Source organism: Caballeronia catudaia, assembly GCF_001544755.2.
In the GTDB taxonomy this organism is placed as follows: Bacteria; Pseudomonadota; Gammaproteobacteria; order Burkholderiales; family Burkholderiaceae; genus Caballeronia; species Caballeronia catudaia.
In genome coordinates this window covers 1-113,260 of record NZ_FCOF02000011.1, presented here as the reverse complement: position 1 = coordinate 113,260, position 113,260 = coordinate 1, and the positions used below count along the sequence as shown (strand labels likewise).

The 113,260-nt window shown below is 62.5% G+C and carries 105 protein-coding genes and 3 pseudogenes (1 of these 108 cut by a window edge); 32 read left to right on the top strand and 76 right to left on the bottom strand.

The window, feature by feature from the left end; all coding sequences use genetic code 11:
* The 4 genes from lhpH to AWB75_RS14770 form a co-directional block, all read right to left on the bottom strand.
* Window positions 1-180, bottom strand: the 5' end (the start) of a protein-coding gene (gene lhpH, locus AWB75_RS14785) for a trans-3-hydroxy-L-proline dehydratase (protein WP_061124824.1). It extends 828 nt beyond the left edge of the window; the window shows 180 of its 1,008 coding nt (coding positions 1-180); its start codon is at window positions 178-180; its stop codon lies beyond the left edge, outside the window.
* 59 nt (window positions 181-239) lie between these two features.
* A complete protein-coding gene (locus tag AWB75_RS14780; protein ID WP_061124823.1) occupies window positions 240-1,499 on the bottom strand; it encodes a metal-dependent hydrolase family protein in 1,260 nt (419 codons plus the stop codon).
* 10 nt (window positions 1,500-1,509) lie between these two features.
* Entirely contained in the window at window positions 1,510-2,805 is a 1,296-nt protein-coding gene (locus AWB75_RS14775; RefSeq protein ID WP_235012107.1) for an MFS transporter, read from the bottom strand.
* A 148-nt stretch (window positions 2,806-2,953) separates the two neighbouring features.
* Window positions 2,954-3,853, bottom strand: coding sequence for a LysR substrate-binding domain-containing protein (locus AWB75_RS14770; RefSeq protein ID WP_061124822.1), 900 nt, complete (start codon window positions 3,851-3,853; stop codon window positions 2,954-2,956).
* 144 nt (window positions 3,854-3,997) lie between these two features.
* On the opposite strand from AWB75_RS14770, the gene AWB75_RS14765 reads away from it, so the two are divergent.
* Window positions 3,998-4,462, top strand: a complete 465-nt coding sequence (locus AWB75_RS14765) for a GNAT family N-acetyltransferase (protein WP_061124821.1) — start codon at window positions 3,998-4,000, stop codon at window positions 4,460-4,462.
* Entirely contained in the window at window positions 4,459-5,076 is a 618-nt protein-coding gene (locus AWB75_RS14760; RefSeq protein ID WP_061124820.1) for an FMN-dependent NADH-azoreductase, read from the top strand. The genes AWB75_RS14765 and AWB75_RS14760 overlap by 4 nt, the downstream gene beginning before the upstream one ends.
* Here the strand turns inward: AWB75_RS14760 and pdxR are convergent.
* The gene (gene pdxR / locus AWB75_RS14755) at window positions 5,037-6,542 is read right to left on the bottom strand and encodes a MocR-like pyridoxine biosynthesis transcription factor PdxR (RefSeq protein WP_061124819.1); all 1,506 of its coding nucleotides are present in this window, start codon (window positions 6,540-6,542) and stop codon (window positions 5,037-5,039) included. The two genes, AWB75_RS14760 and pdxR, sit on opposite strands and share 40 nt — an antisense overlap.
* A 103-nt stretch (window positions 6,543-6,645) precedes the next feature.
* Here pdxR and AWB75_RS14750 point away from each other — a divergent pair, with 103 nt between their 5' ends.
* Entirely contained in the window at window positions 6,646-7,395 is a 750-nt protein-coding gene (locus AWB75_RS14750) for an SDR family oxidoreductase (protein ID WP_061124818.1), read from the top strand.
* Between the two features lie 274 nt (window positions 7,396-7,669).
* On the opposite strand, the gene AWB75_RS14745 is transcribed toward AWB75_RS14750, so the two are convergent.
* The 5 genes from AWB75_RS14745 to AWB75_RS14725 form a co-directional block, all read right to left on the bottom strand.
* Complete coding sequence (locus tag AWB75_RS14745; RefSeq protein ID WP_061124898.1) at window positions 7,670-8,461, bottom strand: hypothetical protein; 792 nt, start codon at window positions 8,459-8,461, stop codon at window positions 7,670-7,672.
* Window positions 8,462-8,665: 204 nt separating this feature from the next.
* The gene (locus tag AWB75_RS14740) at window positions 8,666-9,913 is read right to left on the bottom strand and encodes an enolase C-terminal domain-like protein (protein WP_061124817.1); all 1,248 of its coding nucleotides are present in this window, start codon (window positions 9,911-9,913) and stop codon (window positions 8,666-8,668) included.
* A gap of 3 nt (window positions 9,914-9,916) precedes the next feature.
* Window positions 9,917-11,236 (bottom strand): MFS transporter, encoded by a 1,320-nt coding sequence (locus AWB75_RS14735; protein WP_061124816.1) that lies wholly within the window; start codon window positions 11,234-11,236, stop codon window positions 9,917-9,919.
* A gap of 13 nt (window positions 11,237-11,249) precedes the next feature.
* On the bottom strand, window positions 11,250-12,017 hold the full coding sequence (locus AWB75_RS14730; protein WP_061124815.1) for an SDR family oxidoreductase: 768 nt from the start codon (window positions 12,015-12,017) through the stop codon (window positions 11,250-11,252).
* 93 nt (window positions 12,018-12,110) lie between these two features.
* On the bottom strand, window positions 12,111-12,830 hold the full coding sequence (locus tag AWB75_RS14725; protein ID WP_061124814.1) for a FadR/GntR family transcriptional regulator: 720 nt from the start codon (window positions 12,828-12,830) through the stop codon (window positions 12,111-12,113).
* A 170-nt stretch (window positions 12,831-13,000) separates the two neighbouring features.
* Here AWB75_RS14725 and AWB75_RS14720 point away from each other — a divergent pair, with 170 nt between their 5' ends.
* The gene (locus AWB75_RS14720; RefSeq protein ID WP_061124813.1) at window positions 13,001-13,423 is read left to right on the top strand and encodes an ACT domain-containing protein; all 423 of its coding nucleotides are present in this window, start codon (window positions 13,001-13,003) and stop codon (window positions 13,421-13,423) included.
* 60 nt (window positions 13,424-13,483) lie between these two features.
* On the opposite strand, the gene AWB75_RS14715 is transcribed toward AWB75_RS14720, so the two are convergent.
* Window positions 13,484-13,975, bottom strand: a complete 492-nt coding sequence (locus tag AWB75_RS14715; protein ID WP_061124812.1) for a flavodoxin family protein — start codon at window positions 13,973-13,975, stop codon at window positions 13,484-13,486.
* A gap of 75 nt (window positions 13,976-14,050) precedes the next feature.
* Window positions 14,051-15,601 carry an alpha/beta fold hydrolase gene (locus AWB75_RS14710; RefSeq protein ID WP_061124811.1) on the bottom strand — a complete coding sequence of 517 codons (1,551 nt, stop codon included), beginning with the start codon at window positions 15,599-15,601 and terminating at the stop codon, window positions 14,051-14,053.
* A 118-nt stretch (window positions 15,602-15,719) separates the two neighbouring features.
* Here AWB75_RS14710 and AWB75_RS14705 point away from each other — a divergent pair, with 118 nt between their 5' ends.
* Both AWB75_RS14705 and AWB75_RS14700 read left to right on the top strand, forming a co-directional pair.
* The gene (locus tag AWB75_RS14705; protein ID WP_061124810.1) at window positions 15,720-17,087 is read left to right on the top strand and encodes an NAD(P)/FAD-dependent oxidoreductase; all 1,368 of its coding nucleotides are present in this window, start codon (window positions 15,720-15,722) and stop codon (window positions 17,085-17,087) included.
* A 227-nt stretch (window positions 17,088-17,314) separates the two neighbouring features.
* On the top strand, window positions 17,315-17,509 hold the full coding sequence (locus AWB75_RS14700; protein WP_061124809.1) for a hypothetical protein: 195 nt from the start codon (window positions 17,315-17,317) through the stop codon (window positions 17,507-17,509).
* 29 nt (window positions 17,510-17,538) lie between these two features.
* On the opposite strand, the gene ald is transcribed toward AWB75_RS14700, so the two are convergent.
* Window positions 17,539-18,657 (bottom strand): alanine dehydrogenase, encoded by a 1,119-nt coding sequence (ald, locus tag AWB75_RS14695; protein WP_061124897.1) that lies wholly within the window; start codon window positions 18,655-18,657, stop codon window positions 17,539-17,541.
* A 312-nt stretch (window positions 18,658-18,969) separates the two neighbouring features.
* On the opposite strand from ald, the gene AWB75_RS38490 reads away from it, so the two are divergent.
* Complete coding sequence (locus tag AWB75_RS38490) at window positions 18,970-19,302, top strand: hypothetical protein (RefSeq protein ID WP_235012105.1); 333 nt, start codon at window positions 18,970-18,972, stop codon at window positions 19,300-19,302.
* On the opposite strand, the gene AWB75_RS39155 is transcribed toward AWB75_RS38490, so the two are convergent.
* Window positions 19,299-19,421 carry a hypothetical protein gene (locus tag AWB75_RS39155; protein WP_268807831.1) on the bottom strand — a complete coding sequence of 41 codons (123 nt, stop codon included), beginning with the start codon at window positions 19,419-19,421 and terminating at the stop codon, window positions 19,299-19,301. The two genes, AWB75_RS38490 and AWB75_RS39155, sit on opposite strands and share 4 nt — an antisense overlap.
* A gap of 4 nt (window positions 19,422-19,425) precedes the next feature.
* Here AWB75_RS39155 and AWB75_RS14690 point away from each other — a divergent pair, with 4 nt between their 5' ends.
* Window positions 19,426-20,877 carry a glycoside hydrolase family 28 protein gene (locus tag AWB75_RS14690; protein WP_235012104.1) on the top strand — a complete coding sequence of 484 codons (1,452 nt, stop codon included), beginning with the start codon at window positions 19,426-19,428 and terminating at the stop codon, window positions 20,875-20,877.
* Window positions 20,841-21,287, top strand: coding sequence for a hypothetical protein (locus AWB75_RS38485; protein WP_235012103.1), 447 nt, complete (start codon window positions 20,841-20,843; stop codon window positions 21,285-21,287). The genes AWB75_RS14690 and AWB75_RS38485 overlap by 37 nt, the downstream gene beginning before the upstream one ends.
* 119 nt (window positions 21,288-21,406) lie before the next feature.
* Here AWB75_RS38485 and AWB75_RS14680 read toward each other — a convergent pair whose 3' ends face one another.
* The 3 genes and pseudogenes from AWB75_RS14680 to AWB75_RS14670 all read right to left on the bottom strand — a co-directional run.
* Window positions 21,407-23,380: a PhoX family protein gene (locus AWB75_RS14680; RefSeq protein ID WP_061124807.1), complete on the bottom strand. Its 1,974-nt coding sequence runs from the start codon at window positions 23,378-23,380 to the stop codon at window positions 21,407-21,409.
* Between the two features lie 253 nt (window positions 23,381-23,633).
* On the bottom strand, window positions 23,634-23,960 hold the full coding sequence (locus AWB75_RS14675) for a double zinc ribbon domain-containing protein (RefSeq protein WP_087086626.1): 327 nt from the start codon (window positions 23,958-23,960) through the stop codon (window positions 23,634-23,636).
* A gap of 26 nt (window positions 23,961-23,986) precedes the next feature.
* Window positions 23,987-25,840 (bottom strand): annotated as a pseudogene (locus AWB75_RS14670) (heavy metal translocating P-type ATPase); the annotation flags it as partial.
* A 209-nt stretch (window positions 25,841-26,049) separates the two neighbouring features.
* Here AWB75_RS14670 and AWB75_RS14665 point away from each other — a divergent pair.
* Window positions 26,050-26,481, top strand: a complete 432-nt coding sequence (locus tag AWB75_RS14665) for a Cd(II)/Pb(II)-responsive transcriptional regulator (protein ID WP_061124805.1) — start codon at window positions 26,050-26,052, stop codon at window positions 26,479-26,481.
* Between the two features lie 12 nt (window positions 26,482-26,493).
* On the opposite strand, the gene tssF is transcribed toward AWB75_RS14665, so the two are convergent.
* From tssF to AWB75_RS14610, 12 genes are all read right to left on the bottom strand, one after another.
* On the bottom strand, window positions 26,494-28,353 hold the full coding sequence (gene tssF, locus AWB75_RS14660) for a type VI secretion system baseplate subunit TssF (protein WP_061124804.1): 1,860 nt from the start codon (window positions 28,351-28,353) through the stop codon (window positions 26,494-26,496).
* A 280-nt stretch (window positions 28,354-28,633) separates the two neighbouring features.
* Window positions 28,634-32,188 carry an ImcF-related family protein gene (locus tag AWB75_RS14655; protein ID WP_061124803.1) on the bottom strand — a complete coding sequence of 1,185 codons (3,555 nt, stop codon included), beginning with the start codon at window positions 32,186-32,188 and terminating at the stop codon, window positions 28,634-28,636.
* Window positions 32,154-33,455: a hypothetical protein gene (locus AWB75_RS14650; RefSeq protein WP_061124802.1), complete on the bottom strand. Its 1,302-nt coding sequence runs from the start codon at window positions 33,453-33,455 to the stop codon at window positions 32,154-32,156. The genes AWB75_RS14655 and AWB75_RS14650 overlap by 35 nt, the downstream gene beginning before the upstream one ends.
* A gap of 3 nt (window positions 33,456-33,458) precedes the next feature.
* Window positions 33,459-33,719 (bottom strand): PAAR domain-containing protein, encoded by a 261-nt coding sequence (locus tag AWB75_RS14645; protein WP_061124801.1) that lies wholly within the window; start codon window positions 33,717-33,719, stop codon window positions 33,459-33,461.
* A gap of 32 nt (window positions 33,720-33,751) precedes the next feature.
* The gene (locus AWB75_RS37035) at window positions 33,752-34,333 is read right to left on the bottom strand and encodes a hypothetical protein (RefSeq protein WP_143746437.1); all 582 of its coding nucleotides are present in this window, start codon (window positions 34,331-34,333) and stop codon (window positions 33,752-33,754) included.
* A gap of 62 nt (window positions 34,334-34,395) precedes the next feature.
* Window positions 34,396-36,717: a hypothetical protein gene (locus tag AWB75_RS14640; RefSeq protein WP_061124800.1), complete on the bottom strand. Its 2,322-nt coding sequence runs from the start codon at window positions 36,715-36,717 to the stop codon at window positions 34,396-34,398.
* A 3-nt stretch (window positions 36,718-36,720) separates the two neighbouring features.
* Window positions 36,721-37,239, bottom strand: coding sequence for a DUF2345 domain-containing protein (locus tag AWB75_RS14635; RefSeq protein WP_061124799.1), 519 nt, complete (start codon window positions 37,237-37,239; stop codon window positions 36,721-36,723).
* A 976-nt stretch (window positions 37,240-38,215) separates the two neighbouring features.
* Window positions 38,216-40,648, bottom strand: coding sequence for a M23 family metallopeptidase (locus AWB75_RS14630; RefSeq protein ID WP_061124798.1), 2,433 nt, complete (start codon window positions 40,646-40,648; stop codon window positions 38,216-38,218).
* A gap of 3 nt (window positions 40,649-40,651) precedes the next feature.
* A complete protein-coding gene (locus AWB75_RS14625; RefSeq protein WP_061124797.1) occupies window positions 40,652-43,003 on the bottom strand; it encodes a type VI secretion system Vgr family protein in 2,352 nt (783 codons plus the stop codon).
* A 921-nt stretch (window positions 43,004-43,924) separates the two neighbouring features.
* The gene (locus tag AWB75_RS14620) at window positions 43,925-44,965 is read right to left on the bottom strand and encodes an alpha/beta fold hydrolase (protein ID WP_061124795.1); all 1,041 of its coding nucleotides are present in this window, start codon (window positions 44,963-44,965) and stop codon (window positions 43,925-43,927) included.
* A 66-nt stretch (window positions 44,966-45,031) separates the two neighbouring features.
* On the bottom strand, window positions 45,032-46,537 hold the full coding sequence (locus AWB75_RS14615; RefSeq protein ID WP_061124896.1) for a M81 family metallopeptidase: 1,506 nt from the start codon (window positions 46,535-46,537) through the stop codon (window positions 45,032-45,034).
* A gap of 34 nt (window positions 46,538-46,571) precedes the next feature.
* Complete coding sequence (locus AWB75_RS14610) at window positions 46,572-47,885, bottom strand: MFS transporter (protein ID WP_061124794.1); 1,314 nt, start codon at window positions 47,883-47,885, stop codon at window positions 46,572-46,574.
* Between the two features lie 129 nt (window positions 47,886-48,014).
* Here AWB75_RS14610 and AWB75_RS14605 point away from each other — a divergent pair, with 129 nt between their 5' ends.
* A complete protein-coding gene (locus AWB75_RS14605) occupies window positions 48,015-48,998 on the top strand; it encodes a LysR family transcriptional regulator (RefSeq protein ID WP_061124793.1) in 984 nt (327 codons plus the stop codon).
* On the opposite strand, the gene AWB75_RS14600 is transcribed toward AWB75_RS14605, so the two are convergent.
* Window positions 48,940-50,157 (bottom strand): MFS transporter, encoded by a 1,218-nt coding sequence (locus AWB75_RS14600; RefSeq protein ID WP_061124792.1) that lies wholly within the window; start codon window positions 50,155-50,157, stop codon window positions 48,940-48,942. The genes AWB75_RS14605 and AWB75_RS14600 overlap by 59 nt on opposite strands.
* 140 nt (window positions 50,158-50,297) lie before the next feature.
* Here AWB75_RS14600 and AWB75_RS14595 point away from each other — a divergent pair, with 140 nt between their 5' ends.
* A complete protein-coding gene (locus AWB75_RS14595) occupies window positions 50,298-50,555 on the top strand; it encodes a hypothetical protein (protein WP_061124895.1) in 258 nt (85 codons plus the stop codon).
* A 13-nt stretch (window positions 50,556-50,568) separates the two neighbouring features.
* Here AWB75_RS14595 and AWB75_RS14590 read toward each other — a convergent pair whose 3' ends face one another.
* From AWB75_RS14590 to AWB75_RS14570, 5 genes are all read right to left on the bottom strand, one after another.
* Complete coding sequence (locus tag AWB75_RS14590) at window positions 50,569-51,210, bottom strand: hypothetical protein (RefSeq protein WP_061124791.1); 642 nt, start codon at window positions 51,208-51,210, stop codon at window positions 50,569-50,571.
* A gap of 109 nt (window positions 51,211-51,319) precedes the next feature.
* Window positions 51,320-53,599, bottom strand: coding sequence for an EAL domain-containing protein (locus AWB75_RS14585; RefSeq protein ID WP_061124790.1), 2,280 nt, complete (start codon window positions 53,597-53,599; stop codon window positions 51,320-51,322).
* Between the two features lie 71 nt (window positions 53,600-53,670).
* Window positions 53,671-54,309, bottom strand: coding sequence for a Vgb family protein (locus AWB75_RS14580; RefSeq protein ID WP_061124789.1), 639 nt, complete (start codon window positions 54,307-54,309; stop codon window positions 53,671-53,673).
* A 33-nt stretch (window positions 54,310-54,342) separates the two neighbouring features.
* A complete protein-coding gene (locus AWB75_RS14575) occupies window positions 54,343-55,566 on the bottom strand; it encodes a hypothetical protein (protein WP_061124788.1) in 1,224 nt (407 codons plus the stop codon).
* Window positions 55,567-55,879: 313 nt separating this feature from the next.
* The gene (locus tag AWB75_RS14570; protein ID WP_061124787.1) at window positions 55,880-56,881 is read right to left on the bottom strand and encodes an FUSC family protein; all 1,002 of its coding nucleotides are present in this window, start codon (window positions 56,879-56,881) and stop codon (window positions 55,880-55,882) included.
* Window positions 56,882-57,120: 239 nt separating this feature from the next.
* Between AWB75_RS14570 and AWB75_RS14565 the strand changes: the two genes are divergently transcribed.
* The 5 genes from AWB75_RS14565 to AWB75_RS37030 all read left to right on the top strand — a co-directional run bounded on the left by AWB75_RS14565 (window position 57,121) and on the right by AWB75_RS37030 (window position 60,918).
* Window positions 57,121-58,656 (top strand): methyl-accepting chemotaxis protein, encoded by a 1,536-nt coding sequence (locus AWB75_RS14565; RefSeq protein ID WP_061124786.1) that lies wholly within the window; start codon window positions 57,121-57,123, stop codon window positions 58,654-58,656.
* Window positions 58,657-58,946: 290 nt separating this feature from the next.
* On the top strand, window positions 58,947-59,312 hold the full coding sequence (locus AWB75_RS14555) for a PAAR domain-containing protein (RefSeq protein ID WP_061124784.1): 366 nt from the start codon (window positions 58,947-58,949) through the stop codon (window positions 59,310-59,312).
* The gene (locus AWB75_RS14550) at window positions 59,305-59,835 is read left to right on the top strand and encodes a PAAR domain-containing protein (RefSeq protein WP_061124783.1); all 531 of its coding nucleotides are present in this window, start codon (window positions 59,305-59,307) and stop codon (window positions 59,833-59,835) included. The genes AWB75_RS14555 and AWB75_RS14550 overlap by 8 nt, the downstream gene beginning before the upstream one ends.
* Window positions 59,835-60,497: a M35 family metallo-endopeptidase gene (locus AWB75_RS14545; RefSeq protein ID WP_061124782.1), complete on the top strand. Its 663-nt coding sequence runs from the start codon at window positions 59,835-59,837 to the stop codon at window positions 60,495-60,497. The genes AWB75_RS14550 and AWB75_RS14545 overlap by 1 nt, the downstream gene beginning before the upstream one ends.
* Window positions 60,478-60,918, top strand: coding sequence for a hypothetical protein (locus tag AWB75_RS37030; protein ID WP_143746436.1), 441 nt, complete (start codon window positions 60,478-60,480; stop codon window positions 60,916-60,918). The genes AWB75_RS14545 and AWB75_RS37030 overlap by 20 nt, the downstream gene beginning before the upstream one ends.
* 427 nt (window positions 60,919-61,345) lie before the next feature.
* Here the strand turns inward: AWB75_RS37030 and AWB75_RS14540 are convergent, their stop codons facing one another.
* Window positions 61,346-62,224, bottom strand: a complete 879-nt coding sequence (locus AWB75_RS14540) for a LysR family transcriptional regulator (RefSeq protein WP_061124781.1) — start codon at window positions 62,222-62,224, stop codon at window positions 61,346-61,348.
* A 95-nt stretch (window positions 62,225-62,319) separates the two neighbouring features.
* Here AWB75_RS14540 and AWB75_RS14535 point away from each other — a divergent pair, with 95 nt between their 5' ends.
* Window positions 62,320-63,420 (top strand): NADH:flavin oxidoreductase/NADH oxidase, encoded by a 1,101-nt coding sequence (locus AWB75_RS14535; RefSeq protein WP_061124780.1) that lies wholly within the window; start codon window positions 62,320-62,322, stop codon window positions 63,418-63,420.
* Between the two features lie 36 nt (window positions 63,421-63,456).
* Here AWB75_RS14535 and AWB75_RS14530 read toward each other — a convergent pair whose 3' ends face one another.
* The 6 genes from AWB75_RS14530 to AWB75_RS14505 form a co-directional block, all read right to left on the bottom strand.
* Window positions 63,457-64,143 carry a substrate-binding domain-containing protein gene (locus AWB75_RS14530; RefSeq protein ID WP_235012101.1) on the bottom strand — a complete coding sequence of 229 codons (687 nt, stop codon included), beginning with the start codon at window positions 64,141-64,143 and terminating at the stop codon, window positions 63,457-63,459.
* 11 nt (window positions 64,144-64,154) lie between these two features.
* Window positions 64,155-64,838 (bottom strand): 4-carboxy-4-hydroxy-2-oxoadipate aldolase/oxaloacetate decarboxylase, encoded by a 684-nt coding sequence (ligK, locus tag AWB75_RS14525; protein WP_061124778.1) that lies wholly within the window; start codon window positions 64,836-64,838, stop codon window positions 64,155-64,157.
* Between the two features lies 1 nt (window position 64,839).
* Complete coding sequence (locus AWB75_RS14520; protein WP_061124777.1) at window positions 64,840-65,865, bottom strand: amidohydrolase family protein; 1,026 nt, start codon at window positions 65,863-65,865, stop codon at window positions 64,840-64,842.
* Window positions 65,866-66,020: 155 nt separating this feature from the next.
* Complete coding sequence (locus AWB75_RS14515) at window positions 66,021-67,370, bottom strand: MFS transporter (protein WP_061124776.1); 1,350 nt, start codon at window positions 67,368-67,370, stop codon at window positions 66,021-66,023.
* A gap of 82 nt (window positions 67,371-67,452) precedes the next feature.
* On the bottom strand, window positions 67,453-68,754 hold the full coding sequence (locus tag AWB75_RS14510) for a gallate dioxygenase (RefSeq protein WP_061124775.1): 1,302 nt from the start codon (window positions 68,752-68,754) through the stop codon (window positions 67,453-67,455).
* A gap of 225 nt (window positions 68,755-68,979) precedes the next feature.
* Window positions 68,980-69,765 carry an IclR family transcriptional regulator gene (locus AWB75_RS14505; protein ID WP_061124894.1) on the bottom strand — a complete coding sequence of 262 codons (786 nt, stop codon included), beginning with the start codon at window positions 69,763-69,765 and terminating at the stop codon, window positions 68,980-68,982.
* A 185-nt stretch (window positions 69,766-69,950) separates the two neighbouring features.
* Between AWB75_RS14505 and AWB75_RS14500 the strand changes: the two genes are divergently transcribed.
* Both AWB75_RS14500 and AWB75_RS14495 read left to right on the top strand, forming a co-directional pair.
* Window positions 69,951-71,234 (top strand): MFS transporter, encoded by a 1,284-nt coding sequence (locus AWB75_RS14500; RefSeq protein WP_061124774.1) that lies wholly within the window; start codon window positions 69,951-69,953, stop codon window positions 71,232-71,234.
* Window positions 71,235-71,238: 4 nt separating this feature from the next.
* On the top strand, window positions 71,239-71,685 hold the full coding sequence (locus tag AWB75_RS14495) for a type II 3-dehydroquinate dehydratase (RefSeq protein WP_061124773.1): 447 nt from the start codon (window positions 71,239-71,241) through the stop codon (window positions 71,683-71,685).
* 155 nt (window positions 71,686-71,840) lie between these two features.
* On the opposite strand, the gene AWB75_RS14490 is transcribed toward AWB75_RS14495, so the two are convergent.
* From AWB75_RS14490 to AWB75_RS14435, 14 genes and pseudogenes are all read right to left on the bottom strand, one after another.
* Complete coding sequence (locus AWB75_RS14490) at window positions 71,841-72,746, bottom strand: LysR family transcriptional regulator (protein WP_061124772.1); 906 nt, start codon at window positions 72,744-72,746, stop codon at window positions 71,841-71,843.
* A 75-nt stretch (window positions 72,747-72,821) separates the two neighbouring features.
* Window positions 72,822-73,259, bottom strand: coding sequence for a type II 3-dehydroquinate dehydratase (aroQ, locus tag AWB75_RS14485; RefSeq protein ID WP_061124893.1), 438 nt, complete (start codon window positions 73,257-73,259; stop codon window positions 72,822-72,824).
* Window positions 73,259-73,384 carry a hypothetical protein gene (locus tag AWB75_RS39150; protein WP_268807830.1) on the bottom strand — a complete coding sequence of 42 codons (126 nt, stop codon included), beginning with the start codon at window positions 73,382-73,384 and terminating at the stop codon, window positions 73,259-73,261. The genes aroQ and AWB75_RS39150 overlap by 1 nt, the downstream gene beginning before the upstream one ends.
* A gap of 20 nt (window positions 73,385-73,404) precedes the next feature.
* Window positions 73,405-74,238 carry a shikimate dehydrogenase gene (aroE, locus tag AWB75_RS14480; RefSeq protein ID WP_061124771.1) on the bottom strand — a complete coding sequence of 278 codons (834 nt, stop codon included), beginning with the start codon at window positions 74,236-74,238 and terminating at the stop codon, window positions 73,405-73,407.
* Window positions 74,238-75,458, bottom strand: coding sequence for a CaiB/BaiF CoA transferase family protein (locus AWB75_RS14475; protein ID WP_061124770.1), 1,221 nt, complete (start codon window positions 75,456-75,458; stop codon window positions 74,238-74,240). The genes aroE and AWB75_RS14475 overlap by 1 nt, the downstream gene beginning before the upstream one ends.
* Window positions 75,458-75,919 carry a MaoC family dehydratase gene (locus AWB75_RS14470; RefSeq protein ID WP_061124769.1) on the bottom strand — a complete coding sequence of 154 codons (462 nt, stop codon included), beginning with the start codon at window positions 75,917-75,919 and terminating at the stop codon, window positions 75,458-75,460. The genes AWB75_RS14475 and AWB75_RS14470 overlap by 1 nt, the downstream gene beginning before the upstream one ends.
* A 2-nt stretch (window positions 75,920-75,921) precedes the next feature.
* Window positions 75,922-76,314: a VOC family protein gene (locus AWB75_RS14465; protein ID WP_061124768.1), complete on the bottom strand. Its 393-nt coding sequence runs from the start codon at window positions 76,312-76,314 to the stop codon at window positions 75,922-75,924.
* A complete protein-coding gene (locus AWB75_RS14460) occupies window positions 76,311-77,261 on the bottom strand; it encodes a ketopantoate reductase family protein (RefSeq protein ID WP_061124767.1) in 951 nt (316 codons plus the stop codon). The genes AWB75_RS14465 and AWB75_RS14460 overlap by 4 nt, the downstream gene beginning before the upstream one ends.
* Window positions 77,262-77,396: 135 nt before the next feature.
* Window positions 77,397-79,454, bottom strand: a complete 2,058-nt coding sequence (locus AWB75_RS14455; RefSeq protein WP_061124766.1) for a response regulator — start codon at window positions 79,452-79,454, stop codon at window positions 77,397-77,399.
* A gap of 6 nt (window positions 79,455-79,460) precedes the next feature.
* Entirely contained in the window at window positions 79,461-80,960 is a 1,500-nt protein-coding gene (locus tag AWB75_RS14450; protein ID WP_061124765.1) for an ATPase domain-containing protein, read from the bottom strand.
* A complete protein-coding gene (locus AWB75_RS14445) occupies window positions 80,950-81,312 on the bottom strand; it encodes a HigA family addiction module antitoxin (RefSeq protein ID WP_061124892.1) in 363 nt (120 codons plus the stop codon). Before AWB75_RS14445 ends, AWB75_RS14450 begins: the two co-directional genes overlap by 11 nt.
* 99 nt (window positions 81,313-81,411) lie before the next feature.
* A complete protein-coding gene (locus tag AWB75_RS14440; RefSeq protein ID WP_061124764.1) occupies window positions 81,412-82,185 on the bottom strand; it encodes a Fic family protein in 774 nt (257 codons plus the stop codon).
* A gap of 192 nt (window positions 82,186-82,377) precedes the next feature.
* Window positions 82,378-82,458, bottom strand: a pseudogene (locus AWB75_RS39435) (response regulator); the annotation flags it as partial.
* The gene (locus AWB75_RS14435; protein WP_061124891.1) at window positions 82,446-83,141 is read right to left on the bottom strand and encodes a CBS domain-containing protein; all 696 of its coding nucleotides are present in this window, start codon (window positions 83,139-83,141) and stop codon (window positions 82,446-82,448) included. The gene AWB75_RS14435 and the pseudogene AWB75_RS39435, both read right to left, overlap by 13 nt.
* Before the next feature lie 517 nt (window positions 83,142-83,658).
* Between AWB75_RS14435 and AWB75_RS14430 the strand changes: the two are divergent.
* Window positions 83,659-83,859, top strand: a pseudogene (locus tag AWB75_RS14430) (helix-turn-helix domain-containing protein); the annotation flags it as partial.
* Window position 83,860: 1 nt separating this feature from the next.
* Here the strand turns inward: AWB75_RS14430 and AWB75_RS14425 are convergent.
* Window positions 83,861-84,313 carry a universal stress protein gene (locus AWB75_RS14425; protein ID WP_061124762.1) on the bottom strand — a complete coding sequence of 151 codons (453 nt, stop codon included), beginning with the start codon at window positions 84,311-84,313 and terminating at the stop codon, window positions 83,861-83,863.
* A gap of 189 nt (window positions 84,314-84,502) precedes the next feature.
* Here AWB75_RS14425 and AWB75_RS37705 point away from each other — a divergent pair, with 189 nt between their 5' ends.
* Both AWB75_RS37705 and AWB75_RS14415 read left to right on the top strand, forming a co-directional pair.
* Window positions 84,503-84,640 carry a hypothetical protein gene (locus AWB75_RS37705; protein ID WP_159462782.1) on the top strand — a complete coding sequence of 46 codons (138 nt, stop codon included), beginning with the start codon at window positions 84,503-84,505 and terminating at the stop codon, window positions 84,638-84,640.
* 292 nt (window positions 84,641-84,932) lie between these two features.
* Window positions 84,933-85,109 (top strand): universal stress protein, encoded by a 177-nt coding sequence (locus AWB75_RS14415; protein ID WP_235012100.1) that lies wholly within the window; start codon window positions 84,933-84,935, stop codon window positions 85,107-85,109.
* A gap of 29 nt (window positions 85,110-85,138) precedes the next feature.
* Here the strand turns inward: AWB75_RS14415 and AWB75_RS14410 are convergent, their stop codons facing one another.
* The 3 genes from AWB75_RS14410 to AWB75_RS14400 all read right to left on the bottom strand — a co-directional run bounded on the left by AWB75_RS14410 (window position 85,139) and on the right by AWB75_RS14400 (window position 88,881).
* Window positions 85,139-86,230, bottom strand: coding sequence for an NAD(P)H-dependent flavin oxidoreductase (locus AWB75_RS14410; RefSeq protein ID WP_061124759.1), 1,092 nt, complete (start codon window positions 86,228-86,230; stop codon window positions 85,139-85,141).
* Between the two features lie 40 nt (window positions 86,231-86,270).
* Complete coding sequence (locus AWB75_RS14405) at window positions 86,271-87,185, bottom strand: LysR family transcriptional regulator (RefSeq protein ID WP_061124758.1); 915 nt, start codon at window positions 87,183-87,185, stop codon at window positions 86,271-86,273.
* A 181-nt stretch (window positions 87,186-87,366) separates the two neighbouring features.
* A complete protein-coding gene (locus tag AWB75_RS14400) occupies window positions 87,367-88,881 on the bottom strand; it encodes a CoA-acylating methylmalonate-semialdehyde dehydrogenase (RefSeq protein ID WP_061124757.1) in 1,515 nt (504 codons plus the stop codon).
* Window positions 88,882-88,991: 110 nt separating this feature from the next.
* Between AWB75_RS14400 and AWB75_RS14395 the strand changes: the two genes are divergently transcribed.
* Window positions 88,992-89,933, top strand: a complete 942-nt coding sequence (locus AWB75_RS14395; RefSeq protein WP_061124890.1) for a LysR family transcriptional regulator — start codon at window positions 88,992-88,994, stop codon at window positions 89,931-89,933.
* A gap of 78 nt (window positions 89,934-90,011) precedes the next feature.
* On the opposite strand, the gene AWB75_RS14390 is transcribed toward AWB75_RS14395, so the two are convergent.
* Window positions 90,012-90,323, bottom strand: a complete 312-nt coding sequence (locus AWB75_RS14390) for a DUF4148 domain-containing protein (RefSeq protein WP_061124889.1) — start codon at window positions 90,321-90,323, stop codon at window positions 90,012-90,014.
* 254 nt (window positions 90,324-90,577) lie between these two features.
* On the opposite strand from AWB75_RS14390, the gene AWB75_RS14385 reads away from it, so the two are divergent.
* Window positions 90,578-91,810, top strand: a complete 1,233-nt coding sequence (locus AWB75_RS14385) for an NAD(P)/FAD-dependent oxidoreductase (protein WP_061124756.1) — start codon at window positions 90,578-90,580, stop codon at window positions 91,808-91,810.
* Window positions 91,811-91,830: 20 nt separating this feature from the next.
* Here AWB75_RS14385 and AWB75_RS14380 read toward each other — a convergent pair whose 3' ends face one another.
* Together AWB75_RS14380 and AWB75_RS14375 are read right to left on the bottom strand one after the other, a co-directional pair.
* On the bottom strand, window positions 91,831-92,727 hold the full coding sequence (locus AWB75_RS14380) for a fructose bisphosphate aldolase (RefSeq protein ID WP_061124888.1): 897 nt from the start codon (window positions 92,725-92,727) through the stop codon (window positions 91,831-91,833).
* Window positions 92,728-92,893: 166 nt separating this feature from the next.
* Entirely contained in the window at window positions 92,894-93,304 is a 411-nt protein-coding gene (locus AWB75_RS14375) for a hypothetical protein (RefSeq protein WP_061124755.1), read from the bottom strand.
* A gap of 313 nt (window positions 93,305-93,617) precedes the next feature.
* On the opposite strand from AWB75_RS14375, the gene AWB75_RS14370 reads away from it, so the two are divergent.
* A complete protein-coding gene (locus AWB75_RS14370; protein WP_061124754.1) occupies window positions 93,618-95,267 on the top strand; it encodes a D-alanyl-D-alanine carboxypeptidase/D-alanyl-D-alanine-endopeptidase in 1,650 nt (549 codons plus the stop codon).
* Window positions 95,268-95,271: 4 nt separating this feature from the next.
* On the opposite strand, the gene AWB75_RS14365 is transcribed toward AWB75_RS14370, so the two are convergent.
* Window positions 95,272-96,189 (bottom strand): alpha/beta fold hydrolase, encoded by a 918-nt coding sequence (locus tag AWB75_RS14365; protein ID WP_061124753.1) that lies wholly within the window; start codon window positions 96,187-96,189, stop codon window positions 95,272-95,274.
* 115 nt (window positions 96,190-96,304) lie between these two features.
* On the opposite strand from AWB75_RS14365, the gene AWB75_RS14360 reads away from it, so the two are divergent.
* On the top strand, window positions 96,305-97,153 hold the full coding sequence (locus AWB75_RS14360) for a LysR substrate-binding domain-containing protein (protein WP_200822980.1): 849 nt from the start codon (window positions 96,305-96,307) through the stop codon (window positions 97,151-97,153).
* On the opposite strand, the gene AWB75_RS14355 is transcribed toward AWB75_RS14360, so the two are convergent.
* From AWB75_RS14355 to AWB75_RS14345, 3 genes are all read right to left on the bottom strand, one after another.
* On the bottom strand, window positions 97,131-98,204 hold the full coding sequence (locus tag AWB75_RS14355) for a phytoene/squalene synthase family protein (protein ID WP_061124751.1): 1,074 nt from the start codon (window positions 98,202-98,204) through the stop codon (window positions 97,131-97,133). The genes AWB75_RS14360 and AWB75_RS14355 overlap by 23 nt on opposite strands.
* A 79-nt stretch (window positions 98,205-98,283) precedes the next feature.
* A complete protein-coding gene (locus AWB75_RS14350) occupies window positions 98,284-98,988 on the bottom strand; it encodes a DUF899 family protein (protein ID WP_061124750.1) in 705 nt (234 codons plus the stop codon).
* A 27-nt stretch (window positions 98,989-99,015) separates the two neighbouring features.
* Window positions 99,016-99,675 carry a glutathione S-transferase family protein gene (locus tag AWB75_RS14345; RefSeq protein WP_061124749.1) on the bottom strand — a complete coding sequence of 220 codons (660 nt, stop codon included), beginning with the start codon at window positions 99,673-99,675 and terminating at the stop codon, window positions 99,016-99,018.
* A gap of 229 nt (window positions 99,676-99,904) precedes the next feature.
* Between AWB75_RS14345 and AWB75_RS14340 the strand changes: the two genes are divergently transcribed.
* Window positions 99,905-100,417 (top strand): response regulator, encoded by a 513-nt coding sequence (locus AWB75_RS14340; RefSeq protein ID WP_235012098.1) that lies wholly within the window; start codon window positions 99,905-99,907, stop codon window positions 100,415-100,417.
* On the opposite strand, the gene AWB75_RS14335 is transcribed toward AWB75_RS14340, so the two are convergent.
* Window positions 100,401-100,751: a hypothetical protein gene (locus AWB75_RS14335; RefSeq protein ID WP_143746435.1), complete on the bottom strand. Its 351-nt coding sequence runs from the start codon at window positions 100,749-100,751 to the stop codon at window positions 100,401-100,403. The genes AWB75_RS14340 and AWB75_RS14335 overlap by 17 nt on opposite strands.
* A gap of 372 nt (window positions 100,752-101,123) precedes the next feature.
* Between AWB75_RS14335 and AWB75_RS14330 the strand changes: the two genes are divergently transcribed.
* A complete protein-coding gene (locus AWB75_RS14330; protein WP_061124747.1) occupies window positions 101,124-102,593 on the top strand; it encodes an outer membrane protein assembly factor BamB family protein in 1,470 nt (489 codons plus the stop codon).
* A gap of 63 nt (window positions 102,594-102,656) precedes the next feature.
* Here the strand turns inward: AWB75_RS14330 and AWB75_RS14325 are convergent, their stop codons facing one another.
* Both AWB75_RS14325 and AWB75_RS14320 read right to left on the bottom strand, forming a co-directional pair.
* The gene (locus tag AWB75_RS14325; protein WP_087086622.1) at window positions 102,657-102,902 is read right to left on the bottom strand and encodes a hypothetical protein; all 246 of its coding nucleotides are present in this window, start codon (window positions 102,900-102,902) and stop codon (window positions 102,657-102,659) included.
* Window positions 102,903-103,092: 190 nt separating this feature from the next.
* Window positions 103,093-103,605 (bottom strand): flavin reductase family protein, encoded by a 513-nt coding sequence (locus tag AWB75_RS14320; RefSeq protein WP_061124746.1) that lies wholly within the window; start codon window positions 103,603-103,605, stop codon window positions 103,093-103,095.
* Between the two features lie 373 nt (window positions 103,606-103,978).
* On the opposite strand from AWB75_RS14320, the gene AWB75_RS14315 reads away from it, so the two are divergent.
* Window positions 103,979-104,503 carry a phasin family protein gene (locus AWB75_RS14315; protein WP_061124745.1) on the top strand — a complete coding sequence of 175 codons (525 nt, stop codon included), beginning with the start codon at window positions 103,979-103,981 and terminating at the stop codon, window positions 104,501-104,503.
* A 45-nt stretch (window positions 104,504-104,548) separates the two neighbouring features.
* Here AWB75_RS14315 and AWB75_RS14310 read toward each other — a convergent pair whose 3' ends face one another.
* From AWB75_RS14310 to AWB75_RS14290, 5 genes are all read right to left on the bottom strand, one after another.
* The gene (locus tag AWB75_RS14310) at window positions 104,549-105,541 is read right to left on the bottom strand and encodes an ABC transporter substrate-binding protein (RefSeq protein ID WP_061124744.1); all 993 of its coding nucleotides are present in this window, start codon (window positions 105,539-105,541) and stop codon (window positions 104,549-104,551) included.
* Between the two features lie 2 nt (window positions 105,542-105,543).
* Window positions 105,544-106,737, bottom strand: coding sequence for a Gfo/Idh/MocA family protein (locus AWB75_RS14305; RefSeq protein WP_061124743.1), 1,194 nt, complete (start codon window positions 106,735-106,737; stop codon window positions 105,544-105,546).
* On the bottom strand, window positions 106,737-108,062 hold the full coding sequence (locus AWB75_RS14300; RefSeq protein WP_061124742.1) for a Rieske 2Fe-2S domain-containing protein: 1,326 nt from the start codon (window positions 108,060-108,062) through the stop codon (window positions 106,737-106,739). The genes AWB75_RS14305 and AWB75_RS14300 overlap by 1 nt, the downstream gene beginning before the upstream one ends.
* Window positions 108,063-108,081: 19 nt before the next feature.
* A complete protein-coding gene (locus tag AWB75_RS14295; RefSeq protein ID WP_061124741.1) occupies window positions 108,082-109,044 on the bottom strand; it encodes a PDR/VanB family oxidoreductase in 963 nt (320 codons plus the stop codon).
* A 186-nt stretch (window positions 109,045-109,230) separates the two neighbouring features.
* Window positions 109,231-110,556 carry an MFS transporter gene (locus AWB75_RS14290; RefSeq protein ID WP_087086620.1) on the bottom strand — a complete coding sequence of 442 codons (1,326 nt, stop codon included), beginning with the start codon at window positions 110,554-110,556 and terminating at the stop codon, window positions 109,231-109,233.
* Window positions 110,557-110,819: 263 nt separating this feature from the next.
* On the opposite strand from AWB75_RS14290, the gene AWB75_RS14285 reads away from it, so the two are divergent.
* Window positions 110,820-111,407 carry a MarR family winged helix-turn-helix transcriptional regulator gene (locus tag AWB75_RS14285; RefSeq protein WP_061124740.1) on the top strand — a complete coding sequence of 196 codons (588 nt, stop codon included), beginning with the start codon at window positions 110,820-110,822 and terminating at the stop codon, window positions 111,405-111,407.
* 131 nt (window positions 111,408-111,538) lie between these two features.
* A complete protein-coding gene (locus tag AWB75_RS14280; protein ID WP_061124739.1) occupies window positions 111,539-113,029 on the top strand; it encodes a trypsin-like peptidase domain-containing protein in 1,491 nt (496 codons plus the stop codon).
* Between the two features lie 30 nt (window positions 113,030-113,059).
* Here the strand turns inward: AWB75_RS14280 and AWB75_RS14275 are convergent.
* Window positions 113,060-113,260, bottom strand: a 201-nt coding sequence (locus tag AWB75_RS14275) for a hypothetical protein (protein WP_143746434.1), incomplete at its 5' end; no start/stop codon positions are given.

Genomic DNA, 113,260 nt, shown 5'->3' with positions numbered 1-113,260 from the left:
GGCGTGGCCGCGCGGCTCGAACATCAGCGCACGGCGAATGTCGTCGGCGTTCTCCTTGAGCCAGGCGCGACGCTTCACGATCGTGTCGCCGGCCAAACGGGGCAGCCCGCTCGTCACGATGCGGAACGCCTCGCCTCCGGTATGCACTTCGACGGTCGAAATGGTGCGCGTAATCTTCATGCGGATCTCGTGGTTGCCCGATGGATGTCAATGACCGTAATCGACCCGGTGCTGCAAAGTCAATCGGCAATCGGTTCGAGCAGCCGCCCTTCTTCCTTCATCACGACGCCGTTCTTGATGACGACCGGAATGTGCTCACCCTGACCCAGCAGCAGCGCAATGTCTTCGACCGGGTCGCCATCGACGACGACGAGGTCCGCCACTGCGCCGACCGCCATCGTGCCGCGCACGCCGGTTTCCCGCGTGATCTCCGCGGCGATGCAGGTCGCCGAGCGGATCGCCTCGACATTGCCGAGGATTTCCGCGCGAACCGCGAATTCATCGGACTGACAGGCGTGCAATTCGCCGAGCATGTCCGAGCCGAAGCCCAGCTTCACGCCCGCGCGCGCCATGAGCGCGAGCGCTTGCCGGCCGCTCGAACGCGCGCCGTCGATCTTCGCGAGCGATTCGGCGGGGAAGCCGAGTGCGGGGCCGCGCTCGGAAAGCCGGTCGAGCGTCGATAACGTGGGAACCACGGCGACGCCGCGCTCGACGAGCAGGCGCGCCGTATCCTCGTCGATCAGATTGCCGTGCTCGATGCATTTCACGCCGCACTCGACGGCACGCCGGATCGCGCGCGCGGTGTAGGCATGCGCCATCACATAGGTGCCGGCCGCCTCCGCTTCCTGAACGGCCGCGCGAAGCTCTTCTTCCGAGTACTGCGTGTTCGTGATGGGATCGTTCGGCGACGCGACGCCTCCCGATGCCATCACCTTGATCTGCGACGCGCCCTTCAGCAATTCCTCGCGCACCGCGAGACGCATCGCTTCGACGCCATCCACCACGCGGGCGATGGACCCTTGCCGCCCGAGGCAGCCGCACGCATCGTCCAGTGTGTCGTTGCGCTGGCGGAAATCTCCGTGACCGCCCGTCTGAGAGAGCGCCTTGCCCGATGACAAAATGCGCGGGCCCCAGAGAACACCGTTATTGACGGCCTCGCACATGCCGAAGTCCGCGCCGCCCGCATCGCGCACTGTCGTGAAGCCGCGATTCAACATGCCTCGAAGCACGGGCAGCGTCTTGAGCGCGGCGAGGAAGTTGGGCATCGCGGCGCTTGCGCCCAGATTGGTGCTTCCCGCGACGACATGCACGTGCAGATCGATGAAACCGGGCAACACGGTGCGCCCCGGCAGATTCAGCCTGCGGGCATCGCTGAACGAAGGCGGAACATCGCCTATTGCTGCGATCCTGCCGTCTTCGATGCACACATTGACGGCGGTATGACGCTTCGCTGTTACCGGATCGAAGACCGCAACGCCTGCGAGTACGAGCTTGCTCATGAATTTTTCCTCAAGACTGGTGTGACTTCATCAACCGCGTGCCGATCAGGCTCACGATCGCTGCGAAGATGATGTAGTACGACGCGGACTCGGCATCGCCCGTGACTTGCGCCAGCCACGTGATGATGAAAGAGGCGAAGCCGCCGAAGATAGTCACGGCGCCGTTGTACGCCAGCGAGAGTCCCGTGGTCCGCACGCGGCTCGGGAACATCTCCGTGAAGAGCGCGAGAATCGGTCCGGTGTAGGCCGCAATGAGCACGCCGAAGATGACCTGAAACGTCAGCAATGTCCCGAAGGTCGGCGACTTGATGAGATGCGAGAACAGCGGATAGCTGGCGACCAGAATGACGAGCGCCGCGACGGAGATCACGCGTCGCTTGCCCACGCGGTCGGACAGCGCACCGAACACGGGCGCCATCGTCATGAGCACCGCACCGCTGACGATGCCGGACATGAAGCCCTCACGCTGAGACATGTGGAGATACTTCACGACGTACGTCGGGATATAGAACAGGATCACGTACGTACAGACCGTCCAGAGCACGACCATCAACAGGCTGGACAGAACGCCACGCGGATAGTCGCGAATGACATCGCGCAGCGGCGTGCTGGCGTGGCGCTTCTCCGACGTGAACTCGGGCGTTTCGTCGATCTTCAGCCGGATGTAGTAGCCCACCGGCGCGACGAGCATGCCGATCACGAAAGGAATGCGCCAGCCCCACGAGATCAGCGATTCGGCCGACATGCTCGACGTGATGACCGCACCCGTGATGCTGCCGATGACCACGGCGAAGCCCACGCTCGTCTGAATCCAGCTCGAATAGAAAGCACGACGGTTCTGCGGCGCATGCTCCGTCAGAAACGCGGTCGCGCCGCCCATCTCGCCGCCAGCGGAAAGACCTTGCAGCATCCGCGCAATGACGATGAGGCACGGCGCCGCGATGCCGATGCTTTGATAGGTCGGCGCGAAGGCGATGAGCGCCGAGCCGAGCGCCATCACCAGCATCGCGAGCGACAATGCGCGCTTGCGCCCGACCTTGTCCGCGTAGATGCCGAAGGCGATGCCCCCGAGCGGACGCATGACGAACCCGACGCCGAACGTCGCGAGCGCCAATAGCAGCGACGTGGTTTCGTTGCCCGCGGGAAAAAACAGCTTGCCGATGATCGCCGCGAAGAATGCGTAGCCCGAGAAATCGAACCACTCCAGACCGCTGCCGATGACCGTCGCGAGAATCGCCTTGCGACGCGTCACCATGCGCGCGGGCTGTTCGTGCGCAAACAGCCCGTTCGATGCACCTGTTGCCATCCAGACCTCCCAGATTCATGTTTGACGAAGTGAACGTTCGCGATTCGTCACGCCCTCAATGTAATTTTTGGCGTGGCGGCGACATAACGTTAATTTCGCAAACGCGGTTGCATAAATCGCAACCGCCATCGGAGAGACGGTCGACGCGTCAGGCGATATTCGTCTGAGCCAGCACCCAGTCGCGAAAGCGGCGTACAGCGGAGCTTTCCGCGCGTTCGGAGGGCCAGGTGAGGAAATAGGCGCTGCCCAGCGTCGCGTCATGGTCCGACGCCCTGACGAGCACCCCTTGCGCGAGGAGCAAGTCGATCACGCCGTTCCAGCCGAGCGCGATTCCCTTGCCGTACGCGGCGAGTTGCACGATGACGGGATAGCTGTTCACGATGATCGTCTGGTTCAACGTCGGCCGCTCCAGCCCGGCGCGTTCGAACCAGCTATGCCACGACATCCAGCTTCGTTCCGCGTCTTCGAGCACGAGCAGCGTGCATGAAAGCAGTTCGGTCGGCGTCACCTTGCGGCCTTGCAGATAATCCGGCGAACAGACCGGGAACACTTGCTCGTCGAAGAGCTTTATCGTGCGCGTGCCCGGCATGTCGGGTTTGCGAAGCAGAAAAATGCCGATGTCGTATTCCGCCGGCGACACCACGCCGAAGTGGTCCCGCACGATGATGCGAAGATCGACGTCCGGGTTCGCGTCGATGAACGAGCCGATTCTCGGCGTCAGCCAGAGCGCCGAGATTCCCTCGGTGCACGACACCGTCAGACGGGATTTGACGACGCGCGCCATGAGGCTCGATGTGGCGCTCGTGCAAAGTTCCAGCATGCGGCGCACGTCGACCGTGTACGTCTCGCCGGCCGGCGTCAGCCTCAGCGCGTTGTGCTCGCGCACGAACAGCCTGCGGCCCAGAAACGTTTCGAGCTGGGCAATCTGACGGCTGACCGCACTGGTCGACAAATGCAGTTCCTGCCCCGCTCGCGTGAAACTCAGAAGGCGGGCGCTGGCTTCGAAAGCCTGCAGACAGGCCAGCGGCGGCAACGGAGACAAAGCCATGATGCTGCGAGCCTGTAACGTAACGATCCCGCAGGATATCGCATCTTCGTTCGCAACTTGTCCCAGTCCGATGATCGTTTCTTGGCCCTTCAGGCTGTGTCATCGCGCCGCTATCGTAGGGGTCATGCAACGTGGAGAACACGCATGGACACCTCGATCACCTTTCGGCATCTCGACGCCGCCGACGACTGGACGCTCGCCTTCGACGTCATGAAGGAGTTGCGGCCGCATCTCACCGACGCGAACGCCTTCTGCGCGCAAATGCGCCGTCAGCGCGAAGAAAGTTATCGCCTGCTCGCCGCATGCGACGACGAAGGCACGTTTCTCGGCCTCGCCGGATATCGCACGCAAACGAATACGCTGTACGGACGCTTCGTCTACGTAGACGATCTCGTCGTCACGTCGCGGCTGCAACGCAGCGGCATCGGCGCATGTCTGCTCGACAAGGTTCGCGAGATCGCGCGTCATTCGCGCTGCGCGCATTTCGTGCTCGATACCGGCCTGCACATGGCGCTCGCGCAGCGTTTCTACTATCGCAACGGCCTGCTCGCGAAAGGCATGCATTTCGTCGAGCCGCTCGTTTCGCACGGCAAGGAGAACGCGCGATGAACGTGCTCTTCGTCAACGCGAGCCCGCACAGCGATGCGAGTCACGGCTATCGGCTCGCGCTGGACATGCTCGCCATGCTGCGCAAGAGCGCGAACGTGCGGACGGTCGAACGCGATCTCGCCGCGATGCCGCTGCCGCCCATCGCGCAGGACTATGCGCGAGCGGTCACATCGCGCGAGCCGGATATGAGCCGCTTCGACGTGTCCGAGGAATTGATCCGCGAAATCGAAACGACCGATGCGCTCATCATCAACACGCCGATGCATAACTTCACGGTGCCCGCCGCGCTCAAGCTATGGATCGACTACGTGCTGCGGATTCATCGCACGTTCGCGGCGACGCCCGAAGGCAAGGTCGGATTGATGCGCGACCGGCCCACGTTCGTAATCGTCGGCTCGGGCGGCTTTCATAGCGGCGAGCATGCGCGTCAGCCCGATTTCCTCACGCCGTATCTGCGTTACGCGCTCGGCTCCATCGGCTTGAAGAGCGTGCATTTTCTCTTGCTGCAAGGGCTCGTTCGCGGCGATGAAGCCGTGACCGAAGCGTTGCAGGCCGCGCGCGACGACATCGCGCGTCACGCGCTCTTCGCATCGGACGACGCCGTCATGCTCTGAGCGTCGTATGCGCGCCGAAGCGTGCGCGAAAGACCCGCGGCTTCGTCGGCATCGGCGACGTTCGCGAAGCCGGCGACGATCCCGCGCAACGCATGTTTCGCGCGCGCATTCAGATACCACGCCGATAGCGCGATCACCGCGAGCCCCGCTTCGCGCGCGCGCGCGGCCATCGCCATGTCGTCGATGGGGCCGTCGCGGCCCGCATGAAAAATCGCGACGAGGTGCATGCCGCCGGTCGGCAAGTCGATGCTCACTCTGTCGCCGAACGCCTTGCGGATCGCATTCGCGAGCAGCATGCGCCGCTCGGCATACAGCGCGCGCATGCGCTTCAGGTGCCGCGCGAAATGCCCTTGCGCGATGAAGTCCGCCACCGCCGCCTGATAGAGATGCGGCGACCCCGCGTTCATGTTCTTCGTAAGTTGCCCGAAGCGCGCGGCAGCCCGCTCGGGCGCGACGACGTACGACAGCCGCAAGCCCGGAAACAGCACTTTGCTGAAGGTGCCGCAATAGATCACGCGATCGTCGCGATCGAGGCTCTTCAGCGCCGGAAGCGGCCGGCCGACGTAGCGGAACTCGCTGTCGTAATCGTCCTCGACGATCCAGCTTCCCGCGCGGCTCGCCCAGTCGAGCAGCTTCATGCGCCGCGCGAGCGACAGCGTGACGCCGAGCGGACTCTGATGCGAAGGCGTGACGAACGCGAAGCGCGCGTCGTGACAGTGCGCGATGCCGGCATCGACGTCGAGCCCTTCGTGATCGACGGGCACCGGCACGAGCCGCATGTTCGCATCGGCGAGAAAGGCACGCGCAAGCAGATAGCCCGGCTCTTCGAACCACGCGCGGTCCTCCGGCTTTGCGAGACTGCGCAGAATGAGTTCGAGCGACGCGCGATAGCCATTCGTCACGAAGACCTGCTCCGGCACGCATTCGACGCCGCGCGACAAGCCGAGATACGTCGCGATGCGTTCCCGCAACGGGCGATATCCGGATGGCTCGGGATACGTGAGCGTCGCGAGATCGCCGCTCTTCGCGCGCGCCGAAACGAGCCGGCTCCATACTTTGCGCGGAAAGGCATCGAGCGCGGGCAGGCCGGGGCGCAAGGGCTTCACGTCGTTGCCGATATCGGCGGCGGGCTCGGGACGCTTCAGGCGCGGCGCATTCGCGCGCTCGCGGGTCTTGCGCGCGGCGGGCGTCGTGACCGCGCCCGGCAGCGACGACGACACGAACGTGCCCGCCGCGCCGCGCATCTGCAGATAACCCTCGTCGACGAGCATGTTGTAAGCCATTTCGACGGTGCCGCGCGCGGTATTCAGTTGCGTCGCGAGTCCGCGCAATGCGGGCACGCGATCGCCCGGCTTGAGATGGCCCGCCGCGATCGCCGCCTTGAAGCGCTCGCCTATCTGCAGATAAATGGGCGACGCCTCGTGCCGGTCGATTTCGATGGTCAGCGGGTTCTGGACTTTGGACATGGCGCGGCTCATGGACTAGTGCGATCGACGAATCTTGTCCCTTTCTGCTAAGCCATGATTGTCCCACAATGACTTCACTTTCGCTTATCCAGCGAGGTGCATCATGAAGGTTGTCGTGATTGGCGGTTCGGGGTTGATCGGCGCTAAAGTCGTCGCGATTCTGCGTGAGAAGGGTCACGAGGCTGTCGCCGCCTCGCCGCGCAACGGCGTGAATGCGGTGACGGGCGAGGGACTGGCAGAAGCGCTTCGCGGCGCGCAGGTCGTCGTCGACGTGGCGAACGCGCCTTCATGGGCGCCGGACGACGTGCTCGCGTTCTTCCGTTCATCGACCGCGAATCTGGTGAAAGCCGAAGCCGCGGCGGGCGTCGCGCATCATGTCGCGCTGTCGATCGTCGGCACGGACCGCATGCCGGACAACGGCTACTTCCGCGCGAAAGTCGCGCAGGAAGAACTGATCGAGGCATCGCGCGTGCCGTATTCGATCGTGCGCGCAACGCAGTTCATGGAGTTTATCGGCGGCATTGCCGATGCAGGCATGCAGGATGGCAAGGTGCATCTGTCGACGGGACAGTTCCAGCCGATCGCGGCCGATGACGTCGCGGCCATCGTCGCGGATGCCGCGCTCGCTGCGCCGTTGAACGGCATCGTCGATATCGCGGGGCCGGAGCGCGCGCCGCTGTATCAGATCGTCGGCCAGTATCTGAAGGCGCAGGGCGATGCGCGCGAGATCGTCGCCGATCCGAAAGCGACGTACTTCGGCGGCACCGTCGCTGAAGAGTCGCTCGTGCCGACGGGCGAAGCGCGCCGCGGCAAGATTGCGCTTGCCGACTGGCTCGGCCGCGCGCGTTCGTAAGCTACGCCGTGACGGGGGCGGTGAACATTACCGCGAAAACCGCCCTACATCCCGAGATACGCGCGCTGAACCCGCTCGTCGCCTGCGAGCGGGCGCGCGTCGCCATGCTGCACGACGCCGCTCGCCGACGTGAAGAAGAAAAGCGAAGGCGTGTCGATCTTCATCGCTCGCGATGAAATGGTGGGACTGGCCGCTCGAAGAGATCAGCAAGTCGATGACGCTGCGATGTCCGCCAATCCACTGTATGCGGCTTCAATTAGATGAACGTGAGCGGTCAAGGCAATCGGATAAACGGGCTGTTCAGAAACGGCGAATCCTGGAAGCGTTCGGGCGCACGTTCGCGAAGGAATTGCTGGATCTTGCTCGCGGTCGGCGAGACCTTGAGCTCGGTGATCATCGACAAGGTGGAACCGGGAGGAAGAGACACGTTCTGATTGAACAGCGGATTGAAGCCCGCAAAGGACACGACAGGAAGCACGGAAACCTGACCGAAGGGCGGCGGCGTCTCCGTGATCGGTCCATTGACGATGACCGCGACCGTCGTGCCGATGACATCGAGCCCGCTGTAATCCGGCACTTCGAGGCTCGGCTGGGTCGGCTTGAAACCGAGCCCGGCCAATGAAAGCGATACGGCCGTGGTGCCTTTGTTCAAAATATCGACTTTCTCGGTGAGCCGGGACACGAGCGTGCCGGAGGCGTCGCCTTCGACCCCGTAGACGACTCCGCCGACCACCGTGCCGGAACTCGCGCTCGTCGCGTAGCCAAGCATCGGACCCTGCGCGTGGATCTGATTCGCACTGACGTGCGCATCGGAATGCATGTGGCCGATATCGAGAAACGTGGACGGCCCCGACGGATAGACCAGAATGCGCCGCCCATCGACGGTCCATTCGAGCGTTCTCAACAACTGCACGGGATCGCTGGGTGTCGAGAGGTTGTAGATCGGATCGTCGCGCGTGACTTTCAGCGTGGAGTTGTTGCTCGACACGCTGACACTCTCCGCCAGCGCGACGAACGGCAGCGCCATCAGCGCCAACGAACTCAGCAGACACGATTTCGCTCGCATTTCAACCTCCGCCGTCATGCGAAATGTCGCGGAAAAGAACGCCGGGCGAGGGCGGATATGAACCGCTCGTTCGAGTCCTTCTTGAATGCTTGCGAATCGCCTTGGGAATCGGCGTTCTCTAACAGAGACGTTAGTTCACGCCGTTCAAATTACAAGGCACTGACATAACTTTCGGTCGTTTGATTGAAGCGCAGAATGAAGACGTCAAGGTGTCTGCAATCCGCCGTCCATCACGCGCGTTTGCGTCCATAACGTGATATCCCGCTCGCATGGATACTTCGCCGCTTCGCTCTCGTCGAGATCGACGCCCAGACCCGGCCTGTCGTTTGCATAGACGAAGCCGTGACGAAACTCCGGCAGCCCCGGAAACACATCGAGCAGCGCTTCGCGCGGCCCTTTCAGCGCCTGGATCACGAAGTTCGGCGGCTCCGTGCCCGACCATTCCTGAACGCCGAAATTGCGCGAAGCAAGGTCGATATGAATGTTCGCTGCATGCGCGAGCGGCGACATATCGCCCGGACCATGCCAGGCCGTGCGCACGCCGAACTGCTCCGCGAATATCTGCAGCTTGCGACCCGCCGTGATGCCGCCGATCTGACTCAGATGCACCCGAATGAAATCGATCAAACGCTCGGTGATCAGAAAGCGCCACTCATGCGGGTTGTTGAAGAGTTCGCCTTGCGCGAGCGGCGTCGTGGTTTTTTCACGCAACTGACGCATCCATTCGCCTTCTTCCAGCGCGATCGCGTCTTCGAGAAAGAACAATTCGTAAGGCTCGAGTTCGCGCGCGAAGCGAATCGCTTCGATGGGCTTCAGGCGCTCGTGCACGTCGTGACACAGCGCGACATCGAAACCGATCTTGCTGCGAATGCCATCGAACAGTTTGAGCGTGTCGCGCATGTACTTGCGGCTGTCGAGATAGATGCCGTCCGCTGCGCCTTCGGGCGCACTCGACGGTGCGCGGCCGAATGCACCGCCGCCATAACCCCCGCTCTGACAGCGGATATGGGTGATGCCCTGCTCGCGGTATCGCTGAATGTTCTCGCACAACTCGTTCAGGTCGCGGCCATCGGCATGACGATAGATCGGCACACCCTCGCGCACCTTGCCGCCGAACAACTGATACAGCGGCATGTTCGCCTGCTTGCCCTTGATGTCCCACAACGCCATATCGACACCGGAGATCGCGTTGTTTTCAATCGGACCATTGCGCCAGTAAGCGTTCTGATGCATCAACTGCCAAAGCTCTTCGATCGCTTCGGCATCGCGCCCGATCAGCAAAGGCCGCAAGTACTCTTCGATCAGACACTTGACCGCGAGATGCCGATAAGCGAACGTCGCGCATCCGAGCCCATACAAGCCAGGTTGATTCGTTTCAACCTTGACGACGATGAGATTGATGCCTTCCGGCGCAGTCAGAATGACCTTGACGTCGGTGATGAGTGTTGCCATGACTTATTCCACGAGAGCGGAAGACACGGCATCGGACTGGGTGCCCGCGCCTCCCTTGGGTGTCGAGCGCTGTCCCGTCTGCGCGGGCACCAGCATCATGAGGACGACCGACGCGAGCAACGCCGCGGCCATGAACACATACGATGCGGAAGGACTGCCCGTCGCGCCATTCAGATAACCGACGAGCCATGCGCCGAGGAACGCGCCGAGCGCGCCGCACGCATTGATCAGGCCGATCGCGCCGCCGAGCACGTTGCTCGGAATCAACTCCGGAATCAGCGCGAAGAACGGTCCATATGGCGCATACATCGTCGCGCCCGCGATCACGAGCAACGCGAACGACAGCCAGAAATTAGAGCTTCCGACGAGATATGAACCGACGAACGCAATCGTGCCGATCAACAGCAGCGGCCAGACGAAGAGCTTGCGATTGCGCGTCTTGTCCGACAGATACGACGCGGTCAGCATGAGTACGATGGCCGCGAGATACGGCACGGCGGAGAGCCAGCCGACCGACACGATATCGATGGTCTTCGATGCCGACTTAAGAATCGACGGCAGCCACATGATGAAGCCGTACACGCCGATGCTCCACAACGCGTGAATGGCGCAGCACTTGAGCACGATGGACGAGCGGAACGCCGCCTTGTAGTCGCGCACCGGCGCGATATGCGCCTGCTCGGACTTGAGGATCGCATCGAAGTCGGCCTTCTCCTTGTCGCTCATCCAGGGCGCGTCGGCCGGACGATCCTTCACCGTGAACCACCACACGATGGCCCACAGAATCGCAGGCACGCCTTCGATCACGAACATCTCGCGCCAGCCGAAGTTGCGCACGAGATAGCCGGACACGATCGACATCCACAGCACCGTCACCGGATTGCCGAGAATCAGGAACGTGTTGGCGCGCGAACGTTCGGTGCGCGTGAACCATCGGCTGATGTACATGAGCATCGACGGCATCACCGCGGCTTCGACGATGCCGAGCACGAAGCGCAACGCCATCAGCGTCGGAATGTTGCTGACCATGCCGGTCGCGGCGGCGCACAGGCCCCACAGAATCAGGCTCGCGAAGATGAGTTTTTTGACGCTGTTCTTCTGCGCGTAGATCGCGCCGGGCACCTGAAACAGGCAGTATCCGAGGAAGAACAGCGAGCCGATCAGCGACGACGTCGCCGACGTGATGCCCAGGTCTTTATCGATGCCCGCCGCCGCCGCGAAGCCGTAGTTTGCGCGATCCAGATAGGCGAGGCTGTACGTGATGAAGATGATCGGCATGAGATGCCACCATCTCTGCGGCGCTACGGTTTTGATGTTGTCCATGATGTCTCCAGTGTCAAAGCACGGCCAGCCAGCCGCCATCGACGTAAATGATTTGCCCGTTCACATAGCTCGATGCGGAAGACGCGAGATAGACCGCCGTGCCGACGAGTTCTTCGGGCCTGCCCCAGCGCTGCGAGGGATTGCTGCTCTTGACCCAGGCGTCGAAGCTCGCGTTGTCGACGAGCGCCTGATTCATGTCGGTAAGGATGTAGCCGGGGCCGATCGCGTTCGCCTGAATATCGAACGATGCCCATTCGGCGCTCATCGCGCGCGTCAGCATCTTGATGCCGCCCTTCGCGGCCGTGTAGGGCGCGACGGTGGCGCGCGCGCCTTCGCTCGTCAATGAACCGATGTTGATGATCTTGCCGCCGCGACGCCGCTCGATCATGCGCCGCGCAGCTTCCTTCGCGACGATGAACGCGCTCGTCAGATTGGTATCGATCACGCGTTGCCAGTCGGCGAGCGCGAGTTCGATCATCGGCTTGCGGAACTGGATGCCCGCGTTGTTCACGACGATGTCCACTTCGACGCCTTCTGCGTCCCATGCCGCAAAGGCGGCGGCGACGGACGCCTCATCCGTCACGTCGAACGCCTGGCCGCGTGCATCGTAGCCTTGCGCCTGCAAGCGGCTCGCCGCGACGTCGACGGTCTCGGCTTTCGTGCCGTTGACGATGACGCGCGCGCCGGCCGCCGCGAGCCCTTCCACGAGCGCGTAGCCGATGCCGCGCGCCGAGCCTGTAACAAGCGCCGTGCGGCCGCTCAGATCGAACAAGTTGGTCATGCTTTTCCTTGATGTGCGTTCAATTCGAAGGCGCGAGCGCGCCCACGCAGCCTCCTCCCGGAAGCTGCGGACCAAGATTGCGTAATGCTGGGTCTATAGCGGCTTGTCGTTCACGGTGCGTTGAAGCGCCGCGCGATCGTCGAAGTCCTTTTCCGCGCGTTCGATCAGCGTGAGCACGGCTTGCTCGGCGGCGTTCGCATCGCCTGTTTCGATCGCGACACACAGCGCTTCGTGCATTGGCAGCGAACGCGCCGGGCCGCCCTCGATCTCCGAACTCAGTTCGAAGCTCGTGCGCAGGATCGCGGAAAGCGCGTTCTGCATCTGTTGCACGAACTGGTTATGGCATGCCACGAGGATCGCGCCGTGAAACGCGAGGTCGGCGGGCACGTATTCGCCTTGCCCGGCGACTGCGCGCTCCATCGCCTTGAACGCGCGACGCACTGCGGCGCGGTCGTCGGGCGTCGCGCGCTTCGCCGCGAGCTTTGCCGCGTTCGGCTCGATGATCGTGCGCAGTTCCATCAGGTCGCGGATGAGATCGGCATCGACGGCGCCGGCGCGTGCGCGCCATGTAATCACGTCGGGATCGAACAATTGCCAGTGTGAGCGCGGCAGCACGATCGTGCCGTGGCGGCGGCGGACCTGAAGCATGCCCTTTGCGGATAGCGATTTCATCATCTCGCGAATCGTGATGCGGCTTACCTGCATCCGTTCAGCGAGTTCATCTTCGGCGGGCAGAATCTCGCCCGGCGCGAATTGGCCGGAGCAGATCTGCTCGCCCATTTGATTCAGTACTTGCCGGTGCAAGGTCGGCATGGCGGGCCACTCCCTCTAGGTCATACGTATGATCTAGAAGGTAACAGAGGGCGGCGAATCGGAACAATCAGGGTTGACCCGATGGCGCGCCACGTTTTGAGTCAAGCTTGTTCGCACGCCTCCCGTGAACTAGATTTTTATGTGCAACGAGAATGGCGGGAGGGATTGTCATGGAACTGCACGTCGAACGTGTCGATGTATGGGCGGCCACCATCGACGACAAACCGGGCGGGCTTGCGCAAGTGTTAAATGCTTTGCGGGATGCTGGCGTCGATCTTCAGTTCGTCGTCGCGCGGCGCACGCCTGAAGCGTCGGGCAAGGGTGTCGTGTTCGTCGCGCCGCTGCAGGGGGAAAGCGAGATCCGTGCCGCTACACAGGCGGGGTTCAGCGTCACGCCGAGCCTTCACTCCGTCCGTGTGATGGGCATGGATCAACTGGGGATCATCGGTCAAGTCACGCAAATGCTGGCCGATGGCGGCGTGAACCTGCGCGGCGTGTCAGCCGCGGTGCTTGGCACGCAGTTCATCGCCTATGTCGCGCTCGACTCGCTGCAGGACGCCGAAACGGCGATGGACATTTTGCAGAAGGCCTGAACCGCGCATCACGCACGTTCGGACGACCGGACGATCGGACGATCGGACGCCGGTGCGACGCTAGAACACGCCGAGCGAAAGTCCGGCGGCCAACCCCGCGCCGAGCTCCGCGCAGCGCGCGAGATCGGCGCTACCGATGACCTTGCGCGCCAGAATGCGCTCGGGCGTCTGCGCATGCGTGCAGACGATGATCCCCGGCGCCACCGCGTTGAGACGCCATCCCAGCGCGATACGTTCGATCTGGCGCAATGCGCCTTGTCCATCGCTGCCCGCGCAGATCATCGCCGCGTAGGGGCGGCCGTTCACGCGATCGAGCACCGGGTAATAGCAGCGATCGAAGAAGTCTTTCATCAAGCCCGACATCGTCGCGAGATTTTCCGGCGTCGCGAACAGATAACCATCGGCCAGGAGGACGTCGTCCGGGCCTGTTTCGACGGCTCGCTTCAATTCGACCGAGACATCGGACTGGTCCCGCGCAGCGGCCGCTGCCGCCTCGGCCATCTGTTGCGTGCCTCCGGTCATCGTGTGATAGACGATCAACAACGTTTTCATAGCTGCTCAGCGTGCCATTGCGCGAATTTTGCAGACTGTATCATCGCCCGCTCGTGGCGACCGCTCGCGCCGCACCTACGCAGGAAGACTCTCGACGAACCGCCTGACATTGTCCACGACGGGCTGTTGATCTCCGGCGAAAACCCAGTGATCCGCCCCGTCGAGCTCGACGAATCGCGCATGCGCGATATGGCTGGCGAGATGCCGACCAGCGCCGATGCGAACGGCGCGGTCATCGTGACGGTGCAGCACGAGCGTCGGGATGGAAACCCGGCCCAGAAGCTGCCGCACATCCAAGTCGCGCAACGCCTCGAGCACGCCCTTGAGGGCTCCCGGGCTCGACGCCGCCCGAAGCATGCCTGCCCACCACGCTCGCGCCTGAGGGTCTGCGGACAGGCTCGGCGCGAATGTCTCGATGCCCGCAGGCCCGCCCCAGACTGCGATGAGCTGCCGCAGCCACGCGTCATACTGGCTCGCGTGCAGCGCGTGGGGATAGTCCTGCGTTGCGGTCCCCTTCGCCAGGGAGCCGAACAGAATGAGGCCCGCGACACGATCCGGGTGATCGACGGCAAACCTGATGCATGCCGGTCCGCCCTCCGACGCGCCGAACAGCACGGCCCGGCGGCTGCCGGCGGCGTCGAGCACGGTGCCGATATCCTGGGCGGTCGCGTCGACGCCGGGATTGAATCCGACCCGGTCGGACAGCCCGATACCGCGACGATCGAGCAGAATGAGACGGCCCATCCTCGCGAGTGAGGACAGGAACGCCCGGCATCGCGGCTCTTCCCACACCCGTTCGACGTGAGAGACGAATCCGGGCAGCAACAGAATATCGATCGGGCCGTCGCCGTAGGTCTGGAATGCGAGATGAACGCCGCCGCCGCTGGCGTAGCGCGTCGACGGCGGGTCCTCTATCGCCACCGTTGCGCCGGCATTCAGCAGCGCGCGCGTCTCGGCTTCGGGCGCCACACGAAGCTCGTCGCGAAGGCGCTGCGTCAGGGCGTCGAGATGGCGCCTCGCCGCGGCCCGGTCTCCGGCGAGCAGGAGATTGCGGATGAGGTGACGGCCGTACACCTCGCTGAGCGGATCGAATCCGACGAGACGGCCGGCATGCGCCGCTGCCGCCGCATAATCGCCCGCCGCATTGCTGTCGCGCACCGCGCGTTCGAGCGCCTGGATCGCCCGGCCCCGCAAGGCCTCCCGGCGAAAGAAGGCCCACTCGTCGAACTGCGGACAGTCGCCGGGCGAAAAGCCCTCGAGAAAGTCGCCGAAATAGTCGCGGCACGCCCGCGCGTACTCGCCGCGATCGCAGGCCTGCTCGAATCGCTGGGAATCCACCTGCAAGCCGATCGACTCGGACCATCGAATCGTCGACCGGTCGATGGTCAGAACGTCGTCGCCGAGCGTGAGCTGGAGACGATGCAACAGACGGCGCAGCCGCGCCCGCACGACTTCTTCGCGGTCTTCCGGCCACAACATCGCGGCGAACGTATCGCGTCCGACCGACGTCTTCGCTTCGGCGAGGTACACCAGCAGTGCCAAGCCCTTGCGCAAGGCCAGCTGGCACAACTGGCCATCCCGACGAATCTCCGGAAATCCAAGCGTTCTCACACTGAACAAAGCCATGGCGAGGCCACCCTCGATGACGGCGTCCAAGGGACGCTCAGGGGACGAGGCAATCCTAGCATTGACCGCAGACGATGGCCGCCGGGCTCATCGCGACAGATCGAACTGGAGGATTGCCATGAAGAAACTGGGCGAGCATGCGATCGTGATCGGCGCAAGCGTGGGCGGGCTGCTGGCCGCCCGCGTACTGTCGGACTTCTACAGCATCGTCACGGTGCTCGAACGCGATGCGTTTCCGGCAACGGATTCGCCGCGCAAGGGCGTGCCACAGGGTCGTCATACCCACGGGCTCCTTGCGCGAGGCAGCGCGGTACTTGAAGGGTTCTTTCCGGGATTCAACGCCGAGGTCGTGGCGCAGAGCGGCGGACTGATCGGCGATGTCGCCAACGATGTGATCTGGATCGGTCACAACGTGAGGCTTGCCAACGGCCCAAGCGACCTGACCGGTCTGATTGCGAGCCGTCCGGTGCTCGAAGGTCATTTGCGCCGGAGGCTTTTGGGGTTGCCCAACGTGCGCGCCATGCAACATTGCGCCGTGCGGGGGCTTGCCGCCGATCCCGCCCGCAAGAGCGTGACGGGGGCGCGTGTATGTATCGAGGGCAGGCCCGAAGAGATCATCGTCGCGGACCTGATCGTCGACGCGACCGGTCGCGGCTCAGCCGGTGCCGCATGGCTCCAGGCGCTGGGCTACGCACCGCCCGCCGACGAAAAGGTCGAGATCGGCATCTGCTACATGACCCGTACCTATCGGCGCCGGCCGACCGATCTCGACGGCAGGCACGGCATCGTCGTCGCCGGCAGTGCGCCGAACTGGCGCAACGGCGTCATGCTCGCGCAGGAAAACGAAACGTGGATCGTCAGTGCCGGCGGCTATCTCGGCGACGACGCGCCGGACGACGACGAGGGCTTTCTCGCGTATCTGGCGACGTTGCCGACGATGGAGATTCATGACGTCGTCGCACGAGCGGAGCCGCTGACCGATTACAGGCGCTATCGCTACGTCTCCAGCCTGCGCCGGCGATACGAACGGCTCGCACGCTTCCCAAAAGGTTATCTGGCTTTCGGCGACGCCATCTGCAGCTTCAATCCCGTCTACGGGCAGGGCATGACGGTCGCGGCGGAGGAAGCACTGACGCTGCATCGATGCATGCGCACAGGCTCGACCGATCTCGCGCGCCGATTTTTCGGGGCGGCCGCCAGGATCGTCGATATTCCGTGGGACATCGCGGTTGGCAATGACCTTCGCAATCCGCGCGTCGAGGGCGCGCGCCCACCGATGTTGCGTTTCATTAACTGGTACATCGGCAAGCTTCATCTCGCCGCGACACGCGACAGCACGCTGGCCACGGCGTTTCTGAAGGTCGTCAACCTGATGATGCCGCCGTCGTCGCTGCTCCGGCCGTCGATCGTCAGGCGCGTCTGGCGGGGCAACCGGCGGCCGGGACGCGTCATACCGTCGCGCGCGATCAGAGAGCAGACGCCCTGATCGCCTCACCGACCGATCCGGCTCGGCCAAAAAAGCCCAATATGCGGGACGACCCGAATTGCCGCAGGGTGGCGCGTCGTCCTAAGATCAGGTCCCGCTGCTAACGCGGCCGAGGTACCCCCGGTGTTGCGTCGTGATCGAGAGCGCTGAAGAAGTCGGGCAACGACCCGATCGACAGTAGTCGACGCCGACATCAATACATTTATTCGAACGATCGGGAGACAGGTATGCTCAGCGCCCATGAATTTGCCACCCTCATGCTGGTCAAGGACGCCGCGGACCAGATCATCGACCGCCACGAGCTCGACACTTTGCTTGAGCGCCAGCTGATCGCCATGGAGCAACTGGTGAGCGGCGCCACACTGCCGCGAGTCACGGAACATGGCGATTCGCTGCTGCGTGCATTGCGTCGTACACACTGAGCTCTGGTCTGACCGCGTGACCCTCGCGGCTAGCCATCGAGAAGAGACTCCGCATCGACGTACGGGTATCCGAGATCGCGTGCGACTGCCTTATAAGTGACATTCCCGTCGCAGACGTTGAGCCCGCGGCGAAGATGCACGTCGTCCTTCATCGCACGCTTCCAGCCCTTGTCCGCCAACACGATGGCAAGGCCGATCGTTGCGTTGTTCAGCGCGAAGGTCGACGTGCGCGCCACGCCGCCCGGCATGTTCGCGACGCAATAGTGCACGACTCCATCGACGAGATAGACCGGATCGGCATGCGTGGTCGGATGAGACGTCTCGAAGCAGCCGCCCTGATCGATGGCGACATCGACCATGACCGCGCCCTTGCGCATGCCCGCGACGTGCTGCCGGGTGACGAGCTTGGGTGCGGACGCGCCGGGTATCAGCACGCCGCCGATCACGACATCCGCGTCGAGCACGGCATCCTCGATGCTCTGCGCGTCGGAATACGCGGTCGTGATCCGGTTGCCGAAAACCAGATCGAGCTGACGGAGACGATCGACGTTCTTGTCCAGCACAGTGACGCTCGCGCCGAGTCCGACCGCCATCTGCAACGCGTTGGTGCCGACCACGCCCGCGCCGATCACGGCGACATGGCCGGGTGTCACGCCAGGCACGCCCCCGAGCAGCACGCCGCGCCCGCCCTGAGCGATCTCGAGAAAGTGGGCGCCGGCCTGGACCGCCATGCGCCCGGCGACTTCGCTCATCGGCGCCAGTAGCGGCAGTCCGCCGCCCGGTCCGGTGATCGTCTCGTAGGCGATGCAGATCGCTCCGGACTCTACGAGCGCCTTGGTCTGAGCCGGGTCGGGTGCGAGATGCAGATACGTATAGAGGATCTGCCCGGGCCGCAGCATCTGGCATTCGGCGGGCTGCGGCTCCTTGACCTTTACGATCATGTCGGCAGAAGCGAAAACCTCCGCGGCCTCCGTCACGATCTCCGCACCCGCGAGCCGGTACTGTTCATCGGTCAGACCGATGGCGTCACCCGCCTGCGCTTGCACCACGACATGATGTCCACGAGCGGTGAGTTCCCGCACGCTGGCTGGCGTGAGCCCCACGCGATATTCATGGTTCTTCACTTCCTTCGGCACACCGATACGCATGGCAGTCTCCTGTGAGCGCGCCGCCGACGCGGTCACGCTTCGCCTCTCCAGCGACGATTTTCTTCTTGCTCGAAACCCTGTCGGCGACAGACGCGCGATCGTCTCGTCGTCGCGTGCGGCGGCGATCGTATTTCCCATCTTAGCGCGCGGCGTCGGATTGGACTGACGCGTCACGATTGCCGGGCTTTCGCGGCGTGTCTCGATGCGGCTTAAGGGCGAACACCAAGTATCGCGATACTCGTTCGGATGACTAATATTCGTGCGATGTCGTACGACAACCGCGATCCGATCGCTCCACACGAGGCTCGACAATTGAACAAGAATTCCGCCCCTTCCACACTGTCCCGCGCGGGCATCGCGTGGCTCGCCGCCACTTCGTTCGCGCTGACGCTCGCCGCATGCGGCGGCTCGGACGCGTCTACCTCGCCGACGGCTCAGAACATCAACGCATCCGCGACACCCGCGGCTTCGGATCAACCCGCTTCGAGCGCGACGCCCGCGACGCCGGATCAGCCGGCCTCTGCCCCGCAGCCCACCGGCTTCCAGGTCGGCACAACATCCTACGACCCCGCATTGCCGCCCGAGCCCACGCTGCCCTTCAGCGCGCAGATCTGCGCGACGCTGCCCGCCGCACTCACCGCCTAGGCGAACGGTCTTCTGCCCGACAGCGCCGACGCCACCGATACGGCTCCCGACACCGCGCGCATCCAGGCGGCGATCGACGCCTGCAAGAACCCGTCGAGCACGGGTCTCGCGACGAACAAGGCCGTGCGTCTCGTGCCCGGCCCGAACGGTGCGAACGCGTTCATCGCGGGTGCGCTCAATCTGCAAAGCGGCGTCACGCTGTGGATCGATGACGGCGTCACGCTCTTCGCGTCGCGCGATCCGCGTCAGTACGACAAGGTCAAAGGCACCGCGAGCTGCGGCATCATCACGGCGAGCGACAACGGCTGTCTCGCGCTCATCAACGCGAGCAAGATCGCGAACGCCGCCGTGGTGGGCGACGGCGTCATCGACGGACGCGGCGGCAGCCCGCTCATCAGCAGCGTGCCGAACGATCCCAATCTGCTCAAGCGCCCGAATGGCGGCGGCACGATGAGCTGGTGGGATATCGGCTGGATGGCCAACAAGGTGCTGAATCAGGCGCAGAACAATCCGCGGCTCGTCCAGATCAGCAATGGCCGCAATTTCACGCTGTATCGCGTGACGCTGCAGAACGCGCCCAAGTTCCATGTCGTGCCGGGCGGCGTCGAAGGCTTCACAGCGTGGGGCGTCAAGATCTACACGCCGACCGCCGCCTACGAGGCGATGACAAACTATCTCGGCATGCCGTACAGCCCGGATACGGCGAAGAACACGGACGGCATCGATCCCGGGAGTTCCGGACCGATCACGAGCAATCCTGGCAATCCGGGCAAGCTGAAGGGCGACGCGAGCAACATCCTGATCGCCTACACCTCCATCCGCACCGGCGACGACAACATCGCGATCAAAGGCGGCACCGGCAAGGTCAACGGCCGCACATACAACGTCACCGTTGCGCATAGCCATTTCTATTCGGGGCACGGCATGTCGATCGGCAGCGAAACGGCGGGCACGGACAACGACGCCCCCAATCCCGATGTCACCCCGGTCGACGGCATCCTGCCGAGCGTCAGCAACGTGAATGTCTACGATCTCGTCATCGACGGCGCGGACAACGGACTGCGCATCAAGTCGGACTGGAGCCGCAGCGGCCTCGTGTCGGACATCCGCTATTCGAACGCGTGCATTCGCACGCCGGAGTCATCGTCGGACGGCAAGCCGCAGGCGCTCATTTTCTCGCCCTACTACAGCCCGACGAAGAACAACGGCCTCTATCCGAGCTTCAGGAACATCGCGCTCGATGGCGTGCGCATCGTCAATGCATCGAGCTACACGTTCCAGGGCTTCAACTCGGCCAGCCCCCTGCTGCAAGGCTCGGGATGGTCGGCGGGGACGGTCGGCTGGCCGAATCCGCCGGTCGTGAATCCGCTGTCGATCTCGCTGAACAATGTCGTCGCGGATGCGGCGCCGCTGAATTTCACGGTCGCGGACGCGCTCGTGACCCTCGGCGAAAGCGGCACGTCGCTGCCGTTCGAAGCCCGCAGCGGCGTCGTCGTCACGAACGCCGCGGCAGGCGGGAAGAGCGTCGCGCCGGTCGATTGCAGCAAGGCATTCGTGCCATTCCCGGGCCGGTAGAACGGCAGGAAGCGCTGCGAGCCTCGTTGGAACGGCTTTTAAGCGCGTCGCATAAAGAAACATCTGCCGATGCCGATAACCCGGAAACAGAAAGGGTCGGACAATCGTTCGACCCTCATCGACATTCGGGACACTCGAGACAAGCGTTCCGCGCCCCGCCCGGCGCGGGCCGGCAACATTCGACAGAGAGAGCAATGGTCTTCAGCTACAGGGAAATGATGGTCACGCCGGCAGCGGTCCGGCACGGCGACAACTTCGCGGCGACGGCGCGCATTCAGGACTTGAACGGGAAGGAGCGGTCCGTGCGGCTGCCGGGCGAATTCCCCAGCGTCGAAGAAGCGATCCGCTTTGCGATCGCCGCGGGCACCGAATATATCGATTGCGCGCAAGGCTGCAAGTTTTTCGCCTGACGCGTCCTGAGCCTCCGATCGGGTAAATGCCGACCGACGCCGCGACATCGTTCGCGGCGTTTCTTTTTTCAGGGTTCGCGAGTTCGATTTCAAGGAAAAGGTGCGCTTGCGTCACATCGTCAGGCGAGCTTGATCGAGGTCGGATCGGCGGTCAGATAGCCCACCGCCGCGCCGAAGCGATCCTTGTAGTTCGCGCGGATCAGCGGATCGAGCGTGGCCTGCACCTTGCCGTGCAGCTTGCTGTCCCAGTCGCCCGCGTGCTGGAAGTTGCTCATGATGTAGGTCCAGCCGTTGATCTCGTCGACCGCGTGCAGGCCGGTCGATTCCGCGCCCGCCGGCGTCGACAGGATCCGCGACAGCGACTTCGTATCGACGTTGTACGCCCACAGGAAGTTGTTGACGTGGCCGCCACTGTCCTCGCCGATGAACAGCGTGCGCAGCTTCTCCGAGAACTTCAGGTTGTCCGGATTCGCGATGCGCTCCGGGTTCGAGAGATTGCCGAGCGCATCGGCGGAGATGTCTTCGCCGACGAGCGCGGCGGGCGCGGCCATGTCGACCGGCACCCATTCGCTGTCGATCGCGGCGCCCGTGATGTCTTTCTGGCCGCTCTTCAGGTTGAGCGCATACACGGCGCCTGAAGTGATCTTCTTGTCGAGCTTGATGTCCTGCGAAGCCGCGTCGCCCTTCACCATCGACGTGACGATCTGCGACATCGCCGTATAGACGATCTTGTCCTTCGCGTTGACCGTCGTGCCTTCGAGCTTGGTGAAGCTCAGCGTCGCGCCGCGCAATGCGGCGTAGCGGTGCGTCTCCAGGAACGCGGCCGCTTTCTCCATGCCGGGCTTGATGCGGATCCAGTTGATCTTGCCGCTGTAGTTGATGCGCGCGTAGCTCGTGTCGAGCGTCGCGCCGACCGCCGCGTCGGTGACGACGTCCATGATGTCGGTGATCGTCAGCGTATTGGCGAGGTTCTCGATTTCATCGCTCGTCGCGTGGCCAAGGTTCATCCACGTGAGCGTCGCCGAGCCCGCGCCCGCCGACGACGTCTGCGCCCACTTCGCGACGTAGAGCGCGCCCGCCGAGAGATCGGCTTCCTTGTCCGCGACGAACATGAAGAGGCCGCCGTTGGTGGCGTCGTCGCCCATCATCACAGTGCGCTTGTCGGGCATCACCTGGATCAGCTCGTGCGAGATGCGGCCGAGGCAATAGTGCTTTTTGATCGTGCCGGTGCCGTCCGGATGCACGGTCACTTCCGGCAGATGGCCGTAGTGGTACGCGCGCGCCTTCGTTTCGTCGCCGTAGAGGTTCTTGCTGTAGGCCTTGAACTGCGTGTTGGTCGCGAGCGCGGCCGCATCCGGCTCGTACTCTTCGCTCGACAAGTGCGTGTTCCACGGCGACAGGCTCGCGCCGCAGGTGATCCACAGACCGTTGGCCTTCGACGTATCGACATTCGCGTAGCTGACGAGCGAGAGCTTGCCCGTCGACGGGTCCTGGTCGAGCGTGAGCACGGCGATCGGCGACGGCAGCTTGCCGTACATGTCGGCCGCGCTCTGGTCGCGCGTGACGTACTCGAACTGCACGACCGCGAACACGGCGTTGCCCTTCACGCCCTTCACCGTCGGATTGTCGAGCTTGAGCAGCGACGTGCCGTCCGGGCAGTCCGAGAAGAACTGACGCTCCTTGCCCGACGCCGAGCTGTCGACGATCGGCTGATTGTCGATATCGAAGTAGCCGCCCGCGACGATCGTGCCGCCCGCCGTGTTCGGCACCCTATCGCCCGTCACGAAGAACGGATGATACGCGAGCTTGTAGGCGCGGTTGCTGCCGTCGCTGAAGCTGACGGTCATCGTCGAGGCGACCGTGGTCTTCGCCATCGCGCCGGGATCGGCGAGCGACGGCGCGGCCATGCCGCTGAACGTCGCCGTGGTGAATGCGGCGGCCGGCGCGGGCGCGGGCGTGGCCGCGTTGCTGTCGCTGCCGCCGCACGCGGTCGTGAGCAACGCTGCGGTGGCCCCGCCGCCGAGCGGCAGCACCGGTGCGCTGGCGAGAATCTTCAGGGCCTTGCGGCGGGAGAGGTCGAGTGGCTGCGCCATGTGTGGTTTCAATTCCTTGATTGTGGTGTGTGCACCGGCGATGAACTTCTTTTTCTCGGGCCGTTGCGGCCTGAGTTGCCGGTTGACGCGCTACTGTAGGAAATGAATGTGAAAATCGTTTGACAGGCCGATGTAATAGTTTTGTTTATGACCTGAAAGCGCGCGCCCGATAAAGCTGCCGATGCGCAATGATGCGACGCGTCCGCCCGTCGAAAAAGCCACGCGACGGTGGCCTTCTCGTCCTGCCGGGCGATCAATCCGCCCGCTGGCCGCAACGCACGCAGAAGGCCGCGCCGCGCAGGAGAGCCGCGCTGCAGCGCGCGCACTTCTGCAAATCGAGTGCTGTGCCGCATTGCTTGCACGCCCGCGTGCCGGGCGGATTGGACTTGCGGCATAACGGACAGATCGAATCCGGCGGCAGCGCCGGAATCGAACCGGCGTGACCGCCCCAGCGCTCGCGGGTATCGTCGTGATCTTCGGGACGATAGCGCCTGTGGTGCTTGTTTCGGCCCCACTGGTCGTATTCCTGGCCGTGCCCCCGGCCGTGGTCATTGCTGAATATCTTGCGTAGGAAACCCATCACATCCTCCTGGCGTATTCGCCGTTTCAATCGAACCGTTTGCGCAGCAGCCGCAATCCGTTACCCACCACGATCAGGCTCGCGCCGGCATCCGCGAAGACGGCCATCCACATCGATCCGAGTCCGGCCAGCGTCAGTCCGAGGAACACGCCCTTGACGACGAGCGCGATCGCGATGTTCTGCGTCAGAATCCCGTGCGTCGCGCGCGACAGGCGGATGAACGCCGGGATCTTGCGCAGGTCGTCGTCCATCAGCGCGACGTCCGCGGTTTCGATGGCCGCATCGGCGCCCATCGCGCCCATCGCGAAACCGACGTCCGCGCGCGCGAGCGCTGGTGCGTCGTTGATGCCGTCGCCCACCATGCCGACCTGCACGCCGCTCGCGGCGATCTCTTCGATCACGCGCAGCTTGTCCTCGGGCAACAGGCCGCCCTCGGCGCGATCGATGCCGACCTTTTTCGCGATCGCCTGCGCGGTGTGCGGGTTGTCGCCAGAGAGCATCGCGGTGCGCACGCCAAGCCGGTGCAGCCGTGCGATGGCTCCGCGGCTCGAGTCCTTGACCGTGTCCGCCACCGCGAAGAGGCCGAGCAGGCCTTCGTCGCCGGCGAGCATCACGACGGTCTTGCCGGCGCGTTCGAGCACGTCGACGCGGCGCTCCACATCGACAGAACAGCAGCCGATCTCCTCCATCATTCGATGATTGCCGAGCCAGTACGGGCGCGCGTCGATCACGCCGCGCACGCCGCGCCCCGGCACCGCCTCGAAGCGATCGACCGCGATGCGCGGCACGCTCGCTTTGTCCGCGGCCTCGGCGATCGCACGCGATACCGGATGGTCCGAGCGGCTTGCAAGGCTGGCCGCGAGTGCGCGCACGCGCGTCTCGTCGAGTTGCGGATCGAGCCGTTGGTATTCCGTCTGCACGGGCTTGCCGTGCGTGATGGTTCCGGTCTTGTCGAGCGCGATCCAGCGCAGGCGGCGGCCGCGCTCGAGAAACGCGCCGCCTTTCACCAGAATGCCGTGGCGCGCCGCCGCGGCGAGTCCGCTCACGATCGTCACCGGAGTCGAAATGACGAGCGCGCACGGGCACGCGATGACGAGCAGGACGAGCGCGCGATAGATCCACGTCAGCCACACGCCGCCGAAGGCCAGCGGCGGCACGAGCGCGACGGCGAGCGCCACGCAGAAGACGACCGGCGTATAGATGCGCGCGAAGCGGTCGACGAAGCGCTGGGTGGGCGCCTTCGCGCCCTGCGCGCCGTCGACTGCGCGAATGATGCGCGCGAGCGTGGTGTCGCCAGCAGCGGCCGTCACGCGAAACTCGAACGCGCCGGTCTCGTTGATGGTGCCCGCGAACACGGTATCGCCGGTGGTCTTCTCGACGGGCAGGCTCTCGCCGGTGATCGGCGCCTGGTTGACGGTGGACTGGCCGGACACGATGTTTCCGTCCAGCGCGATGCGCTCGCCCGGCTTCACGCGCACGATCGCGCCCAATTCGACATCGCGCGCATTGCGCTCGATCCACGCACCATCGGCTTGCTGCACGACCGCCGTGTCGGGCGACAGCGTCATCAGCTTCGCGATGGCGTCGCGGGCGCGCTGCAGGGATTTCGCCTCGATGAATTCCGCGAGCGTGAAAAGCACCATGACCATCGCCGCCTCGGGCCATTGCCCGATGATCATCGCACCTGTCACCGCGATGCTCATCAATGCGTTGATGTTAAGGTTGCCGTAACGAATCGCGACGAGCCCCTTTCGATACGTGCCGAAGCCCGACGCGGACACGGCCGCAACTGCGAGCCCGGCGACGAGCCAGGGCGGACCGCCGAGCCAGCTCGCGGCTTCGGAACTCACTGCGGCGACGCAGGCGAGGACGAGCAGCCACGCGCCGCCCATTCGTTTCGGTTCGCTTTCTTTCGTCGATCTTTCGTTATCCTTTTCATTGTTTTTGTCACGATTCGCGGATTGATGACTATCTCCGCAACACGACTTGCCGATCTCTTCGGGACGTAACATACTGGCTTCCTTTTCTTGACTCAGGCTTGAGTAAACACCTTGGAGCAACTCCAGGGTCAAGCAGAAAGGATGGCCAGATGAAAATTGGAGAACTGGCGAGGATTGCGAACTGCACGCCCGACACGATCCGCTTCTATGAAAAGGAAGGCCTGCTTCCGCAGGCCGAACGCACGGAGAAGAACTACCGGACCTATGACGCGACGCACATCGAGCGTTTGCGTCTCATCAGGAATTGTCGCGAACTGGACATGACGCATGACGAAGTGCGCGCCCTGCTCGATGCGTCCGAAGCACACATTACTCAATGCTGCGCGATCGACGCGCTCGTCGACGCGCACATCGAACATGTGGACGTACGCATCGGTGAGTTGATCCGGCTACGCGATCAACTTACGGCATTGCGCAAGAAGTGCCGGGGTGAGCAGGCGGTCGATGCGTGCGGCATCATGCGTGAGCTGACGTCGAGGAAGACGCCGAAGCCGAAGAAGAAGAAATCGCATCTGGGGTGAGGTGGGGCTGCGTCATAGCGGCGCTCGCCAGGCCTTGCTGCGCGGCCATTCGATGCGCGCCTGCGTCGGCAGACTCACGACTGCGAGCTTCGTGAAGAGATTGACCTCTGCATAGAGTTCGAAGAATCGGCGCAGCAGTTCGCCGAACAGCATCACGTCGCCATCGCCCGAGAACGCGTGCGAATCGAGCGTCACCTCGATCAGCGCGCCCCGCTCCACCGCGCCGCCCGTCACCTCTTCGAGCAGTGTTTCCGACACCCACAAAATGCCCGCTAGCCGTCTGCGATTCAGTTCGTCGTTGGTCCAGTCGTAGAGCGCCAGCGCACCGCGCAGCACTTCGGCGTTCATCATCGACAGGAAGTTCGGTGCGAGATGCGAGAGCACCCGCCATTGGAACCGATCGCCGGTCGGCGGGTACAGGGGCATCGTCGGCGCTGCGAGATTTCTCACGCCTGCGATTTCTGCGGCGCCGCCAGTCATCTCGTCGATGCGTGCTTCACGCAGACCCTTGCGTGGCAAAAGGCCGTTGGTGCCCGTCACCCGCAGCGACACGCTCTCTTCTGGCAGGCCTTCCATCGACTCCCACGCATGGCCGCCGAAGATGAGCCACGTCTCATGCAAGCCGTCCATGCCGGGCCGCACGCGCGTGTGGAAATAGCGCTCAGGCGACTCATGCCGCATCATCCCGCCACGATGGCGGAACGTCGAGAACGGTACATATTCGAAGCTTTGCGCGGTGACGTGATCGAAGCCGACCACTGCATCGACCGAATAGGTTTCGATATGCTCGCCTTGATGACTGGACGGAATCACGCGGTACTCCGTCTCATGATGGTCGATGACGACCGGCTCCGCATCGAGCTCGAACAGATTGATGACGGGCGTGCAGAAAAGCCGCACGTTGTCTTTCGTGAAACGCTGATCGCTGGGATACGCCTCGTTTAACACGATTTCCAGCTCGAAGCGCGTCACGCGCTCGGGTAGCTTATGGACATCGAGTCCGCACACATCGACGAACAGGAATTTCTCAGGAAACGTGAAGTATTCGAGCAGCAACTGGTAGCCCGAAAACGCGGCGTCCGACTTGGGCCACAATCGATCTTCGGGTGCAAAGCCAGCCGGTTCGATCGTGACGCCATCGAGCGGCAGCGCTTCGCCACCCCGTACCTCGGGGATACGCCATTCGATCGCGTGGACGTGGCGTGTGAGCGCGAGGTGCATGGCGAACGCGACCGGCTGGTCTGCGCTCAAGTGCAGACGCAAGCGCGAAAGGTCCGTCTCGTTGCGTTTCGCTGCGGCGTCAAGTTCGAAGGCGAGCCGGATGACCGAGCGACCATCGTGGCGCACGCTTGGTCCGGCTTGCATCAGACGCACAGGATGCAGGTCCACGGGCTGAGTGGTGCGATACAGGCACTGGACGGTCTTGTGCGTCGTTCCACCGCCCGAGTCTGTCTGCACGGAAATCGGCTTGGATCGCACGGTTACGCCTGCGGGCACCTGCTCGGTTCGCTCACGCTTGTCAGCCAGCGGGATCAACTCCACGATGGAGAGCGACGGGATCATCCGCAAATAGTGAGGCCACAGCAGGCTCACCAGTCCTTCTGTCAGTTCTGGAAGTTCGTCGTCGAGCTTTTGCTGCAAACGGCCAGTCAAGAACGCGAAGCCTTCATACAGACGCTCTACATACGGATCACGGTCGCCTATGCGGTCGAGATTGAGCATGCGCGCGCGGTCCGGATGCGCGCGCGCGAATTCACGGCCCGACTCGCGCAGATAGCGCATCTCGGCTTCGTAGTAGCGCAGGATGGGGTCTTCCTCTTCTCGCGCTGGAAGGAAGTCGGGTTCGATGGGGCCCGTTGTATTGCTCTTCATTCGATTTCTCTTGATGCGGCTTCTCGGCGCGCAGGTGCGGTGCGGATATTCAACGGCTAACGGTGCCCGAGTCGTTGAGGCGGTCTGCGCGAATCAGCGTCGGGGCGAGCATGATCCGAGGCTGAGGCAGTCCATAGCAATTGCAGGGATGGGCTAATTCCGCAATTTGCAGCCACGTCGCCAATGCAGAACAAACGCCGCCCACTGCGGTGAGGACGTTGTGGTCGTGATACGACGGTCTTACATAAGCTCGGTTCAAGACATTCCCCTGAAGGCCCTTCTACTGCAACTCGGGCGGCAACGGTGGCAGCACCGGAATCGCACCGCCTTTACCGATGATGAAAACGCGTTGCGGCATCTTGAAACCGCGTAGCCTGAGCAAATCGAGCGGCCCCGCGCCGACCTGCGCCTTCAAGTCGTAGTGCAGCGGATAGGCGCTGTCTTCATTGAAGGTCAACGCGTAGCTGGTGCTGTCGAGTGCCTTGACTTTGGCGGTGCCGAGCAAACGCACGAATGACCAGTCGCCATTCGCCTGGAACGCGATGCGCGTGCCTGCCGTGTCCGATTCCCACGTCAGCGTCGTGCGTCCGTTCTGCCCATTGCCGGGCCAGACAATCGGTGTGAACATTTCAAGCTGATTGAAGTACTCGATCTTCGTGCCATCAAGCGTGAGGATGCTGCGCGTCACATCGGGTGTCGGATGCGGCATGATCTGCAAGCGATAGCTTGCGTCTCCCTGCGCGTAGAGCTGGGCACCGAGCATCGACAACTGGCGCAGCGCTGACAGAAACTCGGGATCGAATTGCAAGGCCTGTGGTGCGAGATCATTCGGTGCCCATGTGCTGCCCTGCGATTGCAGGATTCCCGCGAGCTGCGTCGTCACGAAGCGCGCAATCAGTCCCGTGTCGGGTTTGATGTAGCGGCCGAGCTCGACGAACGAGGCATCGGCATTGGTGTCGGCGAACGGGTAATGCCCGTCGAAAGAGCTGGCGAAGGGCGCCGCCACCGCCAAACGCCACGCTTCGTTCAGGCTCGCCGCCGCCGGTTGCAGGATGGTTTGCCACGCCACGTCGAGCGGGCGCGCGAACAGTGCATCGCCCAAGCCCGCCCATTGCGAACCCAGACTCGCAGCGGTCAGCGCGGCATCGTCACGCGCCTGCGTGAGTTCCGAGAGCTTTCCCTGAAACACGGCCTGCGCCATCTGACGCGCCATCGCTTGCGCATCCGCGCTGGTGGCGATCTGTTGCAGCTTCAGGCGCATGGTGGTGGCCACCGTCAGGAAGTGCGCGAGACTCACGCCGCTGAAGTCCGCCGCGTTCTTGCCGGACTTGCCGTTGGCCTTTCCACCCGTGCCGGTCACCACGTCATCGCCCATCAGCGCGAGCAGCGGGCCGAACGGTTTGTCGAGCGGATTGACCACCGGTTCGCCCGGGCCGCCAGTCTTTGTACCGATGATGTCCTGCGCCTTGCGCACCAGTGTGTCGGTCAGCGCCTGCGACGGTCGGCCAGCCTCGGCCTGATACTGGACCGATTTCATCAACGCGATCAGCGGCGAAGTCTGGGCGTCCGTCAGTCGCGTGAGTTGGGTGATCGCGCTGCTCAGGTTCGTCGCCGCTTGCCATTGGAAGCTGTTGAGCATGGCCTGCCATGCGGCCGTGTATTCGGTGAAATAGCGGGCGCGCAGGCGTTGTTTCACCTCTTCGACATCCTCATGCGCCTCGAGCTCAGCGCCGGGGATGCGTGAGGCTTTTTCATCCGTCAGCACCCAATCGGCGCCCACGCGGCCTTCCTTTGCGGCCTTGTCGATTGCCTCACTGATCATGCCGTCCCATGCGGCGCGCGTGTAGACGCCGGGCACTGTTTGTGTCGACGTGAAGAGTCCGCGTGCATCCGCGCCGTTGAGCAAGGTCGGCAGCGTCATATCGGCATATTTGCCCTTCGCTTGTTCGAGCACGGACTGATAGAGCGTGTCGTCCGAGTTCTGCAAGCCAATCTGATTGACCAGTGTGTTGCGCGCGAGGTTGACCAGATCGTTTGATCCCGTAAGCCGCCACTCGGGATGCGCGCGAAGATGGTTCGCGTAGAACGACGCGAGCCGCTGCGAAGTGTCGAGCCATTCGCCGGTTCGCATGGTTTCGATTGCGGGCCAAGCAGCAGGCAATTGCTTCGTGAGGAAGGCTGCGTCCGCGTGTTGTGGCTGCGTGAGCATCAGATACGCCTTGAGCGCATCGTATCCGTGCCGTTGATCGTCGGTGCTCACCCGTGCATCGGCGCGGGCTTGCGAGAATTGCGCAAGCGATGCTTCCAGTTGATGCGCGATGGGATCGCGCAGATTTCGCGCAGCAACGGTCGCATAAGGCTGCCACAGCGCCGCGAGCAGTTCATCGTTGCGATTCAGGCCCGCGCGCAGATACCACGGCGCGCCGTGCTGTCGACGGTATTCGAGCGTGTCGATCTGCTGCTGGAGTTCGAGTTGTGTGCGTAGTCCGACGGGCGTGCCTGGTTGGGCGGCGAGCGCCGCATCAACAGTAGCTCGCGCGTCTTGAACCATGCTCCGGTTGCCAATGAAGGAGATCGTCATTGCTACGATCCAGGTGAATACACCGATCGTCAGCAAGGTCGCGAGCACGTTCGGCCAATGAAAGCCTACGCGCCGTCCCTTTCGCGGATCGACGCGTGTACCGATTTCACGCCAGACCGGTTGTAGCGAAAGGGGCTGCTCACGCGGCGCGATGGTCCGGCTCGCAAGCCGTTCGGCCGCTTCGTGCGCAACGTCTGCTTGTTCCGCCGGGACGGGAGTGGGCACGGCGGGCGTCGCAAAGACCGGCGCAAACATCACCCCTGCCAGCGGCACGCGACGCCATTTCGATGCACACAACGTCTGCCATGACGTCACGATGCGCTCACGCCATACGTCGATGTACTGCGACACTTCAGCCAGATAGAAAATGGGCTTCGAGCCATCCAATAAGACGACGCCTGTGTCTGCCGACGCCTTTTCGATTACGCTCAGTTCGTCAGTCAATGACTCGGCTGACGCTCGTGCATCCACATTCAATGGCGTCGCGATGAACGCGCCCACTGCATGAAATTCGTCGGGACGATTTCCCTTGACGCTCACCGCGTGCAGGAACGTCACCGGCGCCGCCCAGCCGAGATCGCGCGCGAGTGTCGAAAGCGCGCGGGGCCGTTCTTCATCGACAGGGCCGGTTTCGCCTGCTCGCATCACGGCAATGATGGCATCGACGGGACGTGCACGACGCAAGCGGCGAAGCTGTTTGCGCCATGTTTCCGGATCGATGCCATCGGGTGCGTCATGCACGAGGATGGTATCGCCCACACGCAGAACGGCAAATTGCTTGAGATCCGGCGCGACGTGGTCGATGAGTGTGCTATCGCCCGTGAGCATGAGCCACGGCATCGCGTAACGCCAACGCCAACCCACCGAAGTGCGCAATTCTTCGCGCAGATACGCCAGACGCGGATCGCGCTTGTTCGCTTTGGTGGCTCGCGTTGCCGCGTCCTTGTCATTGGGGTTTTCGATCCAGCGACCCAATTTCCGATAAAGACCGAGCAGCAACGCCATCCCATGCGCGGCCAGTACAACGACCATGCCGACAAAGAGCTTTACCAGCGCCGAGATTCGCATCTCCATCGAAACGAGGCCCGTGACATTGGGACTGCCCCACCACGCCAGAGCCGCCAGCATCGCGGCGAGCACGAACACGGCGAGCGGCACGCCCCATATGCTGAGAAAGCCCGGTGTTGTGCTGGTTGAAGTGCTTGTTGAAGCGTGCGATTCAAGCGCTTTCAGATTGTTGCTCGGCGTGGTCATGCAAGGAATTCTGATGAACGTAAAGGATGGCGGCCTGCTGCTGATCGAGGATCAGGTGCGGCCCTGCTTTGGCGGATTCGATGGCCGCTGCGATGGAAAGCCAGGTGATCGCCGCGCCCGCATTGCCCAATAGGCGATCCAGCCGACCATGAGACTCGCGCGTAACGATGCCAGCAAACGACGCATGTTTGAGCGTGTCGAGCAGGGTGCGGTCATGATCGGCGGTGAGTCGTGTGATCCAGGCGTGCGTGATGGCTTGTGGTTCGGCTTGGCCCCACAGCGCGGCATTGCGGATGAGTTCGCGGAGTGTGGCGGCGTCTGCCTGATGTTCCACTGGCCGATGCAGAGTTGCGCGCAGTGGCACGGATTCCGGCAATTGATAAAAGCCTGCATTCAACAGGACTGCGATGGCGGCTTCGCTGCTGTTCGCGGGCGGATTCGCGTCGTGCCAGGTGAAGGCCAGTATCAACACGGCACGTCGTTCGCGGGAGTCGAGCCACGCGTCGGCCAGCATCAGGTTGTGCGATTCCGGTACGACCTCGCATTCGAGCGCGGAGAGACCAGCGATACGCAACGCATCGAGTGCCTGCTGTTGGCGCTGATCGGCTTCGTCCGGGTGGGCCAGCACGCGCACGAGCGGAGCATAGGCGGGCCCATATTGCGACAGGGCTTGTATCGCAGGCGCAAGCGGCTCCAACGCTTTGACCAGTTTGAGCACGACCGTCGCAATTCGGCGCGGCGGTTCGGTTGAATGATTGTCGGGGTTACTGTCAGGTTCGGTGGTGGACTGAGGATCGTCGGACCAAGACTCTTCCTCGAAGCGGTTATGGACAATAAAACCCACCCCGCTACGTGCGGCTTGCGACTTGAACACCGGCGTGGTCGTCATGGCGAGTGTGGCCAGATCGGTCGTCACTGAAGGCACGCAATAACCGACGCCCAGTATTTGCAGAGGCTTTTGCGCGATGCGCAGACGCTCGCCAAGCCGCTCGGCCCGGGCAGTGTTGCGGTTGTGCGCGTGATACCAGAGCGCTTCATAGCCGATTCGCCCGATGCAAAGCAAAGCGAGGAATACGAGATTCGGCACGCCGATCACGGCGAACCAGAATTTGACGCCACTGGCCGGTTCGCTCGCAGGCCAGGCGAGCAGCATCAGCGGCACGCCGAGTGCGCCGCACGCGAGCCAGATACCGAGCCACGGCAGCAAGCGCGGGCCATGCGCCGGGTAGGGATACGGCTCGCCGGCTTCGGACAGATCAATCGGCATGCGCTACGCGAAATTCACGTTTTGCAGGGACGACACCAGGCGGCAACCGCACGCGCAGCGATGATCGTGCATGGCGTAGGGCTGACCGTCACGATCGGGAAAGCGCTCGTTGCCTTCTGCAATCGTCGTTTGGCCGTGGATATCGCATTGGGCGCTGTCGCCTTTACGGGCGAGTGCACGGCCCATGAAGGTTGTATACGGCGAGCCGCTCGTGACTTCGCCGCCGTGTTCGAGTTGGTCGCCGTAGCGGACGGGGGATTTCATAATTATAAAAGCGTTAAAGCAGAATTAAAAGGCTACCAACAATTGATATCCCCATTTTGACACTGTTGCGCCCTTTCTTCCGTCAAGACAGTCTTCCTCTCGGTTATAAAGTCTTGCCCATTTCTTACCGACATAGAAGTTACGTTGACAGATGACGAATCAGTCGAATTAAATCCCATGGCTCGTTTCACAACCAACCTGCCATGATCAACTTGATAAAAATATCGAAACGACTGATATTCCCCGCCACTAGAAACTAAGCCAGAAAGATACCCCTTCATGAATTTGTCGTTTCGCAAACGAGGCGCATCGCCAAGGTCTTGAATTAAGCGCCCATTTTTCGAAATTTTCCAGTAATGCATACCATCTCCATCTCGCCCCGCACCGGTGCTGACGCCAAGTCCTTGACTTTTACCGCCATCGAAGTCTATTGAATTATCGATTGATAGGCTATAGGCGGAATCGGCATAGGGCGCGTTCACTGATGCCCGCTTACTTTTCGAAACAAATACATCAACATGAATGTTTCCACCTCTCTCATCTGCGGTGGCACATGAGGTGACGATCGCGAACCCGTTCGCGATCCTTGGCAAGACCGCCTTGCCATTTTGCATATCTATGCAAGCTCCTTCTGCCTCGGCCGCTATAAAAATATTACAGAGAATTAAGTAATGTATCAGTTGGCGTCGCATAGAATCACCGTGGCTTGCTCAGACCGCTGCTTGCGCGCAGTAAATGTTGGTTGATCGTATCGATTTATTATCATGGAGATATTGGTCGAAGCTATAGCAAAACTTACGTCCCTATCGCAACTGTTATTTATATTTTTCGTAACCCAGTACCATCCACCAACATCGATAGCATTAAAATCATTTCCAATAGCACGACTGGAGATTTTTTGCGGATCATTGATTACTGCGGGACGGATCGCACTATTTCGGGGAACATCCCACCATCCAGCCTTACCCCACCAATTTTTGTCAAAATCCGATGTGCGAATCCAACCTCTAAAGACCCAGTACTGCGAATACAAATCACGCCCCGTTATTTGAAGCGAGCCTCTTCCACGAAATTTAATCCCATCTCCAGAGTTAAACTCGTTTCCAAGCGTATTTTTTGTTTTTTCATAACCGGCACCCTTTTTGAAGTATGAGTAGCTATCCGGTCCTTTAAAATAATCCAGACCGGTCTCATAATCTTTACTTTCCGCGCTATTTCCGCCTTCTACCATTGCACCACCCAACGCGTCAGTTTCATGCGCCATCTGACCTATGAAATGGCTCATACGTACCAAGTCAGGTCCCAAATACTTGCGTGTCAGAATATTTATTGATGGACAGAATCGTTGAGCATCGGGAGCTTTCGCTGCTGGGATTGTGCGATTCAACTCGGTTGGCGTTAACCACCCACACCGCCTAAACAGCCGCACAAACGCAAGCGGATGAAAGAACCAAAGCTTCTCGCCAGAGGCAAACCCCGTCTTATCCCAGAACTGAAATGACTTCAGCAGCTTAATAAATGCCTTATAGCCATCCTCATCGCCGTGATAGAACTCGCCCTCATCCTTCAGCTTGCGGTAACGCTCCTCATTGTGCGAGCTGTCCCACTCGCTCGGTGCTTCGCACACGAATCCCCGCAATTGCTCGCGAACGGCTTTATTCGACTTGACGTAGTTCGCAAGCACATCCTCCTTCTTGTGCTCCTCCTTTAGCGCAATTTGCTGCGGCGTCTGATGCTCCTTCGTGTCCTTGACGATTTTCTTGAGCGCATCGATATCACACAGTCCGTCCGCGCTGAATGGCGTGTTGCCCTCGCTGATCTTTTCCCAGCCTGCGAGCCCCGAGAAGTCGGCGTCGGATAGCTTCAAGATCGTGTCTGGGCTCACGTCGATATAACCTTCCCGCCCAGCGGCGAACGTCACCCGCGTCCAGGTCGCGCGAGGATTCTGCGCGTCTCTGGGGCGAGGGTTTCCTTGGACGCTGGCATCGACCGGCGGTGGCGTGGCTCCCGTCGCCAAGCCCAACGTGGGCGATGGCGAGAGAATGCGTCCGAACCGGAGCAACTCATAGCCGTCGCTTGGACAAGCGGGGTACAGCGCCGTAGCCCGCTTGTACATGTCGTATTCGTAGCCCGCCTCTTTCACCGGCGTGGGCGTGAGCAAGGTTCGGCTTTCCCCCGATACAGCCCATACGTTGGTGAACTTACTGCCCTTGTGAAAGAACATCTCCACAAACAACTGCTCTGCGTTTCGACCCGCTTGCAGAGCATCGAAGGCAATGCCATTAAGTTTGTTATGCGAATCGACGCCAGGCGGTAACGCGCGAAACGACGAGCCCGCGGGAATCACATAGTAGATGTGCCCCCAGCAATCGTTGCCTGTCGCCATACTCGCCACCCGCTTTCCAAGCTGTGTACGACCGAAGTAGGCATCGTGGTCCGCCTTGGTCATGAATATCTCGAAGTGCAGATGCTGCTGAGCGTGGCATGCGCCCACCCAGCCGAGCACATCCTTTCTTCGTACCTTGAGATTGACGCCTTTCTGCGCCGGAGATGGCTCGGTGTCGCCACCCGGCGTGGGCATTTGCAAAAATTCCGGCAGCAGCCTTCCGTCCGCTCCGTTGTAGCTACTCAGATCCAGCAGGTGCATGTACAACGAATAGAACGTCAGTGTCCGGCCTTCGCCCGTCTCTGTCGTGTGTTTGAGCAAGACGAAGCCCGCATTGCTGTCACGCGTTCCACCGCCGCCATCGTAGGCCTTCTGACACACGCGATACGCTACAACGTCACCATCGGCAATGGCGCGTACCTTTTCGTTTTGCATCGAAGGCATGAGATGTGCGCCGCAATGCCAGCGTCTGTCGAATGCGATCGGATAGTTGCCGTGTGCGAGCTCGTACTTGTCCACCTCGTCCATCATCAAATCAAGTATGGGCGGATTGGCTGTAGCGTCGGAATTCCTCAGGCCCGCAGCCGGAAGAAATGGGGGGCTAATAATCATGGGTTAAAGCGTCAGCGGATAGTAGTTGGTCGGCTTGAATTCACTCTCGGGCAATTTCGGTAGCAGAGAATCGGCATGCTGCGGCCCTTCAAACGTGAAAGACCCCGCCTTGATCCTGAAATCCCCCGGACAGACCAGTTCGATGCTCCCATTCTCGATCTTGATCGCCGCACCGCCGCATGCAAGCACCGCTTTGGTCTTGCCGTTGACGAGCACATCCGCATTGGCGCTGGCGACGTGCAATTGCTGGTCGGCATAAAGGTTCAGCGTGCTGTCGTGTGCCTGGATATCAACGTGCCCTTTCGCGAACAGCTTCATGCCCAGCTTCTGCGCGCACAGCGAGATCAGATCGCCCGCCGCGACGGTGAATCGCCTCACCGCGCTGATATCGACGTGCTTGCCCGCGTTGAGCATCACGTTCTCACCCGCCGCCTGCTGCACCGAACGCGGCGTCACGAAGGCCATACCGCCCGGCGCGCTGGCCAGCAGTCCCGCGCTTTTAAGCTGATCGAGCGTGTCCATCAAAGTGGCCTGCATGCGTGGTTACTACATAAATCACAAAGAATGCAACAACGCCAAAGACACAAGAAAAAAACGGACAATCTCTTCACGTTAGCTTCCTACATGTTCATCAGACGAACGAACACTGGTTATTGCTGGTTACCGATCGGTACCGCTTCCCAGTCACTCAACGCCATTAACGCGCTGGTATAGCCCTGGAAGCGCGCTTGCAAGCCGTAGATACCAGAGAACGAGCTCGATGGATGCCCTACGTTGACGGTTGTTGCGGCATGTCCAAACGATTCACAGCTCTCGCGAATGCACCCGACCAGTTATCAGCCGGATCGGTGAGAATATGCAGTTCTAACTTTCTCGCCCCGCCCGAACCTGAATCAAAACGATGTACTTCTTCGAGAATTTCACAACGCACGGATGCCGAAAGCAAAGCAAAAAAGACTACGAAATGATTAAGTAAGGAGCCCTTGCCAAATCACCTGCTTTCCGATTGACGCTTTAAGGTAAGCATTTTATTTCATAATAGTCAATCTCGTAGTGCAACTTTTAGGAACATTCTCTTCGAAGTAAGTACTGATTAACCTGCGATTATTTTTATCCAATTTTAGATTAATAAATTCATCACCGCACCGCGGTAATCGCTCCACAAAACGATTAGTCGACGGCGCGAATGTGAACACTCTGTGAATCGTGTATGTCCCCATCCCGTCATCAACATGCCAAACTGAAAATCCTAGTCGTCCGCTGAAATCATAACTACCCACTTCGACATGAACAGCCTTTTCCGTGTCAAGACTTACATTCTGCTCCCGAACGATACCATTTCGATTTACCGACCATACTACTTCGCCCCCCTTCGTCCTAATCAGCGCTTGAATCCCAGGGGCGGGGTTAAATTTAACCGAATAGTCTGCTGCGTGCGTCGAAAGCATCGCAGTTAGCCCTAACACAACTATTAAAAGCCTCAAGTATTTCATGACTTTTATTCTGGCCTAAGCATATTAGCGAGAATAGAACTTTTCGGTGAAGGTGGGGTTATTGTTACCGCCTCACTCACATCCGCCTTGTCATTCAGGAGGCTTAGAATATAAACGGAATATGCTTGCCTTTCATAGTACCCATTGCCACCGCCATTGACCAGCCGGTTGATAAATCCAATGTTAGAGGGCGAGAACGGCTCATCCGCCACTCTGCTTATGTTAATCCCTCGGGAGAAACGTTTGGAGACCCAGTAGAAACCTCCCGAATCGCACGCATAACTCACATTCTCAGCAATAAGATCCGGGTCATAGCGTGGGTACCACAACATCAACTCCCCCCCGTCGGCGGGATTCGCAGAATAATGACGCGATGTCTTCGTAATACGAGCAGCTGCACCAGGCAATCGTTCGACGTAGGTATCACTGCTGTTAACGGGAATGCCTCTATATTGCCCATAGGCAGCGAAATTTCCAGCCCATGTAAGCTGCATGATTCCATGTCCATAGAACGGTCCATAATACTGAGTGGCTGGGTTGGCGGCGGAATATCTTCCGAATCCCCATTCATGCATAAGCCGTTTTGTACCACCTGGATTTCGCCATTGAGCCGTCTCCAGAAACACCTGAGCTAGAAACAACGCCAACCTTTGGGAATTACTTCCAATGTATTTCCTCGTGCATTCGTTCAACGCTACAGCGTGGTTCTCAAGGCGTTGACGTGCGATGTTCATCGTCACTCTGTACACATCATTATTAGTCGTGATGGCACTTCGCTGATCGCCAGTCTCCGTGTAAAAAGGATAACGGGGAAACGTGGCTGCCAACTCATCTTTGCTCAACCACCCACACTTCCTGAAATGCCGCACAAACGCAAGCGGATGAAAGAACCAAAGCTTCTCACCAGAGGCAAACCCCGTCTTATCCCAGAACTGAAATGACTTCAGCAGCTTAATAAATGCCTTATAGCCATCCTCATCGCCGTGATAGAACTCGCCCTCATCCTTCAGCTTGCGGTAACGCTCCTCATTGTGCGAGCTGTCCCACTCGCTCGGTGCTTCGCACACGAATCCCCGCAATTGCTCGCGAACGGCTTTATTCGACTTGACGTAGTTCGCAAGCACATCCTCCTTCGTGTGCTCCTCCTTCAGCGCAATTTGCTGCGGCGTCTGATGCTCCTTCGTGTCCTTGACGATTTTCTTGAGCGCATCGATATCACACAGTCCGTCCGCGCTGAACGGCGTGTTGCCCTCGCTGATCTTTTCCCAGCCTGCGAGCCCCGAGAAGTCGGCGTCGGATAGCTTCAAGATCGTGTCTGGGCTCACGTCGATATAACCTTCCCGCCCAGCGGCGAACGTCACCCGCGTCCAGGTCGCGCGAGGATTCTGCGCGTCTCTGGGGCGAGGGTTTCCTTGGACGCTGGCATCGACCGGCGGTGGCGTGGCTCCCGTCGCCAAGCCCAACGTGGGCGATGGCGAGAGAATGCGTCCGAACCGGAGCAACTCATAGCCGTCGCTTGGACAAGCGGGGTACAGCGCCGTAGCCCGCTTGTACATGTCGTATTCGTAGCCCGCCTCTTTCACCGGCGTGGGCGTGAGCAAGGTTCGGCTTTCCCCCGATACAGCCCATACGTTGGTGAACTTACTGCCCTTGTGAAAGAACATCTCCACAAACAACTGCTCTGCGTTTCGACCCGCTTGCAGAGCATCGAAGGCAATGCCATTAAGTTTGTTATGCGAATCGACGCCAGGCGGTAACGCGCGAAACGACGAGCCCGCGGGAATCACATAGTAGATGTGCCCCCAGCAATCGTTGCCTGTCGCCATACTCGCCACCCGCTTTCCAAGCTGTGTACGACCGAAGTAGGCATCGTGGTCCGCCTTGGTCATGAATATCTCGAAGTGCAGATGCTGCTGAGCGTGGCATGCGCCCACCCAGCCGAGCACATCCTTTCTTCGTACCTTGAGATTGACGCCTTTCTGCGCCGGAGATGGCTCGGTGTCGCCACCCGGCGTGGGCATTTGCAAAAATTCCGGCAGCAGCCTTCCGTCCGCTCCGTTGTAGCTACTCAGATCCAGCAGGTGCATGTACAACGAATAGAACGTCAGTGTCCGGCCTTCGCCCGTCTCTGTCGTGTGTTTGAGCAAGACGAAGCCCGCATTGCTGTCACGCGTTCCACCGCCGCCATCGTAGGCCTTCTGACACACGCGATACGCGACAACCTCGCCATCGGCAATGGCGCGTACTTTTTCGTTTTGCATCGAAGGCATCAGATGTGCGCCGCAATGCCAGCGTCTGTCGAATGCGATCGGATAGTTGCCGTGTGCGAGCTCGTACTTGTCCACCTCGTCCATCATCAAATCAAGTATGGGCGGATTGGCTGTAGCGTCGGAATTCCTCAGGCCCGCAGCCGGAAGAAATGGGGGGCTAATAATCATGGGTTAAAGCGTCAGCGGATAGTAGTTGGTCGGCTTGAATTCACTCTCGGGCAATTTCGGTAGCAGAGAATCGGCATGCTGCGGCCCTTCAAACGTGAAAGACCCCGCCTTGATCCTGAAATCCCCCGGACAAACCAGTTCGATGCTGCCGTTCTCGATCTTGATCGCCGCACCGCCGCATGCAAGCACCGCTTTGGTCTTGCCGTTGACGAGCACATCCGCATTGGCGCTGGCGACGTGCAATTGCTGGTCGGCATAAAGGTTCAGCGTGCTGTCGTGTGCCTGGATATCAACGGGCCCTTTCGCGAACAGCTTCATGCCCAGCTTCTGCGCGCACAGCGAGATCAGATCGCCCGCCGCGACGGTGAATCGCCTCACCGCGCTGATATCGACGTGCTTGCCCGCGTTGAGCATCACGTTCTCACCCGCCGCCTGCTGCACCGAACGCGGCGTCACGAAGGCCATACCGCCCGGAGCACTCGCGAGCAGCCCGGCGCTTTTAAGCTGGTCGAGCGTGTCCATCAGGCTTGCCTGAGTGTCGCGATCGGCGGGCTCCGCCTTCGCCTGCGTCGTCGCCTGGACCAGCGACGTCACGCGGTTCAAAGCCGATTGCAACTCCCGCAACGCTGCGTTCATCTCCAACTGCGGCGCATTCGGACTCGACAACGCATCGGCCGATAGGAACACGCCTTTCGATGCGTGCAGCGTCGCGTGACCCTGAGAATGAATTTCCAGCCCTTCGCCTCGGCGTTGCTTCTGGTTATCCACCAGATAGCCCATGCTCACCGAGGACTGCTGATAGATCGTCGCGAACTTCGCGCCTTCCTTGCCCTTGAAGTCCTCGAAGCGCATCTTGCCGGTGAGAAGCGGCGAGCGCCACACCGCACGCGAGTTCCATCCCTCATAACCGTGAACGTGATTGGCGCGCGAATAGTCGTGCGCGGCAAACCCGATATATGGCCTGTCGATATCGCCGTTTGTGAAAAATATTCTGACTTCAGTTCCAGGAAGCAAGGGCGCGTGAAACCCGCCGTCCTTGGATGCAGACGGCACCATCAGCCGCAGCCGCATGCTGTTGGAGCCTGCTTTGCCCGCACCGCGATGGAAGTGGAACTTGACGAGGTACAAGCCGTGCTCGTCGAGATCCGCATAGGGGCTACCCTCGATGCTTGATTCAATCGTCGCGACAATCGAACCCTGCATCCAGCGCCAATCCCGCTCCGGGACGTATTCAGGCCGCCATATCTTGTCGGCCGGAGTTCCTTCGAACTCGTTCGTAGCAGGCTTCGAGCGAGATCCCTTCGTCGTCATCTTGGTGATGACCAGACCATAGGGCGCTTTCGGAAACTTGTGGTTCGTGGCGGTCAGCACCCAACCTGGATACAGGCCAACGATATTCGAGGTGCCGATATGAACGACCTGCTTCGAAGCGATCGCCTGCGTGCGAACCTTCGTCAGCGCCTGTGCTTCTTCCTTGGTATGGAAATGCTCGTTGCTGCGGTCGATCGTCCCGTACAGCGTCTTGTCGCCCCGGTCGACGTACGCAATGGCCGATACCGGAGCGTTGGGCGTCCGGAAATTGTGGTCCCGCAGCTCAACGCTCTGAGGCAGCAGCGTCTGCTTGCGCTTCATGCTCAGGATCGCTTCGTGGAAGCCACCGTCCTGTCCATTGGGCGGCACGAATGGCATGTCGATCGAGCGCATGTAGCCATTCGGACGATTGTCGATCACGAGCGTATCGCGATGGGTCTTGCTGCCGACCTCTGCGTGCCTGATGTACGAATAAAGGCCGTGTCGCAAGCACTGACGCCTGATGAATCCGATTGCAGTCTCATCGACCATCAGGAGCTGATCGTATCGCTGATCCACCCCTTCAAAATTCAGCTCGATGTCATGCGGAAAGATGCGCTCGCGATCGACGAGAAGCCCGTAAAAAATCTCTTTTAGTGTTTTTTTCAAAAACACATCGGAGACTCTTGCCAGGTCCAGCAAGGAGACTCGTGGCTGGATAAGTAGACGATACTGCGCGCCGTCCTTGCTTGAACTCTCGTGCGTCCACTCTCTGACCACGCCGTGAACGGTGCGGGCGTGGCGTGAAGCCGTGCCCATGTACTTCAACTCAGCGCGTTCCTCAATCACGAGGGTTACGTTCTTGCCCAGAAAGTCCGCACCGTCGAGCGTCTGATCGTCGGAGTACACGAGGACGTCGAGTTGAAACAACTCATTCATTTCCTCTTTGAGGGTGTACTCCAGCGGGTCCACTGCGGGCTTCAGTCCCGCGACGGTCAGAGACAGATGTTGGGAGACCCACGCGTTGGGGTCTTTGAGCGCCGTCAGAAAATCAGGTGAAGCCATATCTTGCGTTGCCTCGTACTCGGAGAGTCGGCCCGAATCGGAGTTCGGACTAGCGCAAGATTGTGCGCAGATTAACCGAGCAACGAAAGGAAGCAATCGAAAGTAAGCGACCCGAGCGGAGAAGAAAACACTCTTTGTTGACATCCGACAAGAACAATTCGCTGCCAACAGGCAATTCATGCTGGGCAAGTCTGAGTTAGCCTGCGACTTTGCAGCAGTCCGAATGCTTGCCCACATCGGAGATCAGGCGATACACCGACGCCCTTTCCGGATCTCGGCGGAGCGCCAGTACTCCGCCTTCGTTGGTAAGTTCGCACGCCGAATCGCACGCCAGATTCAAAGCCCACAAATTCCTGACGAGCAACTGTTGGATTGCTTACTTCTGAGAATCTAAAAGGTAATTTTCCGAGATGCTCGTGCGCTCTATTTACTTACAGCGTTATGCAAGAGAGGAATCCGAGAAGATCCTTCAGAACTTCGCAGCCTTAACGTTGACGCTCAGCAGCGCTTTATTGCTTTCCGCTTGCGGTGGTGGCGGCGGTTCGGGTAGTACAGACGACACGAGTCAATCTGCCAGTGCCCTCAGTGCCGCATCGAGCGCAGCCGCACCGGAGAGCGCTTCGACTGCATTGCCGACTAGCGCAAGCGCGCCTTCGGCAGCATCGTCGCCGGCGATGGTCGGAGAAGCATTGCCTAGTCTCTCGGGTCCGCAAACAGGATCGACGGCATTGACAGGCACGAATGCAGAAGGAATCTGGACGACGTCGTCGATCGCCAGTCATAGCGTGGCGCTGATCGATTCAATCGGCAACATCTCGTCGTTGAATGCGATGGCGTCTATCGTTGGAATCCGGACAGCTTGCGATTGCCTATGGTCAGCTGAGTAAGCAATAGGCCAGCGAGCCAGGTCGAAGCGTAGACCTACATCCGGTCCGCTTCGATCACCGCATCGGCAAACGCTTTCGGCGCTTCCTGCGGCAGGTTATGTCCGACTCCCCCCGCGACGTTCCGATGCTTGTACTTGCCCGTGAACTTCTTCGCATACACAGCGGGATCGGGATGCGGCGCGCCGTTGGCATCGCCTTCCATCGTGATCGTGGGCACGCCGATCGTCGGCGCTGTCGCGAGACGCTGCTCCAGCGCGTCATATTTGGCCTCGCCCTGCGCGAGCCCAAGCCGCCAGCGATAGTTATGGATCACCACGGCAACGTGATCCGGATTCTCGAACGACTTCGCCGAGCGGTCATACGTGGCGTCATCGAAGTTCCATTTCGGCGACGCGAGTTGCCAGATGAGCTTGTTGAAATCGTGGCGATTCGCCTCGTAACCCGCCTGGCCGCGCTCCGTCGCGAAGTAGAACTGATACCACCACGCGAACTCGGCCTTCGGCGGCAAGGGCGCGCGATTCGCCTGCTGGCTGCCGATCAGATAGCCGCTCACGGACACCATCGCCTTGACGCGCTCGGGCCACAGCGCCGCCATGATGTTCGCGGTGCGCGCGCCCCAGTCGAACGCGCCGAGCGTGGCCTTCTGAATCTTCAGCGCATCCATGAGCGCGATGATATCCACGGCGACCACCGCCTGTTGCCCGTTGCGCGGCGTGTCGGCGGAAAGAAAGCGCGTCGAACCGTAGCCTCGCAGATACGGCACGATCACGCGATAACCCTGCGCCACGAGTATCGGCGTGACTTCGGCGAAGCTGTAGATGTCGTATGGCCAGCCGTGCAGAAGAATCACCGCGGGACCGTTCGCCGGCCCCGCTTCCGCATAGCCGACATCGAGCGTGCCCGCCTCGATCTGGCGAATGTCGGCGAAACCCGCCATCGACGAAGCGCGTGCAGGCGTCGCGCCTTGCGTCGTCTGGGCATGCACGAGGTCGCTGAAACCGAGCTGCATCGCGCCGACACTCGCGATCGTCGTGCCGATGAAGCGGCGGCGCCACGCGTTGATCTGATCCGTCATGTTGCGATTCTCCTTTTCTTCGATGTCGTCAGTTAGCGGGAAAAGATGCGGAAGAAGCTCGAACCATCACGCCGCCGATGCGCGCAGCGCCGCAAGCGTCGGCCCCAGCGGGCGCACGCGCATGCGCGCATCGAGATTGCGCCACGGCAAATCGGCCGGATCGGCGGCCATCGGACCGGGCGCCTTCGCGACGAGTATGCGCTCGGCGATCGGCTCGAAGTCCGCCCGAAAATGCACCGAGCTCTTGTTCACCAGAATCTTCATGCGCTCGGGCTCGATGCCCGCCGCGCGAAAGAGATTGCGGTCGAATACCTGCATCTTGATGCTGCTCACCGCGATGCGCACGCCGTCGATCCGCAGACACGCCGTCGGCCCCAGCTCGCCCGACATGCCGTTGAGCATCGGGCCATCGAAACGGAAGCGGCCATCGGAAAGATGCTCGACTTCGAACACGCCTTCGAGCGGCGCATCGCCCGGCACGTTCGAGCCGCCGCCGAGCGCAAGCGTGATACGCGCCCCGACGCCCGCGCGATGCGCCGCGCGCGCCGCGTGCTCGTCCCAGATCACGCCCACAGCCGCATCGCGCGCGCCGTTGCGCAGGAGCGCGCGGACCATGCCCATCGTGTTCGAATCGCCGCCGACGCCGGGATTGTCCTGCGTATCCGCGATGATCACGGGCTTCGCCGCGTCGCGGCTCGCGTCGATGGCTTCGCGCGCGGCTTCGTCGGGCGAAAGGAACGGCACGTCCCAGCGCGCTTCGTCATCCACGAGCTGCGACCAGAGCGTATCGACGGCCTTGTCCGCCGATTGCTGACCGAGCGCGTAGCCCCAGAACACCGGGCCGCATTCATCGAAGTCCGATGCCGGAAAACCCGGCGCGAACGACAGCGACACCACGTCTTTTTCGAGCGCTTCGAGCATGCCGTACATGCCGCGCGCCGGCTCGACGAGCGTGCACATGCCGTTCACCGGAATCAGGAATGGGATGCGGCGCATCGCGCGTTCGAACGGCCTGCCATGTTCGATCCGCTTTGCGAGCAGATGCGCCGCGCGCAGGCCCGTCTCGGCCATATCGACATGCGGATACGTGCGATACGCGACGAGCGCATCGGCGAGTTCCACCATGCGCGCGGTGACGTTCGCGTGAAGATCGAGCGAGACGACGAGCGGCATGTCATCGCCGACGATGCCGCGCACACGCGCCAGCAGTTCGCCTTCGCCGTCGTCGAGATGCTCGGTGACCATCGCGCCGTGCAGATCGAGATAGATCGCATCGAAGCCGCCCGCCCGAACGCGCTCGACGATCGCGCCCGCGATGCGCTCATACGCATCTTCCGTCACATGCGCCGATGCGCTCGCGCCCGCCCAGATCACCGGAATCACCGCGTGCCCTTGCGCTTCGGCCCATTGAATGAAACCGCCGATCGGCACGTTCACGTCGCGCAGTTTCAATACATCGTCGCCGTGCGCCATCGGCGGGAAGCCTTCGCCCTGAATGAAGCTTTGATAACTTGCCTTGGTCGGCGCGAAGGTGTTGGTTTCGTGCTGGAATCCTGCGATCAGGATCTTCATGGTCATGGTCCTTTGGCGAGTCGATTGAATGATGTCAGGCCGTGCGCGTTTTCGCAGCAACCCCTCTGCGCTTGTTCGCGAGTATCAGCACGCACGAGAGCGCCGCCATGCATGCCATCGCGAGCAAGCCGCCATGCGTGCTGCCGGTCGCGGACTTGACCCAGCCGAACACCGCCGGACCCCAGAAGCCGCCCGACAAGCCGATCGTGTTGATGAGCGCGATGCCGCCCGCCGCAGCCGGGCCGGAGATGGTTTCCGCCGGAATCGCCCAGAAGACCGTGTAGGCCATCCACATGCAGGCGGTGGCGAGCGTGAGCAGCACGAGCGTGGCGACGAGATTGCCCGATGCATACGGCGTCATCACCAGCAGCACGGCGGCGCCAAGCGCCGGCAGCGCGCTGTGATAGCGGCGCTCGCCGACCTTGTCGGAGCGGCGGCCCGCGGCGTACATCGCGATGGCTGCGGCGACATACGGAATCGCGACATACCAGCCGAGGCGGATCGTGTCGTTCACGCCTTGCTCCTTGACGAGCGTCGGCAGCCAGAAACTGATCGCGTAGATCGGGAAGATGATGCAGAAGTACGCGAGCGCCAGCACGTAGACACGCGGATTCTTCGCGACTTCCCGGAACGAATCGATGCGATGCGAGCCTTCGCCATGACCGCCGGTTTCGGCTTCGACGAGACGTTGCTCGTCCTGCGTGAGCCAGCGCGCATCGGCGGGACGGTTCGCCAGCGTGAACCACACGAGTGCGCCGAGCGCGATGCACGGCAGCCCTTCGACGAGGAACATCCACTGCCATCCGGCCAGTCCGCCGACACCGCCGAGCGAAGCAATCAGCCACGCCGAAAGCGGCCCGCCGACGACGCCGCCGAGCGGCCCCGCGACGAACACGAGCGCAATTGCCCGCGCCATGCGCTTCGGCCCGTACCAGCGCGAAAGGTAGTAGATCATGCCCGGCGCGAAGCCCGCTTCGAAGATGCCGAGGAGAAAGCGCATCGCGTAGAACATCGGCACGTTGCGCACGAACAGCATGCACGCCGACGTGATGCCCCACAGCACGAGAATGCGGCTGAACGTGAGGCGCGCGCCGATCTTCGGCAGCATCAGGTTGCTCGGAATCTCGAACAGCACATAGCCGATGAAGAAGATGCCCGCGCCGACGCCATACGCCGCGTCGGAAAGGCCGAGGTCGCTTTGCATCTGAAGTTTCGCGAAGCCGACGTTCACGCGGTCCAGATACGCGAACATGTAACACGCGATCAGAAGCGGCAGGAGCCGCCAGTTGATTCTGCTGTAGAGCGCCGAAACGGCATCGCCGCCTCGCAGGGTCTGAATCGTCGACATCTGCGTCTCCTTGGTTGTCTCCCCCGTTTTTCGGGTTGAGGCCATGTTGAGCGCGTGCAACCGGGCGAGCAAGAGCAACTAAGTTCACGTATCGTTGCTCTGTGAGCAACACACGGGATTCAAACGACCATGCGCGAAATCAATCAGCAACGCCTGCGTTATTTCCACGAAGTCCTGACGCACGGGACGATTCGCGGTGCGGCGGATCATCTGAACACGTCGCCTTCGGTGATCGCGCGTCAGATCAAATTGCTCGAAGACGAACTCGGCACGACGCTCTTCGAGCGCGAGGCGCGCGGCGTGCGGCCGACCGAAGCGGCGTTTCATCTGCTGGAGTTCTGGCGGGGTTATCGCTCGCAGCAGGAGAAGCTGGAAGACCAGTTGCATGCGCTCAAAGGACTGCAGCAAGGGCAGATCCGGCTCGCGGTGAGCGAGGGTTATGTCGATACGCTCGTCGACGACGTGCTCGCGCCGTTCTGCGCGCGTTATCCGCGCCTCGACATCGACGTGCAGATGCTCGCCGTCGACGATCTGCTCGACGAAGTCGCGCAAAGCCGCGCGCATATCGGGCTTGCGTACAATCCGCCGCCGCACGAGCGCATCGAGATTCGCGCGAGCTCGCCGCAGCCCGTCGTGCTGCTCGCGCGGCGCGATCATCCCCTCGCGCGGCGCGGCGGCGTCGCGCAGATTCGCGATCTGCTCGACTATCCGCTCGCGCTGATGCCGCCGACGTTCGGCATCGGCCATGTCGTGAAGATGCTGGAGACGACCGACGACCTCATCATCCGCCCGACGCTCACGACGAATTCGCTCGGCGCGCTGAAACGCTTCGTCGCCGCGGAAAATTTCATGACGCTGATCGGCGAATTCGCGGCGTATCGGGAACTGGCGAGCGGCGAACTGACGACGGTGCCGATCGCGCATCCGCTTTTCGAAAGCGCGCAGGCGAAGCTGCTCGTGAAGGCCGGACGGCCGCTCGCGGCGGGGCCGCAGGAGTTGCTCGACTGGATTCTGAGCCGAATGCCGATGTTCTCGCGCGCGGCCGCTGCGCCCGTCAAGCCGCCGCGCACTCGGGCACATCGGCGAGCCGCGCCGCCGGGGACATCCAAATGATCCATGCCTGCACGACGAAAGCGAGCGCCGCCACGACAAGGCACGGCCCCATGCCGAAGCGCGCGCTGATCGCCGCGCCGAGCAGCGCGCCCAGCGGACGCGCGCCGTAGGTCGCCGTGCTGTTGAGCGCCGACACGCGGCCCATCATGTTCGCGGGCGTGATGGCCTGGCGCAGCGTCGTCGAGCCGACGGTCCACAGGATCGGCCCCGCGCCGAGCAGAAAGAAGCTCGATGCCGCGAGCCAGAACGACGGCGCGGCGAGCGTCGCGACCATCACGAGCGATGCGGCCAGCCCGCAAAACGGCCCGACGAGCAGCATCCGGCCGAACGCCATGCGCCGCGCGACCGCCGGCGCCGCGAGCGCGCCGCACACCATGCCGACGCCGTATGCGCCGAGCGTCACGCCGACCGCCGACGCGCTCAGGCCCAGGCGCTGCACCGCATACGGCACGTACATCGACTGCAGCGTGAAGAAGCCGATGTTGAAGAACACGGCGGTGGCGAGCATCGGGCGCAGCAGCGCGTCGCGGACGACGAAGCGCGCGCCTTCGCGCAGTTCCGTCAGGAAATGGCGCGCGACGGCGGGCTGGCGTGACGGTTCGCGCAAGCCCGCGAGCAGCATCGCCGCCGATGCCGACAAGGCCGCCGCGCAACCATAGGCCCATCCCGCGCCGATCCATCCGACGATCAGCCCGCCGAGCGCCGGCCCCGCCGAATACGCGACGCTGCGCGCCAGCTCGATGCGCCCGTTCGCGGCGGGCAGCGCGGCGCGCTCGACGAGCGCCGGCACGAGCGCGGGCGCGGCGACGTTGTAGGCGACCGTGCCGGTCGCGCCGAGAAAGCCCAGCAGCGCGAGCAGCGGCAGCGTCAATGCATGCGAAAGCACGAGCAGCAGCACGCAGGCCATCGCGAGCGCGCGGGCGCATTCGGCGACGGTCATCAGCGCGCGGCGCGAGCGGCGGTCGGCGAGCACGCCGAGCGGCATCGACAGCAACAGGAACGGCAGCGTCTGCGCGCTTTGCAGAAGGCCGATATCCGCGGCGGACGCGCCGAGCGCGAACACGGCGGCGAGCGGCGCGGCGGCGAGGCCGATCTGCTCCGCCGATTGCGCGAGCAGGTTCGACCAGGCGAGACGTTGGAAGGCAGCGGGAAAGCGCATCGGACGTGCTCCGTGGCGGGATCGAATGGCTTCATCGTCACGGATGCGGCGTGCCCGCGCACTCCAGTTCTTGCGCTGTGATTCCCCCACGCGCGGAACGGCGCTTGCTGCCTTCGCTGAACCAGATCAAGGAGGATGCGATGAACCGCGAACCGTCAGACCCCGTGGAGCGCGCGGACGAACGGCGCAAGGCGCTCGGCCCCGGCGACGTGAAAGAGAAAAGCGACGGCACGATCGAGCAGCGCGAGCACGGCAACATGGACCCGGCGCTGGTGCCGAAGGGGAAGGATCATCCCGAAGAAGGGCCGTATGTGCCCGAGCACGATCACATCGATCCGGATACCGAACCGGATGCCGGCCCCGATCATCCGAAGGGCAAACGGGATTCGGAAGCTTGATTGAAGCGACGCGTCACTGCGCGCCGCTTTCCATCTTTGCTTTTTCCGCCGCGATTTGATCGGCGACCTTGCTTGCGAGGTCATCGAGCGAGGAGATCGCTTCGGTCTTGTTGATGACGAAGCGCGCTGCCGCGCCGTAGGGCTTCGGCGCCGCCGCTGACTTTTGTCCCTTGAGCTGGCTGCTGGTGTCGATCTGCGAGAGCGACGCGTCCGGGCTTGCGCCGAGATTCGCGAGCTGCACGGTGACGTGCGTGTTGGGTTTCTTGTCCGACGAACCCATCGACGGCAATGCGGAGCCGAATCCCGATGACAGTGTTTCGTCGAACTCGCCGGTCACGAGCCAGCCGGACGCGGGCGGCGCGGCTTGTTCGGCTTGTGCCGTCAAGTGGCACGCGGCGATGCCCTTCGCGTTGAGCGCGCTGACGATGCCATCGGCCAGCGCCGACGCGTTCTGTTCGACCTGCATCGCGTTGCGCGCGGCGCGCAGCCGCGAGCCGGGGAAATGCGATGAAGCACCCGATTTGACCGCGGTGAAGTCGCGGACCTGAACGAGCTTGCTCGCGGCCCCACACGGCGGCGCGGATTGAGCGAGCGCGAACGCGCTGAGAAGTAAGCCCGGGAATCCCAGCACAACGCGCAACGATTCCGTTTTCATCGCTTCTCTCCGAGAGTCACGAATGCCGCGAATGCCGCGAATGCCGCGAATGCCGCGAATGCCGCGATGATAACGCCGGCCGACTGGCGCGGCAGCGGAGAAGCGCGCCTCAGCGCACGATCTCGGCCTCCTGCGCCTCCGCCCGCTCCATCAGCCGTTCCAGCGGCACCGGACGGCTCAGCAAAAAACCCTGCACCTTGTCGCAACGCACCGCGCGCAGCGTGTCGAGCTGCTCGCGCGTCTCGACGCCTTCCGCGACCACCATCACGCCGAGCTTGTGCGCGAGATCGATCACGCCTTCGACCACGGTGCGCGCCATCACATCGGTCGCGATGTTGTCGACGAAGGATTTGTCGAGCTTCAGCACATCCGGCCGAAAGCGCGCGAGATAACTGAGACTCGAATAGCCCGTGCCGAAATCGTCGATGGCGATGCGCACGCCCATCGCGCGAACGTTCGACAGCACTTCCTGCGCATCGTCGACATTTTCGATGAGCGCCGACTCCGTGATTTCCAGCGTGATCCGGTGCGAATCGATGCAGCCGCGCCTGATCGCGTTCCTGAGCACGGACACGAGACGCGGATCGCGAAACTGCTTCGGCGACACGTTGACCGCGACCGAATGCACCGCGGGCAGCGCGAGCGTGAGTCGCGACGCCGCCAGCACGGCCTCGCGAATCACCCAATGGCCCGCCTCGACGATCAGCGCGCTCTCTTCCAGCACCGGCACGAAGGCACCGGGCGCCAGCAGCCCGAGTTGCGGATGATCCCAGCGCAGCAACGCCTCGACGCCGACGAGCGCGCCCGAATCGACCGCATATTGCGGCTGATAGTGCAGCACGAACTGATTCTCGCGGATCGCGCCATGCAGCTCCGCCTCGAGATGCGCGCGTGCGAGATCGTCCTTCTCGCGGTCGCCGAACACGCGGAACGTGTTGCGGCCAGCGCGTTTCGCGGCGTACATCGCCATGTCCGCGCTGATGAACAGCGCTTCGGGCGTGCGCCCGTGTTCCGGATAGAGCGCGACGCCGATCGAGCATGTCATCGTCAGGCTTTTGCAGTCGATCTGCATCGGACGATGGCACGCGAGCGAAAGCCTGCGGCACGCGCGCGCGATGTTCTCCTGATCGAAGGTGCCGGGCAGAATGACCGTGAATTCATCGCCGCCCGGACGCGCGGCCACGGCGCCTTCCGGCAGCGTCTCCTGAATGCGCCTCGCGATCGTGCGCAGCACGGCATCGCCCGCGATATGGCCGGCCGTGTCGTTGATCGACTTGAAGCGATCGATATCGACGAACAGATACGCGAACGGCACGCCCGATTCGCAGCGCTTCACGAGCGCGTCCATCATCGCGTTGCGGTTGGACAGGCCCGTGAGGCTGTCGGTGTTCGCGAGCCGATGCAGTTCCTGAAGGCGCTGGCGCTCGTCGGTGGCGTCGACGCACACGCTCACGACGCGCGACACCGCGCCATCCTCGGTCACCGGATAGATGTCCGCGCGCACCCAGCGCGTGCGGTCATGCGGCAGGCACAGGCGGAAATAGCTCTGCCTCGCCGCGCCCGTGTTCACGGCCGCGCGCATTTCGTCGCGCAAGGAGGGCAGATCGTCGGGATGCACGCGCTGCGACCACGCGGTCTGATCGGCCTGAAGCGTGGACACCGGCATTTCCCACATGCGTTCGAAAGCCGAGCTCACATGCAGCAACTCGCGGAAATCGTGCGTCGCGGTCCAGAAGACGGCGTCGACATGATCTTCCATGTCCTTCTGCACGCGCGCGTTGCCGCGCAGTTCGTCGATGAGTTTCACTTCCGCCGTGATGTCGCGCGACTTGCACAGCACCGCCGTGACCTTGCCGGGCTCGCCGTAGACGGGCGCGAAGGTGGACGTCCACGATTTCAGCTTGCCGTTCACCGTGCGGCAGGTGCCGGAGAACGACGTCGATTCGCCCGCCTTCGCACGCTCGAACGCCTGCCGCGCGTCGGGCCCGTCCCAGAGCGCGAGCCAGTCGACGCCGACGAGATCGTCCGCGCTTTCCGCTTCCAGCAAGCGCACGCCGACTTCCGAAATGCACATGACGCGGCCGTCGAGCGAAAGCAGCTTGAGGCAATCCTCGGCGATGGCAAGCAGGCCGTCCGCGACCTGACGCGCGACAAAGATCTTGCGGTTCGCCGCCTGCATGCGATGCACGGCGAACGTCATGCCGACGACCGACGCGGCGAGCGGCACGTTCCACGGCAGCGGCGCGAAAAAGGTGCCGGCTACGGCGCAGAGAATGGCGAGCGGCGCCACGCCAAGCCCATCGAAACGGCGCGCGTGTCCGATGGCTGGCAGGTTCCCGGCGACCTTCCCGCCGATGGTCCCGAGAAAATCGGTCGCTCTCGTCTGCACCGCTTTGGCCCTGTTCCGCTATTGGTTCAATGCGTGTTTATCGGCGGAAACGGGAAAGTCTTGAGGCCGGATCAGCCGCGCTTGGGCTTGCGCACGGCGCGCACTTTGCCGGTGCGCCCGCCGCCGCAGAAGAACCGCTCACGCCCGTCCGACTCGAGCCCCGACACGCCGACGCCTTCCGGCATCTCCAGCCGCTCGATGACTTCGCCCGATTGCGGATCGATGTGCCGCAGCTCGCTCTCGTCGCCTTCCCAGGTGGCGTGCCACAGTTCGCCGTCGATCCACGTGACGCCCGTGACGAAGCGATTCGATTCGATGGTGCGCAGAATCGCGCCGTCGCGCGGATCGATCTGATGAATCTTGCGTTCGTTGTATTGCCCGACCCAAAGCGTGCCCTCGGCCCACGCGAGGCCCGAATCCGCGCCGCCGCCCGGCGCGGGAATAGTGGACAGCACGCGGCCCGTTTTCGGATCGATTTTCTGGATGCGGTCCTCGGCGATCTGGTAGAGATGCTCGCCGTCGAAGGCCGTCCCCGCATGCGCGGCGACCTTCAGCGAGCGCTCTTTCTCACCGCTTTCGGGATCGAACGCATTGAGCGTGTCGCCGGCGGCGAACCACACGCGTTCGCCATCGAACGTGACGCCGTGCACGCCTTCGATATCCGCAAAAGGCCCGTATTCACGGATGATTTCCGCTTTCGCGCGTTTCATGTCGCCGTCCTCCTTCGTTGATGTGCCTTCATGCTAGCCGCCCGCGAGCTCGACGGGGAGTAACAAGGCCGTCGTGAATCCGGGCATCGGCGGCATGGTCCAGCGGCGCGCGCGGCCGCGCCCGAACGATTGCGCCTTGCCGCTCGCGGCGAGTGCATCGAGTGAGCGCTGCACGGTGCGTTGACTTGCTCCGAGCGCGATCGCGAGCGCCGAGCTGGACCACGATTCGCCATCGGCGAGACATGCGAGCAGCGGCGCGTATTCGTCCTCCACAGGCAGCGCGAGCACGGCCACGTCGCGCGCCTGATGCGGCTTCAGGGCGAAGCCGCGCGGCGTCGCATCGATGCTCGCGCGAGCGCTCAGCATCGTCCGCAATCGGCCCATTTCGACGCGCAGCCGCGCGCGATGCGTCTCGTCCGCGTCCCTGATGCGAAACGCGCGCAGGATCAGCGTGTCGCGCGACACATCGCCGGGCCATGCCTGCGCGAGCATGCGCGCGAGCGAGAAAAGCACGGGGCGCGTCGCGAGCGGGATCGCCGCGCCGTTCTCGCGCACGCACAGTCGGCATGCGTCGACGATCAATGCGTTCTTCGATGCGAGCAGCGCTTCTACCTCTTCGAGCAGCAGCGGCCGCTCTGAACCCTTCGCGACGACACGCGCCGCGGGCGCGCGCAGGATGCGCCACGCGCTCTCCACTTCGGCGGCCAATGCGGGAATGCGCGCCTCGCGCGCGGCGTTCGTCGCGCGTTCGAGCGCGGCGCGCGCTGCTTTCGTCTTGAGTCGCCGCATCGCTATGCCCGCGGCCATGAGCTCGTGCGCCGCGCGCAAGGCGGCGGGCAGCGCAGCGGGATCGAGGTCGGCGAGCAGGCGATCGGCGGCGTCGATCCGTCCGATGAGAAGAGCGCGGCGCACTTCGAGATAGCGTGCGTGCGCGGCGTTTATGCGATCGCCATGCGCTTCGAGGATCGCGCGCGCGTGATCCAGCGCCTTCGCAGGCCAGGCGAGATCGCGCGACGCCAAAGCGATCTCCGCCTCCGCGACGATGCAGCGCGAGCGCGACAGGGCTTCTTTTGCGCCGAATGCGCGGGTGGCGCTTTTTATCAGCGCGCGTGCGCGGGTGAAATCGCCGAGTTGCGCCATCGCGATGCCGCGCAAGGCGAGCGCGCTCGCGTCCTCGCGCAGGGCGATGCGGTTCAGTGCGCCGAGAGGGTCACCCGCGGCGAGCGCGCGGGCCGCCGCTGTGATCAGCGAATCCATGCGGATTTCGACACATTTCTTTGCTCGTCGATTGCTTGCGCTTTCATGGAAGCCTGTTTTCGTGGCGGTTTATTGGCGTTGCCCCTATGCGGGGCAGCAGTCACTTTCTTTGTTCGGGACCAGAGTAAGCGCTTCACGCCGGCCGCGGCACAGAACTACTCTCGTGGTCCGGCAGTAGCGAGTGCCCTCACAAGGCTCACCGGGCTTGGATCGCGCACGGTCTGTCACAACGCGCCGTTCAGCGAATTGGCGCAGCCCTTGCGCGCTCCGGCCCGCTTCGCGGCCGACCGGTCGAGCGGGTTTTTCCCCGCCTTTATCGCGACAGACGGCTCGCTGCCGCATGCATGCCGAACACGCACACAATGCCGATCACGCCGCCCGCAAGCACATGCGTAAGCCGCTCGAACGCTTCGGCCGCAGACTGGTTCGCCAGCATGATCGCCAAAGCCACGAACAGACAACGGAAAAAATATCCCACGATGTAGCGCTGGAACGCGACTAGCGTGAGAAAACCCGCGAGCGTCGCGAGCGTGACGGCCATGCCCGAATGCGGCACGATATAACGCCCGAGCACGATGCCGATCGGCACGCCCGCAATCACGCCGATCGCGCGGTTCCGCAACTTCGCTCGCGCCGTATCCACCGCGCCAGTCACGATGCTGGCCGCGCCCCAGATCACCCATTGCGCATGCTCCATCCGCCAATAAACGACCATCACCGCCGCAATGCCGACGCTCGCGAGCATCGCGGCCAGATCTTCGCCCAAAGGCGCGCGCGCGCCGAAATCGTCGAGATTGGACCAGCGCGCCACAGGCCTGCCGCGCGAGCGTATATAAGCCAATGTCACCGCTGGCATGAGCGCCACGAGCAGATAAGGCAGGTAAGCAGGCGCCGCGCGCATCAATGCATCGACGGTGCGCCCGCCATGCAGTTCGTTCGCCAATATGAGGACCGGGACGAAGGTCCAGTTGCCCAGCGTGCGCAATCTCTCGCCGCGCGACGCAAGCAATATCACGCCCGCCGCGAGCAGCATGCACGCAATAATGAAGAACGCCGGCACCAGCTCGGCAAGCAGCAGCAGATACGTTCCCGCGATGATCGCGAGCCCGTGCGCCACGACGGCCACCGGCCTGAGCGCGAGCCGGTCTTCCGCGATGACGGCAGAGATCGCGAGCAGCGACGCCTTCATCCACAACGTATTGCAAGTCACGAGCGCAAGCACGACGAACGGCAGCAGCGCGGCAACCGCGCGCAAGAGCGGCCAGACCGTGATCTCGCTGGCGAGACGAAATTGCTGCGGCGCGTCGGCAGGCATGCGCGGAAATCCCTCCTTCCTGAGACGGAAGAAGTGTAGAACGGTTTTCGAGGCGCTAAGCCCTTGAATCAGGGCAAGTCCGCGGCGTAAGCCTTTGGTAGCATTTCAAGCGGCCCCTAAAGGGGATCGCCGTGCTGTCGTTATACAGGCTGTCCGATGGTTTTCATCGGGCGCGCAAGCTGGCGTCGCATCGTCGCCCTCGCGCACGCGCACCTGCGATGCAGCCACTTGAGAGAGCTATGTTTTCGACAATCAAAGGCCGGCTGGCCTTGGCCATGACGCTGCTGAGCGCGCTTCTGATCGCAATCGGCCTCGTCGGACTGATCGGCATGAGCCGGTCCAACTCGGTCACCTATGACCTGTTCACGAATGAAATGCCGAGCGCAGTGTCGATCGGCAACGCGGAGATGTTCACGGCGCGCGAGCGTCTGAGCTTCGACCGCGCGGCGCTCAACGTGGGCACGCCCGCCGCGGAAGATGCGATCGGCCGCGGCGCGCTGATGCGCAAAACCTCCGACGACGCCTGGACGAAATACGCCAGCCTGCCGCAAGGCGCCGGCGAAAAGGAACTCGCGGACAAGTTCAACGCGCAGCGTCTCGCAGTGCAAAAGCTGATCGATCAAGGCTATGCCGATGTGCGCGCGCAGGATCACGAGAAGATCATCGCCGACGCGAGCGCGATGCAGGCGGCATTCAACGAGTTCGCAAAGTCCGGGGCCGCGGTGCGCAAGCTCCAGTTCGAATCGGCGCAGACTGCTTATGACGATGGACAGGCGACGTTCGGCATGTTCCGGACCGGCAGCATCGTCGCGATTCTGGTGGGCGTGGCCGCGGCGTTTTACACGTGGATATCGCTGCGCGGCCGTATCGCGCGTCCGCTCGATGCAGCCCTCGCCCAGTTCGACGCCATCGCCGCCGGCGATCTGCGCAGCAACGTGAAGGTGACGTCGAACGACGAAATGGGCCAGTTGCTGCGCGGCCTTTCGACGATGCAGGCGAGCCTCATCGATACGGTGCGCACGGTTCGCAGCGGCAGCGAATCGATCGCTTCCGCAACCAAGCAGATCGCCGCGGGCAACGTGGATCTTTCGTCGCGCACCGAAGAGCAGGCGTCTGCCTTGCAGCAAACCGCGTCGAGCATGGACGAACTGACGGGCACCGTCAAACAGAACGCCGACAACGCGCGTCAGGCGAGCGTGCTTGCCGCGAATGCGTCGGAGATCGCGGGCAAGGGCAGTCATGTCGTTTCGCAGGTCGTGACGACGATGGGCGAGATCAATCAAAGCTCTTCGAAGATCGCGGACATCATCACGATCATCGAGGGCATTGCGTTCCAGACGAACATTCTCGCGTTGAACGCGGCGGTGGAAGCGGCGCGTGCGGGCGAGGAAGGACGCGGCTTCGCGGTCGTGGCGGGCGAAGTGCGTAGCCTCGCGCAACGCTCGTCGGCGGCGGCGAAGGAGATCAAGGAGCTGATCGACAACTCGGTGGACCGCGTGCAATCGGGCACTGCGCTCGTCGACGAAGCGGGCCGCACAATGACGGAGATCAGCACGGCGGTGCAGCGCGTGACCGACATCATGGGGGAGATCGCGGCGGCATCCGAGGAACAGTCGAGCGGCATCGATCAGGTGGCGCGCGCCGTCACGCAGATGGACGAAGTGACGCAACAGAACGCGGCGCTGGTCGAGGAAGCGGCCGCTGCGGCGCAATCGCTGGAAGATCAGGCAGGCGCGCTGCGCACGGCGGTGGAGACGTTCCGGCTTCAGGATTAGGGGATGCGGGCGGGGGGTTGAGGGGGTTGGGTCGTTCATCGAGCGACCGTGTTGCGTGGAGACAAGACAACAGTCGGGGCATCGGAATCACGGCGAAAGTGTTGCTGCCATCAAAGCAAATAAATCCGATATTCGCCTCTTTTTCAAGTCCCGATTTTTCATCGCGCACCCGTTCGAGTGGTCAAGCATCAAGCTGTCCAATCTCATCGACACAAAATTACCAGACTTGATTCCAATCGACTTTCTGATCCGATAAGTTCGTCATCCCTAACAACAGTCGGGATAACGACATGGACAAGTCAGAAATCATTCATTGGATAGCCACCATCGGTTCGACAACCGAACGCGGCGGGCGAACTTCGAAGGTATCGAGCGGCGCGGAATTCGACGGCTTCAAAGCCGCGCTCGTCGGCGATACCGTCATGTACGACGATGGAACCGAAGCCATCATTCTCGACGGTTCGGGCTTCGGTGCGACATGGGCTAACAAGCCGTTCGCATTGGTTGGTTCGCGTCTGAGCAACGGCGATCGAATCGCAACGACACCGCAATCAGCGTTCAGCATCTCCGTGAAAGAAGGCGAGACGATTCCGGGATTGTTCGAACCGGGATATGTGCCGCCTTATGCGTCAGAGTCCGGGGTGAAGCATGCGTAAAGCCGCTGTACGCCACGGCGATCCGACCACTACGCGCGGTTTCGTGATCGCGTATTCATCGACCATCTTCGATGACGGACGACAAGTCGCCCTCAGCGGCGACGAAGCCACATGCGGAAACTGCAAGGGAGCCTACAAGATATTCGGCACCGGCGACGGTATGACCGAGAAGACGCGCAGCGTTGTCGTTGAAGGCGACAGAGTGCTTTGTCCATGCGGCAAAAACCGGGTCATCGTCGGAAGCAATCCGGGCATCTTTCTGGAAGTCGACAGCGGCACTAACAGCGCGCAAAGCGCGGGCTCGGCATCTTTTGCTGGTTCTCCGTCTCCCGCTTCGGTCTTCGATGAAGCGTACGTGCTTCGCGACGACACCACCGGTAGGCCACTCGTGAACGTTTTCTATCGCTTGACCAGCACCAGCGGGGTCGTTGTGGAAGGTATGACCGACCGATCCGGAAAAACACAACGCATCAAGACCGGCGCAGCCGAAAGGATCGCCGTGAAGGTAGGGGAAGCAGTGTAATGGAAAGAGAACTCTTTGAAGTTCATTCGTCGATGACAAACACGATTGAAGGCTCGTCGGTAATCATCGATGTGAATACCGAACGCATATGCCCGAATATGACAAACAAGGAATTCCGCGAAATGGCGGAACGCTTGATCGGGTGGGCGAATGTGTTGCTAAGAAGGCGTCTCGATGATCTTCGTCGCAACGATGCGAAAACAAAAGAGCGAATGCGAAAGTGGTTCGGAAGAGATGACGCGACCACTCGAGCCTATCTACTGGATGGGTTTACGAAGGTGAGTGCCGTAATGTCTGACTTGAAGCCCACCCATTTAATTCGGGTGGGTTCGGATGAAGACCGCGCGCTCGGTTGCGCTCCTAATGTGAACAACCTAGACGGGGAAGCCGCGCACGTTTGCAGCCCTAACATTCAAAATCGGCGCATTGCGATCGGCCTTCAATTTTGCAATGTGCTCACGGACTACCGGGAATTTCAAGATTCACGAGTCTCGACACTTATTCATGAGGTGACCCACTTCGGTGATACGTTCGCCAGCGGCGACCCTCGTTACGTCATCTCCACCCCGCTAGCACTTTGGGGGCAGAGTAATCAAGACCTTGCTCTTAAAAATGCCGACTCGCTCGCAGCGTTCGTAATTTATGATGAAAAGCAGCCTTAAATCCGTTTTAATCAGCCTAGTGATGTTTTGCGCGGAGTGTCATGCAGCATGCACCGGTTCAAGCAATCGACCTGCGCAATATTTTTCGATCGTTTTCGAGAAGGAGCATTCGGATATCTCCCCGGAGCAGGCACAACGTTTCGGCACTTGGGCTTCGGAGATGCTCGCAAGATTTCCTCTTCAACAGTGGCTTTCGATTTCAGGAGACGCTATGCCGAATGAAGTCGAACCTAATGCGCTTGCTCGCCGTCGCGCCGTTGAGGTGGCAAAGCTCGCCTTAGATAGAGGCTTGTCGATTGCACCGATCGAGATCAAGATTGAAGTCGGCTCTGTAGGCAATCCAAACAGCTACGGATCGGAAGGTAGATCGGCTTTTATTCAGCTAAGCAGCGGATGCCCCAACGACTGCTGCGAAAAATAAGTTAGGCGCCTGTTGTTTCAAGCGGCCAGCTCAACGCAGGCCGCTTTTTTGCGTCTTAGTGTTCGGCGGCGACTGGCGTGCACAATGAGCTCCGATACCACCGTCCCCGCGCGAGCGGCTTCTGGCTGTTTATCTGATGGCTGGACAGGGCACTTTTGCATCGAAACAATCCCGGCATGAGAGGCCTATCAAGGCAACACGGTCATCCGGCGAAGCGTACAAAAACGGCTCGCGCGCGTGAGATTTTTCTAAAAGTCATCGTGCACATAAAGGGGGTAACGAGGGGGTTGAGCGTCGGCGTTTTTGCTGAGATTACTGCCCCATAGGGCTTTGCGACTGATTGCTTGCTTGCAGCAGCAAAGAAAGTGACTGCCGCCCCGCACAGCAATGCCAATCAACCGACACGAACACGTGACCCAGCGCAAGACTACCCTTTCGTCCTGACCCGTTCCCTCAGATACTCCACAGTCCGCACACACCGCACCGGCAGTGGCCACTCCGCGCGCCGAATGAGCCAAAGCGTATCGACCACAGGCGCACCACATTCAATGACACCGATCGCCTCCGGCTTACCGAACGCAATCCGCGCATAACGCGGTATCACCGTAAAGCCAAGCCCACGCGCGACAAATTCCAGAATTAGGCTGATCTGGTTGCTGAACCCTTGCCGCCGCAAGCTGCCGACGCCTGGATTCCCCGGAAAGCGCCGGCTCAGCAAACGGCTCGCGGTCATATGCGCTTCCGGATAGTCGATGAAGCCGAGCCGTTCCAGATCGCTCCACTCATGCACGTCCGCGTTCGCGGGCACGACGAGCTCGAGCGGCTCCTCGATGAACTTGCTCGCGGCAAGACGCGGATCGTCCGGCTTCAACGCAACGATGCCGAGATCGTAGCGGCTCTCCAGCACGGCTTCGAGCACTTCCGAATCCGGTGCGAAGCGATGACGCATCTTCCATTCCGGACGCTGCTGCTGCAGATCCAGCAACAGCGGAAAAAGCACGAGCCCGATGCTGCCCGGCGTGATCCATCCGATCTCGCCGGCTTCGTCCTCGCTGTCGGACAAACGCGAAGCGAGACGTTTGCCGGCAAGCTCCATCTCGCTGCAATAGTCGAGCAGCGCACGGCCCGCAGGCGTCAGTTCGATGCCACGCGTGCGGCGAACCACGAGCAGGCCTAGCTGATCTTCGAGATGACGAAGATGCTGGCTCACGGCGGCCTGCGTCAGATCGAGACGTTCCGCCGCACGCGTGAAGCTGCCGAGATCGACGAGCGCGAGAAAGGTGCGCAGCCATTGCGGATTGAGCATCACAAAATTTTATTGAATTGATAACTCGTAGATAGTTTTCATTATGACACTGAACGGTTAATCTCATCCCCCTCAAGTCAAACAGAGAACCACAGATGTCAGCACTCTTCACTCCGTTCAAACTGAAAGACGTCACGTTGCGCAACCGCATCGCCATTCCGCCGATGTGCCAGTACAGCGCCATCGACGGCTTCGTCAACGATTGGCACCTCAGCCATTACGCCAGCCTCGCGCGCGGCGGCGCGGGCCTCGTGATCGTCGAGGCAACGGGCGTATCGCCGGAGGGCCGCATCACGCCGGGCTGCACCGGCCTTTGGGACGACGCGCATATCGAAGGCATGAAGAACATCGCGGCGGCGATCAAGGCGGCGGGCGCGGTGCCCGGCATCCAGATTGCGCATGCGGGCCGCAAGGCGAGCGCGAACCGTCCGTGGGAAGGCGACGATCACATCGCCGGAAACGACGATCGCGGCTGGGACACACTCGCGCCTTCCGCCGTCGCGTTCGGCGGTGGCTTGCCGAAGGTGCCGAAGGCAATGACGCTCGAAGAAATCGAACGCGTGAAGGCAGACTTCGCCGCTGCCGCGCGTCGTGCGCGCGAAGCGGGCTTCGAATGGCTGGAGTTGCACTTCGCGCACGGCTATCTCGCGCAAAGCTTCTTCTCCGTCGATGCGAACCATCGCGACGATCAATACGGCGGCGATCTCGCGGGACGCAGCCGCTTCCTCGTCGAGACCTTCGACGCAGTGCGCGAAGTGTGGCCGCAGAACCTGCCGTTGACGGCACGCTTCGGGGTCATCGAATACGATGGCCGTGATGAAACCACGCTGAAGGAATCGATCGAACTGACAAAGACGCTGCGTCGCAAGGGCCTCGATCTGATGAGCGTGAGCGTCGGCTTTTCCACGCCCGATGCGCGCATCCCCTGGGGACCGGCCTTCCTCGGTCCGATCGCGGAACGCGTGCGTCGTGAAGCGGAGATTCCCGTTGCGTCGGCGTGGGGATTCGATTCGCCGCCCAACGCGGAGCATGCGGTCGCGTCGGGACAACTTGATCTCGTGATGATCGGACGCGCGCATCTGTCGAATCCGCACTGGCCGTATCAGGCGGCGAAGCAGTTAAATGTCGAGCGCCCGTCGTGGGCCTTGCCTGCGCCGTACGCGCATTGGCTCGAACGCTACGCCGTGGCGGAATGATGTCGTGACGCAAGAAAGCGCTCGCTGAGCGCTTTCTTATCGAACAGGCTCCATCCCGTACCGCACTTTCATTGCATCGGCATCGGGTGAAACTGCAAACTCGAGAAACTCGCGTGCAAGCGCCGAAGCGTTTGCATTCGCGCATACCGCGCCTTCGAAGACCGTCAGCGTTTGAATCGCGGACGGCAACATGCCGAGCACGTCGATGCCCGCCACGCCGATCATCTCGCTCATCTGCTGAAAGCCCAGTTCGACTTCGCCTTGCGCGATGAGCGTGCCCACCGCGACGCCCGGCGGCGCCTGCACGATGCGCGATGCGATGCGCTCCGCAATACCCCAACGCTCGAACAAGCGCGTCAGATACACGCCGCTCGGTCCCGTCGAATAACCGATACTGCGCGCCGCGAGCACGGCTTCACGCACGGCGGCTTCATCGTCGATGGAAGGGTGCGGCGCACCGGACGCAACGGCAATCGCAATGCCCGAGCGCGCGATGTGCACGCGGCTATTCGCATCGACGCGCCCCGCTGCCGCGAGCCGCTCGATGACATCCGAGGCCAGCACGACGATATCGAACGCCTCGCCTTCGTCGATACGCTTGAACGCCGCGACGCCGCCCGTCGATTCGATCGCAACCCGCTTGCCCGATCGCGCTTCGAATGCGGAAGCGAGTTCGTTGAGCACGCTGCGCGTGGCCATCGATGAAATGCCGGTCATGCTCATCTTTTCCGGCATCAGTCGATATAACGCAGGCCGGCCTTTTCGAGCGGCTCGCGCATCTTGTACATGTCGAGGCCGAGCACGCCGCTCGCCAGCTTCGCGCGCTTCTCTTCTTCGAACGCCTCGCGCGCGACAGCCTTGTCGAGCACACGCTGCGCCGATGCGGACGGCACGACGACGACGCCATCGTCATCCGCGACGATCACATCGCCCGGCGTGACCATCGCGCCCGCGCACACCACGGGGATGTTCACCGAGCCGAGCGTCGCCTTCACCGTGCCTTTCGCGGAGATCGCACGGCTCCAGACCGGGAAGTTCATCCCCGTGAGCACGCGCACGTCGCGCACGCCGCCGTCGATGACGAGCCCCCGCGCGCCGCGCGCCTTGAAGCTCGTCGCGAGCAGATCGCCGAAGAAGCCATCGGTGTTATCGGTCGTGCATGCGGCCACGACGATATCGCCAGGGCGGATCTGCTCGGCCGCGACGTGCAGCATCCAGTTGTCGCCCGGTTGCAGCAGCACCGTCACCGCCGTGCCGCTCGCCTGTGCGCCGGCGTAGATGGGCCGCATATAAGTCTTCGTCAGGCCGACACGACCCATTGCTTCATGCACGGTCGCCGAACCGAGCGCGCCGAGTTTTTCGGCCGCATGGGCGTTCGCGCGATCGATGTTGCGATACACCACTCCGAGTTCGTACATATCAACGTCCCTTCGCTTTGAGCGCCGCATCCAGACGCGGATACACGCGGCGCGCGTTGCCTTCGTAAATCTTGTAGCGCGCTTCGGGCTCGATGTTGGCCGCCTCGACATAGCGCTTCGTATCGTCGAAATAGTGCCCTGTTTCAGGATCGATGCCGCGCACCGCGCCGATCATCTCGCTCGCGAACAAAATGTTATCGACGGGAATCACACGCGTTAGCAGATCAATGCCCGGCTGGTGATACACGCAGGTATCGAAGAACACATTGTTGAGCAAATGATCCTTAAGCAAAGGTTTTTTCAGCTCTTGCGCGAGACCGCGGAAACGTCCCCAGTGATATGGCACCGCGCCGCCGCCGTGCGGAATCACGAACTTGAGCGTCGGGAAATCGCGGAACAGGTCGGACGTGAGGCACTGCATGAACGCGGTCGTGTCGGCGTTCAGATAGTGCGCCCCCGTCGTATGAAAACACGCGTTGCAACTCGTGCTCACGTGGATCATCGCCGGAATGTCGTACTCGACCATTTTCTCGTAGACCGGATACCACGAGCGGTCCGACAGCGGCGGACTCGTCCAGTGTCCGCCCGACGGGTCAGGATTCAGGTTGATCGCGACATTGCCGTATTGCTCGACGCACTTCACGAGCTCGGGAATGCACGTCGAAACATCGACGCCCGGGCTTTGCGGCAACATCGCCGCCGGGATGAAGCTGTCGGGAAACAGCTCGCTCACACGAAAGCACAGCTCGTTGCAGATTGCGGCCCACGTGCTCGACACTTCGAAATCGCCGATGTGATGCGCCATGAAGCTCGCGCGTGGGCTGAAGATCGTGAGATCGAGACCGCGGTCGTGCATCAGGCGAAGCTGATTCGTTTCGATCGATTCGCGTAGTTCTTCGTCGGTGATTTTCAGTTCCGATACGGTCGGCATCTCGGAAGGATTCTTGATGCCAGCGATCTGCCGGTTACGCCACGATTCGAGCGCCTTCGGCGCAGTCGTGTAGTGGCCGTGAATGTCGATGATCATTTTGCTTACTCCTGATTTGCTTCGCGCACTTTTCAAGCTCGTGCCTTTCTCTTTTCTTTCTCTTCTCTATGGGGAAACTTGGTTTCTTGGTGGTCTATTGGCTCTGCCAATAAACCGACACGAAATCAGGTTCCCCAACTCAACTCAAGAAAACCTCAATGAGCGACATGAGCCCGCGCCTGGGCCTCATCCCCGCGCCTGCGCTGCGCGACAAGAATCGAAACAGCCGCGAGCGTCCCAGGCACGGCAAGCATCGCAAGAATCGCACCGAACTCCCAACCGAGTCCAAGCAACGCGCCACCAATCGCCGAACCGAAAATACTGCCAAAACGGCCCATGCCAAGCATCCAACTCACACCGGTCGCCCGCGCAACGGTCGGATATCGTCCCGGCGCGAAGGCGTTGAGGCCCGTCTGCGCGCCGCTCATGCAGAAGCCCGCCGCGAACACGAGCACCGCCAGCGACGACGACAACGCACCGATCCACGCGAGCCCGAGCACGCACACCGCGCCGCCGAGATACGCCGCGCTGATGACCGGCGCCGGACGCGTCTTGTCCATGATGAAGCCGACGATGATCGCGCCGATGGTGCCGCCGATCTGGAACATCGCCGTGATGTTCGCCGCCGCGGTGACGGTGAGGCCCGCATCCTTCATCAGCGTCGGCAGCCAGCCAGTCAGCAGATAGATCACGAGCAGGCCCATGAAATACGTGACCCACAGCGCCGCCGTCATCAGGCCATAACCTTGCGAGAACAACACGCCGATGGGCTTCTTCGTCGGCAGCGGCGGTTCGTTCGAGACGAACGTCTCGGTGCCGTCGAAGCGCGCGCCGCACACGCGGCCCAGCACCTTGCCGATGCGCGCCGAGGTCGCGCCGCGCACCGCGAGCAGACGCGCCGATTCGGGCAACAGCCAGATTTGCAGCGGAATCAGCGCAAGCGGCAATGCGCCGCCGAAGATCAGCACCGAGCGCCAGCCGTGCACCGGAATCAGCCAGCCCGCGACGAAGCCGATCAACGCCGAGCCGAGATTGAAGCCCGTGAACATGACGGTGATGAGCAGCGCGCGCTTGCGTTGCGGCGCGTATTCGGAGAGCAGCGTCGTCGTGTTGGGCATCGCGGCGCCGAGGCCGATGCCAGTCAACAGACGCAGCGCCGCCATGCTCGCGGGCGAATTCGTGAACGCGGTTGCGATGGTGAAGACGCCGAAGAGAAACACGGATGCAATCAGCACCCACTTGCGTCCGATGCGATCCGATGCCGGCCCTGCCGCCAGCGCGCCGATCACGAGACCGATCGGCGCCGCGCTCATCACGAGACCGAACGCGGGGCGCGAGATGTGCCAGTCCGCGATGATCGATGGCGCAACGAAGCCCATGATCGCGACGTCCATGCCGTCGGCCATCACGACCAGAAAGCACAGCGCGACCAGCAGCCACTGGTACGCGGAAATGGGCCGCTCGTCGATGAAGCCCTTGATGTCGATGCTTTTACCGCTTTTCATGTGTTGTCTCCCGTCCCCATGTGTCGACCAGAGTTAGCGCTTCAGCGCTTACTCCGGTCCCATGCAGAGCTGATGTCGTGTGTTACTTCTTGCCTTCTTCTGCCTTGTCCCATTCGAGCTTGCCGCCGCTCTTGCCTGCAACGGAGTACAGCGCGCCGGGCGCGTTACGTGTCTTCTGAAACTCTTCGAGCGTTTCGCCGCGCATGGCGGCATAGATATGCAGATTCGATACGCCCGTCACCGCGCCTAGCTTTTCGAGCATGAAGAAAATCACGCCGTAGCGAAGCAGGCCGCGCCAGTCGCGTCGGCGAACGAGATCGCGTTCTTCATCGCTCAGGCCGAAGGCTTCGTAGCTCGCTTCTTCATCGGCCCTGAATGCCTCGCGATGCGCGGGCTCGACCATGCGATGCAGATAATCGTTGATGCGATAAGCCCGCACGGCCGTCTCGATCGAGAACGGATACGTGCCTTCGAGCTTCTCGACATCCGTGAGCTGCACGGCCATCTTCTGGCGATGACGCTCGGCGATCGCGGGCTTGGTCTCGCTGTCCTCGCCCTCGTAGATCGCGGTCGCGATGCCCGCCATCGACGGCAGGTAGTAGCTGCGATGCTTGCACACGACATTGCTCGACAGAGCGCCGCGCATCGTGAGCCACATGATCACTTCGGCGCCTTCGTAGCCGCCGAGCGCCGCGTATTCCGCGATGGTCATGTCGGCAAGCTGCTCGGGATCGCGCTCGAAGAGATCGAGGAAGCGCGCATCCCATTGCGTGTTGTTGAAGCCCGCACGTTCGCCGTGGACCTGATGCGAGAGGCCGCCCGTCGCGAGAATCGCGACCTTGATATCTTCCGGATAGCTTTCTATCGCGCGGCGCAGCGCCTGACCAAGCTTGAAGAAGCGGCGCGCGCTCGGCACGGGCAATTGCAGCACGCCCATTTGCAAGGGCACGAGCTTGATGGGCCATTCGGGCTTGTGCGGACACAGCATCGACAGCGGCGAGAAACAGCCGTGATCCAGCGCCTTATTCTGAAAGAACGACATGTCGAATTCATCGGTCATCAACGACGTGCCGATGTGCGCGGCCAGCGCGGGATGACCTTTGACCGGCGGCAGATCGCGCGCGCCGCCGCCTTCGTCCGCGACGCGCCACTCGGGGCCGACGCCCAGCGCAAACGCGGAGTAGTGGTCGAAAAAGAACGACGTGACGTGGTCGTTATAGATCGTGACGACGACATCGGGCTGCTTCTCCGCGAGCCAGTTCGCGAGCGGCGCGAAGTTCTCGAAGATCGGCGCCCAGACGGGATCGTCGCGCTTGTTCTTGTCGAACGCGAAACCGATCGTCGGCGTATGCGAGGCGGCGATGCCTCCGATGATTCGTGCCATGTGCGCTGCTCCTTGCTCTCGGGAAACTGATGCCGAAGAGTAGGAGCAACGCCGCACAGCGGGTACTACGCGTTAACCAGAGCTTTTGCCTTCTGAATGGGGTTTCGATGCGCGCGAAGCCTGATGGGAAGCGGCAGAGCGCGTCATCGTCGCAAGCGGCTCACGCGATATGCCGATAAACAAAACTGATGGCGCGTGAAACAGGACGCAAAATCGCTCGAAAGCTCATCCCTTGCCGAGCGGCGGCCGACTCGGAAATCCGGCCATATTGCTCAACTGGGCCAGCTCACCGGCCGCCTCGCGCAGCAAGATAGAGTACGCGTGAATCTTCTCGGCCGTCAGCCGTACCCGCGGACCGGCCAGGCTGATGACGCCGACGCAGCGCGATCCGCTGACCACGGGCGCCGCCACCGCCGACATGCGTGGGGCGAACACCTCGTCGATCATCGCGTAGCCGCGCACGCGCGCGGCGTGCAGGAAACCCAGCAGCGCTTTTAGCGTCGTCGGCGCATTGGGTCCGAACTCGTTCGGCTGCCCGAAGCCCTGCTTCAACACGAGCGCGGCCGCCTGTTCATCGGTCATCGTCATGAGCCACGCGTGTCCCGTCGACGTGCAGGAGAGCCGTGCTGCGTGCCCCATGTCGGGATCGTAGCGAAAGCCGGTGCGCTGTCCGTCCGCCTTGCCCACCCAGATGATTGCGTCGCCGTCGACCAGGGAAAGGCGCGCCAGTTCGCCAGTCTGCGCCGCGACGCGTTCGATGATCGGCTGGGCGATATCCGCGATGCCGGTCAGACTCAGGAATTCGAGCCCGTTCGACGTCATGCGCATGGTCAGGATGTAGCGGCTGTGATCGACGAGCTGCCTGACATAGCCGCTATCGGCGAGTTCGGCGAGCACGCGGTGGCACGTGCTGCGCGGCAGGTTCAACGCGTCGGCAATGGCCAGGAGGCCGGCGCCTTCGCCTTGCGACGCGAGGAAATCGAGAATTCTCAGACCGTTTTTCAACGACATGTCGCGCGAATTTTCGTGATGTGAAATGCAGTTCCGGTGCGGAACGCCCCGCTTTTGCAGGGCAAACAATAGCACCTGTTCGTCGCCAGAAACGAACTTCAACACATCGAAAATCAGGAGACACCATGTCAGTGATCGCTGACTCAGACATCGCAGCCGGAACACGGTCCGCGCAGGCTCACTTGATGGCGCGTCGCGCGGTGGCGGGCGCCACCGTAGGCACCGCGCTGGAGTGGTTCGACTTCGCGCTGTACGGCGTCGTCGCAGCCACGATCTTTCCGAAGCTGTTCTTCCCATCGCTCGACCCGACCGCTTCGCTGCTCGCCTCGCTGGCGAGCTTCTGGGCCGGGCTGGCCGCGCGCCCGCTCGGCGCGGTGATCTGCGGCATGCTCGGCGATCGTTGGGGACGCCGCAACCTCATGTTGATTACGGTCTCGGTGATGGGCGCGTCGTCGTTCCTGATGGGACTGCTGCCGACCTATCAGCAAGTCGGCATCCTCGCGCCGACGCTGCTGGTCTCGCTGCGCATCATCCAGGGTTTTGCGCTAGGCGGCGAATCGACGGGCGCACAACTGATGGCGGTCGAGCATGCGTCCGCCGCGCGGCGGGGGTGGTATTCGGGCTTGCTCGGCATCTGCTCGCCGCTCAGCCAGATCCTCGCGAATTTCGCCCTGTTTGCGTTGTCCGCCCTGCTCTCAGCGGACGACTTCGAATCTTTCGGATGGAGAATCCCGTTCCTCGCGAGCTTCGTGCTCGTGCTGCTGGGCATCTATATCCGCATGAAAGTCAGCGAGACGCCGGCCTTCGAGGCGCTCAAGAAGAAAGGCGAAGGCGCACGCGCCGCCAATCCGCTCGGCGTCGTCTTCAAGTTTCACTGGCGCACGGCGTTGCGCCTGACACTGTTCTTCTGCGGCCCGGCTGCGCTCTTCTACCTGATCGTGGTCTTCTCGCTCAGCTATCTGACGAAGAATCTCGGCGTACCCAAACAGACCGGCTTCATGCTGCTGATGGTCGCCAACGTCTGCGCCATCGCCGGAGCGCTCGCGGGCGGATACTTGAGCGACCGGATCGGACGCAAGCGCGCGCTGCTCATCGGCTCGTTCTGCACGCTGGTCTGCTGCCTGATCTACTTTCCGATCCTCAACCAGCACTCGATAGGCATGGCGATGGCCGTGATGGGCGCCTTCCTCGGCTTCACGCAGTTTCAGAGCGGCATCCAGCCGGTGTGGTTCGCGGAGTCCTTTCCGACCGAGGCGCGCTATACGGGTTCCGCACTGTCGTACTCGGGCGCCAACCTGCTCACCGGCGGGCCGATGCCCATCGTCGCGGTGGCGCTGCTCAACGCCTTTCATGGTTCGCCGTGGGCCATCGTCGTGGTCTGCGGCTCGTTGAACCTGCTCTCCTTCATCATGATCGCGACGTCCCGGGAAACCAAAGGCACCGCCCTCGAACGTAGCGCTACACATTAAAACCATGACTCGCAAACTCTACATTCTCAATGGCTCCAACCTGAACATGCTGGGCGTCAGGGAGCCGCACCTCTACGGCAGCACCACGCTGAAGGACATCGAGCAGAACTGTCTCGCACTGGCCGAGACCCTCAAGTTCGACTGCGTATTCCGTCAGACCAACAGCGAGAGCGTGCTGATCGACTCGATCCAGGAAGCGTTCATGCAGGACGCGGCGTTGATCATCAACCCGGCCGGCTTTTCGTTCGGACGAATTCCGGTGCTCGACGCAGTCAAGCTGATTCGCAGGCCGGTGGTGGAAGTGCATATCACGAACATCCACCGGCGCTCGGAGGAATACCGCCACTCGACGATCTCGGTCGCGGCCACTGCGGTGATCTGCGGGGCTGGCGCGAACGGTTACTCGCTCGCGATCCGCGCGGTCGACGATCTCTGGGGCGATCAGCACTGAGCCTTTTTTGAATCGCTGAGGCACGCGGGCTCCGTCAGGAGTCCTCTATCGCATCGAAACCGAAGATGCGTCGCGGCGTCTCCCATCTTGTCTTCTTCGAAAACGCTCATTCCGACAGTCTCCGCGTCGTGGGTCTTGCTGAAGGCAACCACTGCCTAGCTCCTGCTCGAAAACAGATCGGCCACCACGGAGCGAAGCCAGCGATTACCGGCTTCGTGATGATACTTCGCGTGCCAATGCTGCCGCACCGCGAATTTGTCGACTGGAAACGGGCACGTATGGACCGCGATGTCATTCACTCTCGCCAGCGTCTCCCCGATATTGCGCGGCAAAGTGGCGATGAGATCGGTCGACTTCACGATCGATCCCAGTCCGAGCATTCCCGGGAGTTCGAGCACGACATCGCGTTCGATGTCCTCGCGCAACAACGCTTGCTCCAGCAGTTGCGCCCCCGTGCCAGCCGCGATGATCACGTGCCCTTCGCTGCGATATTGCTTGAGCGTCAGCCTGGCGCGCACGCGCGGATGGTTCGGATTGGCAAGGCATACCCAGTCCTGCATATAGAGCTGCTGCTGATACATTCCACTCCCGAGCCAGGGCACATGCCCGATCGCCAGATCGGCCTCGCCGGATTCGAGCGCACGCTCTGTGTTTCCGTCGATCCTTGCGGCTTCCAGCCGAATCCCCGGCGCCTGAGCGCGCACGTGGGCCAGCATCCGCGGAAGAAGCGTGATGTGACTGGCGTCCGTCATGCAAATGCGGAACCGTCGCTTCGCAGTGCCTGGATCGAACGAGATTTCCCACGCAGCGAAGCGACGAAGCGACTCCAGAATCTCCCTGCATGGTCCGATCAGCGCGTCTGCCTGAGGCGTCGGCGTCATCCCGCCCGGCGTGCGGACGAATAACGGGTCCTGTAAATGCACTCGCAGACGCCCCAGCCAGATGCTCACGGTTGGCTGGCTTTGTCCGAGCTGCTCCGCCGCTCGCGTGACGCTGCGCAAGTCATACAACAGATCAAACAACTGAAGCAGTTTCAAGTCGGGCAGTTCGGACGTGGACATGGCTTTATTGACGAACGCAATAACCTTATTGTAGTCATTGCGTCGCCTATCGCTGTCTGTCGACTGCCCGGATGATCAGCCCGCGGCCGACACAGTCGCGCGAAGTCCGAGCGAATAGCTATCGATGCCGAAGCCGCAAATCTGCCCCTTCACGATTTCGGCGAACACCGACTTATGGCGAAAGCCTTCGCGCGCGTGGATGTTCGACATGTGAATCTCGACCACGGGCACAGTCAATATCGCCAGCGCATCGCGGATGCCGTAGCTGTAGTGCGTCCATGCGCCGGCATTGATCAGCACGCCGTCGACGTTATCGACGAAAGCCTGATGGATTCGCAGACACATGTCGCCCTCGCTGTTCGTCTGATAGCTTTCGACCTCGACGCCCAATTCCCTGCCGAGCGCTTGCAGTTGCGCATTGATGTCGTCGAGCGTCGCCGTTCCGTATTGAACGGGGTCGCGCTTGCCGAACATGTTGTGGTTGATGCCATGCAGCATGAGAAACGTTTTCATCATTTCATCCAGCTTGATGTTTCGTCGGGATGCAGCGCGTTGAGGACTTCAGGCCGGTCGATCGTCAACGTGAGAAGCGGCCCTTCGACTTCATAGCGGCAAAAGCGATAGTTCTCTGGCTGCATCCGAAGCTTCCTCGCAGGCGTCAATCGAGCGGAACGGTAAGACGGTCGATGACGGCGCGCGTCTGCGGACGCACGCCCCGCCACCACGCGAACGCTTCGGCGGCCTGCTCGACCAGCATGCCGACGCCATCGGCGATACCTTGCACGCCCGCATTTCGAGCGAGCCGCAGAAAAGGCGTCAGCCCCTTTCCGTACGCGAGCTCGTAAGCCGTTCCGCGCGGGTCGAAGACGCTCGGCGGCACCGGCGGCAATTGCCCGGTCAGGCTCGCAGACGTCGCGTTCACGACGAGATCGAACTGTCCCATCGATTCCAGTTGCGCATAGCCGCACGCCGTCAACCCACCGCTCGCGGCGACCTGTTCGACGAGCGCCTTCGCCTTGTCCGCATGCCGGTTCGCGATGACGAGTTCCGCGGGCCGCGCGCCAAGGAACGGCAGCAATGCGCCGCGCACCGCGCCGCCTGCGCCGAGAATCAGCACGCGCTTGCCGGCCATCGGCTGATGCAGATTCACTTCGATATCGCGCACGAGGCCGACGCCATCGAAGTTTTCGGCGATGACGCGTCCGTTCTCGAACTTCATCGCGTTGACGGCGCCCGCGAGCGCCGCGCGTTCGCTGCGTTCGTCGGCCATCGCGAACGCCTGCAGCTTGAACGGCGCGGTGACGTTCATGCCCTTGCCGCCTTCAGCGATGAAACGTCTGACCGTATTTGCGAAGGCGTCCGCCGGTTCGAGCGGCCCCTGGATCGCGACATACGTCATGTCCTGCCCGGTTTCCTGCGCGAAGGCGCCGTGAATCAGCGGAGACTTCGTGTGCCCGATCGGATTGCCGATCACCGCGTACTGGTCGCTCATCACGCGCTCCGTTTCGAGAACAGCACGCCATCGGTCTGCATCGCGTCGATTTCGGCCGCGCTGAAGCCCAGCGATTGCGCGACTTCCTCGTTGTGCTGACCGAGATCGGGTCCGACTTCACGGATCGACGTATCGCAGTCCGAAAAGCGGAACGGCAGATTCGGCAGCCGCAGTTTTCCGAAGCGCGGATGCTCCTGCTCGATCACCATGCCGCGCGCGATGATCTGCGGATCAGCCACGACTTCATCGATGCGCTGAACCTTGGCGCAAGGGACATCGACACTGTCGAGCAATGAAAGCACCTCGGCGACCGACCGGCCCGCGACCCACGGCTTCACGACCGACAGGATGGCTTCGCGGTTCGTGTTGCGTCCGTTCAGGTTATGGAACCGCGCATCGGCGCCGAAACCGGCCGGACCGCCGTGCCGCTCGATGAGCGCGGCGAAGCGCTTCCACGAATCGTCGACCTGCGCGGCAATGACGAGATCGCCGTCGGCCGCGCGGAACACGCCATACAACGTCGATGTCGGCATGTCGTGACCGGTCTGTTCGGGAACGACGCCCTGCATCGTGTAGCACTGCACCGCGTATTCGTGCATCGACACCAGCGTGTCGTACAGCGCCATGTCGATGTGCTGGCCGCGTCCGCTCTTCACACGGCCGAGCAGCGCGGCGTTGATGGCGGCGACCGCGTGAATGCCGGTATACATGTCGCCGAGCGAGATGCGCATGAGCGGCGGCGGTTCGCCCGGATTGCCGATCATCTGCATGATGCCGCTCTTCGCTTCGGCGATGAGACCGAAGCCCGCGCGATGCGCATCGGGACCCGTGTGTCCGTAAGCCGAGATCGAACAATAGACGAGGCCCGGATTGCGCTCGGACAATGCGGCATAGCCGAGGCCGAGCTTGTCCAGCGCGCCCGGTCGATAGTTCTCGATGAAAACATCGGCGGAATCGCAAAGACGCTGCATGAACGCCTTGCCGCGCGGGTCCTTCATGTCGACGCTCACGCCGCGCTTGCCCATGTTGAGCTGCAGGAAGTAGGCGCTTTGCTGGTCGTCGAGAATCGTGGCGTGCTGACGCCCTGCGTCGCCGCTGCCGGGACGCTCGACCTTGATGACTTCCGCGCCGAGCGCGGCGAGGCATCGGCCGACATAGGGACCTGCGAGAAAGTGGCTGTAGTCGACGACGCGAATACCTTCGAGGGGACGAGCTTGCATCAGTTCGCTCCCGGTCGGCGCGGGATCATCAGACGATGCTCGCCACGTTGCACGACTTCGCCGTTCTGATTGATCAGCTCCGACGGCAGCACGACGATGCCCCAGTCCGGCTTGCTCTTGCTTGCACGCATCGCGCCGACGCGGAACTTCACATGCAGCACGTCATTGACCTTGATGGGCAGCAGAAAGTCCCACGTCCAGCCGAGCGACATGCCCGGCAGGAAGCGATAGTCGCTCTGCGTCTTCAGGCCATCGGCGATCGACAGTCCGAACAGGCCGTGCGCCACGATCGAGCCGAAGTGACTCGCGTTGGCATACTCCTCGTCGACATGCACCGGCGTGTGATCGCCCGTGAGATCGGCGTAGGCCAGGATGCGTTCTTTCGTGACCGTATAAGTCGGGCTCACGCACACGTCGCCTTCCTGCGCGTCGTCCCAATGCTTTTCGATGATGGTGCTCATGCTCACGCCTCCGCGCGTGGATTGATTGCCAGCGCCTGTGCGACGCACGTGGCCGGTCGGGCCTGAATGAGTTCAACGGCGAGCCCGTCGGGCAGACGCAGCCAGTTGCGCCCTTGCGGCATTTCGGTGACGCCGAACGCCTGCGCGGCGGCGATGGCGGCTTCGAGGTCTTCGCACATCACGCCGAGATGCGCGAGCCGGCCTTCGGGGCCTTCGAAACGCGGCTCGCTGATGAATTGCAGACCGCCCATCGTCCAGTATTGACGCGGCTCGTCGAGCGTGCCGTCGACTTCGCGCAGGGTCATGCCGAGCACTTCTTCGAAGAAGCGGATATGCCAGTGGATGTCCTTCACCCAGATCGCGACGTGCTCCAGATAGGCTTTCGGCGCGCTCATGCCGCGGCTCCTTCCTTCTGACGATCCGTCATCGCGCGCTCGATGCCCTTGATGCACGCGACGAGCGTCGAGTTCACCGGCGTCGGCACGCCGAGACGTTCGCCCCAACGCACCACCGCGCCGTTGATGAAGTCGATTTCGGTGACAGAGGACTTTTCGAGGCTTTGCAGCATCGAGGTCTTGAATGCCGGCGACAGCCCTTCGGCGGCCATGTTCCAGGCGTCTTCCGCGTTCGTGATGGACAACGTGACGCCAGCGGCTTTCGCGGCGGCCATCGCTTCTTCGATGGCGGCAAGCGACGTCGCCTTCAGAATGGGCTCGTCGTAGAGTTGCCCGTAGGTGAGGCGCGTGATGCCGGTAAGCGCGCCCGTCGCCACGTTGATCAGCAGCTTGTCCCACATCGTGCCGAGAATGTTGTCGCTGACCGTGGTCGACAGACCGGCGCTGTTGAACGCCTCCGCGATGGCCTTCGCGCGGCTCGTGATCCGGCCGTCGAGCTCGCCGATGATCGTGAGCTTTCCGGTGACGCCGGACTGGATATGGCCGGGCGCGCGCAGCACGCCGCCGACATACGTCTTGCCGGCGAGCACGCGCTCACGGCCGACGATTTCGCTCAACACGTCTTCGTGACCGAGGCCGTTCTGCAAGGAAAGCACGACCGTTTCAGGGCCGACGAGATCGAGCGCGCCGCGCATCGCCGAATCGGTGTGAAAAGACTTGACCAGCACGATCACGACATCGACCGGGCCGACGTCGGCCGGATTCATCGTCGCGCGAACCTTGACACGGCGCGTGCCGCGCTCGTCATCGACCTGCAGGCCGTCGCGAGACATGGCCTCGACGTGTGCGGCGAACCGGTCGACGAGCCACGTCTCATGGCCCCCTTCGGTGAGAGCGGAACCGATGGCGCAACCCAGCGCTCCGGCCCCCAGAAATGCGATCTTCATTGGCGTCTCCTTGAATGGAAACGAAGATACGGCTCCGGGGACATGCTGGCAATGCAATGGCTTTAATAGCGACATTGCATTTCGCAATACTAGGGGGGGCGGCGTCAACCCGATGGTGCAAGCGGCAGGCCGGATTCAACGTCCGGACGACACGGCCTTGCTGATTTCCGTCAGAAGCTGACTTTGTTGATACGGCTTGCGAAGTCGCGGCAAGTCCGCTTCCGCCAATTCCGGCAACTCGGCATAGCCGGTCGCGAGTATGACCGGCAGCGTGGGTCGAAGTGCGCGCGCGGCGATGGCCAACTCCACGCCCGTCATTCTGGGCATCGAAAAATCGGTAAGAAGGACATCGACTCTCGTGCCGCTGCGCAGGATCTCGAGCGCGGCTTCACCGGAGTTCGCCTCTATCACGACCTGTCCGAGATCTTGCAGGAGATACGACGTGCTCGTCGCGATGAGCGGGTCGTCGTCGACCACCAGTATCGTGGCCCGCATGCCGGCGGCGTCGGTCGGGGTGTAATCCGGCAAAGGCTCTCTGACTTCCGCGTGGGCAGCCTCGTCGCCCGTTACCGGCAGCCAGAGCGACGCGCACGTGCCCTTTCCTGTCGCGCTCTCGAGACGCAGCGCCCCTTGAAGCTGGCGCGCCAGGCCATGAATCATCGAGAGGCCGAGTCCGGTGCCCTTGCCGACCTCCTTCGTGGTGAAGAACGGTTCGGTCGCTCTGGCGAGCGTCGCGGCGTCCATGCCCGTGCCGTTGTCGCGCACTGTCACCCGAACATAGTCGCCCTCGGCAAGTTCGCCGTCGCCCGATGAACGGGCGGTATCCACGTTGATATTGATCGTACCGCCATCGGGCAACGCGTCGCGCGCATTGACGACGAGGTTCAGGATGGCGAGTTCGACTTGATTTGCATCGACCATCGTGTACGGGACGTCGTCAGCCGTTTCGATCGACAAATGGACCATCGAACTGATCGATCTTTCGAGCAGATCGGTCATACCGTACACCAGCGCGCACATCTGGACGGGTTCGACCTTGAGCACCTGCTGCCGGGCAAACGCGAGCAGCCGTTGCGTCAGCGCGGCGCCGCGCTGAGCGCCTTTGAGCGCGCCTTCCACCAGACGCCCGACGCGCTCCTGCGGCGGCACGTCCTTTCGCACGAGCTCCAGATTCGCCATGATGGCCATCAGGAGATTGTTGAAGTCGTGAGCGATGCCCCCCGTCAACTGGCCGATCATCTCGAGCTTCTGGACTTGTCGCAGTAGCTTTTCCGTATGTTCGCGCTGGCTGATTTCGTCGAGAACCGTTTGATGGGCGTGCTCGAGTTGCGCCGTGCGCTCCAGCACTTTGACTTCGAGCGACTCATTGATGCGCCGCAACTGGTCCTCGGACGTCTTGCGCGACGTGATGTCCGAAGACACGCCGACAAGCTGCGCGATGTGATTCCGCTCGTCGCGCACGATACGCGCCCTGATATCCACCCAATGCACCGTTCCGTTCGGCCAGACGTTGCGGTACTCGATGGCATAGTCGCAACCGGTTTCGATGCTGTGCCTCACGGCCGCCAGCATGCGTGCCCGGTCGTCCGGATGAACGCTCGCCAGAAGCTCCTCGTACGTGAAGCTGTCATGCTCGCCACGGCCGAAGATCGCCTTGCAAGTCGTCGATGCGGCCAGCGTCGACGTGGCCAGGTCCAGGTTCCACGAGCCGAGTTGTCCGGCGATCAGCGCCGTGCGCAGACGCGCCTCGCCTTCGTGCAACTCGCGAATCCTGGCCCGTGCCTCGAACTGGCGACGCCGGCCACGCACGGCGGTTTCGACCACGCTCACGAATGTCGTCGGATGGAACGGCCGCTCGATGAAGGTGACATTGCCGAGCGCTTGCGTCAGCCGTTCAGCCATGGGCCGTCGGTCGGCTCCGCCAGTGCGCCGCGTCAGGATGACGAACGGAAGGTCCGACCAGGGCGGTTGCGCCGATACCCATTCGGTCAGCACAGCAAGGTCCACCCCGTTCAGCGCTTCATCGGCGACGACCACGCAACATACATCGTCTTTCAGTTTCGCGGCGAGTTGCCGAACGTCCGCGCAAGCAGCCGATTCGATGCCGGTCGCTTCCAGAAGCGCTTGCGCGACGGAAAAGTCGCGGCCTGAAGGCGTGAGAAGGAGCACCGGGCATGGATCGGTTCCAGACATCGGTGCTCAGCCTTCTTTCGATGAAAGTAGCGGCGCCGAATTTCCGACGAACGTGGGCACACCGCGCAGCACGCCCTGAAATTCTTCCAGCGGCGCTCCGAGCACGAGGCCGGTGGAACCGATGCGGAACTCGCGAATCGATTCCTCGTGTGCTCCCGTGCGCTTCTTGATGACCGAGATCGCGCGTCGAACGCGCCCGAGCGCCTCGAAGTAGCGAAGCAGAATGACCGTGTCGGCAAGATAGGTCACGTCGACCGGCGTTTTCATGTCGCCGACCAGACCGTGCTGCGCGACGGTGAGAAACGTGTTTGCGCCTTGCCGGTTCAGATATTGCAATAACTCGTGCACATGCAGCACCAGCGCGTTCTCTTCGGGCATGGCGGCCTGATAGCCGTTCAGGCTGTCGATGACGACCGTCTTCGCGCGTGCATGATCAACGCTCGTACGAACGCGATGCGCGAACTCACCCGGAGACAGCTCGGCGGCGTCGACCTGTTCGATATGCAGGTTGCCTGCCTTTCTCATCGCTTCCAGGTCGATGCCCATGATGCGAACCCGATCGAACAGCAGCCCAAGCTCCTCGTCGAACACGAAGAGCGCCGCCTTCTCGCCTCGTTTGACGGCGGCGACGACGAACTGGAGAGCGAACAGGCTCTTTCCGGTGCCTGCGGGTCCAAGAATGAGCGTGCTCGTTCCCTGTTCGACGCCGCCGCCCAGCAGGGCGTCCAGTTCGGCCACGTCGCTCGTCATCTGAGTGCGGGCAAAGCTCGTGCGATGCTCCCCGGCAACGAGCCGCGGAAATACCGATACCCCGCCGCGCCGAATGGCGAAATCGTGGTACCCCCCGCGAAATTGCTGACCGCGATACTTGAGCACCTTCAGCCGACGTCGCTCCGCCCCATACTGCGGCGACAACTCCTCGAGCTTGATGACGCCATGCGCGACGCTATGGACTGTCTTGTCCGCGGCCTCGGAGGTCAGGTCATCCAGCAGCAGCACGGTCGCATCGCGACCTGCGAAGTAATGCTTGAATGCGAGAATCTGCCGACGGTAACGCAGAGAACTTTGCGCGAGCAATCGGATTTCGGAAAGACTGTCGATGACGACCCGCTTTGGCCTGACGCGCTCGAACTCACCGAGAATCATCTGCGTCGTTTCACCCAGTTCGAGATCCGACGAATAGAGGAGCGTCTGTTGCTGATCGGCGTCGAGCAGACTTTCGGACGGGCTCACTTCGAAGATATTGATCTCTTCACCAAGGCGCCAACCGTGCGACAAGGCGCCAGTGCGCAATTCCGACGCCGTTTCCGAGAGCGTGAAATACAAACACGGCTCACCTAGCTCCGCACCGGCAATCAGAAAGCTGAGCGCGATCGTAGTTTTGCCCGTACCGGGACTTCCTTCGAGCAGGAATACATTTCCCCGACTCAAGCCGCCGACAAGAACGTCATCAAGTCCGGATACGCCCGTGTGAGCATATTGAGGCGTTACGGGATCAGCGTCCATCGAGTGCTCCGAGTTGCTTCAATGCCAAATGAGAGAGCCGGTATCTTGGAATGTGGGGAAGCGCATCCGCCAGCGATATGCGAGCCTGACGAAGATCGTGCGCGCATTGCAGTTCCAGCCAGAACATTGCCGAGATTCCGCACAGCGCTTCCAGCCGGACAGCCATTTCTGGCGTAATGCCTGCTCGAGCGTCGAAGATGCGGTGTAGCGTCTGACGAGACACGCCCAGATCCCGGGCCGCCTGACTCACCGAGAGGTCGAGGCGCGGGAGCACAAAGTCGCGGAGAAGCACTCCGGGATGGTGCGCCTTGCGAAGTTGCCGGGATGCCTGAATGGGAGGCGCAGCGATCATGTGAGGTTCATCCTTGGACCTGGGTGTAACCTGTTTCGTGACAGCGCCAAGCTTATCACGAAGCCGGTACGGCGCCATTCCGGTCGATGACGATCACGGCTAATCGCGAAGTCCGTGGTCAACACGTAATCCGAGCGCGTCAAGGTAGATGTCGAACGACCGCTTAACCAGTTCGGCGATGAGCAGCGCAACACCCGTGTAGTCGCTGCTCACGCAGGCATCGTCCAGCGAGTCGCAATAGGCTGCGCGATTTTCGTTGCGGATAAGAGCTGGCGGATAACCCGATCTCATCAACTCGACATTCAGGAGCAGCCGTCCTGTCCTGCCGTTTCCATCCACGAACGGATGGATCCTGACGAACCGCGTATGGAGTTCCGCCGCGCGCACGACGGGATGCGTGTTCCCTGCGCTCGCGTGCCACTCGACGAGCGCAGCCAGTTCGGCTGGCACATTCAGAAAGTCCGGTGGCGTCGTATGTGCGCCGGCGATCGCCACGTTCACATGACGATAGCGGCAGGCTTCCTCACCGACGCCGCCCTTCAGCACGACGTTGTGGATATTCCGGATTTGCCACGCCGACAGTGGCTCGTTCTTCGCAACAGTCTCTTCCAGGTAAGCCATCGCGTCGCGACGGCCCAAGGACGCGCAATGCTGCGGCAGCGACTTGCCGCCCATCGTCATCTCGTCGAGTACGACCTGGGTCTCGCGCAGCGGGAGCGTGTGCCGCTCCACTGCGTTCGCATTTGGCATCCATTCCCGCCTCAGCCTGTTCTGCAGCGAAGCCAGGGCCGGAGGCGAAAGCGGACGCACCGCGTCCAGTTTCGCCTTGTCGGCATCCATCGCTTCCAGCATTCGTTGCAAAGACGAGTCCATCGCTCCGATCCCATCTGGGTCGCGCGCTGCACGACTGACTGATCCAGATCGACCGGCCGCTCGTCTGAGCGTGAGAGGCTCGATCTCACTTTCGAAGGCGAAAGCCTCGACAACCTTTGTCGGTTGATCGCCAATGCCGTGCCGGCGCTGGCCAACATGCCGCGGCGCACGTGAAGCATCGAGCGGGCTGCTTCAACCCGCCAGCTTCCTGAACGTCGCGATCACCGCATCGCCCTTGAACGGCTTGACGATCCATCCCTTCAAAGCCCCGGCATGATCGGATAAGGGATCGTGTGATCGACCACGCGCTTCACGCCTGGGATGCTTTCAGACGCGATCCGCATCGCATCGAGCTGATCGCCGGACCACACCGTGCCCCACAGATGCACGATGCCATCGCGCACGACGATATCGCGGCCGGGAAACGCCCAGCCCCGCCCCGCGAGATCGCCCATCAGCATGGCGCGAATCTCGGCATCGCTTGCAAGCGCATCCGGCGCGGAATCGACCACGAGCGAGGACGCCAGCGCCTGCACCAGATTCGACCGGCTGACGATGCCGGCGAGCCGCCCGTCGCGCAGCACCGGCACGCGCTTGATGTGATGGCTTTCGAGCATCGCGGCGATCTCGGCGAGTGACGTGTCCTCGTTCACGCAGACAGGATCGCGGGTCATGATCTCGCCGACCGTGCGCGCATGCGACTTGATGTAGTCGGCCGCGCCGCCGTCGGAGAGCATGTCGCGCCACCACGCGCGGCGGTTCGCCCGCTTCTCGGTGCCGATCTCCTCGCGACGAAGCAGATCGCCCTCGCTGATCACGCCGACGACATGCCCGTCCGTGCCGACGACAGGCGCCGCGCTGATACGGTGCTGCACGAGCAGGCGCGCCAGTTCATGAATCGTCGTTTCGGGCGTCACGGAAACGACGCTGGAAGTCATTACGTCACGTGCTTGCATCACGTACTCCAGACGGTTGGAATGTTGGTCGCGGTCGTCCGCTCCGGACTTGCCGGAGCACGGCTTCACTCTACGGACGTTCGCCATTTTCACGATTGACCTGAGTCAAACGCCGCGAACTCGCCGCCCTGCGCTGATGTCGCAGCGCGCATGACGGATTTTTTTCCTGCGACCAATCTGAGATGCACGAAAAAGGCGGCGGCGTTCCGAAGCCAGCCGCGTGACAGAAACGTTGCAAGCCGGGGAATCCCGATGCGCACGCCAAGCGGACCGTCCGGAAATCCCGCCGACGCACCGCCCCTGCAATCCGACGCGCTGACGCGCAGGACAGAAAGCGCGGCGGCAAGTCACTTCGCAGCGCAGCGCAGCGCGCCCGCGCATGCGACGCTCGCAGCGGCGATTCTTTTCGCGCTGTGGTGCGCCGGCATGTCCTACTTTTGTTCCGTCTGCGCGCTTCATGCGTCCACGACAAGCCTGCTGATCGCGGGCGGCGCCGCGTTCGCGATGCCGCTCGCGGCTCTCGTCTTCAATGAAAGCGCGCGGCTACTCGCCGTCGCAATTCGTCCTGCGCATGACCCGCGAGGAGATCGGCAGCTATCTCGGCCTCAAGATCGAAACCGTGAGCCGCATGTTCTCCCGGCTGCACAGATTGGGCGTGGTCGATGCGCGCGGCAAGGAAGTGCGCATCGTCGATCAGGCCGCGCTCGAAAGCGTGTGAATCATGTCGATGCGCCCCGTTGCGACGCGGAACGCGTGAGCAGCACCGCGCACGTCGAGTGCCGCAGAAATGCTTCGGCGACGCTGCCGAGCACGAGGCGCGGCAATCCTCCCCGGCCGCGCGTGCCCATCACGACGAGATCGGCGTCCATGCGTTGCGCAGAGCGCTGCAACGCGTCGGCGATCGAATCGTCGGGCGTGCGCGTTTCGTCCAGTTCCGACTCGCATTCGATGCCGGCCGCGCGCAGCCGCTCCTGCGCGGCGTCCAGCACGCGTCTCGCCGCGTCCCGCACCTGCGACCGGTAGTTGACCGGATAAGACGCCAGCGCCGACGCCTCCAGAACGTGCACGAGGCGCACGCGCGTGCCCGGCGATGCGCCCAGGCACAGCACTTCTTCGAGCGCCCGCTGCGACGATTCGCTGCCGTCGAGCGCCACCAGGATATGTCTATACATGATGATTTCGGCTCGCGCGCGTCGCGCTCAAACCGCCCATTCGAGATTTTCGATACGCGCGAGCTTGCGCCCGATGCGCTCCACGAACTGTCCATGACACGGCGCTGATCCTTGGCGCCGTGAGCCGCCGCAATCGCGCAACGCGCGACCGGCTGCTTGCCCGCGAGCGTCGCCATTTCGCGGAAGGCGATGACGTCGCCGCGAATGTGCTGCGTGCAAAGAAAGGCGACGTGCGGCAGCCTGCGCCGGTTCGCGATGAGCCACGCGCGCACCGGCGCGCTCACGCTGCTCGCCCAGACCGGCGTGCCGATCACGATGATCTCGTAATTCGCGACATCGCGCTGAAGCGGATTCACGGCCACCTCGCGTGCGAAGAGCATATCGATCATCGCGCGCACGCAGCCCGCCGCGCCGGAGCGATCAACCGGCTCCGTGATTGCTTCGAAGTCGGCGTGCAGACGCACGGCCAGTTCCGCCGCCGCGGCGTGGGTCGCCTGAAAACCGCGGAGCGTGTGAGCATCGTGAGCATCGCGATTAGGCGCGGCACGACCCGGCCGCGGAGCGCGTTGGCGGCGCGGATATCGCGGCAAGCCTCGCGCGGCACGGGGTGAAGGCGGAAGTGTTCGCAAGCAAGAGCGCGACCGATGCATCGACGCTCGAGATGCTGCTTTCACGCGCCGCCGATCTCGACGCGGACCTCGTCGTCATGGGCGGCCACGGACACGCGCGCTGGCAGGAACTCGTGCTCGGCGGCACGACGCAGACCTTCCTTGCGTCGATGACCGGCCGGTGCTGATGTCGCATTGAGGGCGAAGCGGCAATGTCTCAGCGCGATGCATACTGCCGCAAGCCCGCGATGCTTTCGTCGAGTTCAGCCTTCAGCCGCGTCATCAGCTCGGCGGCGGGCAGCTCACGCGCGAGCGCGGCCGCTTGTCCCGCCCATTGCGCGCCGTAACCGAATTCGTCCTTTGCCTTGGCCGCCGCGTGCAGCGATTTGCCTGCATCGTAAGTGACCGGATAAGCGGGAATCGCGGGAGCTTCCGTGTTGCGGCCGAGTTCCGTGAACTTGTTCACGAGGCTGCGGGCCTTGCGCCCCGAGATCGCCGATGTGAACGTCGTGCGCTGTGCCGCATCGCTCAGAATGGCGCGACGATAACCCGCATCGATCGATGTCTCCGTGCACGGTACGAACGCCGTGCCGAGCTGCGCCGCCTGCGCACCGAGCGCGAGCACGGCCGCGATGCCCGCGCCGTCCATAATGCCGCCCGACGCGATCACCGGCACGTCGAACTTGCTGGCGAAGAGGCGCGTGAGCGCGAACGTGCCGAGGTTGTCGTCGTCGGCTTGCGGGTCGAAGATGCCGCGATGCCCGCCCGCTTCGATGCCTTGCGCCACGATCGCATCCATGCCCGCCGCCGCGACCCGCTCCGCTTCGCCCACATTGGTCGCGGATGCGATCAGCTTGATGCCGGCGCCGCGCAACGCATCGATATAGTCCTTCGACGGCAAGCCGAAGTGAAAGCTCACTACAGGCGGCTTTTCTTCGACGAAGACCTTCAGCATCGCTTCATCGACGACGAAGCTCGTGTAGATTTCGCTCAGCGTGTCGGGCGGCGTCGCGCCGTATTGCGCGAAGACCGGAGCGAGCCATGCGGTCCATGCTCGCTCGACGGCGGCATCGGCCTTCGCCGGCGCATGACAGAACACGTTGATGTTGAACGGCTTGCCGGTCAGCGCGCGCGTTTCGCGGATCACCTTGCGCGCGCCTTCGGCGTTCATCGCGCCGACGCCGAGCGAGCCGAGTCCGCCCGCATTCGATACGGCCGCCGCGAGCGCGGGCGTGCTCACCCCGGCCATCGGCGCCTGAATGATCGGCGTATCGATGCCGAGCAGCGATAACAATGCGTTCTTGCTCATGGATGTTTGTCCCCTGAAAGTTGCCCGAGTCGCACATCAGTCAGCGCGCGACGAGCTTCTCCACGATGAAGTCGACGAAAGCCCGCACACGCGACGACAAATGCCTGCCATGCGGATACAGCAGGATGAACGGCCTGCTGCATCCGCCGAAGTCGCGCAGCACTTCCGTCAACGTGCCGGCGCGCAAATCTTCGTCGACGGTGAAGCGGTAGATCTGAAAGAGGCCCGCGCCATTGCGTGCGAGCGGAATGCCTGCGAGCGCATCGCCGGAAGTGCCGTAGCTGGCGTGCATGGTCATTTCCACCGGCTCGCCGTTCTGCATGAAAAGCCACGGCACGGGACGTCCCGTGCTCGGCATCTCGAACTGGATGCATTCGTGATCGAGCATGTCTTCGATCGTCTTCGGCACGCCCGCACGCTTCAGATAGCCGGGCGACGCCACCACGACGAGCTCCGCATCTTCGAGCTTGCGCGCGATGAGACCGGAGTCGCGCGGCGCGCGTCCGCGTATTGCGAGATCGAATCCTTCGTCGGCGAAGTCGATGTTGCGATTGCTCAGATGCGCTTCCACGGTGACATCGGGATAACGCGCGCGGAATTCAGCGAGTAGCGGCAGCACGCGATAGTGGCCGTAAGGCGTCGGCATGCTGATGCGCAGCACACCCTTCGGGCTCGTTTGCTGGCCGGTGGCTTCGCGTTCCGCTTCCGCAAGACGATTGAGCGCGTCGCGGCATTGCTCGAAGTAACGGCGGCCCGCATCGGTCAGGCGAATCTGGCGCGTCGTGCGCACGAACAGCCGCACGTCGAGACGCTTCTCCAGCCGCGCGACGGAGCGGCTCACCGCGGCGGGCGTCACGCTCGCCGCGGTAGCCGCGAGCGTGAAGCTGCCGAGCTCCGCCGCGAGGCAGAAAAGCTCGATGCTGCCAAGAAGAAGATCGTCGAATTGCCGCTGCATGTCGATTGGCTTCGCGTCGTTTTCGCTGCATCTTCCCCGCTTGCCGCCGCACGGTCAACCGACACCGTTTCAATTGAGTTGTGACGCGCGGGAACAGATCGGTCGTCAGTGCACGCAAAAACAATCGCCCGCTTCTTCCTGTAAGGAAAAAGCGGGCGATCTCCGCACGCATCGAAAGGCGTTACTTCGCCGTCGGCATGGCGAACTCGGCGCCCTTCTCCGTGCTTTCCGGCCAGCGCTGCATGATCGACTTCTGTTTCGTATAGAAGCGCACGCCTTCTTCGCCGTATGCGTGCATGTCGCCGAAGAGACTGCGTTTCCAGCCACCGAAGCCGTGCCATGCCATCGGCACCGGAATCGGCACGTTGATGCCGACCATGCCCACTTCGATGCGACGTCCGAACTCGCGCGCGATATGGCCATCGCGCGTATAGCACGCAACGCCGTTGCCGAACTCGTGCTCGTTGACGAGATCGACGGCCTCGCTGAAGTCCTTCACGCGCACGCACGCGAGCACCGGCCCGAAGATCTCTTCCTTGTAGATGCGCATGTCGGGCGTGACGTGATCGAACAGCGTGCCGCCCGTGAAGAAGCCGTCCTCGTGGCCCGGCACCTTGTAGCCGCGCCCGTCGACGACGAGCTTCGCGCCTTCATCGACACCCATCGCGATATAGCCTTCGATACGTTCGAGCGCCTGGCGTGTGACGATCGGGCCCATTTCCGCATCGGCTTCCATGCCGTTTTTGATCTTGAGCGCCTTCGCGCGCTCGGCAAGCTTCGGCACGATCTTGTCGGCGACATCGCCTACCAGCACCGCAACCGAAATCGCCATGCAGCGCTCGCCCGCGGAACCGTAGCCCGCGCCGATCAATGCATCGACGGCCTGGTCGAGATCCGCATCGGGCATCACGACCATGTGATTCTTCGCGCCGCCGAGCGCCTGCACGCGCTTGCCGTGCTTCGCGCCGGTTTCGTAGATGTAGTTCGCGATCGGCGTGGAGCCGACGAAGCTGATCGCCTTCACTTGAGGATGCGTGAGCAACGCATCGACGACGACCTTGTCGCCCTGCACGACGTTGAAGATGCCATCGGGCAAACCGGCCTGCTTCAGCAGATCAGCCATGAAGAGCGACGCCGACGGATCGCGTTCGCTCGGCTTCAGGATGAACGCGTTGCCCGACGCGATCGCGACCGGGAACATCCAGCACGGCACCATGCACGGGAAATTGAACGGCGTGATGCCCGCGACGACGCCGAGCGGCTGGCGCATCGTCCAGTTGTCGATGCCGGTGGAAACCTGATCGGTGTAATCGCCCTTCAGCAATTGCGGAATGCCGCACGCGAATTCGATCACGTCGATGCCGCGCGACACTTCGCCCTGCGCATCCGAAAACACCTTGCCGTGCTCGGCGGTGATGATCGCGGCGAGCTCGTCGCGATGCTTGTTCATCAGTTCGAGGAACTTCAGCATGACGCGCGCGCGGCGGATCGGCGGCGTGTCGCGCCATGCCGGAAACGCGGCCTGCGCGCTGGCGACGGCTGCATCGACATCGGCGGCTTCGCCGAGCACGAGCTTGCGCGGGCGCTCGCCCGTTGCGGGATTGAACACCGGCTGCGTGCGCGTGGACGAGCCGTGCCTACGCTCGCCGTGAATGTGGTGAACGACGTCGGCGGTGTCGGTGAAGGCTGCGGTCATGCTCGTCTCCTGATGAATGGCTTTGCAATGACTGCAGTGTATGAACCCGCGGGCCCGTTGCAAAGACGCTAAGATTGAACTCATTGTTCGCAATGACAAACAATCCGCCGATGGACGAGCAAAAGATCGAAGCACTCTGGACCCACTTGCACTGGCTGACGGTGCTTGCGGAACAAGGCAGCTACACGGCGGCGGCGGCGCGGCTGAACGTGTCGAAAGCGGCGATGAGCCAGCGCATCGCCGAGCTGGAGCGCGCGGCGGGCGTGCCGCTCGTCACGCGCACGACGCGCAGCGTGCGTTTCACGGAAGCGGGGCGCAGGCTCGTCGACGATACGCGCGACCAGTACGAGCGCATCGCGTCGAGTTTCCTGAGCGTGAAGGAAATGGCGGGCGTCGCGCGCGGCCTGATCCGCATCACCGCGCCGATGGCCTTTTCGCGGCAGCAGCTCGTGCCGCGCATGTCGGGGTTTCTGCACGCGCATCCGGAAGTGCGGGTGCAACTGGAAGCATCGGACAAACTGAGCTCGATCGCGAGCGAAGGCTTCGATCTCGCGGTGCGCCACAGCGCGCAGGTGCCGGATACGCACGTCGCGTGGAAGCTGTGCGACACGCATTCGGTGATCGTCGCGACGCGGGCGTATCTGAAGCGGCGCGGCACGCCCGCGACACCGAACGATCTCGTCACGCACGATTGCCTCGTCTATCCGCGTCCGCAGGCGTCGAGTATCTGGTCGTTCGAGAGAAAGGGCGGGCGCAAGAGTTCCGCCGGGCCTCATACGCTGGCCGTGAACGGGCCGTTCGCGGCGAATAACAGCGAGGTTTTACGCGATGCCGCGCTCGACGATCTCGGCATCGCGCTATTGCCGGATTTCACGGCGCAGGCCGCCGTGCAGGCGGGAAAGCTCGTGGTGTTGCTGCCGGAGTGGCGTCCGGTCGGCGCATTTGCCGATCAGCTCTTCGTGGTGCGGCCTTATGCGCCACATGTGCCGCGCGCGGTCGCGCTATTCATCGGATATTTGCGCGAAACTTTTGCGGGCGGGTTTCCGCTTTGAATTGCGTTTTCAAATCTGCGATAAAAACGAAAAGCGCGCCGCTACGACGCGGGCGCGCTTCATTAGACCCCTTGCTGCTTAGTGATGCGCGAACGTCGGGAACACGTCGCCCTGAACCGGGCGTGCGCTGGATTGCGCCGAACCGTCGGTCGCGCCGCCGAACGCGCTTTGCGCGGTGCCGTTTTGCGCGGCGATGCGCGCTTCAGCCGCTTGAATGTCAGCGGGATACTTCGAGTCGCTGATGACGCCGGGGTTATAACCCGCCTTTTCGAGTTGCACGATTTCGGCGCGAACCTGCGCGCGCGTCACGGGCTGATTCGATTGCGCGAACGATGCGACCGGAGCGGCAAAAGCAAGAGCGACCGCTGCAATACCGATGAGCTTGTTCATGATTCTTTCCTCCATCCATTGATTTATCGAGTTGTCGCTCACGTTGCTTTCTTCGTTTGCGACCGTTGAGGCAAGTTTAGGTATCGCACGCTTTAGGGTAAATACCTAAACGACGAAATCACCTTTGGCGAAATTCGTACTAATGCGGGCATGCCGAAGGAAAGCCAATGCCGTTCGAATCGCCTATAACCAAGAACAGCGCGGCCGCTTCAGGCGGTTCATAGCACGAACGATCGTTTATTCAGGGGAATGACTTGAACCGAATCCTGGTGATCGGCGCGGGCTTCGCCGGTCTGTGGAGCGCGCTGTCGGCGGCGCGCAAGCTGGATGAACTGAATCGCACCGATGAAGCCGAAGTCGCCATCGTCAATCCGGCGCCTTTTCATAGCGTGCGCGTGCGCAATTACGAGCAGCCGCTCGATCCGACGCTCGTGCAGCTCGACACCGTGCTCGGTCCCGCGGGCGTGAAGCTGATTCAGGCGAAAGCGACGGCTATCGACAGCGCGAATCGCCGCGTGTCGATCGAGCGCGAAAGCGCGGCCGAATCGCTCGACTACGACCGGCTGATTCTCGCGGCGGGCAGCGTGCTCGTGCGCCCGCCGATTCCCGGCCTCGACCGCCATTCATTCGATGTCGATACCTACGCTGGCGCGTGCAAGCTGCAGGCGCATCTGCTCACCTTGCCAGCCTTGCCGGATACGCCGGGCCGCTATACGGCGGTCGTTGTCGGCGCCGGGCTGACGGGCATCGAGCTCGCGGCGGAGTTGCCCGCGCGTTTGCGCGAGATCGTCGGCGATGCGGATCGTGGCAAGGTGCGCGTCGTGCTCGCGGATCGCTCGGCGAAAATCGGGCAATCCATGGGCGGCGCGCAGCATGTCATCGAAGGCGCGCTGAGCTCGCTCGATGTCGAGACGCGGGCGGGCGTATCGCTCGTATCGCTCGATGAAGAGAGCGTGACGCTCACCGCCGGCGGCGCGAGCGAGCGCATCGAGGCCGCGACGGTCGTCTGGTGCGGCGGCATGCACGCGAACGCGCTCGCCGGTCAGTTGCCGGTCACGCTCGATCCGCTCGGGCGCGTGCCGGTCGATGCGTTCCTGCGCGCGGAAGGCGTGCCGGGCGTATTCGCGGCGGGCGATTGCGCGCGCATCCTGATCGACGGGACACGGCCTTCGGTGATGTCGTGCCAGCATGGCCGGCCGATGGGGCGCTACGCGGGCAACAACGCTGTCTGCGATCTCTTCGGGCTGGAGATGCTGCCGCTTTCGATCGACTGGTACACGACCATCTGCGATCTCGGGCCGTGGGGCGCGGTGTACACGGAAGGATGGGACAGGAAGCTCGTCACGCAAGGCGAGACGGCGAAGGCGACGAAGCGCACGATCAACGGCGAGCGCATCTATCCGCCGAAGACCGGTTCACGTGAAGATATTTTTCGGGCGGCGGCGCCCGTCGTGCAGACACCGCCGCCTACCGAACGCGCCGATTAGCGCGGACTAAGGCCGAAGGCTCAGACCTTCGTGACGGACGCGTTGTAGATTTCGTCGATCGACGTTTCGAGCGTCTTGTCGAACTCGCTGTCGCTCATCGGCTTCTTCAGCTCGTTGATGAGCGCGCGCGAGAAGCTCGCGATCATGCCGTGATTCTGCGCGAGCTTCTTGCACGCGTCGCTGCGCGTATAGCCGCCCGACAGCGCCACGACACGCACGACACGCGGATGCTCGATCAGCGGACGATAGAAATCCGCTTCGTCGGGGATGGTCAGCTTGATCATCACCTGGCTCGATTCCGGCAGTGCATCGAGACCCTTCAGCAACTCGTCGCGCAGAATCTTTTCCGCGCCTTTCTTGTCCGGGCTCTTGATCGAGACTTCGGGTTCGAGAATCGGCACGAGACCGTGCTTGATGATCTGCGCGCCCACTTCGAACTGCTGCTTCGCCACCGCGGCGATGCCCTTCTCGTTCGCCTGGTGGATCACCGAGCGCATCTTCGTGCCGAAGACGCCGAGCTTCACCGCGCGCGCGAGCAGATCGTCGAGGCCGGGATTCGGCTTCATGATCTGCACGCCGTCGGCTTCGGCCTCGAGACCCTTGTCGACCTTCAGGAACGGCACGATGCCGCGGTCTTCCCAGAGAAAGGTGGGAACCGGCTTGCCTTCCGCTTCGCCGTCCATCGTGCGCTCGAACAGAATCGCGCCGATGACTTTCTTGCCCGTGAACGAAGGCGCGGTCATGATGCGCACGCGCATTTCATGCATCAGCTTGAACATTTCGGCGTCGCCGTTATAGGCGTCGTCCGGAATTCCATATTGCCGCAGCGCGCCGGGCGTCGAACCGCCGCTCTGATCCAGAGCGGCAATGAAACCATCCTTCTCAGCCATCTGCGCGAGCATTTTCTCGTTAGCCACGAACATTTCCTCCTCGAAGTTCAATCACCGGACCTGCGCGCAAGCACGGTCCGGGGTTATGGTTCAGCCTCCTCAAGTGTAATGGTTTTGCCGGGCGCTCAAGGCGTGCAAATCCGCCATTCGTGCGCAAATGGGGCGCGAAAGTTATGCCAATGTGGGGGAAAGCTCAGGAAGGGGCGGAATTGAGATCGCCCGCATTGCCGGACCGCCAGACGAAATTCAGGGCGCGGCGCATGAAAGAGGGCGTGCGTGCGAAGTCATCGGCTCGCGGCATTTGCGCATGATCGTTCGATGATTCAGCCACCGCTTCGACGACGGGCGCGGGCTCGTCTTGCACGACTTCGGGCGCGGGAGGCGGCGCAAGTTTGTCGCGCGCGTCGGCGCAACGCCGATTGAGCACGCGGCGCATCTCGGGATCGTCGATGAGCGCCTGCGCGGTCGCCATGCCGCGCTCGAATTGCAGCGCATAGGCGACATCGGTGAAATCTTCGTAGCGGCCGCTATCGGCCAGCTCGAACGCCAGCTCTATGGTGCGGCGGCGTTTCCATGCATCGAGATCGTCGTGACCGGTGCTCACGGATATCCTCTTCTTCGCGATGAGGTGCGAACGATGTTAGCCCGCGCCAAACGTTTTTGCGTTGTGACGTCACAACAAGGCGATCAAACTCGCTCAACAAATCGTACAAAAACCGCTTGCCTAAAGCACTTGATTCGCGATAGCCCGCGCTTGACAACGCCTGTGCAAGGTCGGTATTTTCATTCACCCGCTCCCGCTCCGTGAAGCATGGCGTGCGGCCGCCGACATCTTTCCTGTCTGTGCTGTGAAGCAGTCCCGACGTATTGGTGTTCGCTCCAACCGGAGCGCGATGTGCCTTTATCGGAGCCGCGTCATGATCCCGCTTTCAGGAAGTCCGGCACGTGTTGCCGCCCTCGCCCTCGCCTGCGCGCTCGCCGCTTCCCTATCCGCATGCGGCTCGGACTCCAACAACACCGCCGTGCCGGATTCCATCACGCAGGTCATGAAAAAGCCCATGTATCAGGGCTCGACGTGGGCGCTGCGCGTCGTCGACCTGAATTCGGGCGATGTCATCTACGACATGAATTCGAACGCGCAGGTGTATATCGCGTCGGTGCGCAAGGTGTTTTCCGTCGGCGCGGCGCTCGATCAGTACGGCGCGCAGCATCAGTTCCAGACGCCGGTGTATCGCATGGGGAGCGTCGATGCGAGCGGCACGCTCAACGGCAATCTCGTGCTCGTCGCGAGCGGCGATCTCGCGATGGGCGGCCGCACGAATCCCGACGGCACGCTCGCCTTCACCAACTTCGACCACAACGAAGCGAACAGTCTCGGCAACGCGCAAATCACCGCGCCCGATCCGCTCGCGGGCTACGACTCGCTCGCGGCGCAAGTGGCGGCATCGGGCATCAAAAAGATCAACGGCGAAGTCGTGATCGACGACCGGCTTTTCCAGCCGTTCGACTTCCGCGGCGAGTTCGATCTGCGGCCGATCTTCGTCAACGACGATGTGGTCGATACGATCATCGGCCAGGGCAGCGCGGGCTCGCCGTCGCCGGTCGATTATCGGCCGAAGTCGTCGGCGTTCACCGTGCAATCCACGTTGATGACCGGCGCGGCGGGCACGGCCGCAAATATCACCGTCACGCCCGAGAAGCCTGCCTGCTTCGGCACGCTGCCGTGTGGCGGCGTGCTCGGCGGATCGATTCCCGCCGATTACGTGCCGCCGATCGTTCCCAACTTCCCGGTCATCCGCACGTTCCGCATCACGCAGCCGTCGAACTATGCGCGCACGGTGCTGATCGACGCGCTCGCGCGCGCGGGCGTGACCGTCACCGCGAACGCCGTCGAAAACAATCCGGTGCAACTGCTGCCCGCGAAGAACACGTATGCCGCCGACACGCGCGTCGCGCAGCTCACGTCGCAGCCGTGGGCGCAATACACGAAGTGGATTCTGAAGGTCAGCTATAACATCGGCGCGGACACGAGCCTGATGCTGTTCGGCGTCGCGAACAACGGCTCGACCACGCTCGATACGGCGCTCGCTGCGGAGAACGCGACGCTTTCGAATTCGCCCTTCAACGTGCCGATGAACCAGACGCACTTCATCGACGGCAGCGGCGGCGGCGAGACCACGGCGACGCCGCTCGCGGTCATCGCGATGTTGCGCGCGATGAGCGGCCGCGCGGCTTTCCCGGCCTACGTGGATTCGATGCCCTTCCTAGGCGTCGATGGCTCGCTCGCGAGCACGACGGACTTCGAAACCGATCCGACGCTCGCGGGCGCGAAAGGCAAGGTGTACGCGAAGACGGGCACTTACGTGGCCGGCACGGAAAACGCGAACGGGCAGCAGCAGATCACGCTGAAGGGACAGGCGCTAGCGGGTTATATCGACGCGAAGAGCGGCCGCAGGCTCGCGTTTGCGCTGGTCGTGAACAACGTGCCGATCGGCGACGTGCCCGACATCATCAACGTGTTCAACGACGAAGGCACGATCGCGGCGAACATCTGGAAGCTGCAGTGAGCCTTTACCACGCCCCGGCGAACGCCTGAACCGCGCGATTGAACGCGCCGGGGCTCGCGGCGTTCATCCCGTGCGATGCGCCCGCGATCGTCACGCGCTCCGCAAACTCGATCCACTCTTCGAGCTTCTCGACGTTGTTGCGGAACATGCGCGGGCTCTTCTGACCATCGATCAGCAGCGTGCGGCACTTGATGTCGCGCGCCGCTTCGCGTGTGTAGGCGGGCAGCGGATCGCGGAATTGCTTGGGTAGCGTGAGCGCGTTGTCGAGCGCCATGCGGCGGAAGCTCTCCGTGCTCTTGTTCCAGAAACCCGGCATGCTGACAGAATCGACGAACATTTCGAGCCCGCGATTGAATTCGCCCTGCTCGATCAGTTCCGCGACGCGAGCGCGCAGCGCGTTGGTGGCGGGCGGCAGCGTCGCGGCCACGGCTTGCTGCACGTCGCTCTGCGCGGGACCAGAGTAGGCGCTAAAGCGCTGACTCTGGTCGACGTGCAGTGGACCGCCCGGATCGGCAAGCGTCAACGTCTTCACGAGCCGCGGATATTCCCGCGCCAGATGAAACGCGACGCAGCCGCCGCGCGAATGCCCGACGAGATGCACCGGCGCGAGATCGAGCGATTCGATGAACTCGGCCATTTCCGCGACGTGCGCTTCCACGCTGAACTCGCCGCGCACGAAGGCATCGACGGCGGGCCAGTAATGCGAGAGGCTCGGCGCGATGCAGCGGAACTGCTTCGCGAGCGGCAAGACCTGCGCGCTCCAGTAGCGGTAATCGCACAGCGACCCATGCACGAAGACGAGCGGCTCGCCCTCTCCACACTCGATATACGGCACGGAAATACCCGACGCCGTCGTGGCGAACGACGGTTCGGGTAAGCCTTGCACGGCGGTGAGGACGGAAAAATCGGTTCGCGCGTTCATGGGTCGCTCCTTTGATGCGACTATGCGCCGCGGCGAAGCAAAAGAAAAACGCATAATTTTGATAGAATCGTTCAGATTATCTGATAGCAAAGAGCGTTTGCCAATGAAGCTCGCCATGAAAGCCCTGGACCTCGATGTTCTTTCCATGATCGTCGCCGTCGCGGATACGGGCAATATCAGCCGCGCGGCGGAGCTCGTGCATCGCTCGCAATCGGCGGTGAGCATGCAGATCAAGACGCTGGAAGCCGCGCTGGGCAAGGCGCTGTTCGTGCGCAAGCCGCGCAGCGTGGTGCCGACGCAGGACGGCGAAGTGCTGCTGACCTACGCGCGCCGCATGATCGCGCTGCGCGACGAGGCGTGGGCGGCGGTCGTGCGCCCGGACGTGACCGGGCGCGTGGTGATCGGCGTGCCGGACGATTACGCGTCGTCGCTTTTTCCGCCGATCCTCAAGAAATTTTCCGCGACGTATCCCAAGGTCGAGATTCAGGTGGTCGGGCTGCCGAGCCTCGCGCTCGCGCCGATGGTGAAGGACGGCACGGTCGATCTCGTCTGCGCGACCCGAGTGAAAGGCTTGTCGGGTGAATTCCTGCGCCACGAGCCGATGGTCTGGGCCGCGGCGCCCGGCACCGAAATCTGGAAGGAGCGGCCGTTGCCGATCGCCGTGTTTCTGCCGGGCAGCGTCGCGCGCGAGAACGCGATCCGCAGCCTGGAGCGCGCGCGGATCAGCTATCGCACGTCGTATGAAAGCCCGAGCCTGCTCGGTCTTCTGACAATGGCCGAAGCAGGTCTCGCCGTGACGCCGCTCGCGAAATGCGCGGTGCCGGCGCATTTCACGCTGCTCGGGCCGGCACAAGGCTTGCCCGATATCGGCACGCTCGAAGTGGTGCTGGCGCGCAGCGCGGCGTCGAAACGCCCGCCTTGCGACTTTCTCGCCGAGCGGATCATGGCCGAGCTGCGGCGTTGAGTTCCCCGCCGATTTCCGCTTCGATCGCGCGCATGCGGCGTGCGGTCCACGCGCGCAGCATGCCGTTCGATGCGACCATCGGCAACGATGCAGCCATGATGCGGTACACGTCGTTGCGTCGAATCTTCGAGATGTTGTCGGGATCGAGCCACGCGTCGTTGCGCGCGAGCAGCACGAGCGTGTCGAGTCCGATCATGATCGGCCACAGGCACGCGAGCCGCAGCCGGATTGCCGTCGATGGAATTTCCAGCGTGTAATCGACCGCGTCCTGAAAGAGCCCGAGCGATGTGCGCAGCAATTCGAACAGCACGGGCCGCGCGCGCGCCGACGATTGCGGTTGCAGAAGATCCTGCGCCGTGAGGCCATGACGCGCGAGCATCGTTTCCGGCAGATAGCATCGGCCGATGCGCAGATCGCGCGCGCAATCGCGCAGCACGTTGGTCATTTGCAGCGCCTTGCCGAAGCGCACGCCGAGCGCGAGCATCGTGTCGGGCGCGGCTTTCAACGTGCCGGGCATGTGCGCGTAGGTCATATTCGTCCAGAATTCGCCGACGCAGCCCGCCACCAGATATGTATAACGATCCAGCTCGCCGAATTCCCGCAGCGCGATGATGCGGCCCGACGTCTCGTCGGGAAACGTGCGCAGATCGAACTCCATGCCGGTGGTCAGCGTCGTGACGATGTCGCGCACCGCGGCCTGATCGTCGCGGCTCAGTTGCGGCAGGATCGCCAGCGCTTCGCTCAGGCGTTCGAGCAGAGCGCGCTCGTCCGGCTGGGCCTGCTGACCCGCGACTTCGCCCGCGATGCGCGCGAGCGCGCCGTCGTCGGGTGCGCCGTTCACTTGCTCACGCAGCGAAAGCAGCAATTCCAGACGACGTTGCGGCGAAATCAGCGAGGTGTCCGCGATCGTATCCGCCGCGCGCGCGAGCACATAAGCGAGCCCGACAGGATCGCGCATCGCGGTCGGCAAAATACGCAGCGTGAGATAAAACGACCGCGACACGCTCTTGAGAAGCGGGCCCAGAATGAAGGCCCGGGGCGAATTGTTCATGACTTGGATCGGATAGCTTCGGCCAGAAGCGCGATGATCGCGCGCCGCCGCATTGTATCCGTCCGCGTCACGCTCCGATTCACTCGCGTGGCCCGTAGTCCAGCTTCGGATACCAATCGGTGCCTCTTCCTTCGGGCGTCATGTCGAGCACCGTCCAGAGCGGCATCGGATCCGGCGCGCCGCGCGGATCTTCGCCGGGATCGGCGGTGTCGAAATCCATCTCGCCGCTCCAGAAGTGACGGATCACGCCATCGCGCCGCGTGAACACGTTGAGCGCGGGTTCATCGCCGCCTTCTTTCGAGATCGCGTGATAGTCGCGGCTGAAGGTGCCGTTCGTATCCGAAAACAGCCTGAGATCGCGCCAGCCGCGTTCCTTCTTGAACGCGACGAGCTTTGTGAGCGCCGAACGCGCGATCACCGCGAGCGCCACGCGCTGCCCGATATCGCGCGCCTCGCCTTCCCATGCCGATAGCAGCGAGGTGCACATCGGACACGGGCGCTCGCGTTGCGGCCCGAACATATAGCTATAGGTGACGAGCGTGTCCTTGTCGCCGAAGAGCCCGGGGAAATCGACCGGCCCGCGCTCGCCTTCGAACCGGTAGTCGCCCGTCACTTCGCCACCGGGCGGCAGCGCGCGACGCATCTGCGCCACGCGTTCGATATGCCGCCGCAACTCGATTTCCTCTGCGAGCAATTCGGTCCGCGCGCGCCGATAGTCGGCGCTCTCATTGGGGAACCTCATCGTGGCGCGTCGCGCGAGTTCGATCGCGGGAACGTAGCTCATGGTCGATCTCCTTTGGCTGTAAGCGATTCAGTCGCGTTCCGGCGCGCCGAGCGGAAACAACGCGCGATACGGCCGCGCCTCATCGACCGCCCGCGCGAACGAAGGCCGTGCGAGCAGACGCTTGCGATACGCGATGACATTCGGATACGCGTCACCGATCCGATGCGTCCAGTCCGCATAGAAGAGGAACGGCGCGGCGCCGCAGTCGGCAAGACTGAAGGCGTCGCCCGCGGCCCATTCGCGCGTGGCCATCTTGCGGTCGAGAAACGCATACGACGTGTCGAGCATCGCGCGGGCATCGGCGACGCCGCGAGCATCGCGTTCTTTCGGATCGCGCATGGCGTCGAACACGATTTTCGTTTGCGGCGTCGCGACGTAATTGTCGAAGAAGCGATCCATCCAGCGCGTTTCGAGCGCGCCGCGTGGATCGTCGGGGACGAGGCGCACCGGGCCCGGATGATAAAGCCCCAGATATTCGATGATCACGGTCGATTCGATCACCGGCTTGCCGTCGTCGACGAGCACCGGGAAACGCTTCATCGGCCAGATTTCGGCGAGTTCGTGCATCGACTGCGGCGTTTCGGGCGTGAGCGCGCGCCACTCGAACGGCGTGCCGTTCTCGTACAGCGCCACGAGAACCTTCTGGCAATAAGAGGAAAACGGGTGCGCATACAGTTGCAAACTCATCTGACAGCCTCCGGGGTGGCGAACGGGTTCAGGATGGCGCGACGCGCTTTGCTTCGATTCGCAGCGCCTTTGTCGGAACGACGAACGGCACAGGTGCGAATCGACAAGGAAAAGATAAATTTTGTTGTGCGGCGCAGCGAAAAGCGTTCGGTTTGCTAACGTGCGCGGTCCAGGGCAAGCGTGAGCGCGGTCATCGCCGTTCATTGCCCGTTGAGGCTACAAGAAACGAATGATGCGCGAAAACAAGATCGAGATCGTGTTTGCGGACGATCGGCCCGTGGTTCTCTATGGGTTGCAAAGCTGGTTCGAGTCGCACGAGCGGATTCGGGTGACGGCCTGCGTCCGGAACACCGATCAATTAGTCGCGCGGCTCAAGTCCGCCCGCTATGACCTGATCGTGCTGAGCGGCGGCATCGAAGGCTCGTGCGCGAATGATTTCGCGCCTCTGCGCGCGCTGCGGCAAGCATTTCCCGACACGCCGGTCGTGACCTTCACTGAAGCAACCGATTCGCGCACGCTCACCCATATGCAGCGCGCCGGCGCGGCCGGCCTCGTGAGCGCGCGCGACGAAGCACGCGTGTTCGAACGCGTGTGTGAGCGGGTGCTGTCCGGCGCGCAGGGTGCCGCCTCGCCACGCGTCGCAAGCTATTGCGACGCTGGCGCGCGCGCCGGTTCGTTCTGCGCGTCACCCGGCTATCGCGATGTGCGGCTGCGCGTGACGAGATTCATCGCGCGGGTTTGAGCGCGACGTTGTCGACGGACGGTCCTTTGGCGAACTCGAACTGACTCTTTGCCTTTGGAAGTCCCACTTCCCGCCCGTCTTCGAATCCCTTTTCGTAAGCCCGCTGATCGAGCGATTTGAAAAGCGGCTCGAGTTCATCGATATGAGTGCGGAGCAGTTCCATCATCGGCTTCACGAGCGCTGCGCTTTCTTCGCTTGCTTTGGCACTGCCCACGAACTGCACCATCGCGCGTAGTGTTCTTGCGGTCTGCAGGCAATAGTCGCTCAGAGGCATCGAATGCGTGACGACTGCATGACCTTTCTCGTTGATTGCAACGCTTATTTTGGACTCCATCCCGTCTCTCCCTTTTTAGCTCTGTGAGATTCCAACTTTAAAGGCGTGCGGTCGTCCCCGGCCACTAGAGAAATCCGATTCGGGTGCGGCGCTTCGGCGTTTGCGGGCATTTCCAGACATCATCGAGCAATGTGTTGGACCCAGGCCACCATTCCGTTCCCTTTTGCCGGGCCCTTCGTCATCTCATAGCGAAGCGCTCTGCACAGAAGCATTGCAAATTCAGCCGGTTAGGTTCGACCCCGCAGACGCGATCCACGATTGGCGTGATCCGTGCATTTGACCGCTCACGGAGGGGGTCGATGCCTTCTTGCTGAGTGCATCGAAGCAAGTCATTGCTCTCCTCCGAAACGACAAGTCATCCAGGGAGTCGCGATGAACATAAAACCCGTGCTGTGCGCCGCCGCGCTCGCGGCGAGCGCGAATCTCGGCTATGCCGAGTGGAGATACCCGCACGCCGACGCGGCGAACACCGGCTTCGCCAAGGTCGTCACAGCCCCGGCGACGATGACCGTACGTGCCGCGACGATCGGCCCGCTCGCTTCAGGCGCGGGTCCGGTCGTAGGCCCCGACGGGACGGTCTACATCGGCAATCTCAACGGACAGGTGCTCGCCTTTCACGCCGATGGCTCGCCGGCCTGGAGCCGTCAGTTGCCTGCCGGACAATGGGTGACGTCCTCGCCCGTGGTCGGTGCGGACGGGTCCGTATATGTGGTCGCGGAAACGCGCATGCTCGTCGCGGGAGAGACGAGTCTCTATCGCTATGAATCCACGCTGCACAAGTTCTCTGCGGGCGGAGGATGGCTGTATCAGGCGTCCTTTCCGCAGCGCTGGAGCGGCACCCAATACAGCAGTCGCGGCGATGCCAACGCGCCGCCGAACATATGGAGCAGCAACGGCGTCGAGGCGATCATCGTCCCGGCGGTCTACTCCACATCGGTCTATACCTCGTTGCGTCTGATCGCGTTCTCCACCAGCGGCGCCGTGCTGGGCGATACGCTCGTCATGGAGCCGACGCCCGGCACCGTGTCGGGCGGCGCGAGCTGGCACCAGTTGCTCGACCTGTTGCCTCCCTGGGGATTCGACGTTCCGTCCGGGCCGCCGACATGCACGAACTTCGCCGTATGCCTGCCCGACGATACGACGTGGCCGCTAGCCGACGTCGCCATCTGGCAGAGCGACAAAGGCGAGGCGCCGACCGTGATGGTGTCGGATGCGAGACAGGATCTGGTCGGCTATACGTTCGATCCCGCGCAGGGATTCACCGAACGCTTTCGTGTGCATGACGCGAATCGCGTCGCATCGTCGGGCCCGCTCGTCTTGCCCGATGGTCACACGGTCGTGGCCGCGAACGGCGAAAAGTCGAACCGCCTTGCGTATGCCGGACCGAACTTCACGCCCGTGGCCGATTCAACCGGCAATCTCGGCGTCGTCGCGGCCGTGCCGACGCGTCTGCCCGACGGCCGGCTGATCGCCGTCGAACATAAGGGCGGGCTCGCGGGCTTTTCCGCAGGCAACGTGCTGAGCAACCATGTCGATCTGCCAGGCGAGTCGATCGTTGCGGCTGCCGCATCGTGCAACCTCGTGTATGTCGCGACCGCGGGCGCTTTGACCACGCTCGATATCGCGACATTGCAGCCCGTTGCGGCGCTGATGTGGCATGGCGGCGGACGCTCGGCGCCGGTCATCAGTTCGACAGGCTACGTGTATGCGACGGCAGCGACCAGCAGCGACGCGACGAACTTCATGTTCGTCTTTGCGCCGCTCAATCCGCCGGCAACCAGCTTTCACGGCACTGCGTGCGACGCAAACACCAAGACATCGGGTGGATTGGCAACGAGATAAACTGACTTCGCCATTGTTCATGCATATCGTCGATCAGCGCGTTCGCGAATGCATCGCGCTTGCTCAGCCGCTGTTATCCGGGCCATCCGTAAAGCGCGATAACAATCGCTTCAGCCGTTCACGCTGCCGGGGAACCAGACCCGGCGTCTCTTGCACTTCGATGACACGGCTGCGCCAATATGTTCGGCCGAACAGGGAATCGACCCCCTCGCCCGCAAGAACGCGCTCGAGATGGTCGATCTCGCTGTCGACATTTCCGAGCGCGCAAACGACTCCGCGCCCCGGTCGCGGGGACGAGCTTTTTTTCATCTGCTCTCAGGTTCATCGCGTCCGCGAGCCGACGATCATCACTGCTGTCGCCGAGCCTCTCGCGAAGCAAGTTCTAAATATGTAGCTAGCGTACATCAAAATTATCGCGTGACTGGAGAGGGTAAATGCGGATTTTGTGAGGCGGCGGGTCGCATAGCTCAGCGGTCTCGTGCAGTGTGGAAGGATCTGTCTAAGTCAATTCGCAAAACTCTTTCGAGTAGAGTTCGGCGCTCTGATCCAGGTTTCCTGTCGCTGCGTAAAGCAAGGGCTGGGCATCCGGAGCAAGCACGGCGCCATCGACCACGCGCCCCACGATAAGTCGATGATCGCCGGCTTCCACGTCGAGAACTATCTGACACTCGAAGCAGGCAAGCGCGTCGATCAAAAGCGGCGCTCTCGTCCTACCGGCTCGCCACTGCATCGACGAGAGCTTGTCGACCGCGCGGCCCGATTGGGTTCCGAAGTGCTCGGCCAACGCCTGCTGGTCCGCTCGCAATACATTTATTGTGAAGACCCGTCCGCCATTGAGAATCGGATAAGAGGCATGGGTTGGATTGATGCTGAGCGCGACAAGCAGCGGGCGAAAAGAGACCTGCATGATCGAACTTGCCGTGAATGCGTTTCGACGATCGCCGTCTGCAACGCCGATGACATAGACGCCTGCCGTCAAGCGCCGGAAGAGATCGGCCATGTTGTCTGTCATAGCACTTCACCTTTGGATTGCGGGCCCCGTTGCTTCCATGTCGGGGCACGAGCGCGAAGCCAAAAAGCGAAGGGCAAGCGACGTGCCCGCGCGGTCGCTGCACCGGCCGAGCGTGCTTAAAATTTTCTCGCGCGGGATAGGAACCACCGGATGTTCCCTTCGTCTCAAACGTGAATACGGCACGGTCCGGCCGTCAGCGCGTATCGCCGAGATTTTTATCGCGCATGCACGCGGCTGTCATATCGCGGTGACTTAATCAGGCAGACCCGGAGAATGTTCACGCAGCGCTTGTGAAAAGCGCGCGCCCGGTTTCGCCCGCATGCCGCATTTTCTCTCTTACCGATTTCAACTCGACTTTCAAAAGGAGCGGTCAATGTTCCACTATCCCGGCTATTTCGCTTACCAGATCCCGTCGCTCGCGCGCGCCAATTTGCAGGCGTTCTTGAACATGACCGGGCAATTCGCGAGCGGTCTGCAGGCGCTCGCCGATCTGAATGTACAAACGGTTCGCAAGGTGGTCGAGGAAAGCAACGCCCTTCTGAGCGCGGGAGATGAAGCCGGTGCAGGCGACGTGCTCGGCTGGCAGTCGGTCATGCTCGCGCAGTTTCCGCAAAAGGCGGCTTCCTATGGCCAGCATGTCCTGTCGATCGTGAAGAACACGCAAGACGACATGATCGGCGAAGCGCGCAATCAGTACGAACGCAACGGCATCAAGTTCAATGACATGTCGAAGGCCGCCGTCGATGACGTGCAGACCGCCGCGCAATCGTCGAACGCCCTCGTCACGAATCTGGCCGATTCGGCGAATGACGCTGCACGCGAAACGAGCAGCGCCGTACTGGATGCAAGCGGCGAAATCGCCAAGACCTCACGTGCTTCGGCCAAGCGATCGCTCTGATCCTGCGATGACGCATGGAGCCGCACAAGCGGCTCCATGAAGCGGTCAGATCTTGAAACTCTCCAGCGTGGCGGGATGAAACAGTTCCTCCGGCTGCAACAGCCGGCTGGACAAACCTTCCTCGTGATGCCGCTTCAGGAAGCGCGACAGCACATGCCGGTTCGGCTCGAAACCGTACGACCAGAAATCATGCCCCATGAGACGCCGCGCGTTGCGCAACTGCTCTTCGATGAAAGGCAGCGTCACTTTGGTCGCGGACGTGTCGCTCAGTTTCGCGAGCGCGACCGCCTTGCTCTTCTCGAAGGCCTTCGCCACCGCGCCCGGCAGCCACGGATGCTGTTCCGCCAGCGTGCGCCGTACGCCCAGCAGATGCATGATCGGGAACAGCTTCGTGCGTGTGTACCAGTCGGCAGCGGCCTTCTGCGGATCGTCGTAGAGATACTTCACGTTCGGATGACCGTTCGTGAAGCACGATGGCGCGCGCGGACCGATGAGCGCATCGATTTCCCCGGACGCGAGCATGCCGGAGATGGTCTGGTTTTCGGGTGCGTTCTCTAGCCGAACGTCGTCGGGCAGCTTGAGACTGATCTTCTCCAGACGACCGGTTTCTTCGTAGCCGCCGCGAATCCACGTCACATCCGATGCCTTCACGCCGTGGTCTTCCTCCAGGAACAGACGCGCCCACACGTTGGCCGTCAACTGGTACTCCGGCACGCCGATACGCTTGCCCTTCAGATCGGCGGGCGACTCGATGCCGCGATCGCTACGCACGTAGATCGACGTATGGCGAAACGCGCGCGACGGAAAAATCGGCACGCCGATATACGGGCTCGTGCCCGCCGCCGTCTTCACGCTATAGCTCGACAGCGAGAGTTCGCAGATGTCGTAATCCGCGTGACGAAACGCGCGAAAGAAGATCTCTTCCGGGTCTTGCAGCATGAAGGTCGGATCGACGCCATCGATCTGCACTTCGCCGTCGACCAGCGGCCGCATGCGATCGTAGTTGCCCACCGCGACCGACAGATTGAGTTTGCCCATGTTCAATATTCCTTGGTATTCGTGGTTTCGCCGCCGATGAGCACATCGCGCTGCTCCGCGCTCGAACGCAGCATTGCAAGGCAGATTTCCAGCGTGCCGCGCGCCCATATGCCGTCGTGCAGCGGAGCGGTGTCGCCGTGCACGGCGGCGATGAGTTCGTCGATGACTTCAGCGCGCGGCACCGCGGGCGCTTCGAGCGAGATCCGTTCGCGCCGTTCGTCTCCATACACGACGATGCCGTCGGGCATCGGCCGCAAGTCGCCACGCTCGCATGACACGATCAGCGGCCCGAAGTGCTGGTGCCTTCGCGCATCGGGTGCTTTCGATGCAGGCGTGTAAGCGTTGCCGCCATAAGTGCCCGCGGCCTTGAGCCGTGCCTCTTCCTCTCCGGATGCAACCTGAGACAGCTTTCGACGGGCGACGCCGTACTCGTCGGCGCTGCGCGTCTGTCCCATTTCACCGATCCAGCCGGTCCACTCGTCGGAATCGAAATGCGCATAGCCGTTGTACGAAAGCGTCGCGAACGCGCCGTTCTCGAACCACAGCGTGGCCGTGTACGCGCCTTCCGTACGACGCGCCGCGTCCCAGTTGCCGACCGCGGCGCGAATGCGCGTCGCGCGGCTTCCCGCGAGCATCCGCACGATATCCACCTGATGCGCCGCCTGACTGAACACCGCGCCGCCGCCCTCTTCGGTCCTTAGTTCCTCGGGCCGGCGCGGCCTGTAGAGATAGTCGGTGTAGTTGAGCGCGTGGATCATCTTCACGTCGCCGAACGCACCCGATGCGATCAGCTCGCGCGTACGCAGATACGGCGTATCGAAGCTGTGGCAATGGCCGACGATCAGATGCACCTTCGCTTCACGGCATGCGTCGATCATGTCGTCGCATTCATCGAGCGACAGCGCCATCGGCTTTTCGACGAGCACATGCCTGCCATGCGATGCCGCGATTCGCGCATGCGCCGCATGAAACTGGTGCGGGCTCGCGATGTATATCGCATCGATGTCCGGCCTGCGCGCGAGGGCTTCGATGTCTTTGAAAGCAGGCGCGTCGAAGTCGGCTTCGAATTGCGCGCGCGCCGTCTCGCGCGGATCGCAGGCCGCGACGAGCTGCACGCGCGCGTCGGCGAGAAACGTCGGCAGCATCAGCGAGAAGGCGCGGCCCAGTCCCGCGATGCCGAGTCGGATCGTCTCCATCAGACCTGAACCTGATAGTTCGACTCCAGTTCCGGCGAAGCCTCTTCGGCAGGCGCGATCCACACCGGATGCGCGGCGTACTGCTTCCAGTCGGTGTCCTTGGGCACCATCGCCTGGAACGAGCACACGCTGCGCGGAATCGCCTTCTCGCCGGTGCCGATGGCCCCATCGCCCGACTGGAACTCCTTCAGCGCATCGAGCATGCGGCGGCGGAATTCCACAACCGCGACATCGCTCGCGCCGAGCCGCTCTTCGGTGCGATCCGCGATCGGGCCCATCGTCACCCACATTGCGATGTCCTGATTCGGAAAGCCCTTGATGCCGGTGAAGTTGCCCGCCTTCATGGCCTCCCGATCCTGCCAGAAGCGGTTGTCGTGATTGCGCAGCGGCCGGTAGAACGCGTCGAGATCGATGCCGACCTGCTGCCCCAGAAACTTGCGCCAGGTTTCGGTTTCCGGCGTCTTGTCGGCATGTCCCCACGCCATGAAATAGAACGCGGTGCTGGTGTCGTCGCACGGCACGTTGATGTTGGCGACGTTATACAGGTTGTTCGGCGGAATCAGCGCGGTGGCCGGCGCGACGAACACCGTCGAGCGCACATAATCGTGCGTGGCGGCGTTCTGAATCGGGCGGCGCAGCGCGGCATAGCGGAAGCCGTAGCTCGTGCGATGCACCTGCATACGCGGCGCCTTGTCCGTCGACGGACGCAGCCAGTTCTTCGAGGTCGCTTCCGCGCCGCCGACGCGCGCCGGCACGAAGTCCGACGAATGCAGGCTCGAACTGTGCGCGGAATCGATCGCGCCTTCGAGAATCTGCGCCCAGTTGCACGGCAGAATCGCTTTCGCGATGCTCACACGCGTATCTTCGGTCGGCGCCCACGCAGGCGGGACGAACTCGGGAATCGCGTCCTGCGGACCCATGTACGCCCAGATGAAGCCGCCCCACTCCTTCGTTTCATACGCCTTGTGCTTCGTCTTCTTCGTCATGTCGCTGCACGAAGGCTCGGAGACCATTTCGATGACGTTGCCCTTCACATCCATCTTCCAGCCGTGATAAAGGCAGCGCAGGCCGCAATCCTCGTTGCGCCCATACACGAGCGACACGCGCCGATGCGGGCAGTATTCGTCCATCACGCCGACATTGCCATCGGTGTCGCGGAATACGACGAGATCTTCCCCGAACACGCGCGCCTTGACGGGCGCGCCGTCCGGCTCGCTGACTTCCTCGATGAGGCACACGGGCGTCCAGTGACGGCGCATCAGTTGACCCATCGGTGCATCGCCTTCGACACGGCACAGCAATTCATTTTCTTCATGCGTGAGCATTTACGCTTCTCCAGATATGTCAAAGATCGAGTACAAGTTCTTCGCTCTTCGCACGCGACACGCAGATCATGATCTGATCGCGCTTCTCGTCGTCGCCGAGCACCATGTCGCGATGGTCGGCCTCGCCCGCGCATAGCGTCGTGCGGCACGATCCGCACGTGCCGCTTTCGCATGAACTCGGCGCGCGAATGCCGTTGTCGCGCAGGATTTCGAGAATCGAGCGGTCCTTCGGAATCTCGAAGGAGCGGCCCGAGCGTTCGAGCTTCACGCTGAACGGCGTGTTGTCGGCCGCGCGCGACTGGTCCACGCCGAAGCTTTCGAAATGCACGCTGCCTGCCGGCCAATGGCCGGTCATGTCGCGCACGCCGTCCATCAGCGCGCGCGGACCGCAGCAGTAGACATGCGCGCCGCTGCCGGGCTTTTCGAAGACCGGCCAGAAATCGAACGCGTTGGCGAGGTCGCCGTGATCGTGATGAATCACCACATGCGGCTTCCATTCCGCGCTCGACAGTTCATCGAGGAAAGCCGTCGTCTCCGGGCTGCGCGAGACGTAATACAGCTTGAAACGCGGGCCGGCGGTGGTCTTGAGGTGACGCATCATCGACAGAACCGGCGTGATGCCAATGCCGCCCGCGACGAACACGAAGCTGCGCGCGCGTTCGCTCAACTCGAACTCGTTGCGCGGCTCGGAGACATCTATACGGTCGCCCTGTGCGACGTCGTCCGTCATGCTCATCGACCCGCCGCGGCCCGCCGCGTCGCGCTTGACGGCGATCACGTAACGGTCGGTTTCGTCCGGATCGTTGCACAGCGAATAGTTGCGGCTCGCCCCGCTCGGCACGCGCACCGTCAGATGCGCGCCGGCCGTGAACGGCGGCAGCTCGCGCCCCGCTTCATCGCGCAATTCGAAACGGAAGATGCCTTCCGCCACCGCGTCCTTCTTCGTCACCACGAGTGTCCTGAATGACAGTTCGTCGTTCATCGCCTCTGCTCTCCCGCTCATCGCCCCATTCGATGACGCCACGTTCCGGCGTCGATCACCATGTCGTTTATATTAGATATCTAATCATTTTGAAGCAAGCGGGTTTTCCCTGAAGTGCTTCGGATGCCGCAAAAGAAAACGGCGCCTTCATGACAAAGGCGCCGCCCCTGCTGCGAGATTCGAAGCTTAAGAATGCTTTTCCGCGTGCTCGCGCAGCGTATTGGCCGGCACGCCGATCAGCACGGCGAGGCCGCCGAGCAGTACGATCGCGGCGATCGCGGACAGACCGATCGCGAGACTGCCGGTCATCGTCTTGATCCAGCCGAGCGCAATCGGCCCGCAGAACGCGCCCACCTGTCCGAGACTGCTGATCGCGCCGATGCCCGCGGCAGCGGCGTCGTCGGAGAGATATGCGGGAGGAATCGACCAGATGATCGCGGCCGCCCCGAAGTACGAGATGGAGATCATGCCCAGGCAGATGATGGCCGCCGCCGTGTTGCCCGACAGCACGGGCAGCAGAAAGCCGCCCAGCGCGCCGACCGCCGTGCACAGGAAGAAGTGCCAGCGGCGCTCGAGCGTCACGTCGGAACTGCGCGCCACCGCGAACATGCCGAGCGCGCCGATGATGTACGGCAGCGCGGACAGCAGGCCGACGTTGAGCACGTCCGACACGCCCGCCTGGCGGATGATGGTCGGCGTCCAGTAGTTGAGGATCGTGCCGCACAGGGGCACCGTGCCCCAGCCCGCCGCGAGGATATACACGCGGGGATCTTTCAGCGCGACCAGCAGTTGGTGACGCGTGTGCTTCGCGGGCTTCTTTTCGGCGCGGTCGGCGGCGAGCGCATCGAGAATGATTTTCTTCTGCTCGTCGTCGAGCCAGCGCGCATCCTGCGGGCGATCGACGAGATAGAAGAACGCGACGATCCCCATCAGCAGCGCGGGCAGGCCTTCGAGGAAGAACAGCCATTGCCAGTTCTTGTAGCCGAGCACATCGACGAAGTTATGCAGGATCCAGCCCGACAACGGCCCGCCGATGATCCCCGCCGCGGCAATCGCCAGCAAAAAGCGCGACGTGATGCGCGCGCGCCGCGCGCCGGGGTACCAGTACGTCAGATACAGGATGATGCCGGGCCAGAAGCCCGCCTCGGCCGCGCCGAGCAGAATCCGCGCGATGTAGAACTGCATCGGCGTGGTCATGAACGCCATCGCGGTGGAAATGCCGCCCCACAGGACCATGATGCGCGAGACCGTCAGGCGCGCGCCGATCTTCTTGAGCCACAGCGTGCTCGGCACTTCCAGCAAGATATAGCCGATGAAAAACAGGCTCACGCCGAGACCGTATGCGGCATCGGACAGGCCGAGATCCTGCTTCAGATGCAACTGCGCGAAGCTGACGTTCACGCGGTCCAGATAGTTCAGCACCCAGCAGACGAAGATGAACGACATCAATCGCCAGGTGACCTTGTGATACGTGGCCTCGATGCGCGCGTCCGCCGCTTCCGATTCCGACATGAATTGCGTGACTGTGGATTTGGCCACCAAACGTCTCCGATTCCCGTGCTCATGAGGACGATGCGCCGGCGCGTGCGGGCTTGACCGCTTCGTCCGGGCATCTGCGTTTTTTATTCGATATCTAATCATAATGGTAAGGAGACGGCCGGGCGCGAACAAGTTCGGGTTTGCACGGAGAGACCTGTCCGATCTCCGGGCAGCAGGACGATCGACCCACCGGCTATCATGTCGGGGAAAGAGCCGCTCTACGAAAAGATACTGTCATGACACGAAAGAAGACTGTGGAAGGCGCGCCGCCGGAAACCGCGGAGATGCTGCGCCACTGGCACGAATCCGTGCCGAACGACCGTCTCGCGCACCTCGTCAAGGACGCCACCCGCTCGATGGTGCGCGCATTGCAGATGCGGCTGGCGGAGCACTCGGTATCGTTCGGGCACTGGACGTTCCTGCGCATCCTGTGGGAAAACGACGGCCTTACGCAGCGCGAGCTCAGCGAGCAGGCGGGCGTAATGGCGCCTACGACCTTCGCCGCCGTGACCGCGATGGAAAAGCTCGGGCTGGTCGAGCGTCAGCAGCGCCCCGAGAACAAAAAGAACACGCACGTGTTTCTGACCGCCGAGGGCCGCGCGCTGAAAGACAAGCTCGTGCCGCTGGCGGAGGAAGTCAACGAGATCAGCGTGACGGGCCTGAGCGAGCGCGATATAAAAGTCGCGCGCAAAGTTCTCCTGACGATCATCGAAAATCTGGCGGACGACGAATCCGGGTCGACGAATCCCATGCGACGCGTCTTGTCGACTCGCGAACTCGGCAAGCTGATCGCCGAACGCGGCGAGAGTCTGGAAGACGCCTGAGCGGCTGACGAACTTCGTTCGGCGGCACTTGGCGTCCACGAAACAATTCACCTAAAGTAAACATCAACCGGTCGCTGTTCGCGTGTTCGCCGATCCCCGCCGTACGCAACGGCGGCTCCGGGAGGTGTGTCGTGTTGCGCCCGTATCTCGTCCGTCTCCTGTTGCGCGTCGCGGTGGTGATCGCGGTGCTGGCGCACGTTGCGTGCTTCACGTTTGCGGCCACGCCAGCCGTCACGCCGCCAGTGACTTCAGAGCAAGGCGCATCGGCAGCGAAGGCGGAACCGGCGCCTGCGGCGAGCGCCGCCGAAGCACCCGATTTTCCCGCCATCGTCGGACGCTACGGTCCGGCCGTCGTGAACGTCAGGGCCGCCGCGCCCGATGATCAGCCGCGCACGGCGACCCCCGACAGCCTCGATGCCGACGATCCGCTTCTCGCCTTCTTCAAGAGCGTCGCGCCGCAGTTCAAGGAACACGCCAATCCTCCGGGCGTCATCTTCGCCACGGGCTCGGGTTTCATCGTGAGCGCCGACGGGCTGATTCTCACCACCGCGCATATCGTGAACCAGGCCGACGAAGTCAGCGTGACCCTGAGCGACCGGCGCGAGTTCAAGGCGAAGGTTCTTTCGATCGATGCGGAAAGCGACCTCGCGCTGCTGCGCATCGACGCGGCGAAGCTTCCCACCGTCACGCTCGGTGACTCATCGAAAGTGCGGCCCGGCGATCAGGTGCTGACGATCGGCTCGCCCGCGCGCTTTCAGACAACGGTCACGGCGGGCCTCGTCAGCGCGACGTCGCGCGACGGGCCGGACGGCAAGCGCTTCGCCTTCTTCCAGACCGATGTCGCAACCCATCCGGACAATTCCGGCGGCCCACTCTTCAATCGCGCCGGGGAAGTGATCGGCATCGACGTACAGGTGTATGCCGGCTCGGACGGTTTCCAGAGCCTGACCTTCGCCATCCCGATCAACGCGGCCAAGGTCCACATGCAGCCCGAAGCGCCACGCGAGGCATCGAAGGGCCGGCTCGGCATCGAGGTGCAGGACGTGGATCGCGGACTGGCGGGCGCGTTCGGCTTGCCGCGTGCGGCGGGCGCGCTCGTGATTTCGGTCGCGCCCGGTTCGCCGGCGCTCGCTGCGGGCGTCAGGACGGGCGACGTCGTCGTGCAAATCGGCGACAAGACGCTCGATCATGCCGCCGACTTCGTGCAGCAGGACGCGGCGCTCGCGCCCGGCGAAACGGTGCTGCTGCAGATCGTGCGCAACGCCAGGCCGGTGACGGTGACGATCAATCCGCGCGAGTCGGCGAAGAGTGAGCCGGTGAAGAGCGAGCCAGCGCCGAAGACCGAAGCAAAGGCCGTGGACCGGCTGGGTCTTTCCCTGCATCGTCTGACCGATGCCGAGCGCCGCGCAAGCGATTTGCCGCAAGGCCTGATGGTCGAGGCGGCCACCGGAGCGGCGGCGAAGGCGGGCATCCGGCCCGGCGACATCGTCCTCGGCGTGAACGATGAACTCGTCGAATCGCAGGAAGCGCTAGCCGCCTTGACTTCCAAAGGCGGCAAGAAAGCTGCATTGCTGATCCAGCGCAATCAAAAACGCAATTTCGTGTCCGTCGATTTGAAGTGAACGTCGCGAGGCTCGGTTCCCACAGCCATTTCACCTGCTTCCGCTGTCGGCTGCCAGCGGCTGTCCGTCAGCGAAAAGAGGCTGCAACTCCGGCCCGAGCGACTTCAGCATCTGCACGGCGAGTGCGCTCGTGAAATCGTAGCGCGCCGCATAAGGCTCGCGCACGTAGGCGGTCAGCGTGCCGAAGAAGCGTTCGCCGATCACGAAGACGAACGTCGCGCTCCGGTTCAC

What these genes read in the sequence shown, in the direction of transcription:
- AWB75_RS14780 (WP_061124823.1), bottom strand. Translation starts at nt 1,499, where the DNA reads ATGAGCAAGCTCGTACTCGCAGGCGTTGCGGTCTTCGATCCGGTAACA.
- AWB75_RS14775 (WP_235012107.1), bottom strand. Translation starts at nt 2,805, where the DNA reads ATGGCAACAGGTGCATCGAACGGGCTGTTTGCGCACGAACAGCCCGCG.
- AWB75_RS14770 (WP_061124822.1), bottom strand. Translation starts at nt 3,853, where the DNA reads ATGGCTTTGTCTCCGTTGCCGCCGCTGGCCTGTCTGCAGGCTTTCGAA.
- AWB75_RS14765 (WP_061124821.1), top strand. Translation starts at nt 3,998, where the DNA reads ATGGACACCTCGATCACCTTTCGGCATCTCGACGCCGCCGACGACTGG.
- AWB75_RS14760 (WP_061124820.1), top strand. Translation starts at nt 4,459, where the DNA reads ATGAACGTGCTCTTCGTCAACGCGAGCCCGCACAGCGATGCGAGTCAC.
- pdxR (WP_061124819.1), bottom strand. Translation starts at nt 6,542, where the DNA reads ATGTCCAAAGTCCAGAACCCGCTGACCATCGAAATCGACCGGCACGAG.
- AWB75_RS14750 (WP_061124818.1), top strand. Translation starts at nt 6,646, where the DNA reads ATGAAGGTTGTCGTGATTGGCGGTTCGGGGTTGATCGGCGCTAAAGTC.
- AWB75_RS14745 (WP_061124898.1), bottom strand. Translation starts at nt 8,461, where the DNA reads ATGCGAGCGAAATCGTGTCTGCTGAGTTCGTTGGCGCTGATGGCGCTG.
- AWB75_RS14740 (WP_061124817.1), bottom strand. Translation starts at nt 9,913, where the DNA reads ATGGCAACACTCATCACCGACGTCAAGGTCATTCTGACTGCGCCGGAA.
- AWB75_RS14735 (WP_061124816.1), bottom strand. Translation starts at nt 11,236, where the DNA reads ATGGACAACATCAAAACCGTAGCGCCGCAGAGATGGTGGCATCTCATG.
- AWB75_RS14730 (WP_061124815.1), bottom strand. Translation starts at nt 12,017, where the DNA reads ATGACCAACTTGTTCGATCTGAGCGGCCGCACGGCGCTTGTTACAGGC.
- AWB75_RS14725 (WP_061124814.1), bottom strand. Translation starts at nt 12,830, where the DNA reads ATGCCGACCTTGCACCGGCAAGTACTGAATCAAATGGGCGAGCAGATC.
- AWB75_RS14720 (WP_061124813.1), top strand. Translation starts at nt 13,001, where the DNA reads ATGGAACTGCACGTCGAACGTGTCGATGTATGGGCGGCCACCATCGAC.
- AWB75_RS14715 (WP_061124812.1), bottom strand. Translation starts at nt 13,975, where the DNA reads ATGAAAACGTTGTTGATCGTCTATCACACGATGACCGGAGGCACGCAA.
- AWB75_RS14710 (WP_061124811.1), bottom strand. Translation starts at nt 15,601, where the DNA reads ATGGCTTTGTTCAGTGTGAGAACGCTTGGATTTCCGGAGATTCGTCGG.
- AWB75_RS14705 (WP_061124810.1), top strand. Translation starts at nt 15,720, where the DNA reads ATGAAGAAACTGGGCGAGCATGCGATCGTGATCGGCGCAAGCGTGGGC.
- AWB75_RS14700 (WP_061124809.1), top strand. Translation starts at nt 17,315, where the DNA reads ATGCTCAGCGCCCATGAATTTGCCACCCTCATGCTGGTCAAGGACGCC.
- ald (WP_061124897.1), bottom strand. Translation starts at nt 18,657, where the DNA reads ATGCGTATCGGTGTGCCGAAGGAAGTGAAGAACCATGAATATCGCGTG.
- AWB75_RS14680 (WP_061124807.1), bottom strand. Translation starts at nt 23,380, where the DNA reads ATGGCGCAGCCACTCGACCTCTCCCGCCGCAAGGCCCTGAAGATTCTC.
- AWB75_RS14675 (WP_087086626.1), bottom strand. Translation starts at nt 23,960, where the DNA reads ATGGGTTTCCTACGCAAGATATTCAGCAATGACCACGGCCGGGGGCAC.
- AWB75_RS14665 (WP_061124805.1), top strand. Translation starts at nt 26,050, where the DNA reads ATGAAAATTGGAGAACTGGCGAGGATTGCGAACTGCACGCCCGACACG.
- tssF (WP_061124804.1), bottom strand. Translation starts at nt 28,353, where the DNA reads ATGAAGAGCAATACAACGGGCCCCATCGAACCCGACTTCCTTCCAGCG.
- AWB75_RS14655 (WP_061124803.1), bottom strand. Translation starts at nt 32,188, where the DNA reads ATGACCACGCCGAGCAACAATCTGAAAGCGCTTGAATCGCACGCTTCA.
- AWB75_RS14650 (WP_061124802.1), bottom strand. Translation starts at nt 33,455, where the DNA reads ATGCCGATTGATCTGTCCGAAGCCGGCGAGCCGTATCCCTACCCGGCG.
- AWB75_RS14645 (WP_061124801.1), bottom strand. Translation starts at nt 33,719, where the DNA reads ATGAAATCCCCCGTCCGCTACGGCGACCAACTCGAACACGGCGGCGAA.
- AWB75_RS37035 (WP_143746437.1), bottom strand. Translation starts at nt 34,333, where the DNA reads ATGCAAAATGGCAAGGCGGTCTTGCCAAGGATCGCGAACGGGTTCGCG.
- AWB75_RS14640 (WP_061124800.1), bottom strand. Translation starts at nt 36,717, where the DNA reads ATGATTATTAGCCCCCCATTTCTTCCGGCTGCGGGCCTGAGGAATTCC.
- AWB75_RS14635 (WP_061124799.1), bottom strand. Translation starts at nt 37,239, where the DNA reads ATGGACACGCTCGATCAGCTTAAAAGCGCGGGACTGCTGGCCAGCGCG.
- AWB75_RS14630 (WP_061124798.1), bottom strand. Translation starts at nt 40,648, where the DNA reads ATGATTATTAGCCCCCCATTTCTTCCGGCTGCGGGCCTGAGGAATTCC.
- AWB75_RS14625 (WP_061124797.1), bottom strand. Translation starts at nt 43,003, where the DNA reads ATGGCTTCACCTGATTTTCTGACGGCGCTCAAAGACCCCAACGCGTGG.
- AWB75_RS14620 (WP_061124795.1), bottom strand. Translation starts at nt 44,965, where the DNA reads ATGACGGATCAGATCAACGCGTGGCGCCGCCGCTTCATCGGCACGACG.
- AWB75_RS14615 (WP_061124896.1), bottom strand. Translation starts at nt 46,537, where the DNA reads ATGAAGATCCTGATCGCAGGATTCCAGCACGAAACCAACACCTTCGCG.
- AWB75_RS14610 (WP_061124794.1), bottom strand. Translation starts at nt 47,885, where the DNA reads ATGTCGACGATTCAGACCCTGCGAGGCGGCGATGCCGTTTCGGCGCTC.
- AWB75_RS14605 (WP_061124793.1), top strand. Translation starts at nt 48,015, where the DNA reads ATGCGCGAAATCAATCAGCAACGCCTGCGTTATTTCCACGAAGTCCTG.
- AWB75_RS14600 (WP_061124792.1), bottom strand. Translation starts at nt 50,157, where the DNA reads ATGCGCTTTCCCGCTGCCTTCCAACGTCTCGCCTGGTCGAACCTGCTC.
- AWB75_RS14595 (WP_061124895.1), top strand. Translation starts at nt 50,298, where the DNA reads ATGAACCGCGAACCGTCAGACCCCGTGGAGCGCGCGGACGAACGGCGC.
- AWB75_RS14590 (WP_061124791.1), bottom strand. Translation starts at nt 51,210, where the DNA reads ATGAAAACGGAATCGTTGCGCGTTGTGCTGGGATTCCCGGGCTTACTT.
- AWB75_RS14580 (WP_061124789.1), bottom strand. Translation starts at nt 54,309, where the DNA reads ATGAAACGCGCGAAAGCGGAAATCATCCGTGAATACGGGCCTTTTGCG.
- AWB75_RS14575 (WP_061124788.1), bottom strand. Translation starts at nt 55,566, where the DNA reads ATGGATTCGCTGATCACAGCGGCGGCCCGCGCGCTCGCCGCGGGTGAC.
- AWB75_RS14570 (WP_061124787.1), bottom strand. Translation starts at nt 56,881, where the DNA reads ATGCCTGCCGACGCGCCGCAGCAATTTCGTCTCGCCAGCGAGATCACG.
- AWB75_RS14565 (WP_061124786.1), top strand. Translation starts at nt 57,121, where the DNA reads ATGTTTTCGACAATCAAAGGCCGGCTGGCCTTGGCCATGACGCTGCTG.
- AWB75_RS14555 (WP_061124784.1), top strand. Translation starts at nt 58,947, where the DNA reads ATGGACAAGTCAGAAATCATTCATTGGATAGCCACCATCGGTTCGACA.
- AWB75_RS14550 (WP_061124783.1), top strand. Translation starts at nt 59,305, where the DNA reads ATGCGTAAAGCCGCTGTACGCCACGGCGATCCGACCACTACGCGCGGT.
- AWB75_RS14545 (WP_061124782.1), top strand. Translation starts at nt 59,835, where the DNA reads ATGGAAAGAGAACTCTTTGAAGTTCATTCGTCGATGACAAACACGATT.
- AWB75_RS37030 (WP_143746436.1), top strand. Translation starts at nt 60,478, where the DNA reads ATGATGAAAAGCAGCCTTAAATCCGTTTTAATCAGCCTAGTGATGTTT.
- AWB75_RS14540 (WP_061124781.1), bottom strand. Translation starts at nt 62,224, where the DNA reads ATGCTCAATCCGCAATGGCTGCGCACCTTTCTCGCGCTCGTCGATCTC.
- AWB75_RS14535 (WP_061124780.1), top strand. Translation starts at nt 62,320, where the DNA reads ATGTCAGCACTCTTCACTCCGTTCAAACTGAAAGACGTCACGTTGCGC.
- AWB75_RS14530 (WP_235012101.1), bottom strand. Translation starts at nt 64,143, where the DNA reads ATGAGCATGACCGGCATTTCATCGATGGCCACGCGCAGCGTGCTCAAC.
- ligK (WP_061124778.1), bottom strand. Translation starts at nt 64,838, where the DNA reads ATGTACGAACTCGGAGTGGTGTATCGCAACATCGATCGCGCGAACGCC.
- AWB75_RS14520 (WP_061124777.1), bottom strand. Translation starts at nt 65,865, where the DNA reads ATGATCATCGACATTCACGGCCACTACACGACTGCGCCGAAGGCGCTC.
- AWB75_RS14515 (WP_061124776.1), bottom strand. Translation starts at nt 67,370, where the DNA reads ATGAAAAGCGGTAAAAGCATCGACATCAAGGGCTTCATCGACGAGCGG.
- AWB75_RS14510 (WP_061124775.1), bottom strand. Translation starts at nt 68,754, where the DNA reads ATGGCACGAATCATCGGAGGCATCGCCGCCTCGCATACGCCGACGATC.
- AWB75_RS14505 (WP_061124894.1), bottom strand. Translation starts at nt 69,765, where the DNA reads ATGTCGTTGAAAAACGGTCTGAGAATTCTCGATTTCCTCGCGTCGCAA.
- AWB75_RS14500 (WP_061124774.1), top strand. Translation starts at nt 69,951, where the DNA reads ATGGCGCGTCGCGCGGTGGCGGGCGCCACCGTAGGCACCGCGCTGGAG.
- AWB75_RS14495 (WP_061124773.1), top strand. Translation starts at nt 71,239, where the DNA reads ATGACTCGCAAACTCTACATTCTCAATGGCTCCAACCTGAACATGCTG.
- AWB75_RS14490 (WP_061124772.1), bottom strand. Translation starts at nt 72,746, where the DNA reads ATGTCCACGTCCGAACTGCCCGACTTGAAACTGCTTCAGTTGTTTGAT.
- aroQ (WP_061124893.1), bottom strand. Translation starts at nt 73,259, where the DNA reads ATGAAAACGTTTCTCATGCTGCATGGCATCAACCACAACATGTTCGGC.
- AWB75_RS39150 (WP_268807830.1), bottom strand. Translation starts at nt 73,384, where the DNA reads ATGCAGCCAGAGAACTATCGCTTTTGCCGCTATGAAGTCGAAGGGCCG.
- aroE (WP_061124771.1), bottom strand. Translation starts at nt 74,238, where the DNA reads ATGAGCGACCAGTACGCGGTGATCGGCAATCCGATCGGGCACACGAAG.
- AWB75_RS14475 (WP_061124770.1), bottom strand. Translation starts at nt 75,458, where the DNA reads ATGCAAGCTCGTCCCCTCGAAGGTATTCGCGTCGTCGACTACAGCCAC.
- AWB75_RS14470 (WP_061124769.1), bottom strand. Translation starts at nt 75,919, where the DNA reads ATGAGCACCATCATCGAAAAGCATTGGGACGACGCGCAGGAAGGCGAC.
- AWB75_RS14465 (WP_061124768.1), bottom strand. Translation starts at nt 76,314, where the DNA reads ATGAGCGCGCCGAAAGCCTATCTGGAGCACGTCGCGATCTGGGTGAAG.
- AWB75_RS14460 (WP_061124767.1), bottom strand. Translation starts at nt 77,261, where the DNA reads ATGAAGATCGCATTTCTGGGGGCCGGAGCGCTGGGTTGCGCCATCGGT.
- AWB75_RS14455 (WP_061124766.1), bottom strand. Translation starts at nt 79,454, where the DNA reads ATGTCTGGAACCGATCCATGCCCGGTGCTCCTTCTCACGCCTTCAGGC.
- AWB75_RS14450 (WP_061124765.1), bottom strand. Translation starts at nt 80,960, where the DNA reads ATGGACGCTGATCCCGTAACGCCTCAATATGCTCACACGGGCGTATCC.
- AWB75_RS14445 (WP_061124892.1), bottom strand. Translation starts at nt 81,312, where the DNA reads ATGATCGCTGCGCCTCCCATTCAGGCATCCCGGCAACTTCGCAAGGCG.
- AWB75_RS14440 (WP_061124764.1), bottom strand. Translation starts at nt 82,185, where the DNA reads ATGGACTCGTCTTTGCAACGAATGCTGGAAGCGATGGATGCCGACAAG.
- AWB75_RS14435 (WP_061124891.1), bottom strand. Translation starts at nt 83,141, where the DNA reads ATGCAAGCACGTGACGTAATGACTTCCAGCGTCGTTTCCGTGACGCCC.
- AWB75_RS14425 (WP_061124762.1), bottom strand. Translation starts at nt 84,313, where the DNA reads ATGTATAGACATATCCTGGTGGCGCTCGACGGCAGCGAATCGTCGCAG.
- AWB75_RS37705 (WP_159462782.1), top strand. Translation starts at nt 84,503, where the DNA reads ATGACGTCGCCGCGAATGTGCTGCGTGCAAAGAAAGGCGACGTGCGGC.
- AWB75_RS14410 (WP_061124759.1), bottom strand. Translation starts at nt 86,230, where the DNA reads ATGAGCAAGAACGCATTGTTATCGCTGCTCGGCATCGATACGCCGATC.
- AWB75_RS14405 (WP_061124758.1), bottom strand. Translation starts at nt 87,185, where the DNA reads ATGCAGCGGCAATTCGACGATCTTCTTCTTGGCAGCATCGAGCTTTTC.
- AWB75_RS14400 (WP_061124757.1), bottom strand. Translation starts at nt 88,881, where the DNA reads ATGACCGCAGCCTTCACCGACACCGCCGACGTCGTTCACCACATTCAC.
- AWB75_RS14395 (WP_061124890.1), top strand. Translation starts at nt 88,992, where the DNA reads ATGGACGAGCAAAAGATCGAAGCACTCTGGACCCACTTGCACTGGCTG.
- AWB75_RS14390 (WP_061124889.1), bottom strand. Translation starts at nt 90,323, where the DNA reads ATGAACAAGCTCATCGGTATTGCAGCGGTCGCTCTTGCTTTTGCCGCT.
- AWB75_RS14370 (WP_061124754.1), top strand. Translation starts at nt 93,618, where the DNA reads ATGATCCCGCTTTCAGGAAGTCCGGCACGTGTTGCCGCCCTCGCCCTC.
- AWB75_RS14365 (WP_061124753.1), bottom strand. Translation starts at nt 96,189, where the DNA reads ATGAACGCGCGAACCGATTTTTCCGTCCTCACCGCCGTGCAAGGCTTA.
- AWB75_RS14360 (WP_200822980.1), top strand. Translation starts at nt 96,305, where the DNA reads ATGAAAGCCCTGGACCTCGATGTTCTTTCCATGATCGTCGCCGTCGCG.
- AWB75_RS14355 (WP_061124751.1), bottom strand. Translation starts at nt 98,204, where the DNA reads ATGAACAATTCGCCCCGGGCCTTCATTCTGGGCCCGCTTCTCAAGAGC.
- AWB75_RS14350 (WP_061124750.1), bottom strand. Translation starts at nt 98,988, where the DNA reads ATGAGCTACGTTCCCGCGATCGAACTCGCGCGACGCGCCACGATGAGG.
- AWB75_RS14345 (WP_061124749.1), bottom strand. Translation starts at nt 99,675, where the DNA reads ATGAGTTTGCAACTGTATGCGCACCCGTTTTCCTCTTATTGCCAGAAG.
- AWB75_RS14340 (WP_235012098.1), top strand. Translation starts at nt 99,905, where the DNA reads ATGATGCGCGAAAACAAGATCGAGATCGTGTTTGCGGACGATCGGCCC.
- AWB75_RS14335 (WP_143746435.1), bottom strand. Translation starts at nt 100,751, where the DNA reads ATGGAGTCCAAAATAAGCGTTGCAATCAACGAGAAAGGTCATGCAGTC.
- AWB75_RS14330 (WP_061124747.1), top strand. Translation starts at nt 101,124, where the DNA reads ATGAACATAAAACCCGTGCTGTGCGCCGCCGCGCTCGCGGCGAGCGCG.
- AWB75_RS14325 (WP_087086622.1), bottom strand. Translation starts at nt 102,902, where the DNA reads ATGAAAAAAAGCTCGTCCCCGCGACCGGGGCGCGGAGTCGTTTGCGCG.
- AWB75_RS14320 (WP_061124746.1), bottom strand. Translation starts at nt 103,605, where the DNA reads ATGACAGACAACATGGCCGATCTCTTCCGGCGCTTGACGGCAGGCGTC.
- AWB75_RS14315 (WP_061124745.1), top strand. Translation starts at nt 103,979, where the DNA reads ATGTTCCACTATCCCGGCTATTTCGCTTACCAGATCCCGTCGCTCGCG.
- AWB75_RS14310 (WP_061124744.1), bottom strand. Translation starts at nt 105,541, where the DNA reads ATGGGCAAACTCAATCTGTCGGTCGCGGTGGGCAACTACGATCGCATG.
- AWB75_RS14305 (WP_061124743.1), bottom strand. Translation starts at nt 106,737, where the DNA reads ATGGAGACGATCCGACTCGGCATCGCGGGACTGGGCCGCGCCTTCTCG.
- AWB75_RS14300 (WP_061124742.1), bottom strand. Translation starts at nt 108,062, where the DNA reads ATGCTCACGCATGAAGAAAATGAATTGCTGTGCCGTGTCGAAGGCGAT.
- AWB75_RS14295 (WP_061124741.1), bottom strand. Translation starts at nt 109,044, where the DNA reads ATGAACGACGAACTGTCATTCAGGACACTCGTGGTGACGAAGAAGGAC.
- AWB75_RS14290 (WP_087086620.1), bottom strand. Translation starts at nt 110,556, where the DNA reads ATGTCGGAATCGGAAGCGGCGGACGCGCGCATCGAGGCCACGTATCAC.
- AWB75_RS14285 (WP_061124740.1), top strand. Translation starts at nt 110,820, where the DNA reads ATGACACGAAAGAAGACTGTGGAAGGCGCGCCGCCGGAAACCGCGGAG.